This window comes from Enterobacter cloacae complex sp. P17RS (assembly GCF_014895885.1).
Classification (GTDB): domain Bacteria; phylum Pseudomonadota; class Gammaproteobacteria; order Enterobacterales; family Enterobacteriaceae; genus Enterobacter; species Enterobacter bugandensis.
The window spans coordinates 55,676-168,630 of sequence record NZ_JADBQK010000007.1 but is presented as its reverse complement, the minus strand read 5'-3'; the positions used below and the strand labels follow the sequence as shown (position 1 = coordinate 168,630).

109 protein-coding genes and 2 pseudogenes (2 of these 111 running past the window's edge) are annotated in these 112,955 nt (G+C 56.5%); 70 read left to right on the top strand and 41 right to left on the bottom strand.

Annotated elements, in window-relative coordinates; all coding sequences use genetic code 11:
• Nucleotides 1–586 carry the 5' portion of a MipA/OmpV family protein gene (locus tag IM265_RS08405; RefSeq protein ID WP_048999441.1) on the bottom strand. Its footprint begins 251 nt before the window's first position, so only the first 586 of its 837 coding nucleotides appear in the window; it begins with the start codon at nucleotides 584–586; its stop codon lies beyond the left edge, outside the window.
• Between the two features lie 203 nt (nucleotides 587–789).
• Between IM265_RS08405 and IM265_RS08400 the strand changes: the two genes are divergently transcribed.
• From IM265_RS08400 to IM265_RS08390, 3 genes are all read left to right on the top strand, one after another.
• The gene (locus IM265_RS08400; protein ID WP_028012995.1) at nucleotides 790–1,467 is read left to right on the top strand and encodes a response regulator; all 678 of its coding nucleotides are present in this window, start codon (nucleotides 790–792) and stop codon (nucleotides 1,465–1,467) included.
• Complete coding sequence (locus IM265_RS08395; protein WP_182034607.1) at nucleotides 1,467–2,855, top strand: HAMP domain-containing sensor histidine kinase; 1,389 nt, start codon at nucleotides 1,467–1,469, stop codon at nucleotides 2,853–2,855. The genes IM265_RS08400 and IM265_RS08395 overlap by 1 nt, the downstream gene beginning before the upstream one ends.
• 137 nt (nucleotides 2,856–2,992) lie before the next feature.
• Entirely contained in the window at nucleotides 2,993–3,472 is a 480-nt protein-coding gene (locus IM265_RS08390) for an Rrf2 family transcriptional regulator (protein WP_182034605.1), read from the top strand.
• Between the two features lie 58 nt (nucleotides 3,473–3,530).
• On the opposite strand, the gene oqxB is transcribed toward IM265_RS08390, so the two are convergent.
• Nucleotides 3,531–6,683 (bottom strand): multidrug efflux RND transporter permease subunit OqxB, encoded by a 3,153-nt coding sequence (oqxB, locus tag IM265_RS08385; protein ID WP_045261448.1) that lies wholly within the window; start codon nucleotides 6,681–6,683, stop codon nucleotides 3,531–3,533.
• A 24-nt stretch (nucleotides 6,684–6,707) separates the two neighbouring features.
• Entirely contained in the window at nucleotides 6,708–7,883 is a 1,176-nt protein-coding gene (locus IM265_RS08380) for an efflux RND transporter periplasmic adaptor subunit (protein WP_059356987.1), read from the bottom strand.
• Nucleotides 7,884–8,216: 333 nt separating this feature from the next.
• Here IM265_RS08380 and IM265_RS08375 point away from each other — a divergent pair, with 333 nt between their 5' ends.
• The gene (locus IM265_RS08375) at nucleotides 8,217–8,570 is read left to right on the top strand and encodes a helix-turn-helix domain-containing protein (RefSeq protein ID WP_028012990.1); all 354 of its coding nucleotides are present in this window, start codon (nucleotides 8,217–8,219) and stop codon (nucleotides 8,568–8,570) included.
• A 69-nt stretch (nucleotides 8,571–8,639) separates the two neighbouring features.
• A complete protein-coding gene (locus IM265_RS08370; protein ID WP_193031288.1) occupies nucleotides 8,640–8,930 on the top strand; it encodes a YebG family protein in 291 nt (96 codons plus the stop codon).
• 63 nt (nucleotides 8,931–8,993) lie between these two features.
• On the opposite strand, the gene catA is transcribed toward IM265_RS08370, so the two are convergent.
• Entirely contained in the window at nucleotides 8,994–9,659 is a 666-nt protein-coding gene (gene catA, locus IM265_RS08365; protein ID WP_028012988.1) for a type A chloramphenicol O-acetyltransferase, read from the bottom strand.
• 250 nt (nucleotides 9,660–9,909) lie between these two features.
• Here catA and IM265_RS08360 point away from each other — a divergent pair, with 250 nt between their 5' ends.
• The 7 genes from IM265_RS08360 (at nucleotide 9,910) to clcB (ending at nucleotide 16,548) form a co-directional block, all read left to right on the top strand.
• Complete coding sequence (locus IM265_RS08360; RefSeq protein ID WP_028012987.1) at nucleotides 9,910–10,533, top strand: glutathione S-transferase family protein; 624 nt, start codon at nucleotides 9,910–9,912, stop codon at nucleotides 10,531–10,533.
• Between the two features lie 155 nt (nucleotides 10,534–10,688).
• Nucleotides 10,689–11,426 carry a YoaK family protein gene (locus tag IM265_RS08355; RefSeq protein WP_193031286.1) on the top strand — a complete coding sequence of 246 codons (738 nt, stop codon included), beginning with the start codon at nucleotides 10,689–10,691 and terminating at the stop codon, nucleotides 11,424–11,426.
• Between the two features lie 276 nt (nucleotides 11,427–11,702).
• Nucleotides 11,703–12,413, top strand: a complete 711-nt coding sequence (osmY, locus tag IM265_RS08350) for an osmoprotectant ABC transporter permease OsmY (protein ID WP_193031284.1) — start codon at nucleotides 11,703–11,705, stop codon at nucleotides 12,411–12,413.
• 18 nt (nucleotides 12,414–12,431) lie between these two features.
• Nucleotides 12,432–13,331, top strand: a complete 900-nt coding sequence (gene osmX / locus IM265_RS08345) for an osmoprotectant ABC transporter substrate-binding protein OsmX (RefSeq protein ID WP_041910236.1) — start codon at nucleotides 12,432–12,434, stop codon at nucleotides 13,329–13,331.
• Nucleotides 13,332–13,339: 8 nt separating this feature from the next.
• Nucleotides 13,340–13,987 (top strand): osmoprotectant ABC transporter permease OsmW, encoded by a 648-nt coding sequence (gene osmW / locus IM265_RS08340; RefSeq protein WP_028012983.1) that lies wholly within the window; start codon nucleotides 13,340–13,342, stop codon nucleotides 13,985–13,987.
• Nucleotides 13,987–15,135, top strand: a complete 1,149-nt coding sequence (gene osmV / locus IM265_RS08335; RefSeq protein WP_193031283.1) for an osmoprotectant ABC transporter ATP-binding protein OsmV — start codon at nucleotides 13,987–13,989, stop codon at nucleotides 15,133–15,135. The genes osmW and osmV overlap by 1 nt, the downstream gene beginning before the upstream one ends.
• A 102-nt stretch (nucleotides 15,136–15,237) precedes the next feature.
• Complete coding sequence (clcB, locus tag IM265_RS08330) at nucleotides 15,238–16,548, top strand: voltage-gated ClC-type chloride channel ClcB (protein WP_193031281.1); 1,311 nt, start codon at nucleotides 15,238–15,240, stop codon at nucleotides 16,546–16,548.
• Here the strand turns inward: clcB and bioD are convergent.
• The 3 genes from bioD to IM265_RS08315 form a co-directional block, all read right to left on the bottom strand.
• Entirely contained in the window at nucleotides 16,483–17,178 is a 696-nt protein-coding gene (bioD, locus tag IM265_RS08325) for a dethiobiotin synthase (protein ID WP_028012980.1), read from the bottom strand. The genes clcB and bioD overlap by 66 nt on opposite strands.
• 130 nt (nucleotides 17,179–17,308) lie before the next feature.
• The gene (gene mlc / locus IM265_RS08320) at nucleotides 17,309–18,529 is read right to left on the bottom strand and encodes a sugar metabolism global transcriptional regulator Mlc (protein WP_193031279.1); all 1,221 of its coding nucleotides are present in this window, start codon (nucleotides 18,527–18,529) and stop codon (nucleotides 17,309–17,311) included.
• A 129-nt stretch (nucleotides 18,530–18,658) separates the two neighbouring features.
• The gene (locus IM265_RS08315; protein WP_193031277.1) at nucleotides 18,659–19,555 is read right to left on the bottom strand and encodes a LysR family transcriptional regulator; all 897 of its coding nucleotides are present in this window, start codon (nucleotides 19,553–19,555) and stop codon (nucleotides 18,659–18,661) included.
• 121 nt (nucleotides 19,556–19,676) lie between these two features.
• Between IM265_RS08315 and IM265_RS08310 the strand changes: the two genes are divergently transcribed.
• Complete coding sequence (locus IM265_RS08310) at nucleotides 19,677–20,930, top strand: MFS transporter (protein ID WP_045261454.1); 1,254 nt, start codon at nucleotides 19,677–19,679, stop codon at nucleotides 20,928–20,930.
• 63 nt (nucleotides 20,931–20,993) lie between these two features.
• On the opposite strand, the gene IM265_RS08305 is transcribed toward IM265_RS08310, so the two are convergent.
• Together IM265_RS08305 and IM265_RS08300 are read right to left on the bottom strand one after the other, a co-directional pair.
• Nucleotides 20,994–22,385 carry an APC family permease gene (locus IM265_RS08305; RefSeq protein WP_063153918.1) on the bottom strand — a complete coding sequence of 464 codons (1,392 nt, stop codon included), beginning with the start codon at nucleotides 22,383–22,385 and terminating at the stop codon, nucleotides 20,994–20,996.
• A 356-nt stretch (nucleotides 22,386–22,741) separates the two neighbouring features.
• A complete protein-coding gene (locus IM265_RS08300; RefSeq protein ID WP_049138851.1) occupies nucleotides 22,742–24,160 on the bottom strand; it encodes a glutamine synthetase family protein in 1,419 nt (472 codons plus the stop codon).
• 214 nt (nucleotides 24,161–24,374) lie between these two features.
• Here IM265_RS08300 and puuD point away from each other — a divergent pair, with 214 nt between their 5' ends.
• From puuD to IM265_RS08260, 9 genes are all read left to right on the top strand, one after another.
• Nucleotides 24,375–25,139 (top strand): gamma-glutamyl-gamma-aminobutyrate hydrolase, encoded by a 765-nt coding sequence (puuD, locus tag IM265_RS08295; protein ID WP_028012974.1) that lies wholly within the window; start codon nucleotides 24,375–24,377, stop codon nucleotides 25,137–25,139.
• A gap of 25 nt (nucleotides 25,140–25,164) precedes the next feature.
• Nucleotides 25,165–25,722 carry an HTH-type transcriptional regulator PuuR gene (puuR, locus tag IM265_RS08290; RefSeq protein WP_013096835.1) on the top strand — a complete coding sequence of 186 codons (558 nt, stop codon included), beginning with the start codon at nucleotides 25,165–25,167 and terminating at the stop codon, nucleotides 25,720–25,722.
• A gap of 157 nt (nucleotides 25,723–25,879) precedes the next feature.
• A complete protein-coding gene (gene puuC / locus IM265_RS08285) occupies nucleotides 25,880–27,373 on the top strand; it encodes an aldehyde dehydrogenase PuuC (protein ID WP_193031275.1) in 1,494 nt (497 codons plus the stop codon).
• On the top strand, nucleotides 27,370–28,650 hold the full coding sequence (locus tag IM265_RS08280) for an FAD-binding oxidoreductase (RefSeq protein WP_193031273.1): 1,281 nt from the start codon (nucleotides 27,370–27,372) through the stop codon (nucleotides 28,648–28,650). Before puuC ends, IM265_RS08280 begins: the two co-directional genes overlap by 4 nt.
• A 25-nt stretch (nucleotides 28,651–28,675) precedes the next feature.
• Entirely contained in the window at nucleotides 28,676–29,947 is a 1,272-nt protein-coding gene (gene puuE / locus IM265_RS08275; RefSeq protein ID WP_063438447.1) for a 4-aminobutyrate transaminase, read from the top strand.
• 150 nt (nucleotides 29,948–30,097) lie between these two features.
• A complete protein-coding gene (locus IM265_RS08270; RefSeq protein ID WP_047368446.1) occupies nucleotides 30,098–31,585 on the top strand; it encodes a carboxypeptidase M32 in 1,488 nt (495 codons plus the stop codon).
• Nucleotides 31,586–31,733: 148 nt separating this feature from the next.
• Nucleotides 31,734–32,108 carry an acid resistance repetitive basic protein Asr gene (gene asr / locus IM265_RS08265; RefSeq protein WP_032642591.1) on the top strand — a complete coding sequence of 125 codons (375 nt, stop codon included), beginning with the start codon at nucleotides 31,734–31,736 and terminating at the stop codon, nucleotides 32,106–32,108.
• A 93-nt stretch (nucleotides 32,109–32,201) separates the two neighbouring features.
• Nucleotides 32,202–32,285, top strand: coding sequence for a hypothetical protein (locus tag IM265_RS22190; protein WP_023617729.1), 84 nt, complete (start codon nucleotides 32,202–32,204; stop codon nucleotides 32,283–32,285).
• A gap of 102 nt (nucleotides 32,286–32,387) precedes the next feature.
• Nucleotides 32,388–33,209: a serine protease gene (locus tag IM265_RS08260; RefSeq protein ID WP_028012967.1), complete on the top strand. Its 822-nt coding sequence runs from the start codon at nucleotides 32,388–32,390 to the stop codon at nucleotides 33,207–33,209.
• Nucleotides 33,210–33,247: 38 nt separating this feature from the next.
• Here the strand turns inward: IM265_RS08260 and mdtI are convergent, their stop codons facing one another.
• Nucleotides 33,248–33,577: a multidrug/spermidine efflux SMR transporter subunit MdtI gene (mdtI, locus tag IM265_RS08255; protein ID WP_028012966.1), complete on the bottom strand. Its 330-nt coding sequence runs from the start codon at nucleotides 33,575–33,577 to the stop codon at nucleotides 33,248–33,250.
• Nucleotides 33,564–33,926: a multidrug/spermidine efflux SMR transporter subunit MdtJ gene (mdtJ, locus tag IM265_RS08250; RefSeq protein ID WP_028012965.1), complete on the bottom strand. Its 363-nt coding sequence runs from the start codon at nucleotides 33,924–33,926 to the stop codon at nucleotides 33,564–33,566. Before mdtJ ends, mdtI begins: the two co-directional genes overlap by 14 nt.
• 422 nt (nucleotides 33,927–34,348) lie before the next feature.
• Here mdtJ and IM265_RS08245 point away from each other — a divergent pair, with 422 nt between their 5' ends.
• Nucleotides 34,349–35,383: an AI-2E family transporter gene (locus IM265_RS08245; RefSeq protein WP_041910260.1), complete on the top strand. Its 1,035-nt coding sequence runs from the start codon at nucleotides 34,349–34,351 to the stop codon at nucleotides 35,381–35,383.
• A gap of 3 nt (nucleotides 35,384–35,386) precedes the next feature.
• On the opposite strand, the gene IM265_RS08240 is transcribed toward IM265_RS08245, so the two are convergent.
• Complete coding sequence (locus IM265_RS08240; protein WP_193031271.1) at nucleotides 35,387–36,334, bottom strand: zinc-dependent alcohol dehydrogenase family protein; 948 nt, start codon at nucleotides 36,332–36,334, stop codon at nucleotides 35,387–35,389.
• 28 nt (nucleotides 36,335–36,362) lie between these two features.
• On the bottom strand, nucleotides 36,363–37,388 hold the full coding sequence (locus tag IM265_RS08235; RefSeq protein WP_048956325.1) for an LLM class flavin-dependent oxidoreductase: 1,026 nt from the start codon (nucleotides 37,386–37,388) through the stop codon (nucleotides 36,363–36,365).
• 177 nt (nucleotides 37,389–37,565) lie between these two features.
• Between IM265_RS08235 and yajD the strand changes: the two genes are divergently transcribed.
• Nucleotides 37,566–37,913, top strand: a complete 348-nt coding sequence (gene yajD / locus IM265_RS08230; RefSeq protein WP_003857471.1) for an HNH nuclease YajD — start codon at nucleotides 37,566–37,568, stop codon at nucleotides 37,911–37,913.
• A gap of 28 nt (nucleotides 37,914–37,941) precedes the next feature.
• Here the strand turns inward: yajD and IM265_RS08225 are convergent, their stop codons facing one another.
• Nucleotides 37,942–38,727, bottom strand: coding sequence for a MipA/OmpV family protein (locus IM265_RS08225; protein ID WP_193031269.1), 786 nt, complete (start codon nucleotides 38,725–38,727; stop codon nucleotides 37,942–37,944).
• 124 nt (nucleotides 38,728–38,851) lie between these two features.
• Here IM265_RS08225 and IM265_RS08220 point away from each other — a divergent pair, with 124 nt between their 5' ends.
• The 4 genes from IM265_RS08220 (at nucleotide 38,852) to IM265_RS08205 (ending at nucleotide 45,041) form a co-directional block, all read left to right on the top strand.
• The gene (locus IM265_RS08220) at nucleotides 38,852–39,547 is read left to right on the top strand and encodes a response regulator (RefSeq protein ID WP_028012960.1); all 696 of its coding nucleotides are present in this window, start codon (nucleotides 38,852–38,854) and stop codon (nucleotides 39,545–39,547) included.
• The gene (locus IM265_RS08215) at nucleotides 39,544–40,740 is read left to right on the top strand and encodes a cell wall metabolism sensor histidine kinase WalK (protein WP_063153910.1); all 1,197 of its coding nucleotides are present in this window, start codon (nucleotides 39,544–39,546) and stop codon (nucleotides 40,738–40,740) included. Before IM265_RS08220 ends, IM265_RS08215 begins: the two co-directional genes overlap by 4 nt.
• A 78-nt stretch (nucleotides 40,741–40,818) precedes the next feature.
• Nucleotides 40,819–41,967, top strand: a complete 1,149-nt coding sequence (locus IM265_RS08210) for an efflux RND transporter periplasmic adaptor subunit (protein ID WP_193031267.1) — start codon at nucleotides 40,819–40,821, stop codon at nucleotides 41,965–41,967.
• Complete coding sequence (locus tag IM265_RS08205) at nucleotides 41,964–45,041, top strand: efflux RND transporter permease subunit (RefSeq protein WP_193031265.1); 3,078 nt, start codon at nucleotides 41,964–41,966, stop codon at nucleotides 45,039–45,041. Before IM265_RS08210 ends, IM265_RS08205 begins: the two co-directional genes overlap by 4 nt.
• A gap of 190 nt (nucleotides 45,042–45,231) precedes the next feature.
• On the opposite strand, the gene IM265_RS08200 is transcribed toward IM265_RS08205, so the two are convergent.
• Nucleotides 45,232–46,116 (bottom strand): LysR family transcriptional regulator, encoded by an 885-nt coding sequence (locus IM265_RS08200; RefSeq protein WP_045261464.1) that lies wholly within the window; start codon nucleotides 46,114–46,116, stop codon nucleotides 45,232–45,234.
• Between the two features lie 136 nt (nucleotides 46,117–46,252).
• Between IM265_RS08200 and IM265_RS08195 the strand changes: the two genes are divergently transcribed.
• Nucleotides 46,253–47,233, top strand: a complete 981-nt coding sequence (locus tag IM265_RS08195) for a nitronate monooxygenase family protein (RefSeq protein WP_126345668.1) — start codon at nucleotides 46,253–46,255, stop codon at nucleotides 47,231–47,233.
• An 83-nt stretch (nucleotides 47,234–47,316) separates the two neighbouring features.
• Here IM265_RS08195 and umuC read toward each other — a convergent pair whose 3' ends face one another.
• Entirely contained in the window at nucleotides 47,317–48,579 is a 1,263-nt protein-coding gene (umuC, locus tag IM265_RS08190; protein ID WP_045630206.1) for a translesion error-prone DNA polymerase V subunit UmuC, read from the bottom strand.
• Entirely contained in the window at nucleotides 48,563–48,997 is a 435-nt protein-coding gene (gene umuD, locus IM265_RS08185) for a translesion error-prone DNA polymerase V autoproteolytic subunit (RefSeq protein ID WP_028012955.1), read from the bottom strand. Before umuD ends, umuC begins: the two co-directional genes overlap by 17 nt.
• Nucleotides 48,998–49,306: 309 nt before the next feature.
• Between umuD and IM265_RS08180 the strand changes: the two genes are divergently transcribed.
• Complete coding sequence (locus tag IM265_RS08180) at nucleotides 49,307–49,507, top strand: hypothetical protein (protein WP_028012954.1); 201 nt, start codon at nucleotides 49,307–49,309, stop codon at nucleotides 49,505–49,507.
• A gap of 46 nt (nucleotides 49,508–49,553) precedes the next feature.
• Here the strand turns inward: IM265_RS08180 and IM265_RS08175 are convergent, their stop codons facing one another.
• Nucleotides 49,554–50,420 (bottom strand): aldo/keto reductase family oxidoreductase, encoded by an 867-nt coding sequence (locus IM265_RS08175; protein WP_193031263.1) that lies wholly within the window; start codon nucleotides 50,418–50,420, stop codon nucleotides 49,554–49,556.
• Between the two features lie 143 nt (nucleotides 50,421–50,563).
• On the opposite strand from IM265_RS08175, the gene IM265_RS08170 reads away from it, so the two are divergent.
• Nucleotides 50,564–52,225, top strand: a complete 1,662-nt coding sequence (locus tag IM265_RS08170; protein WP_063153904.1) for a methyl-accepting chemotaxis protein — start codon at nucleotides 50,564–50,566, stop codon at nucleotides 52,223–52,225.
• 27 nt (nucleotides 52,226–52,252) lie between these two features.
• Here the strand turns inward: IM265_RS08170 and smrA are convergent, their stop codons facing one another.
• Together smrA and IM265_RS08160 are read right to left on the bottom strand one after the other, a co-directional pair.
• Nucleotides 52,253–52,816, bottom strand: coding sequence for a DNA endonuclease SmrA (gene smrA, locus IM265_RS08165; protein ID WP_045630204.1), 564 nt, complete (start codon nucleotides 52,814–52,816; stop codon nucleotides 52,253–52,255).
• Between the two features lie 355 nt (nucleotides 52,817–53,171).
• Nucleotides 53,172–54,083 carry a LysR family transcriptional regulator gene (locus IM265_RS08160; RefSeq protein WP_045261470.1) on the bottom strand — a complete coding sequence of 304 codons (912 nt, stop codon included), beginning with the start codon at nucleotides 54,081–54,083 and terminating at the stop codon, nucleotides 53,172–53,174.
• Between the two features lie 175 nt (nucleotides 54,084–54,258).
• Here IM265_RS08160 and IM265_RS08155 point away from each other — a divergent pair, with 175 nt between their 5' ends.
• The 7 genes from IM265_RS08155 to uspE all read left to right on the top strand — a co-directional run bounded on the left by IM265_RS08155 (nucleotide 54,259) and on the right by uspE (nucleotide 61,433).
• Entirely contained in the window at nucleotides 54,259–55,569 is a 1,311-nt protein-coding gene (locus IM265_RS08155; protein WP_193031261.1) for a M20 family metallo-hydrolase, read from the top strand.
• On the top strand, nucleotides 55,569–57,014 hold the full coding sequence (locus IM265_RS08150; protein ID WP_045261472.1) for a M20 family metallopeptidase: 1,446 nt from the start codon (nucleotides 55,569–55,571) through the stop codon (nucleotides 57,012–57,014). The genes IM265_RS08155 and IM265_RS08150 overlap by 1 nt, the downstream gene beginning before the upstream one ends.
• Before the next feature lie 41 nt (nucleotides 57,015–57,055).
• Nucleotides 57,056–58,582 carry a p-aminobenzoyl-glutamate transporter gene (abgT, locus tag IM265_RS08145; protein ID WP_048999464.1) on the top strand — a complete coding sequence of 509 codons (1,527 nt, stop codon included), beginning with the start codon at nucleotides 57,056–57,058 and terminating at the stop codon, nucleotides 58,580–58,582.
• A gap of 10 nt (nucleotides 58,583–58,592) precedes the next feature.
• Nucleotides 58,593–59,108 carry a methylated-DNA--[protein]-cysteine S-methyltransferase gene (ogt, locus tag IM265_RS08140; protein ID WP_028012946.1) on the top strand — a complete coding sequence of 172 codons (516 nt, stop codon included), beginning with the start codon at nucleotides 58,593–58,595 and terminating at the stop codon, nucleotides 59,106–59,108.
• Nucleotides 59,109–59,291: 183 nt separating this feature from the next.
• Nucleotides 59,292–60,044, top strand: coding sequence for a fumarate/nitrate reduction transcriptional regulator Fnr (gene fnr, locus IM265_RS08135; RefSeq protein WP_006174991.1), 753 nt, complete (start codon nucleotides 59,292–59,294; stop codon nucleotides 60,042–60,044).
• A 176-nt stretch (nucleotides 60,045–60,220) separates the two neighbouring features.
• Nucleotides 60,221–60,373 carry a hypothetical protein gene (locus IM265_RS08130; RefSeq protein WP_223824746.1) on the top strand — a complete coding sequence of 51 codons (153 nt, stop codon included), beginning with the start codon at nucleotides 60,221–60,223 and terminating at the stop codon, nucleotides 60,371–60,373.
• A gap of 109 nt (nucleotides 60,374–60,482) precedes the next feature.
• A complete protein-coding gene (gene uspE / locus IM265_RS08125; protein ID WP_028012944.1) occupies nucleotides 60,483–61,433 on the top strand; it encodes a universal stress protein UspE in 951 nt (316 codons plus the stop codon).
• Nucleotides 61,434–61,473: 40 nt separating this feature from the next.
• On the opposite strand, the gene IM265_RS08120 is transcribed toward uspE, so the two are convergent.
• The 3 genes from IM265_RS08120 to pntA all read right to left on the bottom strand — a co-directional run bounded on the left by IM265_RS08120 (nucleotide 61,474) and on the right by pntA (nucleotide 65,618).
• Nucleotides 61,474–62,583: a mechanosensitive ion channel family protein gene (locus IM265_RS08120; protein WP_045261475.1), complete on the bottom strand. Its 1,110-nt coding sequence runs from the start codon at nucleotides 62,581–62,583 to the stop codon at nucleotides 61,474–61,476.
• 106 nt (nucleotides 62,584–62,689) lie between these two features.
• Nucleotides 62,690–64,078, bottom strand: coding sequence for a Re/Si-specific NAD(P)(+) transhydrogenase subunit beta (gene pntB / locus IM265_RS08115; protein ID WP_045261476.1), 1,389 nt, complete (start codon nucleotides 64,076–64,078; stop codon nucleotides 62,690–62,692).
• A gap of 10 nt (nucleotides 64,079–64,088) precedes the next feature.
• Nucleotides 64,089–65,618, bottom strand: coding sequence for a Re/Si-specific NAD(P)(+) transhydrogenase subunit alpha (gene pntA, locus IM265_RS08110; RefSeq protein WP_100170392.1), 1,530 nt, complete (start codon nucleotides 65,616–65,618; stop codon nucleotides 64,089–64,091).
• A gap of 535 nt (nucleotides 65,619–66,153) precedes the next feature.
• Here pntA and ydgH point away from each other — a divergent pair.
• The 3 genes from ydgH (at nucleotide 66,154) to folM (ending at nucleotide 69,428) form a co-directional block, all read left to right on the top strand.
• Nucleotides 66,154–67,098 (top strand): DUF1471 family protein YdgH, encoded by a 945-nt coding sequence (ydgH, locus tag IM265_RS08105; protein ID WP_028012941.1) that lies wholly within the window; start codon nucleotides 66,154–66,156, stop codon nucleotides 67,096–67,098.
• A gap of 185 nt (nucleotides 67,099–67,283) precedes the next feature.
• A complete protein-coding gene (locus tag IM265_RS08100) occupies nucleotides 67,284–68,666 on the top strand; it encodes an amino acid permease (protein ID WP_028012940.1) in 1,383 nt (460 codons plus the stop codon).
• Nucleotides 68,667–68,705: 39 nt separating this feature from the next.
• A complete protein-coding gene (gene folM / locus IM265_RS08095; protein WP_041910292.1) occupies nucleotides 68,706–69,428 on the top strand; it encodes a dihydromonapterin reductase in 723 nt (240 codons plus the stop codon).
• Here the strand turns inward: folM and IM265_RS08090 are convergent.
• On the bottom strand, nucleotides 69,425–69,760 hold the full coding sequence (locus IM265_RS08090) for a GlpM family protein (RefSeq protein WP_014883596.1): 336 nt from the start codon (nucleotides 69,758–69,760) through the stop codon (nucleotides 69,425–69,427). The two genes, folM and IM265_RS08090, sit on opposite strands and share 4 nt — an antisense overlap.
• 128 nt (nucleotides 69,761–69,888) lie before the next feature.
• On the opposite strand from IM265_RS08090, the gene rstA reads away from it, so the two are divergent.
• Both rstA and IM265_RS08080 read left to right on the top strand, forming a co-directional pair.
• Nucleotides 69,889–70,605: a two-component system response regulator RstA gene (rstA, locus tag IM265_RS08085; RefSeq protein WP_193031259.1), complete on the top strand. Its 717-nt coding sequence runs from the start codon at nucleotides 69,889–69,891 to the stop codon at nucleotides 70,603–70,605.
• A gap of 244 nt (nucleotides 70,606–70,849) precedes the next feature.
• Complete coding sequence (locus IM265_RS08080) at nucleotides 70,850–71,110, top strand: hypothetical protein (protein WP_182035643.1); 261 nt, start codon at nucleotides 70,850–70,852, stop codon at nucleotides 71,108–71,110.
• A gap of 175 nt (nucleotides 71,111–71,285) precedes the next feature.
• On the opposite strand, the pseudogene IM265_RS08075 reads toward IM265_RS08080, so the two are convergent.
• A pseudogene (locus IM265_RS08075) lies at nucleotides 71,286–71,431 on the bottom strand (AraC family transcriptional regulator); the annotation flags it as partial.
• A gap of 326 nt (nucleotides 71,432–71,757) precedes the next feature.
• Here IM265_RS08075 and IM265_RS08070 point away from each other — a divergent pair.
• Complete coding sequence (locus IM265_RS08070) at nucleotides 71,758–72,144, top strand: hypothetical protein (protein ID WP_045261479.1); 387 nt, start codon at nucleotides 71,758–71,760, stop codon at nucleotides 72,142–72,144.
• 42 nt (nucleotides 72,145–72,186) lie between these two features.
• Here IM265_RS08070 and IM265_RS08065 read toward each other — a convergent pair.
• Nucleotides 72,187–72,363, bottom strand: a pseudogene (locus tag IM265_RS08065) (KilA-N domain-containing protein); the annotation flags it as partial.
• On the opposite strand from IM265_RS08065, the gene IM265_RS08060 reads away from it, so the two are divergent.
• The 3 genes from IM265_RS08060 (at nucleotide 72,357) to tus (ending at nucleotide 74,978) form a co-directional block, all read left to right on the top strand.
• The gene (locus IM265_RS08060; RefSeq protein WP_088205348.1) at nucleotides 72,357–72,647 is read left to right on the top strand and encodes a tyrosine-type recombinase/integrase; all 291 of its coding nucleotides are present in this window, start codon (nucleotides 72,357–72,359) and stop codon (nucleotides 72,645–72,647) included. The pseudogene IM265_RS08065 and the gene IM265_RS08060 sit on opposite strands and share 7 nt — an antisense overlap.
• Nucleotides 72,648–72,676: 29 nt before the next feature.
• Entirely contained in the window at nucleotides 72,677–73,975 is a 1,299-nt protein-coding gene (gene rstB, locus IM265_RS08055) for a two-component system sensor histidine kinase RstB (protein WP_028012933.1), read from the top strand.
• A 73-nt stretch (nucleotides 73,976–74,048) separates the two neighbouring features.
• A complete protein-coding gene (tus, locus tag IM265_RS08050) occupies nucleotides 74,049–74,978 on the top strand; it encodes a DNA replication terminus site-binding protein (protein WP_041910300.1) in 930 nt (309 codons plus the stop codon).
• On the opposite strand, the gene fumC is transcribed toward tus, so the two are convergent.
• Nucleotides 74,979–76,373: a class II fumarate hydratase gene (fumC, locus tag IM265_RS08045; protein WP_182080255.1), complete on the bottom strand. Its 1,395-nt coding sequence runs from the start codon at nucleotides 76,371–76,373 to the stop codon at nucleotides 74,979–74,981.
• Nucleotides 76,374–76,510: 137 nt separating this feature from the next.
• The gene (gene fumA / locus IM265_RS08040; protein ID WP_028012930.1) at nucleotides 76,511–78,157 is read right to left on the bottom strand and encodes a class I fumarate hydratase FumA; all 1,647 of its coding nucleotides are present in this window, start codon (nucleotides 78,155–78,157) and stop codon (nucleotides 76,511–76,513) included.
• 199 nt (nucleotides 78,158–78,356) lie between these two features.
• Here fumA and manA point away from each other — a divergent pair, with 199 nt between their 5' ends.
• Together manA and IM265_RS08030 are read left to right on the top strand one after the other, a co-directional pair.
• On the top strand, nucleotides 78,357–79,532 hold the full coding sequence (gene manA, locus IM265_RS08035) for a mannose-6-phosphate isomerase (protein ID WP_028012929.1): 1,176 nt from the start codon (nucleotides 78,357–78,359) through the stop codon (nucleotides 79,530–79,532).
• A gap of 99 nt (nucleotides 79,533–79,631) precedes the next feature.
• Nucleotides 79,632–81,164 (top strand): YdgA family protein, encoded by a 1,533-nt coding sequence (locus tag IM265_RS08030; RefSeq protein ID WP_193031257.1) that lies wholly within the window; start codon nucleotides 79,632–79,634, stop codon nucleotides 81,162–81,164.
• A gap of 38 nt (nucleotides 81,165–81,202) precedes the next feature.
• On the opposite strand, the gene IM265_RS08025 is transcribed toward IM265_RS08030, so the two are convergent.
• Together IM265_RS08025 and IM265_RS08020 are read right to left on the bottom strand one after the other, a co-directional pair.
• On the bottom strand, nucleotides 81,203–82,057 hold the full coding sequence (locus IM265_RS08025) for an alpha/beta fold hydrolase (RefSeq protein WP_193031255.1): 855 nt from the start codon (nucleotides 82,055–82,057) through the stop codon (nucleotides 81,203–81,205).
• A 15-nt stretch (nucleotides 82,058–82,072) separates the two neighbouring features.
• On the bottom strand, nucleotides 82,073–83,053 hold the full coding sequence (locus IM265_RS08020) for an MBL fold metallo-hydrolase (protein WP_049138872.1): 981 nt from the start codon (nucleotides 83,051–83,053) through the stop codon (nucleotides 82,073–82,075).
• A 107-nt stretch (nucleotides 83,054–83,160) separates the two neighbouring features.
• On the opposite strand from IM265_RS08020, the gene IM265_RS08015 reads away from it, so the two are divergent.
• A complete protein-coding gene (locus tag IM265_RS08015; RefSeq protein WP_193031253.1) occupies nucleotides 83,161–84,057 on the top strand; it encodes a LysR family transcriptional regulator in 897 nt (298 codons plus the stop codon).
• A gap of 1 nt (nucleotide 84,058) precedes the next feature.
• Here the strand turns inward: IM265_RS08015 and IM265_RS08010 are convergent, their stop codons facing one another.
• The gene (locus IM265_RS08010) at nucleotides 84,059–85,087 is read right to left on the bottom strand and encodes a Mal regulon transcriptional regulator MalI (protein ID WP_028012924.1); all 1,029 of its coding nucleotides are present in this window, start codon (nucleotides 85,085–85,087) and stop codon (nucleotides 84,059–84,061) included.
• A gap of 177 nt (nucleotides 85,088–85,264) precedes the next feature.
• Here IM265_RS08010 and malX point away from each other — a divergent pair, with 177 nt between their 5' ends.
• The 3 genes from malX to add all read left to right on the top strand — a co-directional run bounded on the left by malX (nucleotide 85,265) and on the right by add (nucleotide 89,176).
• Complete coding sequence (gene malX / locus IM265_RS08005; protein WP_193031251.1) at nucleotides 85,265–86,857, top strand: maltose/glucose-specific PTS transporter subunit IIBC; 1,593 nt, start codon at nucleotides 85,265–85,267, stop codon at nucleotides 86,855–86,857.
• A 48-nt stretch (nucleotides 86,858–86,905) separates the two neighbouring features.
• Complete coding sequence (locus tag IM265_RS08000; protein ID WP_150143601.1) at nucleotides 86,906–88,078, top strand: MalY/PatB family protein; 1,173 nt, start codon at nucleotides 86,906–86,908, stop codon at nucleotides 88,076–88,078.
• Between the two features lie 96 nt (nucleotides 88,079–88,174).
• Nucleotides 88,175–89,176 carry an adenosine deaminase gene (gene add / locus IM265_RS07995; protein WP_047368418.1) on the top strand — a complete coding sequence of 334 codons (1,002 nt, stop codon included), beginning with the start codon at nucleotides 88,175–88,177 and terminating at the stop codon, nucleotides 89,174–89,176.
• Nucleotides 89,177–89,231: 55 nt separating this feature from the next.
• Here add and IM265_RS07990 read toward each other — a convergent pair whose 3' ends face one another.
• Nucleotides 89,232–90,272 (bottom strand): oxidoreductase, encoded by a 1,041-nt coding sequence (locus IM265_RS07990; RefSeq protein WP_193031249.1) that lies wholly within the window; start codon nucleotides 90,270–90,272, stop codon nucleotides 89,232–89,234.
• Between the two features lie 241 nt (nucleotides 90,273–90,513).
• Between IM265_RS07990 and blr the strand changes: the two genes are divergently transcribed.
• The 12 genes from blr (at nucleotide 90,514) to gstA (ending at nucleotide 100,681) form a co-directional block, all read left to right on the top strand.
• Nucleotides 90,514–90,639 carry a division septum protein Blr gene (blr, locus tag IM265_RS07985; RefSeq protein WP_168733269.1) on the top strand — a complete coding sequence of 42 codons (126 nt, stop codon included), beginning with the start codon at nucleotides 90,514–90,516 and terminating at the stop codon, nucleotides 90,637–90,639.
• 233 nt (nucleotides 90,640–90,872) lie between these two features.
• A complete protein-coding gene (ydgT, locus tag IM265_RS07980; RefSeq protein WP_013096896.1) occupies nucleotides 90,873–91,088 on the top strand; it encodes a transcription modulator YdgT in 216 nt (71 codons plus the stop codon).
• A gap of 86 nt (nucleotides 91,089–91,174) precedes the next feature.
• Nucleotides 91,175–91,615: a DUF2569 domain-containing protein gene (locus IM265_RS07975; protein WP_025758365.1), complete on the top strand. Its 441-nt coding sequence runs from the start codon at nucleotides 91,175–91,177 to the stop codon at nucleotides 91,613–91,615.
• A gap of 76 nt (nucleotides 91,616–91,691) precedes the next feature.
• A complete protein-coding gene (gene rsxA / locus IM265_RS07970; RefSeq protein ID WP_028012919.1) occupies nucleotides 91,692–92,273 on the top strand; it encodes an electron transport complex subunit RsxA in 582 nt (193 codons plus the stop codon).
• The gene (gene rsxB / locus IM265_RS07965; RefSeq protein ID WP_028012918.1) at nucleotides 92,273–92,851 is read left to right on the top strand and encodes an electron transport complex subunit RsxB; all 579 of its coding nucleotides are present in this window, start codon (nucleotides 92,273–92,275) and stop codon (nucleotides 92,849–92,851) included. The genes rsxA and rsxB overlap by 1 nt, the downstream gene beginning before the upstream one ends.
• Nucleotides 92,844–94,865 carry an electron transport complex subunit RsxC gene (gene rsxC / locus IM265_RS07960; protein ID WP_047368415.1) on the top strand — a complete coding sequence of 674 codons (2,022 nt, stop codon included), beginning with the start codon at nucleotides 92,844–92,846 and terminating at the stop codon, nucleotides 94,863–94,865. Before rsxB ends, rsxC begins: the two co-directional genes overlap by 8 nt.
• A complete protein-coding gene (gene rsxD, locus IM265_RS07955) occupies nucleotides 94,866–95,918 on the top strand; it encodes an electron transport complex subunit RsxD (protein ID WP_193031247.1) in 1,053 nt (350 codons plus the stop codon). It begins immediately after the preceding gene.
• Between the two features lie 10 nt (nucleotides 95,919–95,928).
• Entirely contained in the window at nucleotides 95,929–96,549 is a 621-nt protein-coding gene (rsxG, locus tag IM265_RS07950; RefSeq protein WP_062935583.1) for an electron transport complex subunit RsxG, read from the top strand.
• Between the two features lie 2 nt (nucleotides 96,550–96,551).
• A complete protein-coding gene (locus tag IM265_RS07945) occupies nucleotides 96,552–97,238 on the top strand; it encodes an electron transport complex subunit E (protein WP_023617347.1) in 687 nt (228 codons plus the stop codon).
• Nucleotides 97,235–97,870, top strand: coding sequence for an endonuclease III (gene nth, locus IM265_RS07940; RefSeq protein WP_193031245.1), 636 nt, complete (start codon nucleotides 97,235–97,237; stop codon nucleotides 97,868–97,870). The genes IM265_RS07945 and nth overlap by 4 nt, the downstream gene beginning before the upstream one ends.
• Before the next feature lie 591 nt (nucleotides 97,871–98,461).
• A complete protein-coding gene (gene dtpA, locus IM265_RS07935; RefSeq protein ID WP_028012913.1) occupies nucleotides 98,462–99,970 on the top strand; it encodes a dipeptide/tripeptide permease DtpA in 1,509 nt (502 codons plus the stop codon).
• A 105-nt stretch (nucleotides 99,971–100,075) separates the two neighbouring features.
• Nucleotides 100,076–100,681, top strand: coding sequence for a glutathione transferase GstA (gstA, locus tag IM265_RS07930; RefSeq protein WP_028012912.1), 606 nt, complete (start codon nucleotides 100,076–100,078; stop codon nucleotides 100,679–100,681).
• Nucleotides 100,682–100,741: 60 nt separating this feature from the next.
• On the opposite strand, the gene pdxY is transcribed toward gstA, so the two are convergent.
• The 5 genes from pdxY to anmK all read right to left on the bottom strand — a co-directional run bounded on the left by pdxY (nucleotide 100,742) and on the right by anmK (nucleotide 105,324).
• Nucleotides 100,742–101,602, bottom strand: a complete 861-nt coding sequence (gene pdxY / locus IM265_RS07925; protein ID WP_193031243.1) for a pyridoxal kinase PdxY — start codon at nucleotides 101,600–101,602, stop codon at nucleotides 100,742–100,744.
• A gap of 66 nt (nucleotides 101,603–101,668) precedes the next feature.
• Nucleotides 101,669–102,943 (bottom strand): tyrosine--tRNA ligase, encoded by a 1,275-nt coding sequence (gene tyrS / locus IM265_RS07920; RefSeq protein ID WP_028012910.1) that lies wholly within the window; start codon nucleotides 102,941–102,943, stop codon nucleotides 101,669–101,671.
• A 125-nt stretch (nucleotides 102,944–103,068) separates the two neighbouring features.
• Nucleotides 103,069–103,725, bottom strand: coding sequence for a pyridoxamine 5'-phosphate oxidase (gene pdxH, locus IM265_RS07915; RefSeq protein WP_028012909.1), 657 nt, complete (start codon nucleotides 103,723–103,725; stop codon nucleotides 103,069–103,071).
• A gap of 57 nt (nucleotides 103,726–103,782) precedes the next feature.
• Nucleotides 103,783–104,106: a C-type lysozyme inhibitor gene (mliC, locus tag IM265_RS07910; protein WP_028012908.1), complete on the bottom strand. Its 324-nt coding sequence runs from the start codon at nucleotides 104,104–104,106 to the stop codon at nucleotides 103,783–103,785.
• Between the two features lie 93 nt (nucleotides 104,107–104,199).
• Nucleotides 104,200–105,324 (bottom strand): anhydro-N-acetylmuramic acid kinase, encoded by a 1,125-nt coding sequence (gene anmK / locus IM265_RS07905; protein WP_028012907.1) that lies wholly within the window; start codon nucleotides 105,322–105,324, stop codon nucleotides 104,200–104,202.
• A gap of 255 nt (nucleotides 105,325–105,579) precedes the next feature.
• On the opposite strand from anmK, the gene slyB reads away from it, so the two are divergent.
• Nucleotides 105,580–106,047 (top strand): outer membrane lipoprotein SlyB, encoded by a 468-nt coding sequence (slyB, locus tag IM265_RS07900; protein ID WP_028012906.1) that lies wholly within the window; start codon nucleotides 105,580–105,582, stop codon nucleotides 106,045–106,047.
• A gap of 196 nt (nucleotides 106,048–106,243) precedes the next feature.
• Entirely contained in the window at nucleotides 106,244–107,605 is a 1,362-nt protein-coding gene (locus IM265_RS07895) for a GGDEF domain-containing protein (RefSeq protein WP_047368413.1), read from the top strand.
• A gap of 37 nt (nucleotides 107,606–107,642) precedes the next feature.
• Here the strand turns inward: IM265_RS07895 and slyA are convergent, their stop codons facing one another.
• Entirely contained in the window at nucleotides 107,643–108,083 is a 441-nt protein-coding gene (gene slyA / locus IM265_RS07890; protein WP_028012904.1) for a transcriptional regulator SlyA, read from the bottom strand.
• Nucleotides 108,084–108,269: 186 nt separating this feature from the next.
• Between slyA and IM265_RS07885 the strand changes: the two genes are divergently transcribed.
• From IM265_RS07885 to IM265_RS07875, 3 genes are read left to right on the top strand one after another with little or no spacing between them, the layout of a single operon-like run.
• A complete protein-coding gene (locus tag IM265_RS07885) occupies nucleotides 108,270–108,506 on the top strand; it encodes a DUF1656 domain-containing protein (protein WP_028012903.1) in 237 nt (78 codons plus the stop codon).
• 2 nt (nucleotides 108,507–108,508) lie between these two features.
• Complete coding sequence (locus tag IM265_RS07880) at nucleotides 108,509–109,369, top strand: HlyD family secretion protein (protein WP_193031241.1); 861 nt, start codon at nucleotides 108,509–108,511, stop codon at nucleotides 109,367–109,369.
• The gene (locus IM265_RS07875; RefSeq protein WP_041910337.1) at nucleotides 109,369–111,402 is read left to right on the top strand and encodes an FUSC family protein; all 2,034 of its coding nucleotides are present in this window, start codon (nucleotides 109,369–109,371) and stop codon (nucleotides 111,400–111,402) included. The genes IM265_RS07880 and IM265_RS07875 overlap by 1 nt, the downstream gene beginning before the upstream one ends.
• Here IM265_RS07875 and sodC read toward each other — a convergent pair.
• From sodC to IM265_RS07860, 3 genes are all read right to left on the bottom strand, one after another.
• Nucleotides 111,381–111,899, bottom strand: a complete 519-nt coding sequence (gene sodC / locus IM265_RS07870) for a superoxide dismutase [Cu-Zn] SodC (RefSeq protein WP_028012900.1) — start codon at nucleotides 111,897–111,899, stop codon at nucleotides 111,381–111,383. The two genes, IM265_RS07875 and sodC, sit on opposite strands and share 22 nt — an antisense overlap.
• A gap of 80 nt (nucleotides 111,900–111,979) precedes the next feature.
• Complete coding sequence (locus IM265_RS07865) at nucleotides 111,980–112,876, bottom strand: aldo/keto reductase family oxidoreductase (protein WP_028012899.1); 897 nt, start codon at nucleotides 112,874–112,876, stop codon at nucleotides 111,980–111,982.
• A 48-nt stretch (nucleotides 112,877–112,924) separates the two neighbouring features.
• A protein-coding gene (locus IM265_RS07860; protein WP_028012898.1) for a DUF1289 domain-containing protein crosses the window boundary here: on the bottom strand, nucleotides 112,925–112,955 show its end. The gene runs 209 nt beyond the window's last position; the window shows 31 of its 240 coding nt (coding positions 210–240); its start codon lies beyond the right edge, outside the window; the stop codon is at nucleotides 112,925–112,927.

Sequence of the window (112,955 nt, the reverse complement as noted above, 5' to 3'; positions counted from 1 at the left end):
CGGAACCCCAGCTGCCCGTCAGCCCCAGCGTCACCGCATTTTTCGACGATGTGTAGAGCGGGCTGGAAATGCCGAAATGCACCGCTTCACCGTTGTCTCTCTCAGAAACCGGGATCTCAGCCTGCAGCTGCAGATTGAGCCAGTCGGTCACCTTATACCCCAGACCCGGCACCACGATAGCGGAACCTTTGATATCGCCCATCCCCCGCAGGTAGTCGCTGCCGGAGCTGATCGAATCACTGCTCACGTCTTTATCTTTACGGCCTGTTCGGTAGCTCACTGCGGCGTTGTAATCCAGGTTGCCAATGTTGTTTCCGTAACCGATACCCCGCGTAGTGCTGATAAAGAAACCATTTGCCATGGAATAATCTACTACCTGAGCTGCCGAGACCCGGCTTTTATCCGAACCCGAGTAGCGTGGCGCGACGTCCACGCCTCCCCCCAGGGTTAAGACATTGCCCTGTTTCTGCTCTGCCGCCAGTACCGGGGTTGCCAGTAACGCCAGAATAACGCCCGGCACGATGTTTTTCAGTCTGCGGCTCGGAAGTAAATAAGGGAAAGTATGACGCAGTTCGATGTTACTCATTGAAGAAGTCCTTTGGATTCAAATGATTGCAATGCCAGCGGTTTACACGCCAGAGCACTCATTCTGAATACTCACCCTGAGGTTCTTATGAGCCGAAAATGAAGAAAGGCTGAAGCGCGTGCGGGCGCTGTCAACCGAACGGATTTCCTGCTACCGTTTTTTTCTTAAGTTGTTCTTCATTCACTGTTGATACAGTTACCAATGTGAAAATCTTACTAATCGAAGACGACCTGGATCTCGGCAATGGCGTACGTATCGCCCTTTCAGATCAAGGATTTGATGTCATATGGGTTCGCCGTAAAGAGGATGCGCTGCATCAGCTTGAGGTCGGCGTGCCGGAACTTATTCTGCTCGACCTGGGGCTGCCCGACGGCGACGGCATGAGCCTGATGACGCGTTTGCGCCAGCAGCTTAAGGGGATCCCCGTCATTATCCTGACGGCGCGAGGCACCCTGCAGGATCGCCTGTGCGGGCTGGATGCTGGCGCAGACGACTATCTTGTCAAACCCTTCGTTCTCGCCGAACTGCTGGCGCGAGTCAGAGCCCTTGCGCGACGCAGCTACGGTTTTGAAAATGAAGCGATAGAAATCAGGAGCTTATCGCTTCATATCCCGACGCGTCGCGTAACGGTGAACGCGCGTCACGTTGAGTTGACGGCCAGTGAATATGCGCTGCTTGAAACGTTGATGCTGCGCGCTGACCGGGTGATCACGCGGCGGTTCCTGGAAGAGAGGATATTTGGCGCGAAGGAAAATCTCAGCAATGCGCTCGACGTGCATATGGGGAATTTGCGGCGAAAAATTGGTGACGGCTATGTACGAACGGTGCGGGGCGTCGGGTATGTCATTGATACCGTCGCTATCCAGAAGGTGACAGATTAATGCGAAATGTCTGGCACCAACTGAGGCGCCCAACGCTGGTACGGCGAATTATCATCGCCCAGATGCTGCTGCTTACCCTGCTGTGGTGTCTTTTTTTAACCTTTATTTTATTGGAAGACCTGCGTAGCCCTCCGATACTCACGGGAAGTAAGACTTACGAAACCATTTTTACTCTGGTTGATCTCAGTGACGAGCGCCCGCAGGATCGTAATGATGTTCTGGAAGCATTCAGCAAAGCGTTGCGGGAAGGCTATGGCGGCGGTGAAGATCCGGAGCTTTCGATTAACCTGATCGTTCGCAAAAACAACGAGGTTATTTTCTCTTCTGATGGTGCACCTACGGGGGTAAAAAACACCAGACTGGGCGAATTGCAGCGCGTTCAGAGTGAAGGCCACGCCTGGACGAGCCGCACGCTTAAATCCCCCCACTCCGACGTGGAGGTTACCCTTTTCACCCCTGCCGGAAGCTGGAACTTCTTTATCTACCTGAACTCGCGGGGCTACTACATTATGCCGTTGCTGGTGTGCATTCCTTTTCTTCTGTTTCCTGCGTGGCTGTCAATCCGCATTGCGATGCGCCCCTGGAGCAAGGTGGTTAATGAGATCTCATTACGTTCGCCTGACGATCTCTCCCCTTTAAAGGCTGTTCCCGGGCATAAGGAACTCCGCCAGATGGTGGACGCGATCAATGACTTTCTTGCCAGAGTGCGGGAAAGCGCGGAACGCGAACGGGTTTTCATTGCGGACGCCGCGCACGAGCTGCGTACGCCGCTGGCCGCGATGCGCATCAACGTGGAGGCGCTGCAGTCCTGGGTGAGCAGCGAGAGCCAGCGGCAGCTGCTTGCAGGGATTGTGCGCAGCAATAGCCGGGCGGCCCGTCTCGTCAACCAGCTGCTGCTGATGATGCACAGTGAAGCGCGCATTGACACCGCGATGGAGCCCGTGCCGCTAACCTCGCTCATACAAGAGCGGATGGCTGCGCTGGAGCCGCTAGCGTCCGGGCGCAAGATTGAGCTGGAATTCTTCGCTGAGGATGAGATTTGGATCGCTGGCGTCAGGGAGCGTCTGATGTCGCTTATAGACAATCTCATTGAAAACGCCGTGAAGTACAGTCCTGAGGGCGGGCGGATTCAGGTGGAGGTATGCTCAGCAGATACATCAGCCCAGCTACGCGTCTCCGATCGGGGGCCGGGTATCCCGGTTGAATTGCGCGAGCGCGTATTCGACCGGTTTTTCCGCGACCCCAATCAGCTGCAAAGCGGGAGCGGACTGGGGCTTGCCATTGTCAAAGCCGTTGCACAGCAGCACGGCAGCAGCGTAAACCTGAGTACTTCCGCAGAAGGTGGCCTGCTGGTGACGGTTGACTTCCCGAACCGCACGTATAGCTAAACCGGAACAGGGTGTTTGATCGCAAATGCCGCAGATTGCTTCAAAAAAATTACTGTATTTGTTATATTGTTGTTTATTGCTTATTCACCTCTGCGGTGCCAAAAAGAACAAGATTCACCGCAACCCAGGAAAGAGAAATGTTAGATTACCGCTTCCCGACAGCTTTGCAGATGGTTCTCAGCGTAGCGATGGCGGAGCAACTAGGTGAACGTTCGACGAGTGCGATTCTGGCCTACGGCCTGGAAGCCAACCCGAGCTTTATCCGCAAATTGATGGTTCCACTCACGCGTGACGGCATTATCGTCTCAACGCTTGGCCGCAACGGCTCAATTCATCTTGGACGTCCGCCGGAAGAGATTACCCTGCGCGATATCTACCTTTCAGTCACCGAAGATAAAAAACTCTGGGCGTCGCGCCCGGACGTGCCGGCCCGCTGCGTGGTCAGCGCGAACGCCTGCTGGTACTTCAAATCTATTTCCGAAGAAGCAGAGCAGGCCTCGCTCGCGGTATTAGCGCGCCACACCGTGGCAAGCGCGCTGGACGAGTTTAAAAAAGCCGATACCAGCGGGTGCGATCCTTTACCTGAACTGATTGCCCAGTACAAAAAAGCCCAGTAATTTACGCAAAAAAAACCGCCCTCATAGTGAGTGCGGTTTTTTGTTATCTGCGATATCCCTACGCAGGCAGAACCTCTCTTTCCTCTTTGCCGCGCGTCACGAACTTACGCAGCGTCACGTAAAAGACCGGCGTCAGGAACAGACCAAACAGCGTCACGCCCAGCATCCCGGAGAAGACCGTAATCCCGGTGACGCCGCGTACTTCTGCGCCCGCGCCGTGGCCGAGGATCAGCGGAATGGTCCCGGCGATAAAGGCGATGGAGGTCATCACAATCGGACGTAAACGCAGGCGGCACGCTTCCAGCGCTGCTTCCATGATGCCTTTCCCCTGAATTTCCAGCTCGCGGGCAAACTCCACGATAAGAATCGCGTTTTTACAGGCCAGCCCCATCAACACCACCAGCCCCACCTGCACGAAGACGTTGTTATCGCCCCCGGTCAGCCAGACGCCAAACAGCGCGGAAAGCATGGTCATCGGAACGATAAGGATCACCGCCAGCGGCAGCGTCCAGCTTTCATACAGCGCCGCCAGCACCAGGAACGCCAGCAGTACCGCGACCGGGAAGACGATCAGCGCCGTATTGCCCTGCGTGGCCTGCTGGAAGCTCAGATCCGTCCATTCAATGTTCATTCCGTTTGGCAGGATCTGCTTAGACATCGCGTCCAGCTGCGTCATCGCCTGCGCGGACGAGAGTACGCGCGGGTCGGCATCGCCAATCAGATCCGCCGCCGGGTAGCCATTGTAGCGGATCACCGGATCCGGTCCGTAGGTGGTCGTGATTTTCACCATACTACCAATTGGCACCATTTCGCCCTGGCTATTCCGGGTGCGTAAATTCGCAATATCTTCCACGCTGTCGCGGAACTGCCCGTCTGCCTGCGCCATCACGCGCCAGGTGCGCCCGAACTGGTTGAAGTCGTTCACGTACGACGAGCCCAGATAGGTTTGCAGCGTACCGAACAGATCGGTCAGCGACACGCCCTGCGCTTTCGCCTTATCGCGGTCAACCTGCACGTCCAGCTGCGGAACGTTAGCCTGATAGGTTGAGATCGGGAAGTGCATTCCCGGCGTCTGCATAATCGCACCGGACATGGTGTTCACCGCGTTTTGCAGCGCGCCATAGCCCAGACCCGCGCGATCCTGAATATACAGCGAGTAGCCAGACCCCTGACCCAGCCCCAGAATCGGCGGCGGCAGAATGGAGAAACCAAAGCCCTGCTGGATTTGCGCGATTTTCGCGTTGATCTCTGCGTTAATTTCCGCCGCAGAGTGCTTGCGCTGGTCAAACGGCTTCAGGCCAAAAAACACCGTCCCGGTATTCGGCGTGTTGGTAAACTGCAGCGCGTTCAGCCCCGGGAAAGCCACCGCGTAGTCTACGCCTTCGGTATTCATGCCGATTTCGCTCATTTTGCGGATCACCGCGTCGGTGCGCGCCAGCGACGAGCCTTCCGGCATCTTCACGCCGCCAATCAGGTAGAGCTTATCCTGTGTCGGAATAAACCCGCCGGGTACCGCTTTAAACATGACGCCCGCGGCACACAGCAGCAGCAGATACACCACAAACACCGCGCCGCGTCGGCCAAGCGTTTTGCCCACCAGCCCCTGATAGCCGTTAGAGCTACGATGGAAAAAGCGGTTAAACGGACGGAAAATCCAGCCGAACAGGCGATCGATAAGCCGGGTCGGGAAGTCTTTCGGCGCGCCGTGCGGTTTTAACAGCAGCGCGGCCAGCGCCGGAGAGAGCGTCAGCGAGTTGATGGCGGAGATCACCGTGGAAATCGCTATCGTCACCGCAAACTGCTTGTAGAACTGACCGGTTACGCCTGAGAGGAACGCCATCGGCACGAACACCGCGCACAGCACCAGCGCAATCGCGATAATGGGCCCGGAGACTTCACGCATCGCCTGATGCGCCGCCGCAAGCGGCGCAAGCCCCTCTTCAATGTTTCGCTCGACGTTTTCCACCACCACGATGGCATCGTCCACCACGATACCAATCGCCAGCACCAGCCCGAATAAACTCAGGGTGTTAAGCGAAAAGCCCAGCAGATAGAGAATGCTGAACGTCCCCACCACCGACACCGGCACCGCGATCAGCGGAATGATCGACGCGCGCCAGGTTTGCAGGAACAGGATCACCACCAGTACAACCAGCACCACCGCTTCCAGCAGGGTTTGCACCACCGCACGGATGGAGTCGCGCACGAAAACCGTCGGATCGTAAGGTGCCGCCCACTTCATATCTTCCGGGAAACGGGTAGACAGCTCGTCCATTTTGGCGCGCACCGCGTTAGACAAATCGATGGCGTTCGCCCCCGGTGACTGGAAGATACCAATCCCGACCGCGTCTTTATTGTTAAGCTGAGAACGCAGCGCATAGCTGCCGGAACCCATTTCAATACGCGCCACGTCGCGCAGGCGGACGACCGAACCGTCCTCCGACGTTTTCAGGACAATGTTGCCAAACTCTTCTTCGGTATGCAGACGACCCTGGGCGTTAATGGAGATCAGGAAATCGCTCTCTTTCGGCAGCGGCTCGGCGCCAAGCTGCCCGGCGGAGACCTGCACGTTCTGCTCCTGCATTGCCGTGACCACGTCCGAGGCGGTCAGCCCGCGGGCCGCGACCTTGTTCGGATCCAGCCAGATGCGCATCGCGTATTCACCGGAGCCGAAAATCTGAATCTGGCCGACGCCGGGCAGACGCGCCAGCTCGTCCTTCACCTTCAGCGTGGCGTAGTTGCGCATATACAGTGAATCATACTTGCCGTTGGGGGAGAACAGATGCACCACCAGCGTCAGCGTTGGCGACTGCTTCTGCGTCGTGATGCCCAGGCGCCGCACGTCTTCCGGCAGACGCGCCTCGGCCTGTGCTACGCGGTTTTGCACCTGCACCTGCGCCTGATCCGGATCGGTACCCGGACGGAACGTGACGGTAGTAACCAGCACGCCGTCCGAGCCGGCAACGGATTTCATGTACATCATGTTCTCGACGCCGTTGATCGCCTCTTCCAGCGGCGTCGCCACGGTCTCGGCAATCACTTTCGGGTTGGCGCCCGGATACTCCGCGCGCACCTGTACGCTTGGCGGTACGACGTCAGGATATTCACTCACCGGCAGAAGCGGGATGGCGATTAATCCTGTGATAAAAATCAGAATCGACAGTACGGCAGCGAAAATCGGCCTGTCGATGAAAAAGCGGGAAAAGTCCATGGGAAGGATTCTCAGGTCAAGTGATCAGTTGAGGGCGTTGCTGGTGGTCATGGCGACGGTTTTCGCGTTCACCGGCATACCCGGCATGAACACTTTCTGTAGACCGTCAACGATGACCTTATCGCCAGGTTTCAGCCCCTGCTGCACGATGCGTAAACCGTCGGCCAGACGCCCCGGCGTAATATCGCGACGCTGCGCTTTACCCTCTTTATCCACGATATAGACATACTTGCGATCCTGGTCAGTCAGTACCGCTTTGTCGTCAATAAGCATGGCCTGGAATTCCGCGCTGCCCGGCAGGCGCACGCGGGCAAAGAGTCCCGGCGTGAACTGACGCTGCGCGTTATCCAGCAGCGCGCGCATGCGGATCGTACCGGTACTCGGCGTGAGCTGATTATCAAGGAAATCTACTTTACCCTGATGGGGGTAGCCCTCCTCGCCGGCAAGGCCGATCTCAACCGGTAGCGCCGTATGGTGGCTGGACGCCCCCTGCCCGTTGCGGGCGAGATTTTGATAGTGAAGATAGGTTGACTCATCCACGTCAAAGTAGACGTAAACCGTCTTCTGCGAGACCAGGGTGGTGAGCACGCTGGCGCTGTCGCCCGCGGAGACCAGATTGCCGCTGGTGATTAACGCCCGGCTGGCGCGACCATCAATAGGAGCCGTCACTTTGGTGAAGTCGAGATTGAGCTGCGCGGCGTCTACCGCAGCCTGGGCTGCGCGAATATCGGCCTGTGCCTGAATGGCGGCCGAACGGCGCTGCTCCCACTCTTCACGGGATACCAGGTTGGTATTGATGAGTTTATCGGTACGGTTAGCCTCGCTTCGCGCCAGGCTGGCCTGCGTTTTGGCTCTCTCCAGCGTCGCCTGCGCCTGCTCCAGCGCGGCGCGATAGGTTCGGTCATCAATCGTGAACAGCACCTCACCCTTTTTCACCTCCTGGCCGTCGGTGAAATTCACTTTGTCGATGTAGCCAGAGACACGGGGACGAAGCTGCACGCTTTCCACGGCTTCAATCCGGCCGTTAAAGCTATCCCACTGGCTAATGGATTTCACAACCACGTCTGCAGCATTAACGGCGGGCGCGGGCGGCGCGGCATTTTGCGCGACGCTGTCATCACATCCGACGAGCAGCACGGAGAGCATCATCGCTCCCAGCGCATTCAGATGATAGTTTCCCCAGGTTTTTTGCAGGCTCATTATTTTTATTCCGGTAATTGTAGCCGCCGGGCAAGACGCAGCGGGAGGTGCCGCGCCACTTCCTTTGTCCGGGCTGGCTTAAGGCCATTTGTGTCGTTCATCGCCACAAAACTGTAACAGTTTCGAATACACTATCGCGGCGATTGTAGGAATGCGCCTAACTAAGTGCAAGAATAATTGTTGCACTTTATGTGCTATTTGAGGCGGCGATAAAAGGCCCGTTTCGGGCAAGGATTTAAATGCAACAATAATACTTGCAATTATCGTGAAACCAGGCCACCTTAAAATGCAACAGACAAAGATACCTTTCTATCGCTGCGTGGGGGAAACCTGATGAACACTGGCGCATTTATGCATGATTTACTCGACTGGATTGACAACAACCTCGACAGTCGCCTGGACATTGAGACCGTCTCCAGGCGCTCTGGCTACTCGAAATGGCACCTCCAGCGCCTGTTTAAAGAGCACACGGGCTATCCCCTCGCCGGCTATATTCGCGCGCAAAAGCTGCAAAAATCGGTTGAGCGCTTAGCCCACAGCGATGAGCCCATCCTGAACGTGGCAATCGCGCTCGGGTTTGACTCTCAGCAGTCGTTCAACCGCAGCTTTAAGCGCCAATTCGGTCAGGCACCTGGCGCATGGCGACGCAGTATCGGCGGCCGTGAAACGCAGCCGATGCACCAGTAGCTCACTTTTTACTGCAACATCATCCCGAAGCTGCTATACTGTATATAAATACAGTATGAGAGGTGCGTGATGGCTGTTGAAATAAAATATGTTGTCGTTAGAAAAGGTGAAGAGAAAATGACATTTGCCAGTAAGAAAGAGGCTGACGCTCACGACAAGCTGCTCGATATGGCAGACGCGTTCACCGACTGGCTGTTGCAAAGCGGAATGCAGATGGATGAAACGCAGGCTGAAAATCTTGGTCTGTATCTCGCCGAGCAGAAAGAGACCGTGCAGCATATTCTGCGCACCAGCAAGCTCCCTGCTCTCGATGCCCCTGCGTCTGACAGTAAAAAAATCAGAGCGGTAAAAGCTGCCTGATTGCCACATCGTCACCGAACCTGACGCCGCAAGCAGCATGCTGCTTGCGGCTTTTTATTAACGTCACGCGCCGGATTGCGGCAAGGCATCAATCATCTCTTGTAATTCATTGTACAATCTTGCCACATGGAAACCATCGCACACGGAATGATGAACCTGAACGGCAAGGGGCAATAATACTTTGCCATCTTGTTCATAGTATTTTCCAAGCGTAAACATAGGGGCAAAAAAGTTCTTCATGTGCGCAACGTTGACGTTAAAGCTGGTAAAACTCACCCAGGGAATACCCGATATGAAAAAAATATTTTCCCGGGATTCTTCTTTAGGCCAATAAGAAAAATTATTACCGTAGCGCGCAATGTCTTCAGTATAGGTGTTCTGGAAGTGCTGAATATTGCCATCGTAATGGCTCCATAATGATGAAAAGGTCTCTGTTTCATTATGGAAAATGGTATAGTTTGGATGAATTTCGTTCCATATAATAAGCTCATTGTCTTTCATAGCCATACGGAACTCAGGATGACTGTTGACGATTTTCGAAATGAGAAAAATAATAGTCGGGTAAAATTTCCAGCCGACCGCTTTGATATGTTTTAACAGCGCAGTAATATCGATTAAAACCGTCTGGTTAAACGTCGACTGAGCGAACCCCTGAAAAATCTCAAAATGTTCCTTCCTTGCCCAACGAGATAAGTCAACGGACGTATATTCAGGGGTTATTTTTTCCATTTCTAAGCCTTTAATGAGCAAGCATATCTCTGATGTTAGCCTAAATTTTTTCCATGCATTAAGCAAGCAGGCGCCTCTGGAGAAAACGGCGCGGAATAACCGCCATTACGCCCCTGAAGACGTAACGTTTCCGCTTAAAACGCGCTGACCTGCCCGTACAGCGCACTCCTCACTCAATATTATCCCTCCCTCTTCGCGCAAAGGGTGTATTGTTTTTAAATGATTAATCCCCCTGAAGAGAAACGGTGTCATGATTAACATCCTCGGTAAAACCACCTCCATCAACGTTCGTAAAGTGCTCTGGACCTGTGAAGAAGCGGGCATCCCTTACCTGCAGGAAGACTACGGCAGCGGTTTTGCCTCAACAGAAACGGATGACTTCCGCGCGCTGAACCCCAACGCCATGGTGCCGGTGCTGATGGATGACGATTTCGTGCTGTGGGAGTCCAACGCCATCTGCCGCTATCTGGTGCGCAAGGCCGGACGTCACGATCTGCTGCCTGCAGAGCCGCAGGCCTGCGCCAACGTTGAGCGCTGGATGGACTGGCAGGCAACTGAATTCAATAACGCCTGGCGCTATGTCTTCCCGGCGCTGGGACGGAAAAACCCGGACTTTAACGACCCTGCGCGCATTGCGGCGGGAATAAAAGAGTGGAACCACTGCATCACCATTCTGGAAAACCAGCTGCAGCGCACCGGGGCCTTTGCGGCGGGCGAGACGTTTACCCTTGCGGACGTGGTGCTTGGGCTGTCAGTGAATCGCTGGAAGATGACGCCGTTTGACAAGCCCGACGTGCCGGCGATTGAGGCCTGGTATGAGCGCCTCAACCAGCGCCCGGCGTTTTTGCGTCACGGCAATAATGGCATGATATAAATTATTTACGCCCACACCTTGAGCAAGGATATTTTATTTAATTACTAAACCCTGATTGGCGTCAGAGGGAATAATAATTAAGCCATATCCTGGACAGCCCGTTGCACCGCTTTGCTAGCCTGACTATTCAGGCAAAGCTCAACCCGGAGGTATTCTTGCTGATTAGACTCAAGAAAGAACGAACGCATAAGGAGGATCGTCGGCTTGCCCTCTGGCTGGCGACCTCGGCAGGTTTGCTTAACGCCATCGCCCTTGGGGCATTTGGCTTTTTCCCCTCTCACATGACCGGCAATACCTCACAATTATCCAGCGAAGTCTCCTCCACCGATCTGAGCGATATGATTTTCTTTGGCTCGATTATTCTCTCTTTTGTCACCGGCGCCATCCTTGCTCGTCTTATTGTACTCTGGGGCATTATCCACAATATCAGGCTGGTTTTTTGCCAAATCCTTTTCGTCGAGGGGGTACTATTGACCGGCATCTCTCTCTACGAGATGTATTTCCACGCCCTCACGAGCAACCGCGAGATTATTATTTTTCTGTGCGGCCTGATGGGCATTCATAATTCAACCTCCACGCAGCTCTCCGGAGGGCGGGTGAGATCGACGCACATTACCGGCACGCTAACGGATGCAGGCATATCACTGGCCTCCGTGCTGGTGGCGATGCTTCGCAGGGATTTCTCGAAGGATACCGCGGCACAAAAAAGTCAGCTGAAAACTCACTTAACCACTATTTTCTCGTTTATGAGCGGAGGGATTGCTGGGCTGCTGTTGTTCAGATGGATTGGGTTTAACGCCATGCTGGCGCTTGGGCTGCTGCTCGCGATTGTTGCCATTTTTTCTATCATTAGCATCTCGGTTCGCGTTCGCCGGGTTCGTGCCTCTATCTAAATAACGAACGACTCTCGGCGTAAGGGCGCCCTTTAATATGTGACACTGTCACTATTGAAAATTCTCTTTAGGACTATTCTGCCCGGCACGCAACCAGCCCTTACGCCATAAGGCTTTAATTAAGGTTGTCACTAATTTCATAGGGTTACTGATTCCCCCCTTCGCTGGAACCCTTCCCAAACGCTTGCTATAGGTCAATTACCCCTGCCGAAACATGGCATAACAACAGGCAACCGGTGGTTGCTATAACGCATGCGCACAGGGAGACACACCGCAATGCACCCATTACTCAAACGCTCGCTGCTGTTTGTCGGCGCCATTCTCGTGGTCCTCGCCCTCCTCGTTTGGGGAATCGGGCTTGAGACAATCAAGGCGCGCCAGGTTGACCTGGTCTACCTCGGGCAACAGCACATGATTCTGGTTTTCTCGTCGATGTTTTTTGCCCTGCTGGTGGGCATTCCGGCCGGTATTCTGATGAGCCGTCCGGCCGCGCGGGGCGTCGCCGAATACGTGATGCAAATCTTTAATGTCGGCAACACCCTGCCGCCGCTGGCCGTGCTGGCGCTGGCGATGGTGGTGATTGGTATCGGCGATACGCCCGCCATCATCGCCCTGTTCCTCGCCTCGCTGCTGCCGATTGTGCGCAATACCTACGCCGGGCTGTGCTCGGTCCCGTCGTCGCTGCTGGAAGCGGCAAACGGGATTGGGATGACCAAATGGCAGCGCCTGTGCCAGGTTGAGCTGCCCAACGCCTGGCCGGTTATGCTCTCGGGGATCCGCATCGCCACCGCCATTAACGTCGGTACCGCGCCGCTGGCGTTTCTGATTGGCGCCAGCAGCTACGGCGAGCTGATTTTCCCGGGCATTTACCTGAACGATTTCCCAACCCTGATCCTCGGCGCGGCGGCCACCGCCCTGTTCGCCCTGATCCTCGACACCCTGCTGGCGGCGCTGGGTCGCGTGATGAGTCCCCATCTCGCTCGATAACAATAACAAGGAGCTTTTATGAGACTGATATCCAGCCTGGCGGCGCTGTGTGCCGCGGCGCTGTTCACCGGCCAGGCGATGGCGGCCCCGCTGATTCTGGCGACCAAGAGCTTTACCGAGCAGCACATTCTCTCGGCGATGACCGTACAGTACCTGCAAAAGAAAGGTTTCCAGGTTCAGCCAAAAACCAATATCGCCACGGTGATCTCCCGCAACGCGATGATCAACAAGCAGATTGATATGACCTGGGAGTACACCGGCACGTCGCTGATCATCTTCAACCACATCAACAAGCGCATGTCACCGCAGGAGTCCTGGGAGACGGTGAAGCGCCTGGATGCGAAGCACGGTCTGGTGTGGCTCAAACCCGCCGATATGAACAACACCTATGCCTTCGCCATGCAGCGCAAGCGCGCCGAGGCGGAGCATATCAACACCATGTCGGAGATGGTGGCGAAAATTGAACAGGTTCGCAAAACCAACCCGGACAAAAACTGGCTGCTGGGCTTAGACCTTGAATTTGCCGGGCGCAGCGACGGCATGAAGCCTCTGCAGGAGGCCTATAAGATGGATCTGGACCGTCCGCAAATCCGCCAGATGGACCCGGGTCTGGTCTATAACGCCGTGCGCGACGGCTTCGTCGACGCCGGGCTGGTTTACACCACCGACGGGCGCGTGAAGGGCTTTGATCTCAAAGTGCTGGAAGATGATAAAGGCTTCTTCCCGAGCTACGCGGTCACCCCGGTGGTGCGCAAGGACACCCTGGAGGCCAATCCCGGTCTGGAAGAGGCGCTCAATACCCTCTCGGCCCAGCTCAACAACGACGTTATCACCGAGCTGAACAAGAAAGTGGATATTGACCATCAGTCACCGCAGCAGGTCGCCCGCGATTTCCTGCGTAGCAAGCAGCTGCTGTAGGAGGCGCTATGGATACCGTTCACTACATTCTGGACAACTGGGACTATCTGTTAACCCTCACGCTGCAGCATCTGTGGCTGGTGGCGCTGGCCGTGGGCTTAGCGATTATCATCGGCGTCCCGCTGGGCATTCTGATTGTGCGCCACAAGTGGCTGGCGACGCCGGTGCTGGGGATTGCCACCATCGTGTTGACCATCCCGTCCATTGCCCTGTTTGGCCTGATGATCCCGCTGTTTTCGCTGATCGGTCAGGGGATTGGCGCCCTGCCCGCAATCACGGCGGTGTTTCTCTACTCGCTGCTGCCGATCGTGCGTAACACCCACACGGCGCTCGACAGCCTGCCGCCGGGCCTGCGCGAAGCCGGACGCGGCATCGGCATGACGTTCTGGCAGCGTCTGCGCTGGGTGGAAATTCCGATGGCGCTGCCGGTGATTTTCGGCGGGATCCGCACCGCCGTGGTGATGAACATCGGCGTGATGGCGATTGCCGCCGTGATTGGCGCGGGCGGACTTGGCCTGCTGCTGCTTAACGGCATCGGCGGAAGCGATATTCGTATGTTGATTGCGGGCGCGCTGATGATCTGTCTTTTAGCGATTGTGCTCGACTGGCTGCTGCACCGTCTGCAGGTGGTTCTGACTCCAAAGGGGATTCGATAATGATAAAACTGGAAAACCTCACCAAACAATTTTCACAGAAGCACGGCCAGACCTTTAAGGCCGTCGATAACGTCAATCTGAACGTGCCCGAAGGGGAAATGTGCGTCCTGCTCGGCCCGTCCGGCTGCGGAAAGACCACCACCCTGAAGATGATTAACCGACTTATCACCCCAAGCAGCGGAAACATCCTGATTAACGGCGAGGACACCAGCGGGATGGACACCGTCACCCTGCGCCGCAACATCGGCTACGTGATCCAGCAGATTGGCCTGTTCCCGAACATGACCATTGAAGAGAACATCACCGTCGTGCCGCGCATGCTGGGCTGGGATAAAGCGCGCTGCAAAGCCCGCGCCGAAGAGCTGATGGATATGGTGGCAATGGATCCGCACAAGTTCCTCCACCGTTATCCGCGCGAGATGTCCGGCGGCCAGCAGCAGCGTATTGGCGTTATTCGCGCCCTGGCGGCGGATCCTCCGGTACTGCTGATGGATGAACCCTTCGGTGCGGTGGACCCGATCAACCGTGAGGTGATCCAGAACCAGTTCCTGGAGATGCAGCGCAAGCTGAAAAAAACCGTCATGCTGGTGAGCCACGATATCGACGAAGCCCTTAAGCTCGGGGACCGCATCGCGGTCTTCCGTCAGGGGAAAATCGTCCAGTGCGCCAGCCCGGACGAGCTGCTGGCGAAACCGGCGAACGAATTTGTCGGCTCGTTTGTCGGTCAGGACCGCACGCTGAAGCGCCTGCTGCTGGTCTCCGCCGGCGACGTCACCGATCAGCAGCCGACCATTACGGTACGGGGTTCGACTCCGCTCCCGGAAGCCTTTGCAACCATGGATGATAACGATATTCGCGCGATTACCGTGGTTGACGAGCACGGCAAGCCGCTGGGCTTTGTGAAGCGTCGCGAAGCGCGTAACGCCAGCGGGACCTGCGCCGACATCCTGCATCCGTTCCGCATGACCGGCAAAGCCGAAGACAACCTGCGCGTGGTGCTGTCACGCCTGTATGAGAGCAACACCAGCTGGATGCCGATCGTGGATGAGGACGGGCGCTACAACGGCGAGATTTCGCAGGATTATATTGCCGAGTATCTGAGTTCAGGGCGTACGCGCCGGGCGCTGAATATTCATAGCGACAGTTAATTTTTCCAGCCGGGCATCGCCCGGCTTTTTCGCACGCATACCTTTTGCTAACCCCACGATTTCCCGCCACAATATTGTATCGTCCCCGTTTACTCGCGACCCATGCAACGTCTTCATTCGTACCCCGACATCCGCGCAATGTTTCGCCGACTCCTGATTGCCACCGTCACCGGCGTGCTGGCCGCGCTGGCCGTTGCGGTGTTCCGCCACAGCATGTACCTGCTGGAGTGGCTGCTTCTGAGCAACGACAGCGGCAGCCTGGTGAATGCCGCCGCGTCGCTCTCCCCCTGGAGGCGCGCGCTGACGCCCGCGCTGGGGGGGCTGGCTGCCGGGCTGTTGCTCTGGGGATGGCAGCGCCTGACCGCCCAGCGGCCTCATGCCCCTACCGATTATATGGAAGCGCTGGAGACCGGCGACGGTCAGTTTGATTACGGCGCCAGCCTGGTGAAGTCCCTTGCCTCACTGCTGGTCGTGGCCAGCGGAAGCGCCATCGGGCGCGAAGGGGCGATGATCCTGCTTGCCGCCCTCGCCGCCTCCTTTTTTGCCAGGCGCTTTACGCCCAAATCGGAATGGAAGCTTTGGATCGCCTGTGGCGCCGCCGCCGGGATGGCCAGCGCCTACCATGCTCCGTTAGCGGGAAGCCTGTTTATTGCAGAGATTCTGTTTGGCACGCTGATGCTGGCCTCGCTCGGCCCCGTGGTGATTGCGGCGGTGGTGGCGCTTCTTACGACGCAACTCCTGGCACCGGGTGCCGGTACGCTCTACGAGGTCCATCTGAGCGGCATTCTCACCGCGGCAGATTATGCCCTGCTGGTCGCGATGGGGCTGCTGGCAGGTCTCTGCGGACCGCTGCTGATGTGGCTAATGGCGTTCAGCCACGGGCTTTTCCTGCGTCTCAGGCTTTCGCCGCCGTGGCAGCTGGCGCTCGGCGGCTTGATTGTCGGGCTGCTTTCTCTTTTGACGCCGAAGGTTTGGGGGAACGGCTACAGCGTGGTTCAGGCTTTTCTGCTCGCCCCGCCGCTGCTGTCGGTGATTGCCGGCGTGTTCATCTGTAAATTGCTGGCGGTGCTGGCAAGCAGCGGTTCGGGTGCGCCGGGCGGGGTATTTACGCCTACGCTGTTTGTCGGTATGGCTACGGGGATGCTGTTCGCGCAGCTTTTCGCGCTGTGGCTGCCGGGTTCTGAGACGGCCATGTTGCTGGGGCTGGCCGGGATGGCAACGCTGCTCGCTGCGACCACGCATGCACCCATTATGTCGGCGCTGATGGTCTGTGAAATGACCGGGCAGTATTTTTTACTGCCCGGTTTACTGGTCGCCTGCGTGATAGCGTCCGTACTGTCGCGGACGTTACGCCACGACTCGATCTACGGTCAACACGCCACCGAGGGCAGAGAGATCGATGTACTGCGCTAGCTCGCGCTGCTCGGCGCGAGGCAGATAAGGCAGCTCGCCCACCAGCGGGCCAGGCAGTTTGGTGCTCAGTACGTCGATGATCTCCGCGTAGTGCGCGAGGCCTGGATTAATACGGTTTGCCACCCAGCCAGCCAGCGGCAGGCCGTCATTGGCAATCGCCTGCGCCGTCAGCAACGCGTGGTTGATACACCCTTCCTGGATCCCCACTACCATCACTACCGGCAGCTGCTCCTGCACGACCCATTCAGACAGCGGGCGCAGGTCATTCATCAGGCTGCGCCAGCCGCCCGTTCCTTCGACGACTACGTGATCGACCTGCTCACTCAGGTTCGCCAGCCCGTCGGATAACAGGGAATAATTGATCGGGCCGCTGTGCGCCACGCTGCTTTCATCTTCGCTTAACGCAATAGGATTGACCGCGTGATAAGGCAGTTCCAGCGACGAGACGCTTTGCAGCACCAGGGCGTCTTTATTTCGCAATCCCTCTGGCGTCTCTTTACTCCCTTTTGCGACCGGTTTGTACCCAGCGACGCGTTTACCGCTTGCTGTCAGAGCCTGCAGCAATGCGCGGGATACAACGGTCTTGCCGACAGAGGTATCTGTACCAGTAACAAAGAAACGCTTAAGCATGACTCACTCCACCTCTTGGGTATGCTTCGAAAATATCAACCAGGTAAATAATTCAGTGGAGGAAGTCTACGGGATGCGTGCGCTACCCGGCTTGAGATAGCGCAATTTTTCTTACATCTGCGGAAAAGAGTTAACCCTGTAACAGGCGGATAAGCAGCGAGCCGTTGTACATGGCATCTTTGACCAGCGCCGCGCCGGCCATCGTGCCCTGGTTGGAAAATTGGGTACTTTCTACCGCAATATTTCTGCTGTAGGCGGGAAGCGACTGCTGCTGAATACAGGCCGTAATCGCCGGGAAGAGGATCTCCGCCGCCTGGCTGAGCGGTGAGCCGATCAGGATTTTTTGCGGATTGAAGAGGTTCACCATAATCGCCAGAATGCGGCCTACGTTATTACCCACCCCGGTAATAATGTCCTTCGCCAGCAGATCCCCCTCACGCGCGGCGGCGCAGAGGGAATCCACCGTTAAGGGTTGGCCGTGAAGCGAGGAGCTCATGGACTGACTGAGCCTCACCTGCGCCAGTTCGAGCACGCTTTCCACGCTGGCGATCGTCTCCAGACAGCCGTGGTTCCCGCAGTAGCAGCGTTTACCGTACGGGTCGACCTGGGTATGACCAATTTCCACCAGGCTGCTGCTCCCGGCGTGGAGAAGCCGTCCGTCGGTGATCACCCCCGCCCCGACGTTGTGGTCGATGACCACCTGAATGACATCCCGCGCACCGCGCGACGCGCCAAACAGCGCTTCCGCCATCGTCCAGGCGCTGATGTCGTGCTGAATATAGACCGGGACGCCGGTATGGTTTTCCAGCACTTCGCCCAGCGGCATCTCTTTAACATCGTCGTAAAACGGCATGCGGTGAACAATACCATTTTCGGTATCAATAATGCCGGGCATGGTGATGGCAATCGCCGTTAAGCGTTCAAGCCGCTGCTGATGGCGAATAAAGAAGCGATCGATATGGGAGACAATCGCATCGAGAAGCGGTTCCTCGGCGTTGAGCGGCAGCTCAAGTCGGTCTTCCACCACCAGCTTGCTGCTGAGATCGCGCAGCGCAAGGAAGATCTCTCCGCGGCTGATGCGCAGCGAGAGGTAGTGCCAGGCTTCCGTCTCGACCACCAGGCCGACCGCCGGACGACCACGGCTGCCCGGCTCCTGAATTTCCGTCTCCTGGACCAGGTGCGCTTCCAGCATTTCGCGGACAATTTTGGTGATACTGGCAGGTGCCAGCTGTGCCAGGCGCGACAGATCGATACGCGAAACCGGACCAAGCTGATCAATCAGGCGATACACCGCGCCAGCGTTGGTCTGCTTAATCTGATCAATATGCCCTGGCTGACTATCAGCAACCACCTCGTACTCCCTTATTTTCGAGCTTCGAAATAAACTGTTGGCTATGGTGAAGCACTTCCATGGGTGTCGTCAAATATTTACTTAGCCTTGTGATTTACCGCACATTTTTACCCGTTTTCCAGGGAAATATCAGACCGCGGAAGCCTGGATTAACCGCTGTTTGAAGCGCTGGGCAGCATGACTCTGTTCGCGATGTTTTGACCACACTAGCCACATCTCTGAAACGGCATCCTCTTCGGCGATAGCAACCCAGCGCATCTCGCGCAGCTGTACCCGCTTAAAGGAGGCCGGGAGTATCGACACGCCCAGCCCGGCGGCGACCAGGCCGATAATGGTCATCGCCTCTCCCACTTCCTGGGTAATGACCGGCGCCAGATCGTAGCGGCGCATCAGCCCAAGGATATCGTCATACAGGCCCGTCCCGACCTGCGGGTCAAAAAAGACAAACGGCTCTTTTGCCAGCTCCGCCAGCGAAACCGCCGGACGCGACGCCAGCGGGTGATCGTTCGGGATCATGGCCATCAGCGGTTCGCGCAGGATAACCTCCCACGCCAGCGTGTCCGGCAGCTGGGTATTACGCATCAGCGCCAGATCGAGCGCACCTTCGTTCAGCGGCGCAATCTGCTCGCGGGTATTAATTTCGCGCGTCTGAATATGCACGTCCGGAAAATGACGGCGGAAGGACGAAAGCGTCTGCGAGACGGCGCTGATAAACGGCGCGGACGAGGTAAACCCGATCCGCAGCTCCCCGGCTTCCCCAAGATAGAGCCGTTCCGCCCGGGCAGCGGCGTCGTCGACCATGCTCAGAATTTGTCGGCTGTCGATCAGAAACTGCTTACCCGCTGCCGTCAGGCTCACGCTGCGGTTGGTGCGGGCCAGAAGACGCGCCCCGACCTGCTGTTCGAGGATTTGAATCTGCTGGCTTAAAGGCGGCTGAGAAATGTTCAGCCGTGCCGCCGCGCGGCCAAAATGCAGTTCCTCAGCGACGGCGACAAAATAGCGAAGATGACGCAGCTCGATATTCATATTTTTAAAGTATCATTTGAGATTATTAATATATTAGACAGAATATTTACATTTTCCTACCCTGTACGTGTGGTCATACCCGTCACCAGAAATCACGGGGATGTTTAAGCAAGGAAACTGTGTGAGTCGTACATCTACCATTGATATCGAGCCGGCCAGAGATATTAATGATTTGCCTGTAGCATCGCAGCCGGTTCAGTTCATCAAACGTGGTACCCCCCAGTTTATGCGCGTCACGCTGGCGCTCTTTTCCGCCGGTCTGGCAACGTTTGCCCTGCTCTACTGCGTTCAGCCGATCCTGCCCGTTCTCTCCCACGAGTTTGGCGTATCTCCTGCCAGCAGCAGCGTTTCGCTTTCCATTTCAACCGGGATGCTGGCAATTGGCCTGCTTTTTACCGGCCCGCTCTCCGACGCCGTTGGCCGTAAACAGGTGATGGTAACCGCCCTGATGCTGGCCTCGGTCTGTACGTTACTCTCGACCATGATGACCAGCTGGCACGGCATTTTGATGATGCGCGCGCTGATCGGGCTATCGCTCAGCGGCGTGGCGGCAGTCGGGATGACCTATCTCAGCGAGGAGATCCATCCGAGCTTCGTCGCCTTTTCGATGGGGCTGTACATCAGCGGGAACTCGATTGGCGGCATGAGCGGGCGTCTGCTGAGCGGGGTATTCACGGACTTCTTTAGCTGGCGTATTGCGCTGGCGGTGATCGGGTGTTTTGCGCTGGCATCGGCCCTGATGTTCTGGAAAATCCTGCCGGAATCGCGTCATTTTCGCCCGACGTCTCTGCGTCCGAAAACGCTGTTTATCAACTTCCGTCTGCACTGGCGTGACAAAGGTTTACCGCGACTGTTTCTGATGGGATTCCTGCTGATGGGTTCCTTCGTGACGCTGTTTAACTATATTGGCTACCGGCTGATGCTCTCGCCGTGGCATCTGAATCAGGCCGTTGTGGGTTTGCTTTCCGTGGCCTATCTCACCGGTACGTGGAGTTCGCCGAAAGCCGGGGCGATGACGGCACGCTTTGGCCGCGGGCCGGTGATGCTGGTGTTTACCGCGGTGATGCTGCTCGGCCTGCTGCTGACGCTCTTCTCTTCCCTGTGGCTTATCTTTGCCGGGATGCTGCTCTTCTCCGCAGGGTTCTTCGCCGCTCACTCCGTCGCCAGCAGCTGGATTGGCCCGCGCGCGCGTCGCGCCAAAGGCCAGGCATCGTCGCTGTATCTGTTTAGCTATTATCTGGGCTCAAGCATTGCCGGGACGCTGGGCGGCGTGTTCTGGCATCACTACGGCTGGAACGGCGTGGGCGGGTTTATCGCGCTGATGCTCTGTGCCGCACTGCTGGTGGGCGCAAGCCTTCATAAACGCCTGCGATAATCATCCTGCGGGCTGATGCCCGATCCAGATAAACGGCACCAGCTTACTGGTGCCGTTTTTCGTTCAGGAATCCCAGGCCTGTTCTATCTTACCGGCTTCAAACTGCGGAGGCGGTTTTCGGAAGCGGCGCGTGAGCCAGGTCAGGTAAAGGACACCCAGTGCCGCCCAGATGAGGCCAAGCGTCAGGGACGTAGCTTCGAGGTTGATCCACAGCACGCCGACCGTTGCGGCACCAATGAGTGGCAGCAGGAAATAGTGGAGCCGATCTTTCCACGTTTTGTTCAGCCCCTTACGCCGCCAGAAATGGTTGTACACCGAGAGATTAACAAACGTAAACGCCACCAGCGCGCCAAAGTTGATCAGCGCCGTCGCGGTCACCAGATCAAAGTACAGGGCCGACAGCGCCACTATCCCTACCATAATCACGTTCAGGGCCGGAGTGCGCCACTTCGGATGCACGTAGCCAAACACCCGCTCAGGAAAGACGTTGTCACGCCCCATCACGTACAATAAGCGTGAGACGCTGGCGTGCGAGGCCAGGCCTGAAGCGAGCGTATTCACAAACGTGGTGCACAGAAACACCGACTGGAAGAGCTTGCCGCCCACGTACAGCGCAATTTCCGGCAGCGCGGCGTCCGGGTTCTTGAAGCGCGCGATCGTCGGGAAAAAGAGCTGCATGAAAAACGAGGCAACAATAAATATCAGCCCGCCATACAGTGCGGTCAGGAAAATCGCTTTGGGGATCACCCGCGCCGCGTTTGGCGTCTCCTCCGAGAGCGTGGTGACCGCGTCAAAGCCGAGGAAAGAGAAGCAGACGATAGTCGCGCCGGTAATGATAGGAAGCAGGTGCGCGTTCTCGCTGATAAACGGCTGGAGCGACCAGACGGTGCCAACCCCCTCCCCCTTGTGCAGTCCATGCACTACGAGTATGACAAAGACCACCATGATGGCGACCTGCACCAGCACAAACAGAGTGTTAAAGTTGGCGACCAGGTTAACGCTTTTCAGGTTCGCCAGCGTCAGGATCGTCACAAACCCCACCACCCAGACCCAGGGCGGGACTTCAGGGAACAATGCGGAAAGGTAGATCTTCGCCAGCAGCACGTTGATCATCGGCAGGAAGAGATAGTCCAGCAGGGATGACCAGCCGACCATAAACCCCAGGTGGGGGCCGATCGATTTCTGCGTGTAGGTATACGCGGAGCCCGCTTCCGGGAACTGTCGTACCAGTTTGCCGTAGCTGATGGCGGTAAACATGACGCCCGCCAGCGCCAGCAGATACGAGGCGGGCACGTGGCCATTGCTGATACCGGACACAATGCCGAAGGTATCAAACACGGTCATGGGAGTGAGGTAAGCCAGCCCCATCATGACCACCTGCCAGAGCTTGAGGGAACTGCGCAGCCGGGTTCTTCCGGCCATGCGCGGCGAGTCAAGAGAAGTGTTAGTCGCCATAAACCGTCCCCCCCATGCTTACCGTGGTTTGCAATCGCGTTGACCGTAACGCAAACCTGCTTAGCAAAGGGGGAAGTTGTAAAGAACATACGCGATCGTACCAGCGCAGCGTCTCTCGCTCGCACTCACAGCAGGCGCCTGACTGGCCCCCTTCGCCCTGCGGATAGTTGAACATCTGCATCATTTCCTACCTCGTCACACAGTGTCGTTAAGAAAGTCCCTGTGCCGCCTGCGCTCCATAACGCGACTCCCGGGAGATAGCTGGCGTGCCAGCGAACGTTTCGGCCAGGCTCCGCGCAGGCCGTTTGGTGATACGTATGCGATGAAACAAAGCGGCCCCTTACCGGGGCACGTCATCAGGCGTTTTTCAGCATCCACTCAATTTCTGTTTCGGTAATCAGGCGTTCAAACTGCAGTAATTCATCATTTTTGCAGGCGTGATAGACGTGGCAGAAACGTTCGCCCAGCCGCTCGCGAAGATGATCGTTTTGCATAAATTCCCACAGCGCATCGCTCTGACGAATCGGGAACGGCAGTCCGTCCTGCTCCAGACCATTGCCTTCCACTTCTTCCTGCAGGGGTAAATCGTTATCCAGCCCGTGCAGAATGCCGGCAAAAATCGCCGCCATCACCAGATACGGGTTCGCGTCTGCTCCCGCCACCCGGTACTCGACCCGATGGTTATGGCGATCGCCGCAGGGGATACGCAGGGCAACGGTGCGATTATTGTGTCCCCATGACGCCTGCGTCGGTACGTACATTCCCGGCTGGAAGCGGCGGTAGGAGTTGACGTTCGGCGCCAGCAGCGCCATGGACGCGGGCATCAGATCGATCATCCCGGCCAGCGCGCGTTTCAGCAGCGCGGAATCCTCGCCGTTGGCGTCTGCGAGCACGTTTTCGCCTCGGTTGTTTTGCACGCTGATGTGGATATGCATCCCGCTGCCCGCATGCTCTTCATACGGCTTTGCCATAAACGTGGCGTGCATCTTATGTTTTTCCGCCATCTGCCTGACGAGACGTTTCAGTGCCAGCGCATCATCGCAGGCGTCGAGCACGTTTTCCGTATGGTGCAGGTTAATTTCAAACTGGCCCGGGGAGGCCTCAGCCACGGCCCCGTCGGCGGGGATCAGTTGCAGCTGCGCCAGTTCGTCAATGTCGTTCAGCACGTCAGCAAAGTGGTTCAGGTTATCAACCGAGTAGACCTGACTCTGCGTGTTGCGTACGTCGGTGCCCGGCGCGCAGGGTGGCTGCAGATAGCCGTCGGCATCGCGCTTACGGTCAAGTAAATAGAACTCCAGCTCTACCGCTACCACGGGGAACAGACCGCGCTGGCGCAACTGCTGCCAGAGTCGGTTGAGTACGTTCCGCGGCTCAACGTCAAAGGGAGCGCCATCTTCATCGACCATGGTGAGCTGCACCTGACCAATGTATTCCGGGTCGGCGGCGGACGGCGTCAGGGTACCCGGTACCGGCACGCAGATACAGTCCGGCTCGCCGAGCTCCTGCCCCAGGCCCGCCTCTTCCACGACGTTACCCAAAATGTCCATGGCGAAAACCGATGCCGGGAAATAGCAGCCTTTTTCAAGCTTGCTCAGTCCGGCAACCGGGATGCGCTTGCCGCGAAAACAGCCGTTCAGGTCGGTCAGGAGGACATCAATAAACTGGGTGTCAGGATACTTTTCTAAATAGCGCTTCACTTCCTGCGTAAAGGCGCTGCCCCGCCTCTCATCCGTGTGCTGCACAAAGTTCTCAACTTCTACGATATTGGTTTCCATGATTTACCACCGTTTTTGGGATTTGCGTTCGCTGCTCTGGACTGTCAAATATAATGTCCACCCTATCGAATCTGTATGCAAACAAATTGTTTGTCAAATGTTAAATTAAGTTTGCAAAAGGCAGATCCCGTTGCTAGATTGAGAAAATATTGAACGAAAAGGCCGTTTCACAGGCGAGAATGGCCTAAATTTAGTCCACTTTGTGAGGGCGATCATGGAAAATATAATGAACAAGCCAGTTATTGGCGTAGTGATGTGCAGAAACAGGCTTAAGGGTCATGAGACCCAGACCCTGCAAGAAAAGTACCTGAATGCCATTATTAACGCGGGGGGCTTACCGATTGCCTTACCCCATGCGCTGGCAGAGCCAGAGCTACTTACCGCTCTGCTGCCAACCCTGGACGGGATTTACCTGCCGGGCAGCCCAAGTAACGTGCAGCCGCACCTTTATGGTGAAAACGGCGATGAGCCTGACGCCGATCCCGGGCGAGATCTTCTGAGTATGGCGCTGATTGCCGCCGCGCTCGAAAGGCGCATCCCCATTTTCGCCATCTGCCGGGGGCTGCAGGAGCTGGTTGTTGCGACGGGAGGGACGTTGTATCGCCGCCTGTTTGAGCAGAACGACCTGCTTGAACACCGGGAAGATCCTGAACTGCCGGTTGAGCTACAATACGCCCCTTCTCATGAGGTTCAGGTTCAGGAGGGAGGACTGCTGTCTCAATTAATACCAGGCTGTAACACATTTTGGGTAAACTCGTTACACGGGCAAGGTGCACGAACGTTAGGACCACGGCTTCGCGTGGAGGCCCGTTCGACGGACGGGCTGGTGGAAGCGGTCAGCGTTCATGACCACCCTTTTGCCCTCGGCGTGCAATGGCACCCCGAATGGAACAGCAGCGAGTACGCCCTCTCACGTATGTTGTTTGATGGTTTTATCACCGCCTGTCAAAGCCACATTGCCGAGAAGCAACGGCTTTGACCACTACCGTAAAGGAAATGCAACTATGAGCGATGACGGACTGGCGCCAGGGAAACGTCTGTCTGAGATCCGCCAGCAATTGGGTCTCTCGCAGCGGCGTGCCGCCGAACTGTCTGGGTTAACACACAGTGCCATCAGCACCATTGAGCAGGACAAAGTGAGTCCTGCCATCAGTACGCTGCAAAAGCTGCTGAAAGTCTATGGGCTGTCGCTCTCGGAATTCTTTTCGGAACCGGAAAAACCTGATGAACCGCAGGTGGTTATTAATCAGGAAGACCTTATCGAAATAGGCAGTCAGGGGGTTTCGATGAAGCTGGTTCATAACGGAAATCCGAACCGTACGCTGGCGATGATTTTTGAAACTTACCAGCCTGGAACCACGACCGGAGAGAGGATCAAACATCAGGGTGAGGAGATCGGTACGATACTGGAAGGTGAAATAGTGCTGACCATTAATGGCCAGCCTTATCACCTGGTTGCAGGGCAGAGCTATGCCATCAATACCGGCATACCGCACAGCTTCAGCAATACCTCGGCAGGCATCTGCCGCATTATCAGTGCCCACACCCCCACCACGTTCTAATTACCACTCAGTCCCGGCGTAAGCGCGCTTACGCCGGGACAAATAAAAACGATCAATGTCGGCATTCAACGGGTTAATTCCCGGGATGCCCCACGGCTTCGTATTGCCTGAAACGGCCATGCCTTTATTTATCTGATTGCGAAAGAAAGGAGTGAATATGCATTTTCAGCACCTGACTTACTGGCAGGATAAAGCAAAAAACAGCGCCATTGAGACCCGGTTATTTATTAACGGTGCCTATTGTGACGCCGCCGATAATGCCACGTTTGAAACCGTCAATCCCGCTACCCAACAGACGCTGGCGAACGTGGCCCGGGGCAAGCAGGCGGACGTGGACCGCGCGGTTCAGGCCGCACGTGAGGTATTTGAGCGCGGCGACTGGTCACAGGCGTCTCCGGCGCAGCGCAAGGCCGTGCTGAATAAGCTCGCCGATTTAATGGAGCGCCACGGCGAAGAGCTGGCCTTACTGGAAACGCTGGACACCGGTAAACCCATCCGCCACAGCCTGCGCGACGATATTCCCGGCGCGGCTCGCGCCATTCGCTGGTACGCCGAAGCGGCGGATAAAGTCTACGGCGAAGTGGCGCCTACGGGTCCGGGCGAGCTGGCGATGATCGTGCGCGAGCCGATCGGGGTTGTTGCGGCCATCGTCCCCTGGAACTTCCCGCTGCTGCTGGCCTGCTGGAAGCTGGGCCCGGCACTGATCGCGGGCAATAGCGTGGTATTAAAACCGTCGGAGAAATCACCGCTCACCGCCCTGCGCCTGGCCGGGCTGGCGAAAGAGGCGGGCCTGCCGGACGGCGTGCTGAATGTGATAAGCGGTTACGGCCACGAAGCGGGCCAGGCGCTGGCACTGCATCCGGAGGTCGAAGTGCTGACGTTTACCGGCTCTACCCGTACCGGCAAGCAGCTGTTGAAGGACGCGGGAGAAAGCAACATGAAGCGCGTCTGGCTGGAGGCAGGCGGCAAGAGCGCCAACATTATCTTTGCCGACTGTCCGGACATGGACAAGGCCGTGAGCGCGACCGCCGCCGGGATTTTTTACAACCAGGGGCAAGTCTGTATCGCCGGTACCCGCCTGCTGCTCGAAGACAGCATCGCCGATGATTTTCTGGCAAGGCTGAAAGCGCAGGCCCGTCACTGGCAGCCTGGCGATCCGCTCGACCCGGACAGCACGATGGGCATGCTCATCGACGCTGCGCACGCCGATACCGTCCACACGTTTATTCGCGAGGGAACCCGGAAAGGTACGCTGCTGCTGGACGGGCGGGAACAATCATGGCCTTCCGCAGTCGGTCCCACCATTTTTGTCGACATCGACCCTGCCTCCCCGCTGTGCCGGGAAGAGATTTTCGGGCCGGTGCTGGTCGTCACCCGTTTTAAAACCGAAGAGGAAGCCTTAACGCTGGCCAACGACAGTGAATACGGGCTTGGCGCGGCGGTATGGACCCGCGATCTCTCTCGCGCGCACCGCATGAGCCGCCGCCTGAAAGCCGGCTCGGTCTTCGTCAATAACTATAACGACGGTGATATGACCGTCCCCTTTGGCGGCTATAAGCAGAGCGGCAACGGTCGCGATAAGTCCCTGCACGCGCTGGAAAAATTTACCGAACTGAAAACCATCTGGATTGCCCTGGAGCCTCAATCATGACCGAACATACCACCAGCTACTACGCGGCCAGCGCGAATGCTTATGAACCTTTCCCGACGCTTAACGAGTCGATCAGCTGTGACGTGTGTGTGGTGGGCGGCGGCTATACCGGCCTCTCCTCCGCGCTGCATCTTTCTGAAATGGGCTACGACGTAGTGCTCCTTGAAGGTGCGCGCATCGGCTTCGGCGCCAGCGGACGCAACGGCGGCCAGCTGGTTAACTCCTACAGCCGTGATATCGACGTGATCGAGAAAAACTACGGGCCCGATGCAGCCAAAGTGCTCGGGAGCATGATGTTTGAAGGCGGGGAAATTATTCGGGAGCGTATCCAGCGCTATCAGATCCAGTGCGACTATCGTCCCGGCGGGCTGTTTGTGGCGCTAAATCATAAGCAACTGGAGACGCTGGAGGAGCAAAAGTCCAACTGGGAACGCTACGGCAACACGCAGCTGGAGTTGCTGGACGCCAGCGCCATCCGCCGGGAAGTCGACAGCGACCGCTATACCGGTGCGCTGCTGGACCGCAGCGGGGGGCACATTCATCCGCTGAACCTGGCGATCGGCGAAGCGGACGCCATTCGCCTGAACGGTGGGCGTGTATATGAACAGTCTCCGGTGACCGCCATTCAGCACACCAGCCCGGCAGTAGTAAGCACGCAGCATGGCCAGGTCACGGCCCGCTACGTGATCGTCGCCGGGAATGCCTATCTGGGCGATAAGATAGAACCGGAGCTGGCAAAACGCAGCATGCCCTGCGGCACTCAAGTGGTGACCACCGCCCCGCTGCCGGAGGAGGTCGCCCGCACGCTGATCCCCAATAACTACTGCGTGGAAGATTGCAATTATCTGCTGGATTACTACCGTCTCACCGCCGACAACCGCCTGCTGTACGGCGGTGGCGTCGTCTATGGCGCGCGCGATCCGGACGATGTCGAACGCCTGGTGATGCCAAAGCTGCTGAAAACCTTCCCTCAGCTGGCAGGCGTCAAAATCGACTACCGCTGGACGGGCAACTTCCTGCTGACCCTGTCCCGTATGCCGCAGTTTGGTCGTCTGGATAAAAACATCTATTACATGCAGGGCTACAGCGGCCACGGCGTGACCTGCACCCATCTGGCCGGGCGGCTGATCTCGGAACTGTTGCGCGGTGACGCTGAGCGCTTTGATGCGTTTGCCAACCTCCCGCACTACCCCTTCCCGGGCGGCCGCAGCCTGCGGATTCCATTCACGGCGATGGGCGCGGCGTACTACAGCCTGCGCGATCGTCTTGGCGTATGATCGTTTCGACAAAAGGGTATCTGACATGAGTAACCAGGAATTTCATCAGCGCAGACTTTCTGCCACCCCGCGCGGCGTAGGCGTAATGTGTAATTTCTTTGCCCGCTCGGCGGAGAATGCCACCCTCACCGACGTGGAAGGCAACGACTATATTGATTTCGCCGCCGGGATCGCGGTGCTGAATACCGGCCATCGTCATCCTGAACTTGTAGCCGCAGTAGAAAAACAGCTTCACCAGTTCACCCACACGGCCTACCAGATTGTGCCGTATGAAAGCTATGTTTCATTAGCCGAGAAACTTAACGAGCTGGCCCCGGTCCAGAGCCCGGCCAAAACGGCGTTCTTCACCACGGGCGCGGAAGCGGTGGAAAATGCCATTAAAATCGCCCGGGCCCACACCGGCAGACCGGGCGTGATTGCCTTCGGCGGAGGCTTTCACGGCCGAACCTATATGACCATGGCGTTGACCGGCAAGGTTGCGCCTTACAAGCTGGGATTTGGCCCCTTCCCGGGGTCGGTTTATCACGTGCCGTATCCCTCCGAGCTGCACGGCATCACGACGCAGGATGCCATCACGGCGATAGAACGCCTGTTCAAAGCGGATATTGAGGCGAAACAGGTGGCAGCGATCATTTTTGAACCCATTCAGGGTGAAGGCGGATTCAACGTCGCCCCGCCAGAGCTGGTGGCCGCCATTCGCCGAATCTGTGATGAGCACGGGATCGTGATGATTGCCGACGAAGTGCAGAGCGGCTTCGCCCGTACGGGTAAACTGTTTGCCATGGAACACTACGTGGACAAGCCCGACCTGATGACGATGGCGAAAAGCCTGGCAGGCGGAATGCCGCTGTCTGGCGTGGTGGGTCGCGCCGAAATCATGGACGCGCCGGCGCCCGGCGGTCTGGGGGGGACCTATGCAGGCAACCCGCTTGCGGTGGCCGCCGCGCACGCGGTGCTGAAGATTATCGACAACGAGTCACTGTGCGCCCGCGCCTGCCATCTGGGGGATCGACTGAAAGCCACGCTGGAGGAGATTCAGGTCACCTTCCCTGCGCTCGTGGCGATAAGGGGGAGAGGATCGATGATTGCGGCGGAGTTTTTTGATCCTGAGAGCCGTGAGCCTTCGGCCGCCATCGCGCAGGCGATACAGCAAAAGGCACTCGCCCAGGGCCTGCTGTTATTGATCTGCGGCCAGTACGGCAACGTGATCCGCTTCCTTTATCCGCTGACCATTCCGGATGCCCAGTTCAACCAGGCGCTGGCTATCCTGCAACAGGTCATGCGTGATAAGTCCTGAGTGCCCACCGAAAACCGTCACCCGGAATGCCGGGGACGGTTTCAACGGAGGAGATCGGCACAGATTTCCTCCGTGTGGGAAATGTTGGGGAATTTGGTCTGTTTCATTGTATGCTCCCTGAAACACATCCCCGGCATGAGGAAATAAGAATTGCAAAAAACATCAGCCTATCAGTCACTTGTGAAAACCTTCCAGCGCCTCTCACGCTTCTCGCACCTCTCCTCCATCGCCAGCTGGGACATGTTCACCATGATGCCGCCAGGCGGCAGCGCCGCGCGCGGTGAAGCGCTGGCAGAGATGAGCGTCCTGCAGCACCAGATCCTGACCGATAAAAAAGTCGGCGACCTGTTAGTGGCCGCAGCAGGGGAAGATCTGAATGACGTCGAACAGGCCAACCTGCGGGAAATGACGCGACAGTATCAGCAGGCTACCCTGCTGCCGGAATCGCTGGTGGAAGCCAAATCTCTCGCGGGCAGCAGGTGCGAGCACGCCTGGCGTACGCAGCGTCCCGCCAACGACTGGCAGGGCTTTTCCGCCAACCTGAAAGAAGTGGTGAAACTCAGCCGTGAAGAAGCCCGCCTGCGCGCAGAAGCCAAAGGCTGTACGCCGTACGACGCGCTGCTGGATATTTTTGAACCGGACATGACCAGCGCGCGCCTGGACGTGCTGTTTGGTGATATGAAAACCTGGCTGCCGGACCTGCTGGCAAGCGCGGTGGAGAAACAGGCTCAGCGGTCGTTCGTTCCGCCGCAGGGCCCCTTCCCGACGGCAACCCAGCGCGAACTGGGTCTGGAAGCCATGAAGATGCTCGGCTTCGATTTTAACGGCGGTCGCCTCGACGTAAGTGCGCACCCGTTCTGCGGCGGCGTACCGGAAGATGTGCGCATCACCACGCGCTATGATGAGGACGAGCTGCTCAGCGCGCTGTTTGGCGTGATCCACGAAACCGGACACGCGCGCTACGAACAAAACCTGCCGCGCGCGTGGGCAGGACAGCCTATTGCCCTGGCCCGCTCAACCGCGATCCACGAATCCCAGAGCCTGTTCTTTGAGATGCAGCTGGGACGCAGCGAAGCCTTCCTCAAGCACCTCCTCCCAGCCGTTCACGCCCGCTTTGGCAGTCAGGCGGCGTTTAGCGAAGAGAACTTTATCGCCTGGAACCAGCGCGTGAAGCCAGGCTATATCCGCGTCGATGCCGACGAAGTGAGCTACCCGGCACACGTGGTGCTGCGCTATGAGATTGAGCGCGCCCTGATCAACGGCGAGATCGAGGTGGACGATATCCCCGCCCTGTGGGATGAGAAAATGCAGGCCTGGCTCGGATTATCCACCAAAGATAACTACCGCAACGGCTGCATGCAGGATATCCACTGGACCGACGGCGGGTTTGGTTACTTCCCGTCGTACACGCTGGGCGCGATGTATGCCGCGCAGCTGTTCCATGCGGCCAAAACGGCGCTTCCGGGACTGCAGGCCTCCATCGCTGAGGGCGATTTTTCCGCCCTCTTTGAGTGGCTGCGTCAGAACATCTGGCAGCACGGTAGCCGCTTTAGCACGTCGCAGTTAATCACCCAGGCGACGGGTGAAGATCTGAATATCCGCTACTTCCGCGAACACCTGACCTCACGCTACCTGTAATGATAAGGCCGGGGTTCTTCCCCGGCCTTGTACATATGGTTACACGCCGATACCAATCACTCACGGAAACCCCGAATTTACAGGGATATAGTTATTTCAACGGCCCCGCAGTGGGGTTAAATGAAAAACCAAATTCGAGGGTATGAACATGAAAAAAGTATTAGCTCTGGTTGTTGCCGCTGCTATGGGTCTGTCTTCTGCTGCGTTTGCTGCTGAAACCACTGCTGCACCAGCTGCTGCGGCGCCTGCTGCAACGACCACCGCGGCGCCAGCAAAAACCGTACATCACAAGAAACACCACAAAGCCGCTAAACCGGCTGCAGAGCAAAAAGCGCAGGCAGCTAAAAAGCACCACAAAAAAGCCGCTAAACCAGCCGTAGAGCAGAAAGCTCAGGCTGCGAAAAAGCACCACAAGAAAGCCGCTAAACCAGCCGTAGAGCAGAAAGCCCAGGCTGCGAAAAAGCATCACAAAAAAGCAGTAAAACACGAAGCTGCTAAACCAGCTGCACAGCCAGCTGCGTAAGCGTACAAGCTTAACCGTGCCCTGCGGGGCACGTTGGTAAACCGGCGCTGAACCGGAAAAGGTTCTGCGCCGTTTTTTTTATCCGGAGGGCGTATGCTGCGACGCTATCGGTTTGAGCTGATTCTTATCCTGCTTATTTTATGCGCGCTCATCGCCAGCCGCTTTTATCTTTCCTGACTGTAGCACGCTGATTTTACTCCCACTTTAGCGCCGTCCCGTCTATAGTATTTTCATAGGGTTCACTTTTAATAATCATAATTACCCCCACCAGAGTGTGATATGCGTAAATCTGTTGTGTTGTTGCTGGGAACGTTTGGCCTTTTTTCTGGATTTTCACAGGCGGATGATGGCGGTGATAACGCCATTAGCGCGAAAGAGCTAAAGACGCTTTTTTTCGGTCATGACGATCGTACTCGCGTCACCGATCCTACCCAGGCTCCCTGGGATGCTATAGGCCAACTGGAAACCGCCAGCGGCAACCTGTGTACCGCGACGTTAATCACCCCGCAATTAGCGCTGACGGCGGGCCACTGCCTGTTGACGCCACCCAACGGTAAGCCAGACAAAGCGGTTGTCTTACGATTTGTGTCGCAAAAAGGGATCTGGCGCTATGAAATCCACGGCATTGAAGGCCGGGTTGATGCTTCTCTTGGGAAGCGTCTTAAACCGGATGGCGACGGCTGGATTGTGCCGCCCGCGGCAGCCTCGTGGGATTTTGGCCTGATTATTTTGCGCTACCCGCCTTCGGGCATTACGCCGTTGCCGTTATTTGACGGCGATAAAGCGGCGCTCACCGCCGCGCTGAAAGCCGCCGACCGCAAGGTAACGCAGTCAGGCTACCCGGTCGATCATCTGGATGCGCTTTACACCCACACGGACTGTATCGTGACGGGCTGGGCGCAGACCAGCGTGCTTTCCCATCAGTGCGATACGTTGCCGGGCGACAGCGGTTCACCGCTGATGCTGAAAACCGATAACGGCTGGCAGTTGATTGGGGTTCAAAGCTCCGCCCCGGCGGCGAAAGACCGCTGGCGAGCCGATAACCGGGCCTTATCCGTCACCGGTTTTCGCGATAAGCTGGAAGCGCTGGCTAAAGAGTAAGCCAGCGCGGCCGTCTGTGGATCAGGGTTACCGATTGATCAGGCGAGTTTTATCATGATCATGCCCGCCAGCAGCAAGATCAGCCCTATCCAGCCTTTATTATTTAAACGCTGCCCGAAAAGCACCCACCCTGCGGCCAGGGTGGCGGCGATACCAAAACCGCCCCACAGCGCATAGGCCACGGACAGATCGATACCTTTGACCGCCTGTGACAGGGCGCTGAACGCCCCCAGCACTGCGGCAATCGACATCAGGCCATAAACCTTACGGCGAAAACCGTCAGAGAATTTCAGCAGAACGTTCGCCAGAATTTCCAGCACGATGGCGAAGCCCAGCCAGGCCGCATGAACCCATTCAAACTGTTGCATGGTTCTGCTCCTTCTGCTGTTTTGTCGGTTTACGGGTACCTGATTTAATCAGCACGATACCCGCGACCAGCGTCGTTAACCCGGCGACCTTCATTGTTGTTAATGTTTCGTCGAATATCAGAACGCTGAACAGCGTAATCAATAAAATACCGATCCCTTCCCACAGCGCATAGGCCACACCCAGCGCAATTTTCTTCACCGCAAATGAGAGGAAAATATAGGAAAGGGATATCATCACCAGCATTAAAATAAAACCGGTATTGCCCTCGCTGACGCTTGCCCATTTCATTGACAGCGTGCCGGTAATTTCAGCGAGGATAGCCAGGGCTAATAAGATCCAGTAAAACATGTTTTTCTCCTGCTTGAGAATATAATCCATCGTGGCCCGCTGCATGCAGCAAACCAAAAAAATATGAAATTAAATAAGACAGCTAAGCGCGTAGCGCCAGCTCAGGCAGAAGAGGTGACTATAGTGCGGTGCGCCAGTGTTGCTCACCAGCAATCAGGCAGAAGGAGGTAGAAAATAGAGCAGCGTTGTTTGAAGAATAGGTCCTGAACAAATTGTCCATAAAATTACAATTATCCGCGTTGTTGCTTCTCGTCTTTGCGGATGAAAATTGTCCTCGGTAGTTGAACACGCCAAATTTGTACCATAACTGAAGATTTTACTCAAAGTCTTTTCAATTCTTTACCCATCCCGTTTGATTTTGGTTAGTTTATTGCAGGACGTTTACCCTCTATTATAAATAAAAAGCATTTTTTGGAGTCACCATGGCTAAACCCATTATTACCCTCAACGGGTTAAAAATTGTCATCATGCTGGGCATGCTGGTGATCATACTCACGGGCGTTCGTTTTGCCGCCGACATCATTGTGCCCTTTATTCTGGCCCTGTTTGTTGCGGTGATCCTTAACCCACTGGTCCGGCGCATGACGCGGCTGCGCATCCCGCGCGTGCTGGCAATTACCCTGCTAATTAGCGTCATTATTTTCGCCATGGTGTTACTGGTTGCGTATCTGGGTACCTCGTTGAACGAACTGGCGCGAACGCTGCCGAAATACCGTTCCTCGCTGGCGATACCGCTGCTGCAGCTTGAGCCCTGGCTTCAGCGCGCGGGAATAGAAGTCTCGGTTGAGGAGCTTCTTAAATATATCGACCCTAATGCGGCCATGACCATCGTCACAGGCCTGCTGACGCAGCTTTCCAATGCCATGACCTCCATTTTCCTGCTGTTTTTAACGGTGGTGTTCATGCTGCTGGAGGTGCCACAGCTGCCCGCAAAGTTACAGCAAATCATGGTTCGTCCGGTTGAAGGAATGGGAGCTATTCAGCGCGCGCTGGACAGCGTTTCACGCTATCTGGTACTGAAAACCGTCATCAGCCTGGTCACCGGGGTGGTGGTCTGGGGAATGCTGGTGGCGCTGGACGTCCGCTTTGCGTTCGTCTGGGGGTTACTGGCATTTGCGCTCAACTACATTCCTAACATCGGCTCCGTGCTGGCGGCAATCCCCCCTATTCTTCAGGTGCTGGTGTTCAGCGGATTTTATGATGCGCTGATTCTGCTGGCCGGCTATCTGGCGATTAACCTGGTATTCGGGAATATTCTTGAACCACGAATGATGGGGCGTGGGCTGGGGCTTTCGACGCTGGTCGTCTTTTTGTCCCTGATTTTCTGGGGCTGGCTGCTCGGTCCCGTAGGCATGCTGCTCTCCGTTCCGCTGACCATCATCGTGAAGATTGGTCTGGAACAGACGGCGGGCGGGCAAAGCATCGCCGTGCTGCTGAGCGATATGAGCCATCAATAGCCGTCATTCCGCCATCGACATGAGGGGCTTGCTTGCCCTTCCTCCTTCACGGTAAGCCCTGAGCGCCCTCTGCCAGTCCGTCAGAGGGTACACCGTTCCGGGGCTGTATTCACTGGCGCGCATCCGGGGCCAGATTTGATCGAACTCCGCGCGCCACGCCTCTGCGCTGAGCCCATCCAGATAGTTACGAATATGGAACCACGCCACGCGCGGCAGGGGCCGCTGCTGGCGGAAGGTCTGCCCGGAGAGCAGCCCGTAGCAGACAAATATGCCCTGCTCCGGCAGCACGCTCAGGATCGCTTCCGCCAGCGCCCCGCCGGTTGCATCGTAAACGACGTCGGCACGCGCGGCAACGGAGAGAATCCGCTGCATGTCATGCTGTGCGACAGGAACGATCCCCATCGCCGCCAGCCGTTCAGCGTGAACGGGCGAACGATGAATACCGTACACCGCCTCTGCCCCCGCCAGACGCGCCCACTGCCCGAGCAGAATGGCGCAATCCGAACCGGCGGCCGTGAGCAGCACCCGCTTTCCCCGCGGTGGATAGTGGCTCAACATCATCTGCGCCGCCAGCGGGTTGATATAGGCCCGCGCGGCCAGGCGTGAATCGACATCATCCGGCACGGGTATCGCATACTCTGCCGGGCAATCCGCATAGCGCTGCCAGGTGCCCTGCCCGCGCAGCGGCAGAACGCGTTTACCCAGCAGATGCGCAAAAGACGCGGGCGCCTGAATGACAACGCCGACGCCTTCATACCCCGCGACGGCGGGCAGCGGGGTTCTGTGGCGGTAAGCGCCGGTAATGGGAATGAGATCGGACGCGTTCACCGGCGCATACAGCATTTGCACGCGGAGGTATCCCGGCGCAAGCGCGCCCGGCGGCGCGGTTTCAGGTTGCAGAACAGATTCTGGCTCGCCAAAACGGCGATACCAGAGGGCCAGATTTTCCATTACGATCTCACGGCTGACGGCGGAATACTTAATCGCGCCAGCCCATTGCCGGTGCGACATGTTTGAGAATGGACTCAATCACGTGCGCATTGTAATCCACACCGAGCTGGTTCGGTACGGTCAGTAATAACGTATCAGCCTCGGCAATCGCCTCGTCCTTCTTCAGCTGTTCGATCAGCCTGTCAGGCTCCGCGGCATAGCTGCGCCCGAAGATCGCGCGCGTTTTTTCATCAAGATACCCCACGCTATCGCTGTCGTTGCGGCTGGCGCCGAAGTACATCCGGTCGCGGTCGTCCATCAGGGCAAAAATACTGCGGCTGACCGAGACGCGCGGCTCGCGCGCATGCCCTGCCTCTTTCCAGGCCTGACGATAGGCGCGGATCTGTTTTGCCTGCTGAATATGGAACGGCTCACCGGTTTCATCGTCTTTCAGGGTTGAGCTTTGCAGGTTCATTCCGAGCTTAGCGGCCCATACCGCCGTCGCATTTGAACCGGCGCCCCACCAGATACGCTCCCGCAGCCCTTCAGAATACGGTTCCAGGCGCAGCAGCCCAGGCGGATTGGGGAACATCGGCTGTGGATTCGGCTTTGCAAACCCTTCGCCGCGCAGCACCTCAAGCAGCACCTCGGTATGACGGCGCGCCATGTCCGCTTCGTTTTCCCCTTCCTGCGGGACATAGCCGAAATGACGCCAGCCATCAATGACCTGCTCCGGAGAGCCGCGGCTGATGCCAAGCTGCAAACGGCCGCCGGAGATCAGATCTGCCGCGCCCGCATCCTCGGCCATATACATCGGGTTTTCATAGCGCATATCAATCACGCCCGTACCGATTTCAATGGTTTTCGTTTTCGCGCCTATTGCCGCCAGCAGAGGGAACGGCGAGCTAAGCTGACGGGCGAAGTGGTGCACGCGGAAATAGGCGCCGTCCGCCCCCAGCTCTTCAGCGGCCACGGCCAGGTCGATGGACTGCAGCAGCGTGTCTGCCGCCGAGCGCGTGCCGGACTGCGGAGAAGGCGTCCAGTGACCAAACGATAAAAACCCGATCTTTTTCATAACCCTGTGTCCTGATAATGCGTTGCGTTCTGTCCACTTTACGCATTACCCGGTAAGAATAAATGCCGTTTATTTAACGGAAAGCATCAAATAAATTGACGGAATAACGGGGTTCGTCATTCCGCTCCATAATGGATATAATATCCCCCACTTTTTTCATGGCAGGTAAAACCGGCAATGGCTCTGATCCCTAAAAACTACGCGCGACTGGAAAGCGGCTATCGCGAGAAAGCATTAAAAATCTATCCCTGGGTCTGCGGACGCTGCTCGCGGGAGTTCGTCTATTCCAACCTGCGTGAATTGACGGTTCACCATATCGATCATGACCATACTAACAACCCGGAAGATGGCAGCAACTGGGAGCTGTTGTGCCTGTTTTGTCACGATCACGAGCATTCGAAATACACCGAAGCGGATCAGTACGGCACCACCGTAGTCGCCGGTGAAGACGCGCAAAAAGACGTGGGTGTCGCCACGTTTAACCCGTTTGCCGATTTAAAAGCGATGATGGATAAGAAGAAATAATCTTCTCGTCCGCTCGTGCTCCGCGATTTTAAAATGTCCAGGTGATAGCGGCGGTTGCAGCCCCCTCATTGCGCCGCATCACTATTGGGCTTTCATTCGCATGGTCGCCAAGCCAGGTATAGTCCGCGCTCAGGACCGTTCCCCAGTGAGCATCGAACTGATGGCTCCAGGTCAGGCTGGTGTCGACGCCATAAAATCCCCCCGGCGCTGAATAGCGGCGATAGCCGGTGCGGCGGCTCTGCTGCTCGCTGACCCCATACCAGGTATTCAGATAACGGCTGTCGCCAAACATAGCCGCAGACTGAAGGGCGATCGTGTCCTCGCTGTTTTGCAGGGGAATCAACGTAACGGACGCCTGATAACTTACGCCCTGACTGTCCGTTAACGGTAGCGTCGCCTTACCCTCAACGCTTAGCCAGGACGCAGCCTGCCAGCCGACGGCCAGGCCGGTATTCAGGGTGGCATCAATGTCCCCCATCCCCTTCAGATTGTTTGCGCCCTCACGCCAGCCAGAATTTTTCTCTGCCCTCCCGAGGTCGTAACCCAGCGTATGTTCCAGGTACCAACCGCTGTCGTTTTGCAGGTCATATCCCACTCCTTTTTGTGCATCAATAAAGAAAGCACCCTTGCGCCCCTGCAGCACAGGAACCACCTGCCACACCTGCTTGTCTGAGCCTGAATAACGGGGGGCATAGTGACCGCCCAGCCCGACGGTTAAAGAGCCGGAAGCGGCGTCATCATCCGCCTGCACACCTGAGGCAACGGCCATCAGAAGCGGAACGGTCATATACAGGCCTTTTTTTATCGCTATCATACTGTTCTCCACGCAGACGCTGGCGTCTGCTGATTCAGGGTCTGCCACACAATGTTGGCGCAGTATGGTTTGGCTAAATCAATGAATCGTCGGGATAGTGTTAAGAAACGGTCAAGGTGAACGGATGTTGTCCAGAAGAGTGCTGATTATTGAAGATGACGCCGATGCGGCTGGCGTGCTTGAAGCTTATTTACGTCGTGAAAATTACGATGTCACCATTACCGGAGACGGTCTTTCCGGGCTGGATATGGCGCAGCGGTGGAAACCCGACCTCATCCTGCTGGACGTGATGCTGCCCGGGCTTAACGGCACCGAAGTGCTGGCCGGACTGCGTCGTAAAAGCGATGTACCGGTGATCATGGTCACCGCCATGGGCGACACCCCCGATCGCATTGGTGCCCTGCGGTACGGTGCCGATGATTATGTTGTGAAACCCTATCATCCGGGAGAAGTCGTGGCTCGCGTACAGGCGGTGCTGCGACGCAGCAGTAAAAAAGAGACAGACGACGAGATCCTTCGCTGGCAAACGCTGGAGGTGGATGTGGCCGCCATTGTGGCGAGCGTGGATAACGGCGGCGACGCGCCCGTGATGCTCGATCTTACGCCAACGGAATTCTCGCTTCTGGCAACGCTGCTGCGTTCTCCCGCACGCCCCTTTTCCCGTCAGTACCTGCTGGAACACTGTCTGCCGGAAAGCGAGGCGCTGGAGCGCGTGGTGGACACCCATATTTATAACCTGCGTAAAAAACTCGAAGCGGCGGGTATTTCCGGCGTGTTGATTAACGTTCGCGGCGTGGGATACAGGTTCAGACAACCATGATAAAAAACCGGCACTCCTCTCTCTGGCGCTGGATTTGCGCGCGTATCCTGGCACTGGCCATCGGCAGCGTGATCGTCATTGCCACCTGCATGTGGCTACGTTATGCGGTACAGAACTACTGGATAATGGGCAGAATGCCAGCGGCGGTCCGGCAGGAATTTCTGACGCTCAGCCAGAACCCACAGGCCGATCCGGCCCGCTTCCACAGCATTGTGGATACCTGGTGGGGGCTGAGTTATTCCACGCCATCCATCGCCTCTGCGGACTGGGTTACGGTGGCCCTGCTGGTGCTGGTGATGATCCCGTTTATTGTGGTAATGGGGTTAAAACACGCCCGACCGCTGGCGCTGCAGTTCAGCCGTCTTCGCGATGCCGCCAAAGATGTCGCCGACGGGCAGTTTGGCCGTCAGGCTGAACTGGTCAAGGATGCGCCAGCGGAAATGGTCAGCTTTGCAAACGACTTTAACTCCATGACGGGGCAACTCGCCCGCTATGAAAAAGAGCTCCGCGCCTCGCACGTCGCGATGGCGCACGAGCTGCGTTCGCCCCTGACGGCCGCCATTGGTCGTCTGCAGGGCATGTTGGACGGTGTGTTTGATGCCAGCCCGATGCAGCTGGAAATGGTGATGAAACAGCTTCAGCATCTTAATCGCCTGACCGATGAGCTTCACCTTCTCTCGTTAGCGGACGCGGGAAATCTGGTGCTGGAAGAGCAGGCCTTTTCTCTGGATGAGCTTATTCAGGAGCGGGCGGCCTGGATCATGCCGCAGGCGGAAGCGCATCATTTTACGATTACGCTGCGTAACCCGCGTACGTGCCCGTTCAGAGGCGATGCGTTCCGCATGGGGCAGGTATTTACTATCCTTATGGAAAATGCACTACGCTACGGGCGCGAAGGCGGCCATCTTGAGGTGGCGCTGCACTACGCCAGCGGACATTACGCCATTGAATTTCACGATGACGGACCGGGCGTATCCCCCCAGTTCTTACCGGACATGTTTAAGCGCTTTAGCCGTGAGGAGCAGTCCCGCGCGCGGCATTCCGGCGGCAGCGGCCTCGGTTTGTCTATCGCCCGGGCGATTTGTCAGGCACATAGGGGCACGATCGAGGCCTCATTACCGGAAACGGGCGGCCTTGCTGTGCGTATTTTGTTACCCTGGCAGCCGTCCGGTAATAAAAATATCCACTCTTGATAAACCCTTGACAGAACATCGAATCTTTCTCGACGTAGCGCACATTTAATAACGCCCTCATCTTTATGGAGCGGCGTTATGTCAGACGAATTTGTTCTCTCCCTCCGCCACTGCCTGCACCATCTGTACGGCGTGGCGCGCACTCTTTCCTGGGTAAATTTTCTCCCTCTGGTCCTGCTCGCGCTGGTGATTTTTCCGCTCACCGGCTGCGGTGACAAACAGGAAAATAAGCCTGCCCCAGTGCGTAAGGTGCGCTACGTCGTCGTACGTACAGCCCAAACCCTCCCCGCGCTGGAAAGGACCGGTGAGATCCATGCCCGCGATGAAACGACTCTGAGCTTTCAAACCGGGGGGCGAATACTGACGCGCAGCGTTGATATTGGCGATCGGGTTAATGCCGGACAGCTGCTGGCCACACTTGAAAATACCACCGGACAAAATCAGCTCGACAGCGCAACGGCCGACTATGAAGGGGCCACAGCCTCAGCGCAGGTTGCCGCGCTTAACGTCAGCCGAATGCAAAAGCTCATGCCGACGGGCGCAATAGCCCGCACGCAACTCGACAGCGCCCGCGCGGACTGGCTTGTCGCCCGCGCGCGATTAAAAAGCAGCGAGGCCGCGTGGCGTAACGCCCGCGAAAGCCTTGGCTGGACGCGCCTTATCGCTCCACAAACCGGCACGATCACCGAGGTGAGCGCCTCTGCGGGCCAGGTTGTCAGCGCGGGACAGACGGTGCTTACGCTGGCAACCGGCGAAGCCCGCGACGTAGCGTTTGATATCGCCACGCCCGATGCGATACCGCCGCTGGATAAGGCGGAATTGCGGGTTTCCCTGCTCAGCGACCCATCGGTACAGGCATCTGCCGTGCTGCGGGATATCACCCCGCAGGCCGATCCTCAGACCCGCACCTGGCGCGTCAGAGCCACCCTGATAAACCCGCCAGCGGCGATAGCGCTGGGTGCCAGCGTCACCGTCACCCTGCCCTCGACTGGCCCGCGAGGTTACGTCATTCCCGCATCGGCGCTGAGCCGAACTGGAGATAGACCGGCGGTGTTCGTGATTAACCCGCATTCGCAGGCGCAGCTGCGCGCGGTGGTGCCTGCCTGCTATACGGCCTCCTCGGTGATTATCGCCTCCGGCCTTGAGCCAGGCGACCGGGTGATTACGGCTGGCGTGAGCAAACTCCGTTCCGGAGAGCCGGTGGTACCCGGGGAGGTTCAGCCATGAACACGAAACCGGAAGCGAAATTTAACCTGTCCGCATGGGCGCTTAACCATCAGCAGATGGTCAGTTTCTTCATGCTGCTGATCGTGGCGATGGGCGTGTTCTGCTATGAAAAACTGCCGCGTAATGAAGATCCGGTTTTTACCATTAAAACGGCGGTCGTCTCCGCGCAGTGGCCGGGCGCGTCCGTAACGGACACCACCCGTCTGCTGACCGATACGCTTGAAAAAAAGCTGCAGGAAACGCCCTGGCTTGATTATCTCGAAAGTGAAACCCGTGCCGGGAGCACGGTTATCCATTTGAATCTCCGTGACAATACCCCACCGCAAAAGGTGCAGGACATCTGGTATCAGATCCGCAAAAAAATGCAGGACATCGCGCCGTCTTTACCGGAAGGCGTTCAGGGCCCGGCCGTGAACGACGAATTTGACGATACGTTCGGCACGATTTACGGCTTTATTCCCGACGGCTATACCTTACGGGAAGTGCGGGATCGCGTTGAGACAATACGTCGTGAGCTCGCCTCCTTGCCAGATATCGGCAAAACCACCCTGCTGGGCGAACAGCAGGATCAGATGGTTCTCGCCTTTTCTCCGGCCCGTCTGGCGGGTATGGGACTGGATATTCAGGCGGTCGCCGATGCGCTGCGGGCGCAAAACGCGGTTGTCCCAGCTGGCGTTATGCGTACCGGGCAGGAGAACATCGCGATCAAGGTCAGCGGGGCGCTCACGTCCGAAGAGAGTTTACGCGCCGTCACGCTGCACATTAACAATCGCTATATTCCGCTGACCGATATCGCCACTGTCACCCGGGAAGCCGCCGAGCCACCGGCCCCCGCGTACCGGGTAAACGGCAAACCGGCCATCGGGCTGGCGGTGTCAATGGCGCCAACGGGCAACATGCTGCGTTTTGGCGCCGCGCTGAACGCCAGAATGACAGTCCTCAGCGCCGGGCTGCCGCACGGTATTGAGATGGTGAAAGTTGCCGATCAGTCGGCGGTGGTCAGTGACGCGGTAAATGGTTTTGTCCGGGTGCTTATTGAAGCTGTTGTTATCGTGCTGGCGGTTTCATTTGTCTCGCTGGGTTTGCGGGCGGGGCTGGTGGTGGCTGCGGCCATTCCGCTGGTGCTCGCCATGACGTTTGCCGGCATGATGCTCGCCGGCATCGGGCTTCAGCGTATCTCGCTTGGGGCGCTGATCATTGCGCTGGGTCTGCTGGTGGATGACGCCATGATCGCCGTCGAAACGATGGTCTCCCGACTGGAAGTCGGGGATTCCCGTCGGCATGCGGCCACCCATGCATTCAAAACGACGGCCTTCCCGATGCTCACCGGAACCCTGGTGATGATTGCCGGGTTTATTCCCGTTGGTTTTGCGGCCTCCAGCGCCGGTGAATATTGTTTTTCCCTGTTTGCGGTAGTGCTGATTGCCCTGCTCTGCTCCTGGGTTGTCGCGATCCTGTTTTCGCCGCTGACGGGCACGTGGCTGCTGCCGGAGAAGGTCAGACATCGCGCGGCAGGCCCTGGAAGGATCGCGCGCGGGTACAGGCGGCTTTTAGGGCTGGCGCTACGTCACCGGCTCGCCACCGTGCTGATTGCGCTTTCCGCGCTGGGGCTGTCCGTGTACGGCACGACGTTTATGCAGGGTGAGTTCTTCCCCGCGTCGGACCGGCCTGAACTGCTGGTCAGCCTGACGCTTCCGGCCAACGCGTCGCAGCCCGAAACGTTAAGAGAGGTGGAAAAGCTGGAACACGCGCTGGCCGGCAACAGCAATATAGAGCGCTACTCGACGTACGTCGGGTCAGGAGCCATCCGTTTTTACCTGCCGATGGACGTGCTGCTGGAAAATGAAAACATCGCCCAGATTGTGGTGGTGGCGAAGGATCTTCAGACGCGGGATCGTCTGCATGAGCAGTTGAACAGGCTGCTGGCGGCGCAGTTTAGCGACATCATCACGCGCGTGTCGCCCCTGGAGCTTGGGCCGCCCGTCGGCTGGCCAATCAAATACCGGGTGAGCGGGCCTGATTATCTGCAGGTCCGGGCGCTTGCGAACCGTCTGGCCGACGCGATTGGCCAATCGCCGCTGTCGCGCGAGGTTAACCAGACGGCCGGAGAGCCGGAGAGGATCATTACTCTGAAGGTGAATCAGACGGCGGCCAGGGCGGCAGGAATATCGTCAGAAGCTCTCGCCCGCACCTTGAATACCCTCTGGTCCGGCAGCGTTGTCACCTCGGTCAGGGATAACGATCGCCTTGTCGACGTGGTGCTGCGGGCCACGGACAATGAACGTCACAGCACCGCCACCCTCTCCTCGCTGACCGTTCAGGGGAATGACGGTAAAAAAATTCCGCTCAGCGCCGTCGCGACGCTGGTCTGGAGCGTGGACGATCCGGTCATCTGGCGTCGACAGCGGTTGCCTTTTATTACGGTGCAAACTGACCTCGCGCCGGGGCTGAGGGCCGAAGCGGTATCGGCGGCGCTGCGTCCGGCGATCGACACGCTGCGCGCGGAGCTGCCTGCCGGTTACAGCATAGAAGAAGGCGGCGCGGTTGCCGAATCAGATAAGGGGAACAGCTCCGTTTTTAGCGTTCTTCCGGTGACGCTTGTCATCATGTTGATGCTGCTGATGCTTCAGTTGCGCCGATATTCCCGGATGCTGCTGGCGCTTCTGATGGCCCCGTTTGGTTTACCGGGGATCGTGCTGGCTATGCTGCCCGGCGGCACGCCGATGGGATTTGTCGCGCTGCTGGGCGTCATCGCCCTGGCGGGGATGATCGTGCGTAACGCGGTGATACTGATTAGCGAGGTAGACAGTAATCTTGCTCAGGGGATGGCAAACGATGCCGCGATTGTGGCGGCCGCGGAGCATCGGGCCAGACCCATCTGTCTGACCGCCTGCGCCGCCATTCTGGGCATGATCCCGATCTCTCATCAGGTATTCTGGGGGCCAATGGCCTATGCGATTATCGGCGGGCTGCTGGTCGCGACGCTGGTAACGCTGACCGTATTACCCGCGTCGTTTAGCCTGCTGTTACAGTGGGGGGACTCAGCGCAAAGCCGCAGAAGAAAGGTGAGCTGAGGCTCAATCGTTCCCCGGCAGATTACACAGCCGTCAGCGCAAAACGGTTCCTCAGGATCCGGGGGATCTCATCCTCCGTCAGCTGCTGCGGCTAAACTGCGCAAACGAACCCAAGCCTCGCCTGCTGAATGCCATGAAACAGATTGGCGCGCGGTGTCATGAACTGGCGGGCTCCTCTCCGGTGGCGGTTTTACACTAAACTTTCCAGCCACTCGGTAAAGGCCCGCACCTTGCGGGAGAGATGGCGGTGTGGATAGAGAAGCGACAATTTACGATCCGGGGAGCGATGCTCCGGTAACACTTCAACCAGTTGGCCGCGGTCAATATAGGGCTGCAGAAAAAGATTCATCCCCTGTATTAACCCTAACCCGGCCAGGCCCGCCGCAATGTAGGCTTCGGAGTTATCCACGACCAGCTTGCCGGGCAGCGTTATTTCCGCAATGCCTTCTGGCGTAGTAAACGTCCAGGGTTGAATTTTTCTGCTGTTGTTATTGATCCAGTTGATGGCCTGATGTTTGTATAAATCATCCAGCGTTTCTGGCGTACCGTGTTTTGCCAGCCAGGCCGGGCTGGCACAGGTCGTGATTTTAATGTTCCCGATTTTGCGCGCGACATAGTCACCATCGTCCAGCTCCCCCACTCGCAGCACGCAGTCCAGGCCATCGCGCAGCATATCCCGACGGCGGTCAGAGCTGCTCAGTATGATGTCGATCTCAGGATGCTGCCGATAAAAATCCGGCAGGTTGGGTATGACCCTCAGCGCCGCAAAAGCGATGGGCATATCCACCCGCAACTGACCGTGTATTGCCCGGCCAGTGCCAAACGACTCCAGTAAATCGTCCGCCTGCGCCAGCAGGGGTTTACTTCGGCGATAAAACGCCTCGCCGTCCGGCGTCAGGCTAATCCGCCGCGTTGTTCTCTGCAGCAAACGCGTGCCGCTGTGCTGCTCCAGATGCTGTAACGCTTTGGTGACCGCCGGACGGTGGATCTGCAGATTTTCCGCCGCCTGGGTCAGACTGCCCGACTCGACAATTTCAATGAAAACTCTAATTGATTCAAAGAGATTTAGTTGCATTGGTTGTCTCTTTTGCCGTCACAGGAATGTCAGGATTGTTACTTATTTTATAACAGTGATGAATCTTTTTGGCTATTTTTCCTAACAATCTTCCGCCCTACACTCTCCTCCATTCAAACGTGAGGAATGTTCTGCTATGAAAAATAACCGTATCTGTCAGATCCTGGGGATCGAAAAGCCTGTTATTCAGGGACCGTTATCCTGGCTTACTGATGCCCGTTTAGTGGCCGCGGTCAGCAATGCAGGAGGACTCGGCGTGCTCGGCCCCAACGCAGGGTTAACCGCCGATACCGCGGTCTCCACGCCGGAAGAAACCGCCGAAAAAATGCGGGAAGAAATTCGCAAAACCAAACGGCTGACCGAAAACCCCTTCGGCGTGAACCTGATCCCCACCGCCGTTAATGACGTCTGGACCGGGCCAATTCTTAAGGTGATAAAAGAGGAAGGCGTCAGGGCCGTGGTGTATACGGGCTATGGTGAAGGCAGCATTATTCCTGCGCTGTTCAATGAGTTAAAAGAGGCGGGTATCGCCATTATCTACCGCGACATCAATCCCACGCCGGAGAACACCCTTCTGGCTGAAGAAATGGGGGCAGACATTATCGTCGCCACCGGTTTTGACGAGGGCGGGACGCTACCCGCAACGGCGCTGGGTACCTTTTCCATCGTGCCGCTGATTGCCGATGCCGTGAAGCATGTTCCGGTGATGGCGGCGGGCGGTATTACCGATCGCCGCACCGCCAGAGCGGCGCATGCGTTAGGTGCGGAAGGCGTGTTTGCCGGTTCGGTCTTTATCAGTACCGTAGAAAGCCGCGTGCCACAGGAGGTCAAAGAGAAAATTGTTGCCGCCAACGGCCTGGACCTGCTGCTTTTCCGCACCGTCCCTCACTACTATCGTTCTCTCCCCGGCAAGCTGGCGGAAAAACTGGCGGCGATGGATAAAGCTGGCGCAAGCAATGAAGCGCTGGGCAAGGCGATGGGAGGATTGCGGGGCCTGCGCCTGGGCATGCTGGAAGATAACACCGATGAAGGTTATATCTCGCTCGGCACGGGGATAGGAAGTATCCGCAGCGTGAGAAGCGTGGCTGAGGTTGTCGATACATTAACGGTTGAGTAAGCCCTTAACCCTGATGCTATGGACGCTGCACAGGAGCGGCGTCCGTAAACCGTCTTCGGCTCTTTGTCACACATAGCCGCTTTTCATCTCGCTACCGGCAAATCCGCGTACCGCGTCGTATAGGCCGGTGACAGCATCTCCCGCTTCATCGCCCAGGCTTTCTCAATCCCCTGCCCGGCAAACCATATTTTCCCTTTGCCGGAATGATTTAAGCTGTCGATGGTTTCCATCAGCGCGGCGCTGTTGGCGCTCGGGCGGTTATCGTCAAACAAATTCAGCTGGGCAACGCCGCTGCTGAAAAAGTCTGCCAGCATCACCCCCGCTTTCATATAGCGATATCCGTCAAGCCAGATACGCCCCAGCGCCTCCGTGGCGGCACGGATGATATCGCGCGAATCATTGGTGGGCGTCATCAGGGTGACGGAAGCCTGGTTGCCGTAATAAATTTCGTTGTCCGCGTGTGGGCTGGTGCGCACAAACACGCTGATAAAGCGGCAATACTGATGCTCGCCACGCAGTTTTTCCGCAGCACGTTCTGCATAGGCGCAAATGGCCTGATGCATCTCCTCGTACTGCGTAATACGGTGTCCAAACGAACGACTACAGATAATTTGCTGCTTCGTAGGAGTAAACTCTTCCAGATCGAGGCAGGGCTCACCTCGAAGCTCGCGCGCCGTGCGCTCCATTACCACGTTAAAATGTTTGCGGATGACCCAGGATGACGCTTCCGCCAGCTCCAGCGCCGTGGTTATCCCCATCGCGTTAAGCTTTTTCGTGATGCGTCGTCCTACGCCCCACACCTCCTCCACCGGAACCTTTGCCAGCAGCTTACGCTGCCGTCCACGATCCGAGAGATCGACCACGCCACCGGTGGCTGACCACCGCTTCGCCGCATAGTTGGCCAGCTTCGCCAGCGTTTTAGTCGGCGCAATCCCGACGCCCACGCTTAAGCCTGTGTTTTTAAAGACCTGCGTACGCATCTGATGACCGAATGCTTCCAGCGAGATGCAGTTGCTGACACCCGAAACGTTCACAAATGCTTCATCGATGGAGTAGATCTCAATGGCCGGCGCGAGATCGGTCAGCGTCTGCATCACCCGGCTGCTGAGATCGGCATACAGCGCATAGTTGGAGCTAAAGACGTAAACCCGCGACGGATACCCCTTCTCTTTGAATTTAAAATAGGGCTCCCCCATTTTTATGCCGAACTGCTTTGCCTCCCGCGACAGCGAAATAATACAGCCGTCGTTATTGGACACCACCACGATGGGCTTACCCACCAGATCGGGGCGAAACACCCTCTCGCAGGAGGCATAGAAGCTATTCACATCAACCAGCGCGAACATGTTTATGCGTTTTGAGCGTATGAGTGACGACACCGAAGATTTGCAGCTCCTCTTCGGACTGAAAGGCGATCGGCTGATAGCGGGCATTACGCGGCAGCAGCCGCAGAACCGGGCGGGTCTGTAGCTCTTTCACCGTAAATTCGCCGCCGACCGACGCCACAACAATGTCCCCGTGCTCGGCATTTAACGAGCGGTCTACCACCAGCAGATCGCCGTCGCTAATCCCTGCGCCGATCATGGAGTCCCCGCTCACTTTGATAAAGTAGGTCGCACTGGGGTGCCTGACCGCCAGCCGGTTAAGATCGAGACGATCCTCCACATAATCCTGCGCAGGGCTTGGAAAGCCACAGGCAACACGCTCAAGATATAAAGGTAATTCAATAAGTTGCTTTGGATGATAAGAAAAGAGAGTGTCCATAAATGCCTTTCCCGCCAGATACTGTATATAAACACAGTATTACGGATTACGGCACAGGATCAAGGTCATTTCCGACAAAGACCGCAAACGCGTTGAAGTTTGAGCGGATTTAATTTAGCAACCTCTCCTGCTGGCGATCGCAGATGGGCCAACCAAAAGTCATAAAAAAGTCACTAACCAACACTTTAAAATCACTTCATGTGAAAAAAGATCATTAAATCACTATAGAAACACTATCAATTGACTTACACATAAGAATAACGCATATTTTAGGGCACGAATTATCAAGACTTTTGGAGGACGTTTTCTATGCCAGCCCGTGACTATCCCGACAAGCGAGTTGCCCGCGGTTTAGCAAAGGAGGCCGATCTCAGGATGTTGAGCGCCCGCATTGAGCCTGACCTGATGGAATACATCAGAATCACCGCCTTTGAGACGCGAAAAAGCAAGCAGGAAATTGTGGCAGAAGCGTTAGCGCTTCACAGACAGAAAAGTCAATGTGGAGTCTGAGCAGGCAAAGCCTGGAAGTGTCCTTCCGGCTTTGCCCATGCTGTGATTAACCCATCAGCGCATTCAGTTTTTCAAGTGCTTCAGGCGGCAATTGCACCTCTCCCGCCGCGAGGTTTTGCCGCAGATGCGCCACGGATGACGTGCCGGGGATCAGCAGGATGTTCGGCGACCGTTGCAGCAGCCATGCCAGCGCAACCTGCATCGCCGTTGCGCCCAGGGAATCCGCGACGGCCTGCAGGCCGGTGGACTGCAATGGCGTGAAGCCTCCCAACGGGAAGAACGGCACATACGCAATCCCCTGCTGCGCCAGTAAATCCACCAGCGCATCGTCGCCGCGGTTCACAATGTTGTACATGTTCTGCACGCAGACGACCTGCACCATCTTCCGCGCTTCCACCACCTGCGTGGCCGTGACGTTGCTCAGGCCAATGTGGCGTACCAGCCCCTGCTGCTGTAATTCTGCGAGGGTGGAAAGCGGTTCAGCAATCGATCCTTCTGCCGGGCCGTGTGCGCTAAACATGATCCGCAGGTCCACCACGTCCAGCACATCCAGCTTCAGGTTGCGCAGGTTGTCATGCACCGCCTGGGTCAGCTCCTGCGCGGAAAAGGCCGGCAGCCAGGCCCCTTTGTCATCGCGACGGGCACCGATCTTGGTGACGAGGGTGAGATCGTCCCGGTAAGGATGAAGCGCCTCGCGGATCAGCTGGTTCGTCACATGTGGGCCGTAAAAATCGCTGGTATCGATATGATTCACACCCGCCGCCACGGCTTCGCGCAGCACGTCCAGCGCGGCCTGTTTATCCTTCGGCGGGCCAAATACGCCCGGCCCGGCAAGCTGCATTGCCCCGTAGCCCAGTCGTTTAACCGTTCGCGTTCCGAGCGCGTACGTCCCGCTTTTATCAATGCTGCTCATGTTAACCTTCCTCATAAAATGATCCGGATTTACAACAGGTTCCTGACCGAAGCCCTAAGTTAAGCGTGAGTTAAATTAAAGTTTAAATTCTATACGACGATAGTATGGGTGTACCTCTGCATCTTTTCTAACGGACGACCGCTATGCTGAAAAATCTGCACGTGATTACCGGAATTATCTTTGCCCTCACCATATTCTGTCTGCTGCAAGTTGTCACGGGAGGGTTGTTCTACTCTGCCGTCAGCAACGATCGCCATAACTTCCAGAACTCCGGCGTGCTGAATGCCCAGCAGGAAAGCCTGAGCGACAGCGTGAACACGCTGGTGAAAACGCGCGTTACCGTCACCCGCGTGGCAATCCGCTACCTGAAGAACCAGCGCGACCCGGCATCCCTTGCCGCGATCAACAAACTGCTCGGCACCGCAGGCGACTCGCTGGCTAAAGCTGAAGCCTATAACAAAGAATGGCAGAAAATGCCGCAGGTTAACGGCCAGAATGCGGCGTTAACCGACGAGATGCAGAAGTCATGGAATCAGATGCACGAGGTGATGCGTTTGTCGATTGAGTATCTGCGTGCCGACAACTACCAGGCCTATGGCGATCTGGACGCTCAGCAGGCCCAGGACGACATGGAAGCGGTCTATAACCGCTGGCGCGCCGAGAACAACACGCTGCTGAAGGCGGCAACCGAAGAGAACCAAAGCAGCTTCACGCAGATGCAGTGGACGCTGGCAGCCATTTTCCTGGCCGTTATCGCCGTGCTGGTGGTGATCTGGCAGGGTTTACAGCACCTGCTGTTAAAACCGCTCAACGCCATCATGAACCATATTCGCGCCATTGCGGGAGGCGATCTGACGCAGGATATCACCCTCTCTGGTCGCAATGAGATGGGCCAACTGGCGGCTGGCCTGCACGAGATGCAGCAGTCGCTGGTGACGACCGTCAGCGCCGTACGCGGCAGCACCGACTCCATCTACACCGGCGCGGGTGAAATTGCCGCAGGGAGCAACGATCTCTCCGCCCGCACCGAAGAGCAGGCCTCCTCGCTCGAAGAGACTGCCGCCAGCATGGAAGAGCTGACCGCAACGGTTAAACAGAACTCCGATAACGCCCGTCAGGCGACACTGCTGGCGAAGAATGCCTCTGAAACAGCGGCTCGCGGCGGCCACGTCGTGGATAACGTGGTGCGCACCATGAACGAAATTGCCGACAGTTCGCAGCAAATCGCTCATATTACCGGCGTGATTGACAGCATTGCGTTCCAGACCAACATTCTGGCGCTTAACGCCGCGGTGGAAGCCGCGCGCGCAGGCGAGCAAGGCCGCGGGTTTGCGGTTGTCGCCGGTGAAGTTCGTACGCTGGCCAGCCGCAGCGCGCAGGCGGCCAAAGAGATCAAAGGGCTTATTGAGAACTCCGTCAGCCGGGTGAACACCGGTTCTGAGCAGGTCAGCGAAGCGGGCGCGACCATGAAGGAGATTGTCGCCGCCGTCACCCGCGTCACCGATATCATGGGCGAGATTTCGTCCGCATCGGATGAACAGAGCCGCGGAATTGAGCAGGTGAGCCTGGCCGTGTCGCAGATGGACAGCGTAACGCAGCAAAACGCCGCGCTGGTGCAGCAGTCCGCCACGGCGGCAGCGGCGCTGGAAGATCAGTCCGAACAGCTGCGTCAGGCCGTGGCCGCGTTTCGTCTGAACGGTAAAGCAAACGCCACCGCCCCGCGCCCGGCCAACGTTAAAACGCCGCAGTTGCTGCGTCCGGCAACGGCTAACGCCACCTCCGACAGTAACTGGGAAACCTTCTAAGCCTCAGGCGGGCGAAGATATCGCCCGCTAACGGCTGCGCTTGGCGTGCCGTTCCCAGTTCTCCTGCTTCGCGTCGTCGGATTTTCGCAGGGAAACATAGCAAGCCCCGCTGCCGCCGTGATGCGGCAGCGCCACGCAGAACGCCTGCACTTCCTCGAACTCGGTTAACCAGCGTGCCAGATAGCTACGCACCACATTAGGATGCGAATTTTGCTCGCGCCCTTTCCCGTGGATGATGATGAGGTTACGTAATCCGTCACGACTGGCCTGGCGAATAAAGGAATACAGCATCTGGCGGCAGCGTTCAGCGGGCTGACGCAACAGATTTAAGCTGGCCTGTCGGGAGTATTTACCCGAACGCAGCTTATCAATAACGCCCTGCTGGACGCCTTCGCGCTGGAACGCCAGCGGCTCGTCAAGCGGCAATAGCTCAAGGAAACCCAGGGTCAGAAAGTTGTCGAGCTGTTCGGTATCGATGTCCTGGCGAGCCCGGGTATTACGGCTTTGCTGCCAGTGGATATCGGTGCAGCGTTTCAGGGGCTGGACATCCTCCATGGCGTCAAGAAAAAGGGATTTGTCGTCAGGGTTCATGGAAATCCTCCGGCTACATCTGGGCTTGTACTATACCTGTGCCAGACAGGTGTCTCAATAACCCTTAGAAGATGAGGCACGAGATAAATATTAACCCGATGAATATATATAGTCATTATAAAATGCACTTAAACCTGACTTAACTAAAACCCCAGCAAGAGTAAAATAGGTGATTTGCGTTAAATTTTTCTAAAATCAGTCATTCACCTTCCTTTCATTTTTCGGGAAAGGTGTTATAACTAAATTTACCTGCCTCATGGATATAATACCCAGGACTTGCGAAAGGACGCACTGCTGTGTGTACTATAGGGTCTGTCTGATGTCGGGCAGACTCTGTTTTTTTATTATGCGACACTCACCCTGAAATTATTTTTCTCGCTTCCCTTCTGAATTGCGTAATTAATGATTCGGCAAGCGGAGTTTGACGAGAATCCCGGCGCTGAATTAAATAATATGCGGCTTTTGGAAGCGACTCGGCAACCGGCAGAATGACCAGACGGTGCGCCAGCAGCGGATCACAGCCTAACTCCTGCGGAAGGATACTTAAAAAATCACTTTGCGCAACAAGGCTAATGCAGGAAGAAAAGGTTTCGCACACTACGCCAATCCGCGGTATTTGCGAGCGGTGGCTAAATAGATCTTCTAATTGCTTATAATAACTTCCCCGCGGCGTTGGCATTGTCCAGTTATAATGCAGCAGATCGTTAATGGATGTTGCCCCTGTCGCCGGATGCCCTTCCCGGCAAAATACCGCAAATGGTTTTTCGAAGAGTTTTTCAAACGTAAACTCATGGTCGTAAGGCCCCTGATAATAGGTGTTGATGGTGAAGTCAAGTTCGCCCTGGCGTAATTCATTGATCATCGACACCAGCTGCCCTTCCATAATTCGCACTTTAACCTGCGGGTGCTGGGCGTGAAAACGGGTGATGACGGCGGGCATCAGGCTGCGTGACACGCTGGCCCCCATCCCGATATTGATCTGCCCGGCCAGATCCCCCTGCCGCTGGCGAATGTCATCCTGCGCCGCACGCAGCTCTTCCAGAATCAGCCTGGCGCGCTGGTAAAACCCTTCCCCGCACTCGGTCAGCGCAACGCCTTTACTCCGGCGAACAAAAAGCTGCGCCGCCATGCCCTCCTCCAGCTCTTTGATGGATTTGGTCAGCGCCGGCTGCGAGAGATTCAGCGTCCGGCTGGCACCGCGAATGCTGCCCTGACGCGCCACTTCAACAAACGCCCGGATTTGATGAAATTTAATCTGAAATGACATAGCCCAACCGATAACCATTGTTTATCAGAGTAAAGAAACTGTCATCTACTTTAATGGAAAGGGATGTGCGAGGGTAATTCCTGAACGGTTAAAACTGTGAAAAAACGGTTAGTGATAAGTAAAAACTATCACAGCGTGAAGCAGTTCACATTTTTTAATGATGACAGGAACAGATATGGACACACTGGCGCAGTACATCCAGACATTAGCCCCCCAGCTGATCGCATGGCGTCGCGATTTTCACCATTTTGCGGAATCCGGCTGGGTAGAGTTCCGTACCGCCGCAAAGGTTGCGGAAATCCTTGACTCCCTGGGCTACGAACTGACGATGGGTCGCGACGTGATCGATGCCGAAAGCCGTATGGGGCTGCCCGATGACGCTACCCTTTCGCGAGAGTTTGCCCGTGCGCGGTCACAGGGCGCGCCTGAGAAATGGCTGGCACCGTTTGAAGGCGGATTTACCGGCATTGTGGCGACCCTGAATACCGGACGACCGGGCCCGACGCTGGCGTTTCGCGTCGACATGGATGCCCTTGATTTAAGCGAAGCGCTCGACGACAGCCATCGCCCGTTCCGCGACGGTTTTGCCTCCTGCAACGCGGGAATGATGCACGCCTGCGCGCACGACGGCCACACTACCATTGGCCTGGGGCTGGCAAAGGTGCTTAAGCAGAACGAAGCGCAGCTCAACGGTACCGTCAAGCTGATTTTCCAGCCTGCCGAAGAAGGCACCCGCGGCGCGCGCGCCATGGTCGCCGCCGGGGCGCTGGACGGCGTGGACTATTTTACCGCCATCCATATTGGTACCGGCGTCCCCGCCGGAACGGCGATCTGCGGCAGCGATAACTTTATGGCAACCACCAAGTTCGACGTGAACTTTACCGGCGTTGCCGCACACGCGGGCGGCAAACCGGAGGATGGACGTAACGCCCTGCTTGCCGCCGCGCAGGCCGCCCTCGCCCTGCACTGCATCGCCCCGCACAGCGAAGGCGCTTCCCGCGTCAACGTCGGCGTGATGCAGGCGGGTAGCGGCCGCAACGTGGTGCCCGCAAATGCACTGATTAAGGTTGAAACCCGCGGCGAAAGCGAAGCAATAAACCAGTATGTCTTTGAACGCGCGAAGGCTGTCATTACCGGCGCGGCCGCGCTCTATGGCGTGAGCGCGGAGATGCGCCTGATGGGGGCCGCCACCTCCAGCGCACCGACGCCGGCCTGGGTTGATTACCTGCGTGAACAGGCGAGCCAGGTATCGGGAATTGTGCACGCAATCGATAAAGTGAAAGCGCCAGCAGGCTCTGAAGACGCCACGCTGATGATGGCCCGCGTGCAGCAGAACGGCGGCATGGCATCGTATATGGTGTTCGGCACGGATTTGAGCGCCGGACATCACAACGAAAAATTCGACTTCGATGAGCAGGTCATGGCTGTCGCCATTGAAACGCTGGCGCGAACTGCGCTCAATTTCCCGTGGACGCGAGGTGTGTAATGCAGGAGAACTACGCTTTTATTGCCGATGCCATCGACACGCGATGTCAGACGCTAACCGATATTGCCGACGCAATTTGGGATCATCCCGAAACCCGCTTTGAAGAGTTCTGGTCCTCCAGACGGCTCGCTGACGAGCTGGAAGCCGAGGGCTTTACGCTGACCCGCGAGGCAGGCGGTATCCCCAACGCGTTTATCGCCAGCTTCGGCAGCGGAAAACCGGTTATCGCTCTGCTGGGCGAGTACGACGCGCTGGCCGGGCTAAGCCAGCAGGCGCACTGCGCGACGGCGCAATCCGCCACGCCGGGGGCGAACGGCCACGGCTGCGGGCATAACCTGCTGGGTACCGCGGCGCTTGCGGGCGCGGTGGCGGTAAAAAGCTGGCTGGAGCAGCACGGCGGCAGCGGAACGGTGCGTTTTTACGGCTGTCCCGGTGAGGAAGGCGGCTCCGGGAAAACCTTTATGGTACGTGAAGGTCTGTTTGATGACGTTGATGCCGCCGTCACCTGGCACCCAGAGGCCTTTGCCGGGATGTTTAACGTCAGCACGCTGGCCAACATTCAGGCGGCCTGGCGTTTTCACGGCGTGGCGGCGCATGCGGCCAACTCGCCCCATTTAGGGCGCAGCGCGCTGGACGCCGTGACGCTGATGACTACCGGCACCAACTTCCTTAACGAGCACATCATAGAGAAAGCGCGCGTCCATTACGCCATCACCGACACCGGCGGGATTTCGCCCAACGTGGTGCAGGCGCAGGCTGAAGTGCTGTACCTGATCCGCGCCCCGGAGATGGCCGACGCGCAGCAGATCTACCAACGCATCGAAAAAATTGCCCAGGGCGCGGCAATGATGACCGAAACCACCGTGGAATGCCGCTTTGATAAGGCCTGCTCCAGCTACCTGCCGAACCGCACGCTTGAGGCTGCGATGTACCGCGCTTTGCAGCACTACGGCACGCCGGAGTGGACCGATGAAGAGCGCGACTTTGCCCGCGAAATCCGCGCCACGCTGACGCCCAACGATCTGCAGAACAGCCTGAAAAACATTGCCGCCACGGGGGGAGAAGCAGGCAAAGCCTTTGCCCGCCGCCATCAGGAGACGCTGCTGGTGGATGAAGTCGCGCCCTATGCCATCACCGATAACGTGCTGGCGGGTTCAACAGACGTGGGTGACGTCAGCTGGAAAATGCCGGTCGCCCAGTGCTTCAGCCCCTGCTTTACCGTTGGCACGCCGCTGCACACCTGGCAACTGGTGGCGCAAGGACGAACCTCCATCGCCCATAAAGGTATGCTGCTGGCCGGGAAAGTGATGGGCGCAACCGCACTCAATCTGCTGCAGGATGCAGACCTGCTGAAAACATGCCGTGAAGAGTTCGAACAACAAATAGAAGAAAAACCATACGCGTGTCCGATCCCACCGGGCGTGACACCGTCACCTTTAAAATAAAAAAACACAACACAACAACACAACACTCCCGAGGAACGCCCATGAGTATGTCATCCATACCTTCGCATTCCCCATCCGGTAAGCTCTATGGCTGGGTTGAAAGGATCGGCAATAAAGTGCCGCACCCTTTCCTGCTGTTTATCTATCTGATTGTGATTTTGATGGTTGCCACCGCCGTGCTCTCGGCCTTTGACGTCAGCGTGCGCAGCCCGGCAGACGGCAGCCTGGTGGCGGTGAAAAACCTGCTCAGCATTGACGGGCTGCACTGGTTTTTACCGAACGTGATCAAAAACTTCAGCGGTTTCGCTCCGCTGGGGGCCATTCTGGCGCTGGTGCTGGGCGCCGGGCTGGCTGAACGCGTGGGCTTGTTACCCGCACTGATGGTAAAAATGGCGTCCCACGTCAGCGCGCGCTACGCCAGCTACATGGTGCTGTTTATCGCCTTCTTCAGCCACATTTCATCCGATGCCGCGCTGGTGATTATGCCGCCGATGGGGGCGCTGATCTTCCTCGCCGTCGGGCGCCATCCCGTGGCGGGTCTGCTGTCGGCCATTGCGGGCGTGGGCTGCGGCTTTACCGCCAACCTGCTGATCGTCACCACCGACGTGCTGCTCTCGGGCATCAGCACGGAGGCAGCGAAAACCATTGATGCGGCCATGCACGTCAGCGTGATCGACAACTGGTACTTTATGGCCAGCTCGGTGATTGTCCTGACGATTGTCGGCGGGCTGATTACCGATAAGATCGTCGAACCGCGTCTGGGCAAATGGGAAGGCCGTAGCGATGAAAAGCTGGAGACGCTAAGCAAAGAGCAGCGCTTTGGCCTGCGCGTGGCCGGGCTGGTCTCGCTGGCGTTTATCGCGCTGGTGGCGCTGATGGTGGTGCCGGAAAACGGCATACTGCGCGATCCGGTTAAGCATACCGTCCTGCCGTCGCCGTTTATTCAGGGCATCGTGCCGCTGATTATTCTCTTCTTCTTTGTCGTTTCGCTCGCCTACGGTATCGCTACCGGCAAAATCCGCCGTCAGGGCGATCTGCCGCAGCTGATGATCGAGCCGATGAAAGAGATGGCGGGCTTTATCGTGATGGTATTCCCGCTGGCGCAGTTCGTGGCGATGTTTAACTGGAGCAACATGGGCAAGTTTATGGCCGTGGGCCTGACCGACGCGCTGGAGGCTGCCGGGTTAAGCGGCGTACCGGCGTTTGTCGGGCTGGCGCTGCTGTCATCCCTGCTGTGCATGTTTATTGCCAGCGGCTCCGCCATCTGGTCAATTCTGGCGCCGATCTTCGTGCCGATGTTTATGATGCTCGGGTTCCACCCGGCGTTTGCCCAGATCCTGTTCCGCATCGCAGACTCCTCGGTGATCCCGCTGGCGCCCGTCTCACCTTTCGTTCCGCTGTTTTTAGGTTTCCTGCAGCGCTATAAGCCCGAGGCCAGACTGGGTACCTACTATTCGCTGGTTTTACCCTACCCGCTTATCTTTTTAGGGGTATGGCTGGTGATGCTGGTGGCATGGTATCTTGTCGGCCTGCCGATTGGGCCGGGGATATACCCGAGGCTAAATTAAGGGATTGAAAATGCTGAGATTACTCGAAGATAAAATTGCGACGCCGCTCGGGCCGCTGTGGGTGATCGCGGACGAGCAGTTCTGCCTGCGCGCCGTTGAGTGGGAAGAGCACAGCGACCGCATGGAGGAACTGCTTGATATTCATTACCGCGCACAAGGTTATGAACGCATCAGCGCCACCAACCCGGGCGGGCTGAGCGACAAGCTGGCGGCGTATTTTGAAGGCGATCTCAGCATCATTGACACTCTGCCAACCGCCACGGCAGGTACCCCTTTTCAGCGCGAAGTGTGGCAGGCGCTGCGGTCGATTCCGTGCGGGCAGGTCATGCATTACGGCCAGCTCGCGGAGCAGCTAGGCCGCGCAGGCGCCGCACGCGCGGTGGGTGCCGCCAATGGCTCTAATCCGGTCAGCATTGTGGTGCCCTGCCATCGGGTCATTGGCCGTAACGGCACCATGACCGGCTATGCCGGCGGCGTGCAGCGCAAGGAGTGGTTACTGCGTCACGAAGGGTATCTCTTGCTGTAGATCCCAGGCTTTTTGTGCTTAATTTTCTACCGGTTAGGCTAAAAATCCATAATCAAGCTGTGGAATTTCAAGAAGATGGCAACACGTTGCCGTCTCTTGTCCTTATTGAGGGTTTGTCAGGCTTACGTACTTACCAAAAAGATGTTAAAATTGACCAATATCAATTAAGGCTTGAGCAAACCTATGATCCCGGAAAAGCGAATTATACGACGCATTCAGTCTGGCGGTTGTGCTATCCATTGCCAGGATTGCAGCATCAGCCAGCTCTGTATCCCGTTTACCCTGAATGAGCATGAACTCGATCAGCTTGATAATATCATCGAGCGCAAAAAGCCGATTCAGAAAGGGCAGACGCTGTTTAAAGCGGGAGACGAACTGAAATCGCTCTATGCTATCCGCTCTGGCACCATCAAGAGCTACACCATCACCGAACAGGGTGACGAGCAGATCACCGGCTTCCACCTGGCAGGCGATCTGGTGGGCTTTGATGCCATCGGCACTGGTCACCACCCGAGCTTTGCTCAGGCACTCGAAACCTCAATGGTTTGCGAAATTCCGTTTGAAACCCTGGACGATCTGTCCGGTAAGATGCCTAACCTGCGTCAGCAGATGATGCGTCTGATGAGCGGTGAGATCAAAGGCGATCAGGACATGATTCTGCTGCTTTCCAAAAAGAACGCAGAAGAGCGCCTGGCCGCGTTTATCTACAACCTCTCCCGCCGCTTCGCCGAGCGCGGTTTCTCGCCGCGTGAGTTCCGTCTGACCATGACCCGTGGCGATATCGGTAACTACCTGGGCCTGACCGTTGAGACCATCAGCCGTCTGCTGGGTCGTTTCCAGAAGAGCGGAATGCTGGCCGTTAAGGGTAAATACATCACTATCGAAAACGGCGAAGCGCTGGCCGTTCTTGCCGGACACGCCCGCAACGTGGCGTAACTCTCCGCCTTTTGATAACCAGACTGATAAATACACGTGATTTATTGGTCTGGTATCATCGCTTCCGCTTTAAGACATTTTCACCGTAGCACGTCCCCACACAGCGCCTGAAAGGTTGTCGTTGAGGTTATGAATTGAGAGAAAGTTTGTTTTTCGTTTCAGTCGTGATCGCCTCAGTGACCTTTATATTCATCTGGATCATGCTTGTCGGTCCGATGAAGGGGGAGGAAAAAACCTACGTTCAGGATTCCACGACCTTTGCGATAGCGGTGATGGTGCTGCTGTTCATTGCGTTTATCGCGGTGACATCCACCGTGCTTTTCCTCTGATAAATTTTCATGAATTATTGATCTGGCAAAAGCTCCCCTCTGTTTCATTCAGGATATATAGGTTACTCTTTTAATTACAGACTGTGGTGACAGTAGTAAGGAGACCTGTATGGCCAAGTATCAAAACATGCTGGTAGCTATCGATCCGAATCAGGACGATCAGCCGGCATTACGACGTGCTGTGTATTTACATCAACGGATTGGTGGCAAAATCAAAGCGTTTTTGCCGATCTATGACTTCTCGTATGAGATGACCACCCTTCTGTCGCCTGACGAGCGCACCGCTATGCGTCAGGGCGTCATCAGCCAGCGTACCGCGTGGATCCGTGAACAGGCGAAGTATTACCTGGAAGCGGGCGTGCCTATTGATATTAAAGTGGTCTGGCATAACCGACCTTTTGAGGCCATTATCCAGGAAGTGGTTGCCGGTGGGCACGACCTGCTGCTGAAGATGGCGCACCAGCACGACAAGCTGGAGTCCGTAATCTTCACTCCGACCGACTGGCATTTGTTGCGTAAATGCCCTTGCCCGGTCTGGATGGTGAAAGACCAGCCGTGGCCTGAAGGCGGGAAAGCCGTTGTGGCGGTGAATCTCGCGAGCGAAGAGGATTATCACAATTCGCTCAACGAGAAGCTGGTGAAGGAGACCATCCAGCTTGCCGATCAGGTTAACCATACCGAAGTGCATCTGGTGGGCGCCTATCCGGTTACCCCGATCAACATCGCCATTGAGCTGCCGGAATTTGACCCTAGCGTCTATAACGACGCGATCCGCGGTCAGCACCTGCTGGCGATGAAAGCGCTGCGCCAGAAGTTCAGCATTGACGAGAACATGACGCACGTGGAAAAAGGGCTGCCTGAAGAGGTGATTCCGGATTTAGCCGAACATCTGCAGGCCGGGATTGTGGTGCTGGGCACCATTGGCCGGACCGGTATCTCTGCTGCCTTCCTCGGCAATACCGCCGAACAGGTGATCGACCATCTGCGCTGCGACCTGCTGGTCATCAAGCCGGATGAGTATCAGACGCCGATTGAGCTGGACGACCCGGAAGACGATTAACGTAAACATCAAAGCCCGCCGCTCCGGCGGGCTTTTCTCATCAGCTCTCCATTACCGGCTTCGGCTGTTCACCTGACTCATCCTGCATCCACGGCGCGTGCAATACCATGCTGGGCAGCGCCAGCTTAATCTCCTGGGCGTTCAGCCCTTCAAGAATACGGATATTGATCTCCTGCTGGATGTCCATGTATTTATTGTAATCCGCGGTATTAACGATATGGACGACTTCAAACGTCAGGCGGTCGCGGTCGAATCCCAGAAAATGGGCACGATCGAATTTTGTCTCGCCGACATCGGTAATGATCTGCCTGACCATATCCCCCACGTAGCGCAACTTATCGGGCGGCGTGTCGCTGGCAACGCCAAAGGTAAAGACGATGCGACGCGTCTGCATGCGTTTGTAGTTGTGAAGCGTCTGCTGAAGCAAAATGGCGTTACCGCAGACGATCTGCTCCCCGCTCAGGCTGCGGATACGGGTCGTTTTCAGGCCAATGTGCTCTACCGTCCCCGCCACGTCGTTGAATACCACAAAATCGCCAATTTCAAACGGCTTATCAAAGCCGATAGAGAGCGAGGCAAACACGTCGCTGAGGATCGTTTGTACGGCGAGGGCGATGGCAATACCCCCTACCCCAAGGCTGGCAACCAGAGCAGTGATGTTGACGCCCGCGTTAGCAAGGATAGACAGCAGCATCACTGACCAGACGATGGCACGGAGAATAAGCCCCGTGATCACCAGCGTGACCGGGTTTTTATGGCTTCCGGGCGCCAGCATGACATGACGAAGCCACGACACCACCCCCTGATCCATCCACAGCGCCACCTGGATGGCGAAAACCAGGAACCAGGCGTGGCTCACGGTGCCAAAGAGATGATCCGGCAAGTCAACGAAACGCAGGCTGAAGAGCAGCGCCACCACAAACAGCAGGAAGCGGCTGGTGCGGTTAAGCATATCGGTCAGGATAAAACGCATCCGGTTGGTGGTCGGGTGCTTGTCGCCCCAGGTGGTAATGCCTTTCTTAACGAACGCGATCAGGCGCGTTAGCAGCCAGTACACCAGCAGCGTCACAAAGACAACCGTGGCGGCGCCTATCCAGAATGTCGGCGTCATCATCAGCGCGATGATGTCGAAGCGGGACAGAAATTGCATTACACCTCCTCGTATTACACAAAGGGTAAAGTATAGACAGAGGAGAAACGCTGGCCGCAGAAATAGGAAAACCGCCCCGAAGGGCGGTTTGTCAGGAGAAAGCGAATTACAGCGCTTTCAGAATCGCATCCACGCTGGCTTTGGCGTCGCCAAACAGCATATGGGTATTCTCTTTGAAGAACAGCGGGTTCTGCACGCCAGCATAGCCGGTGTTCATCGAGCGTTTGAAGACAATGACGTTCTGCGCCTTCCACACTTCCAGAACCGGCATCCCGGCGATTGGGCTACGCGGATCGTCCTGTGCCGCCGGGTTAACGGTGTCGTTAGCACCAATAACCAGCACGGTGTCGGTGTCGGCGAAATCATCATTAATCTCGTCCATCTCCAGCACGATGTCGTATGGCACCTTCGCTTCCGCCAGCAGTACGTTCATGTGGCCCGGCAGACGTCCGGCCACCGGGTGAATACCAAAGCGAACTTTGATACCGCGCGCGCGCAGCTTCTCGGTGATTTCCGCCACCGGATACTGCGCCTGCGCCACCGCCATACCGTAGCCTGGGGTGATGATCACAGAATGCGAGTTTTTCAGCATTTCCGCGGTGTCTTCCGCGCTGATCTCACGGTGTTCACCCACTTCTTCGTCAGTGCCGGTAGAAGAACCGTCAGAACCGAAGCCACCGGCGATAACGCTGATGAACGAACGGTTCATCGCCTTACACATGATGTAAGACAGGATGGCACCGGAAGAACCGACCAGCGCACCGGTGACGATCAGCAGGTCGTTGCTCAGCATAAAGCCCGCAGCCGCCGCTGCCCAACCGGAGTAGGAGTTCAGCATCGAGACAACCACCGGCATATCCGCACCGCCGATGGACGCCACCAGATGCCAGCCAAACGCCAGCGCGATGATGGTCATCACCAGCAACGCCAGTACCTGCAGGCCCACGCTTTCGGTACGCACGAAGACCACCAGGAGCACAAACGACACCACCAGCGCCGCCAGGTTCAGCTTGTGACGGTTAGGCAGCATCAGCGGTTTAGAAGAGATCTTACCGCGCAGCTTGCCGAACGCTACGATAGAACCGGTGAAGGTTACTGCACCGATGAAGATACCGAGGAACACTTCGGTCAGATGAATGTTGACCAGAATCGGCTCCATGCCCGGTTCGTGATACAGGTAGCTGTTGAAGCCCACCAGCACCGCTGCCAGGCCCACGAAGCTGTGCAGAATCGCCACCAGCTCCGGCATCTCGGTCATTTCAACGCGCTTCGCCAGGCGAATACCAATCGCGCCGCCGATGATCATCGCCACCAGGATCCACGCCACGTTGCCGGTATCCGGCCCGAAGATGGTGGCAATCAGCGCAATCGCCATCCCGGCGATACCAAAGTTATTTCCCTGCTGAGACGTTTCGTGTTTGGAAAGCCCCGCTAGACTGAAAATAAACAGGATTGCAGCAACAATGTATGCGGCTGTCACTAATCCTCCAGACATATGCTACCCCTTAGCCTTTACGAAACATTTTCAGCATGCGCTGAGTCACGGTGAAACCACCGAAAATATTGATACTGGCGATCAGCACCGCGATAAAGCTCAGGAAGCTGATCCAGCCGCCGTGTCCAATCTGCAGCAACGCCCCTACCACGATGATCCCGGAGATAGCGTTGGTCACCGACATCAGCGGCGTATGCAGCGCATGGGAGACGTTCCACACCACGTAGTAACCCACAACGCACGAGAGTGCGAAGACGGTAAAGTGGCCGAGGAACTCTTTCGGCGCGACGTCAGCCAGCCAGCCGAACAGAATAATGACCAGCGCCATGATGGCGTATTTGCGCCACGGAGAAGCCGGTTTTGCCGGTTCTTTTGGCTCGGGTGCCGCTTTCGGCGCTGCCTGGGGCTGGGCTGAAACCTGAATAGGCGGCGCAGGCCAGGTAATTTCACCTTCGCGAACGACGGTGACGCCGCGCACCACCACATCGTCAAAATCGACGGTGATGTTGCCGTCTTTCTCTTTGCAGAGCAGCTTCAGCAGGTTAACGAGGTTCGTGCCGTACAGCTGAGACGACTGGGTTGGCAGGCGGCCAGGCAGGTCAGTATAGCCGATCACCTTCACGCCGTTAGCGGTCGTGGTCACCTGATTGGCAACGGTATACTCGCAGTTACCGCCGTTTTGCGCCGCCAGGTCGACAATCACGCTGCCCGGCTTCATGGAGTCGACCATCTCGCGGGTGATCAGCTTCGGCGCCGGTTTACCCGGAATAAGCGCGGTGGTAACAATAATGTCGACGTCTTTCGCCTGCGCGGCAAAAAGTTCCATTTCGGCTTTGATAAAGGCTTCGGACATCACCTTCGCGTAACCATCACCGCTGCCCGCTTCTTCCTTAAAGTCCAGCTCAAGGAATTCGGCCCCCATGCTCTGGACCTGTTCCTTCACTTCGGGACGGGTGTCGAACGCGCGCACGATAGCGCCCAGGCTGTTTGCCGCACCGATTGCGGCAAGACCCGCCACGCCCGCGCCAATTACCATCACTTTCGCCGGTGGGACTTTCCCCGCCGCGGTGATCTGGCCGGTAAAGAAGCGTCCAAATTCGTGAGCGGCTTCAACAATGGCGCGGTAGCCGGCAATGTTTGCCATGGAGCTCAGCGCATCCAGCGACTGCGCGCGCGAAATACGCGGCACGGAGTCCATCGCCATCACGGTCACGCCACGGGCCGCCAGCTTCTCCATCAGTTCAGGATTTTGTGCAGGCCAGACGAAGCTCACCAGCGTGGTGCCTGGATTCAGCAGCGCAATCTCACTCTCTTCCGGCGCGTTGACCTTCAGAATCACGGGCGACTGCCAGACTTCAGCACCGTCCACCACTTCCGCGCCAGCCTGAGTAAAGGCTTCGTCATCGAAACTCGCCAGCTTGCCTGCGCCGCTTTCAACCGCGACGGTAAAACCCAGTTTAAGCAGTTGCTCCACCGTTTTCGGTGTTGCCGCTACGCGGGTTTCATTGGCTAACCGTTCTTTTGGTACCCCAATACGCATAGTTTTCCCTTCCATCGGTTTTTGATGATGGTTTGTCGATAAATGCCCGCGGTTTGTATCAATTTTCGCCAGCATGATAGCGACGAGAAATGAGTAACCCCGCAAAATAAAACAGTAACAAACTGTCTATAACCTACTGAAAATAGCGCTTGTGATCTACCGCCAGAAAACACTATTTCTTACTTTATCTGTGAAAAATAAGCGATCGGCGTCACTGACAGTGATATTTACCTTAAATTCATCGCCAGAACCGATAAATCGCGCAAGCGAAGCGGTAAAAACATGATATAGCGCCATAAGAGAACAAGTTATTAACATTAAATTAACTTGTAAAAGTCATATGCTTTATCAGTTTTGCTTGTCAAACGCCTGTTTTTTCAACATATCACTAAATGTTATCGAATTCGGTAATTGAGTGAGCACAGGCAGTGAAAAATGGCGCAGACAGCGACGGGTTTTAAATGCCATAATCGGGGCCGTCTCAAATAAACAACAATACCAGTACATGGTTTGCGCAAGGCGAAGGATTATTTTTATGAAGCTTAAGAACACACTCCTGGCGTCCGCACTTCTCTGTGCGACCGCCCTGTCTGCGAATGCCGCAACAGAGTTAACGCCAGAGCAAGCGGCAGCGTTAAAACCTTTTGACCATACGGTCATTGTGGGTCGTTATAATTCTATTGGCGATGCCGTCGCCGCCGCATCAAAAGCCGCGGATAAAAACGGGGCGGCCTCGTTTTACGTAGTTGACCAGTCCGATTACGGCAACAGCGGTAACCAGCGCGTGACCATTGCGCTGTATAAAGATAATGCACCAAAGGCTGACGCGCCGAAAAACCGCGTGATCAACGGTATCGTTGAGCTGCCGAAAGACCAGGCCATTGAGCTGGAACCTTACGACACCGTTACCGTTCAGGGCTTCTATCGCAGCCAGCCAGAAGTGAACGATGCCATCACCAAAGCCGCGAAAGAGAAAGGTGCCTACTCTTTCTATATCGTGCGTCAGGTAGATGCTAACCAGGGCGGCAACCAGCGCATTACCGCATTCATCTACAAAGAAGATGCGAAAAAACGCGTTCTGCAGAGCCCGGATGCCATCCCTGCGGATTCTGAAGCGGGTCGCGCGGCGATAGCCAAAGGCGGCGAAGAAGCGAAGAAAGTTGAAATTCCGGGCGTCGCGACCTCTGCGGCGCCAAGCGCTGAAGTGGGCCGTTTCTTTGAAACGCAGTCCACGAAAGGTGGCCGTTACTCCGTGACGCTGCCGGACGGCACCAAAATTGAAGAGCTGAACAAAGCCACTGCCGCGCAGATGGTGCCGTTCGACAGCATCAAGTTTACCGGCAACTACGGCAATATGACGGAAGTCTCTTATCAGGTCGCGAAGCGTGCGGCGAAGAAAGGGGCGAAGTATTACCACATCACACGCCAGTGGCAGGAACGTGGTAACAACGTGACCATCAGCGCCGATCTGTACAAGTAACAAAACCGTTGACGAAAGGCGGCGCAAGGCCGCCTTTTTTTGTTACTTTTTTTGAAAATCTGCCACACATCATTGCATGCTTTCGTTACACTCCGTAAAATCCCGCGCCTTAGTGTGATCCACCATTTTTATGCGCCTTAGCGAAATAATTATTCTGGATTGGGACTTTTCATAACAGGAAGCCAATGGAAAAGAAACTTGGCCTGAGTGCTTTAACTGCACTTGTATTGAGCTCAATGCTGGGCGCGGGCGTATTCAGTTTACCGCAGAACATGGCGGCCGTCGCAAGCCCTGCCGCCCTGCTCATTGGCTGGGGCATTACCGGTGTCGGGATATTGCTGCTGGCGTTTGCCATGCTGTTGCTGACGCGCATTCGCCCGGATCTGGACGGCGGCATTTTCACCTATGCACGTGAAGGTTTCGGCGAGCTGATCGGCTTCTGTTCCGCCTGGGGCTACTGGCTGTGCGCGGTCATCGCCAACGTCTCTTATCTGGTGATTGTCTTCTCGGCGCTCAGTTTCTTTACCGATACCCCTGAGCTGCGCCTGTTTGGCGACGGTAATACCTGGCAGTCTATCGTCGGCGCCTCGGTGCTGCTGTGGATTGTTCACTGGCTGATTTTGCGCGGTGTCCAGACCGCCGCCAGCATCAACCTGGTGGCGACGCTGGCGAAGCTGGTGCCGCTTGGCCTGTTTATCGTGCTGGCCTTCATTGCGTTCCGTCTCGACGTGTTTTCGCTTGATTTCAGCGGCATTGCGCTGGGCGTTCCGGTCTGGGAGCAGGTGAAAAACACGATGCTGATTACCCTGTGGGTATTTATCGGCGTTGAGGGTGCCGTCGTGGTTTCTGCCCGCGCGCGCAATAAGCGCGATGTGGGCCGCGCCACGCTGCTGGCCGTCCTGGCGGCGCTGGGCGTGTATCTGCTGGTGACCCTGCTTTCGCTGGGCGTGGTGGCGCGTCCTGAACTGGCCGAAATGCGTAACCCGTCCATGGCAGGCCTGATGGTGAAAATGCTCGGCCCGTGGGGCGACGTGGTGATTGCCGCAGGGCTGATCGTCTCCGTCTGCGGCGCTTATTTGAGCTGGACCATCATGGCGGCTGAAGTGCCGTTCCTGGCCGCGACGCACAAGGCGTTTCCACGCCTGTTTGCTCGTCAAAACCAAAATAATGCGCCATCAGCCTCACTCTGGCTGACCAACATCAGCGTTCAGGTCTGTCTGGTGCTGATCTGGCTCACAGGTTCAGACTATAACACCCTGCTGACCATCGCCTCGGAGATGATTCTGGTACCCTATTTCTTAGTGGGTGCGTATTTGTTAAAAATCGCCACGCGTCCGGCGCACTATGTTGTGGGCGTAGGGGCCTGTATTTACGGCCTGTGGTTGTTGTATGCTTCCGGGCCGATGCATCTGCTGCTGTCGGTTGTGCTGTATGCGCCGGGTCTGCTGGTGTTTATCTATGCTCGTCGCACGCATCAGCTGGAGAACGCGCTGAAACGCCGTGAAATGGCCTTAATCGGGCTGTTACTGGTTGCTGCCGTACCGGCAACCTGGATGTTAATGGGATAGCACTGTCTTTCCCATTGTTGAACTGTAAAGGAGAATACGATGGGAAATGCACCGCTTCGCCCAATACTGATCACCGGTGGAGGCCGCCGTATCGGCCTCGCCCTCGCCCATCACTTTCTCAACCTTCGGCATCCGGTTATTGTCAGCTACCGTACGGAATACCCGTCGATTGAGGGGCTGCGCAAAGCCGGAGCGATCTGCATTCAGGCTGATTTTTCCACCGACGAAGGCATTCTGGCCTTTGCCGAACAGGTTAAATCCACCGCGACGGGGTTGCGTGCCGTGATCCATAACGCCAGCGCATGGTGTGCCGAGAAGCCCGGCACGTCCCTCAGCGATACGCTCTCCGCCATGCTGCAGATCCACGTTAACGCTCCTTATCTGCTTAACCACGCGCTGCAGGATCTGCTGCGCGGCCACGGGCATGCGGCGGGCGACATTATTCACTTTACCGATTATGTGGTGGAGCGCGGCAGCGACAAGCATATCGCCTACGCGGCCAGCAAAGCCGCGCTGGATAACATGACCCGCTCCTTTGCCCGCAAGCTCGCGCCTGAGGTGAAGGTGAACGCCATCGCCCCGGCGATGATTTTGTTTAACGAACACGATGATGCGGAGTATCGCCAGCAGGCGCTGAATAAGTCGCTCATGAAAATAGCGCCCGGCGAGAAAGAGGTGATCGACCTTGTAGATTATCTGCTCACCAGCTGCTACGTCACCGGCAGAACCTTTGCCGTGGACGGCGGCCGCCCGCTGCGCTAGTGAAAGCGGCTCCAGAAGAAGATTAACACCCAGGCGCTGAGCCCCCAGCAGACCACTGCCCCGCCCAGCGCCAGGGGGAGCCGCAGAAAACCGGTGAAATACCACAGGGAAAGCAGGTAGAGAAAGTACGGTATGATTGACCACATGCCAAACACGATGGTCGTGCGTAGCGCTTCCGTACCCCGCTCAGAGGCCACAATATAGTGGGCAATCAGCGCAAAGGTCGGGAACAGCGGGATAAGCCCGGCAATATAGTAGTTTTTGGTTTTTGCCAGAATGCCAATCAGTAACACCACCAGCGCCCCCAGCGCGGCTTTGATCACCAGCCCCATATTTTTTCCTATAACAATCAAATAACAAGAAACGTCAGAATAACGGAAGCGGCGTTAATTTTGAAAGATTAATGGAAGGTTAAGGTTCCGCGGTGTATTTTGGCTTTTTTCACGAAAACAGACGCTGTATGAATAAGATTGTATATGTTGAAGACGAACCCGAAGTCGGGCAATTGATCGCCGCCTATCTGGGTAAACATGATATGGACGTCATTGTCGAGCCTCGCGGCGATCGTGCCGAAGAGGTGGTCGTCCGTGAAAACCCGGATTTAGTGCTGCTGGACATCATGCTGCCAGGCAAAGACGGCATGACGCTCTGCCGGGACCTGCGCGCCCGCTGGGAGGGCCCTATCGTTCTGCTCACCTCACTGGACAGCGATATGAACCATATTCTGTCGCTGGAGATGGGCGCCAATGATTACATTCTGAAAACCACACCGCCTGCCGTCCTGCTGGCCCGCCTGCGCCTGCATTTGCGCCAGCACGCCAGCATCGAACGCGAAGCGCCCGCGCCGTCCCTGACGCCGCACAAAGCGTTGCGCTTCGGTACGCTGTCTATTGACCCGGTTAACCGCCAGGTCCTGCTTTCCGGCGAGCTTATCGCCCTTTCTACCGCAGACTTTGACCTGTTGTGGGAGCTGGCCACGCATGCCGGGCAAATCATGGACCGCGACGCGCTGCTGAAAAACCTCCGTGGCGTGAGCTATGACGGTATGGATCGCAGCGTTGACGTGGCGATTTCGCGATTACGCAAAAAACTGCAGGATAACGCCACCGAGCCCTACCGCATTAAAACCGTGCGTAACAAGGGTTATCTGTTTGCCCCACACGCCTGGGAAACCTGATCGTCGGATAGGATAATCTGCGCGAATTGAAGGCATTGCGCGAAAACGCCCTCCTTTCGCGCATTTATTTTTACGTTTGCGCAACATTTAACTTGCTAAGCACGCAAACTATTCCATAATTAGCTTCTCGACTCTCCTTTCTTCAGCTCATCCCGCACTTGCGATCGTTTTACTCATTTTCGCCGTGAAGCTTTCACGACATCGCTCCCAAAAATCTTGAAATGAGGATTTAAGCCCATGAATTATGTATAGCTACGGTCAGGTAGAAGCGATAAAAACCAATCTTGAGTGGATTGTTAATCAGGTAACCCTTAACCACACCTCCCCCTCACGCACCGATCAAAAAGCGCTCTTTGACCTGCTGGAACTCATCCAGTCTTACGAAATACTGCTGGATCTCATCAGCGAATACGGGGCGGATGTGATTGATACGCACATTGCGGAAGGACTGGCCGTAACGGAAAAATTCATCGCCAAGGTAAAAAACAGCGCGAAAGCCATATAACACGCTCGACAGACGTGAAAAACCCGAAGGGTTTTCATGTATATTCTGCACATAGCGTTTTTTCGGTGAGATCCAATGAAAAAGCTGTTTGTGCAGTTTAGTGTGCAGAAAACCTGCAATTTACTGGAAAGGCTATAGCTTCTCTCCCGTTCGCAAAGCTATTCACGGCTCGTTACAACGCATCTGCCTCTACGATTATTTGGGGATGCCTGGCGGAAGGGTTTTCGCACATGCCCAATGCGTGGTCACTCTTTTTCCATTTAGCTTTCCGGTGAGCGCCAGGAGTAATGCCCCCGTACAAACTGAACCAAACCGCTTGCTGCATAAGTTTGTAAAAAATTCAATACCTTCAGAAACAAACGCTCGCATCAGATTGATCATTTCAAAATTACCAGCAGCTAAATCGATTTCCTTGCAGGTTTAATGCATCTGTCGATGTAAGTCATGAACGTCTATTTATCCACTCAAGGGAATAGCAGGTGATTTATCCGCTGTAGGGATATCCCTTTTAAATCCACTTAAAAATGCGCTCGTGTTGGAAGAATTTCATATATGGTATTCTTTAGTTGTTTATATTTAGTACATTGCCCACAGTAGTTACATCCTATGCTCAATTACATTGTCATTAATTAGTTAGCGAGATAAGAATGAAATCAAATGTAAAGTATACTTTTCATCACTTCGGCATCCCGTTACAGGATGGCGTTTTTGAAGGTGCATACAGCGAAAAAGCCGGGATGTATACAGTTGATAACCCAGGTCAGTTTCGTGTGCAGTGGCATAGATTTAAAGATAGTTCTCCACTCCACAATCTGATAAAAACTGTGCCTCACGTCGCCTTCAAAGTGGACAACCTGCTAAGAGCTATCGAAGATGAAGAAGTCATTCTTGGTCCCTATGAGCCCATTGACGGTTTCTTTGTTGCCATGATTAATGACAATGGCGCACCGATTGAACTCATAGAAACTACACTCTCAGATGATGAAATCTGGGGAAGAGCAAGGTCCGGTCAAGGCGACCTTTACAGGAAGTAATTTTATCTGGGAGCCGTTGTGAAAGTGGCTCTCTGTGAATACTTATTTGAAGCCTGGCAAATAAATCTGAACTTCGCTCATCATCCACTCACGAGCCACATGAAGAAATTGTTTCCTACCACCAGCTTCCCACCGGCCCATTTTGCTGGCGCAATGACTAACCTCTTTCGTTTCGGTATTAATAATATGATCAAGCTTGTTCAGCCGAGAAATTGCTTCAAAACTCAAAGAGAAGACAGGCCTACCGAACGATAAAACGATCGGGCATTCGCCGCAGACGCCCCTATCAGCTGCGTCATACATACGCGTGCTGGATGTTGTCGGCAGGTGCTAATCCTGCTTTTATAGCGAATCAGATGGGTGATGAGAATGCAGAGATGGTCTTCCATGTATACTCTGCGAGGATAAATGTTCTCGATAGCGATCATGTACCATTTTTGAATCAGCGCTTTGGCGGATATGCAAATGCCCCTATAGTGCCCCTGAAGGTAAAAACAAAGTAGTTAATTACTTGATGTCCCGGTGATATTTAATGAAAAAGCTGTTTGTGCAGTTTTATCTTTTACTGTTTGTCTGCTTCCTGGTGATGACCATGCTGGTCGGCCTGGTTTATAAATTCACCGCCGAACGTGCGGGCCGGCAGTCGCTGGACGATCTGATGAAAAGCTCGCTGTATCTGATGCGCAGCGAGCTGAGAGAGATCCCGCCACACGACTGGGCGAAAACCCTGAAAGAGCTGGATCTCAATCTGTCATTCGATTTACGCATTGAGCCGTTAAAAGATTTCGATCTGGACCCGCCCGCCATGCAGCGTCTGCGCGACGGGGACATCGTCGCGCTGGATGAGAAATACACCTTTATCCAGCGCATTCCGCGCAGCCATTACGTGCTGGCCGTCGGGCCGGTGCCCTATCTCTATTATCTGCACCAGATGCGCCTGCTGGACATGGCGCTGATGGCCTTTATCGCCATTTCGCTCGCATTTCCGGTCTTTATCTGGATGCGGCCCCACTGGCAGGACATGCTGAAGCTGGAATCCGCCGCGCAGCGTTTTGGTGAGGGGCATTTTACCGAACGCATTCACTTCGACAGCGGTTCCAGCTTTGAGCGTCTGGGCGTGGCCTTTAACCAGATGGCCGATAACATCAACGCCCTGATCGCCAGTAAGAAGCAGCTGATCGACGGAATTGCGCACGAGCTGCGCACGCCGCTGGTTCGCCTGCGCTACCGTCTGGAGATGAGCGAGAATCTGACCGAGGCAGAGAATCAGGCGCTTAACCGCGACATTGGCCAGCTTGAAGCGCTGATTGAGGAGCTGCTGACCTACGCGCGTCTCGACCGCCCGCAAAACGAGCTGAACCTCACCACGCCGGATCTGCCCGCCTGGCTGCAAACCCACATTGATGACGTTCAGAGCGTAAACCCGCAGCGCACGCTGTTGACGCGCGTCACGCCGGGTGACTACGGCGCGCTCGATATGCGCCTGATGGAGCGCGTGCTGGACAACCTGATGAACAACGCCATGCGCTACAGCGAAAGTACGCTCCAGATTGGCCTGGATTTGCAGGGCAACCGGGCCAGCCTGACGGTGGAGGACGACGGACCGGGAATTGCCCCGGAAGCGCGAGAGACCGTGTTTGAACCGTTTGTCCGCCTCGATCCCAGCCGCGATCGCGCCACCGGCGGATGCGGCCTGGGGTTGGCGATTGTCTACTCTATCGCGCAGGCGATGGGCGGCACGGTGCATTGCGAGGAGAGCGAGCTCGGCGGCGCGCGCTTCTGCTTTAGCTGGCCGGTGTACCATAACATCGCCCTTCCCGTCCCTGCCTGACCTCAAACGCACGCTGGCCTGACCCGGCGTGCTGTGCTATATGATAAGTATGTTGTAACTAATGAGAGTGTTTATGGCGAACTACGATCTCATCGAACGGCTTAACGGCACGTTTCGGGAAATAGAACACGAACTCCTGACCCTGACCGAGCGTTTGCAGGCCTGTCGCCTGCTGGCCGCGCGCGTCTTTACCCTGCCGGAAGTGGCTAAGGGAGCCGAGCACGATCCGCTGGACACCATCGAGGTCGAACAGCACATCGGCAGCGCGGCCCTTGAGCTGGCGCTAAAACACTATCGTCGCCTGTTTATCCAGCAGCAGTCAGAAAACCGCAGCAGCAAGGCCGCCGTGCGCCTGCCGGGGGTCATCTGCCTGCAAACCGATGCGACATCGCGCGAAGCGCTGGAAAGCCAGATTGCGCATATCAACACCCTGAAAGCGGCCTTTGAAAAGATCATCACCGAAGAGTCCGGCCTCGCGCCTGCCGCGCGGTTTGAGTGGGTGCACCGCCAGCTTCCGGGGCTGATTACCCTGAATGCCTATCGAACGCTGACGGTACTGCGTCACCCCGCTACGCTGCGCTTCGGCTGGGCGAATAAGCACATCATTAAAAACTTCACCCGGGATGAGATTCTGGCCCAGCTGGAAAAAAGCCTGAAGACGCCGCGCACCGTCGCGCCGTGGTCGCGGGAGCAGTGGATTGAGCGCCTGGAGCAGGAGTACCACAGCATCGCCTCGCTGCCGGTGGATGCGCGCCTGAAGATAAAGCGCCCGGTGAAGGTGCAGCCTATCGCTCGCGTCTGGTATTCCGGTCAGCAAAAGCAGGTGCAATATGCCTGCCCGACGCCGCTGATTGCGCTTTACGATGCCGATCAGGGCGCGGTGGTACCCGATATCGGGGAACTGCTGAATTACGATGCTGACAATGTTCAGCACCGTTACAGACCTCAGGCGCAGCCGCTACAGCTGATTATTCCTCGGCTGCACCTGTACGTGGCGGGATGATTATTTCACGCTACCGACCATCGCTTCCGGGCGAACCCAGGCGTCAAACTCCGCCTCCGTGAGATAGCCCAGCGCCAGGGCGGAGGCTTTCAGCGTCAGCCCCTCTTTATGCGCTTTTTTGGCGATCTCGGCGGCCTTGTCGTAGCCAATATGGGTATTGAGCGCGGTGACCAGCATCAGAGATTCATTGAGCAGCTGGCTGATGCGTTCGCGATTGGGCTCAATCCCCACCGCGCAATGCTCGTTAAAGCTCTCCATCCCGTCCGCCAGCAGACGAACAGATTGCAGCACGTTGTGGATCACCATCGGGCGATAGACGTTCAGCTCGAAGTTGCCGGACGCACCGCCCATGTTGACGGCCACGTCGTTGCCCATCACTTGGCAGCAAAGCATGGTCATGGCTTCGCACTGGGTCGGGTTCACTTTACCCGGCATGATGGAGCTGCCCGGCTCGTTTTCCGGGATGCTGATTTCACCGATGCCGCAGCGCGGGCCCGAGGCCAGCCAGCGCACATCGTTAGCAATTTTCATCAGCGAGGCCGCCAGCCCCTTCAGCGCGCCGTGGGTGTGGACCAGCGCATCGCAGGTCGCCAGCGCTTCGAACTTATTGGGCGCCGTGACGAACGGCTGTCCGGTGATGGCAGCAAGCTCCTCCGCCACGCGCACCGCGTATTCTGGATGGGTGTTTAACCCGGTACCGACCGCCGTCCCACCGAGCGCCAGCTCCGCCAGGTGCGGCAGGCTGTTCTCGATATGCTTCAGGTTGTGTTCCAGCATCGCCACCCAGCCGGAAATCTCCTGGCCGAGCGTCAAAGGCGTGGCGTCCTGAAGGTGCGTACGGCCAATCTTGACGATGTCGCGGAAGGCCTGCGCTTTCTCGTTAAGCGTGGATTTGAGCACGTTGAGCTGCGGGATAAGCTGCTCGCGAATGGCGATTACCGCCGCCACGTGCATCGCCGTCGGGAAAACGTCGTTAGAGCTCTGGCTTTTGTTGACGTCATCGTTCGGGTGGACCTTACGTTCCATGCCGCGCACGCCGCCCAGCAGCTCGCTCGCCCGGTTCGCCAGCACTTCGTTCATGTTCATGTTGCTCTGGGTACCGGAACCGGTCTGCCAGATAGCGAGGGGAAATTCGTCAGGATGCTTGCCCGCCAGCACTTCGTCTGCGGCGTTGATAATGGCGGTGGCTTTATCGGCGTCCAGCAGGCCCAAATCCTGGTTCACTTTCGCGGCGGCGCGTTTGGTCAGCGCCAGCGCCTGAATCAGCGAGACGGGCATTTTTTCGGTCGAAATACGGAAGTGTTCCAGCGAACGCTGGGTTTGCGCGCCCCATAGCTTGTCGGCCGGGACGTCGATGGCGCCCATCGAGTCTTTCTCATGGCGTACCGTGGTCATTACTTTCTCCTTGATAACAAAAGAGGGATTGCTCACATGCTTAAGGGATAAGTATTGATGACTTCTGAGAAACGGTATGGCGCTTTGTGCGCTCTTTTTGATGTCGGGTGGCGGCGGCGCCACCCGTTTTTTTCAATTTACTTCACGCACGCCGAACACTGGGACGACTGGATCTGCTTGAAGAAGTCGTTGCCTTTGTCATCCACCAGGATAAACGCCGGGAAGTCTTCCACTTCGATTTTCCAGATCGCTTCCATACCCAGCTCCGGGTATTCCACGCACTCCAGGCTCTTGATGCTGCCCTGCGCCAGTACCGCCGCCGGGCCGCCAATGCTGCCAAGGTAGAAGCCGCCGTGCTTGTGGCACGCGTCCGTCACCTGCTGGCTGCGGTTGCCTTTAGCGAGCATGATCATGCTACCGCCGTTGGCCTGCAGCTGATCGACGTACGAGTCCATACGCCCTGCCGTGGTTGGGCCTAACGAGCCGGAGGCATAGCCTTCAGGCGTTTTCGCCGGGCCCGCGTAGTAGATCGGGTGATCTTTAATGTACTGCGGCAGCCCTTCGCCGTTGTCCAGACGCTCCTTCAGCTTCGCGTGCGCAATGTCGCGGCCCACGATGATCGTGCCGTTCAGGGAGAGACGGGTCGAGACCGGATACTGAGAAAGCTGCGCCAGAATCTCTTTCATCGGACGGTTCAGGTCAACGCGAACCGCTTCACCCTCACCCGCTTTACGCAGCGCTTCCGGGATGTATTTGCCCGGGTTATTTTCCAGCTTTTCGATCCACACGCCTTCGCGGTTGATCTTGGCCTTGATGTTGCGATCCGCAGAGCAGGAAACGCCCATCCCGACCGGACAGGAGGCACCGTGGCGCGGAAGACGGATCACGCGCACGTCGTGGGCGAAGTATTTGCCGCCAAACTGCGCCCCGAGGCCCAGGTTACGCGCTTCTTCCAGCAGCTCCTGTTCAAGCTGCACGTCGCGGAACGCCTGACCGTGTTCGTTACCTTCAGTAGGCAGGCCGTCGTAGTATTTGGTTGAGGCCAGCTTGACGGTTTTCAGCGTGCTTTCAGCTGAGGTTCCGCCAATCACGAAGGCGATATGGTACGGCGGGCACGCCGCGGTGCCGAGGGTACGCATCTTCTCAACCAGGTAATTTTTCAGCTTGCCCGGAGTGAGCAGCGCTTTGGTTTCCTGGTAGAGATAGGTTTTGTTGGCTGAACCGCCGCCTTTGGCGATACAGAGGAATTTGTACTCGTCACCGTCGACGCTGTAGAGGTCAATCTGTGCAGGCAGGTTAGTGCCGGTATTGACCTCTTTGTACATATCCAGCGCCGCGTTTTGCGAGTAGCGCAGGTTGTCTTCGGTGTAGGTGTTGTAGACGCCGTGAGCCAGCGCCGCTTCGTCACCGCCGCCGGTCCAGACGCGCTGGCCTTTTTTACCGACGATGATCGCCGTGCCGGTATCCTGGCACGTTGGCAGAATGCCTTTCGCCGCGATATCGGAGTTACGCAGGAACTGCAGGGCAACGTACTTGTCGTTTTCGCTGGCTTCCGGGTCGCTCAGAATATCGGCAACCTGCTGCTGATGCGCGGGGCGGAGCATAAAGGAGGCATCGTGGAAAGCGTGCTGCGCCAGCAGCGTCAGCGCCTGCGGATCCACCTTGAGGATCTCTTGTCCTTCAAACTCAGAGACGGAGACGTGATCGCGGGTTAACAGGTAATACTCGGTCTGATCCTTACTGAGGGGGAAAGGATCCTGATAATGGAAGGGTTTATTCGACATTGTTCTCTCACTTACTGCTTCGGTCTGTTTATTCAGGGCAGATGTTCCGCTGCCCGGCTTAAAAGCGAGTCAGCTTATCCTACACAATTTTTTAACAAAAACTGAGACTAGTACGACTTTTTACATCCACAGGTTACTTCCACGTAGTTTATTGCTTTAATACCCGGAGTTAATTCCACATTTGAATCAGGGCTTGATAATGCAAAAACTCATTAACTCAGTGCAAAACTACGCCTGGGGAAGTAAAACTGCGTTAACGGATCTCTACGGTATCGCGAACCCGAACAACCTGCCGATGGCGGAACTATGGATGGGGGCGCACCCGAAGAGCAGCTCAAAAATTGAAGACGCCAGCGGCCAGGTACGCAGCCTGCGTGACGTGATTGATGCCGATAAAGCCGCACTGCTGGGCGACAAGGTGGCTCAGCGCTTTGGCGAACTGCCGTTCCTGTTTAAGGTGCTGTGCGCCGACCAGCCGCTCTCCATCCAGGTTCACCCGAACAAGAAAGCGTCTGAAATCGGCTTTGCCAAAGAGAACGCGGCGGGCATCCCGCTGGACGCCGCCGAGCGTAACTACAAAGATCCAAACCACAAGCCGGAGCTGGTGTTCGCGCTGACGCCGTTCCTGGCGATGAACGCCTTCCGCGAGTTTTCAGAGATTATCTCCCTGCTGCAGCCGGTCGCGGGTGCCAACAAGGCTATTGCCCACTTCCTCGAAAACCCAAACGCGGACGCGCTCAGCCAGCTGTTTGCCAGCCTGCTGAATATGCAGGGTGAAGAGAAATCTCACGCTCTGGCGGTGCTGAAAGCGGCCCTGAACAGCCAGCAAGGGGAACCGTGGGAGACCATCCGCCTGATTTCCGAGTTTTACCCTGACGACAGCGGCCTGTTCTCCCCTCTGCTGCTGAACGTGGTGAAGCTGAACCCGGGCGAAGCGATGTTCCTGTTCGCGGAAACCCCGCACGCCTACCTGCAGGGCGTAGCGCTGGAGGTGATGGCCAACTCTGACAACGTGTTGCGCGCGGGCCTGACGCCGAAATATATCGACATCCCTGAGCTGGTTGCCAACGTGAAGTTTGTGGCGAAGCCTGCTGCGGAGCTGCTGACTCAGCCGGTGAAAAACGGTGCAGAGCTGGACTTCCCGATTCCGGTTGAGGATTTTGCGTTCTCCCTGCATGACCTCAATCAGACGGAAACGACAATCGCACAGGAAAGCGCGGCGATCCTGTTCTGCGTCGAGGGCGAAGCAACGCTGCGCAAAGGCGAGCAGCGTCTGGTTCTCCAGCCTGGCGAGTCAGCATTCGTTGCAGCCAATGAGTCCCCGGTCAGCGTGAGCGGCACCGGTCGCCTGGCGCGCGTTTTTAATAAGCTTTAAGCACTTACTGAATTTTTTAACAACTCTTGCTAAGCTAGTTGAAGGCTTAATATCTCCGGGCGGTTTTTACCGCCTGGTTTCATTTTAGGGATAGTCGCAATGAAAAAATCGGTCGTAGCGGTTGGAGTGATTGTAGCGTTAGGCGTGGTCTGGACGGGTGCCTCCTGGTTTACCGGGAAACAGCTGGAAGGCCGTCTGGCTGAGATGGTGGCGCAGGCTAACGGAGAAATTAAGCGCAGCGCGCCGGAGGCGGGTCTGGAGCTGAGCTACCAGAACTATCAGCGCGGCGTGTTCACCAGCCGCATGCAGCTGGTGGTGAAGCCGGTGGCCGGTGCGGCAAACGGCTGGCTGAAGCCGGGACAGAGCGTGGTGCTGGATGAAGTGGTAAGCCACGGTCCGCTGCCGCTGGCGCAGCTAAAGTCGTTTAACCTGATCCCGTCCATGGCGTCCGTTCATACCGTACTGGTGAATAACGACGTCACTAAACCGCTGTTTGACCTGGCGAAGAATGAATCACCTTTCGACATTAACACCCGTATTAGCTACTCCGGTGATACCAGCTCTGATATCGCGCTGAAACCGCTGAACTACGAGAAAGAGAACGAAAAAGTCGCCTTCAGCGGCGGCCATTTCAAACTTGATGCGGATCGGGACGGCAACGTCTTCTCCATGACGGGTGAAGCGGAAAGCGGCCTGGTCAACGCCGTGAACGAATATAACCAAAAAGTTCAGCTCACCTTCAACAACCTGAAAGCCGACGGCAACAGCCGTATGACCGACTTTAAAGAGCGTATCGGCGATCAGAAGCTCTCCGTGGATAAGATTGCTATCGCAATTGAAGGAAAAGACATGGCCGTGCTGGAAGGCATGGACGTTAACGGTCAATCCGACGTATCCAAAGACGGTAAAAGCATCAATACCCAGCTGGATTACACGCTGAAGAGCCTGAAAGTGCAGAATCAGGATTTGGGCACCGGCAAGCTGTCGCTGAAGATCGGCAATATCGACGGCCAGGCATGGCACGAATTTAGCCAGAAATACAGCAAAGAGAGCCAGGCGCTGCTGACCGACGCCGCGCTGCAGCAGAACCCGGAAGTGTACCAGCAGCAGGCGATGGCGGTGCTGTTCAATAACCTGCCAATCCTGCTGAAAGGCCAGCCGGTGGTCACCGTTGCGCCGCTGAGCTGGAAAAACAGCAAAGGCGAAACCAGCTTTAACCTGTCGCTGTTCCTGAAAGATCCTGCAGCCGCCACGGGTGAACCGCAGACGCTGGCTCAGGAAGTGGATCGCAGCGTGAAGTCGCTCGACAGCAAGCTGACCATCCCGATGGATATGGCGACCGAGTTTATGACCCAGATTGCGAAGCTGGAAGGCTACGGCGATGAAGATGCCGGCAAGCTGGCGAACCAGCAGGTGAAAGGTCTGGCGGCGATGGGTCAGATGTTCCGCATCACCAAAGTGGAAGACAACACCATTTCCACCAGCCTGCAATATGCCAACGGCCAGGTAACGCTGAACGGCGACAAAATGCCGCTGGAAGAGTTTGTTGGCATGTTTGGTATGCCGACGCTGGGAATGCCGGAACCGGCTGAACCCGCAGCGCCAGCCGTACCGGCGGCACCGCAGCAGTAAACGTCAAAACCCCTCGCAAGAGGGGTTTTTTATTGCCCTTATCCTTTCCATCCCTCCAGGAAATCCAGCAGCAAGGCGTTAACTTTCTCAGGCTGTTCCTCCTGAGGAAGATGGCCGCACTCTTCGATACCCTGCGCCCGCAGGTTATCCGCCATTTCAGCCCAGACGCTTTGCATATCGAAGAGCTTGCCGACCGCGTGAAAATCATTGCCCCACAGCGACATTACCGGACAGGCGATTTTCACGTCAGCGTCGGCAAGATCCTGCGCCACGTCTTCCGCGTTGGCGCGATAGTCAGCCATCGCGCCTCGCACGGCTCCGGGCGCCTGATACGCGCGAACATAGGTGTCAAACGCCTCGCCGCTGATGGTTGACGGATCGTAGGTCCAGTCCGAGAAAAAGTGGCGCAGCCAGATATTTTCACGTCCTGCAATCAGCGCTTCCGGCAGATCGGGCACAAGATGGAACAGGAAGAACCAGTATGCGCGGGCGATGGACGCATTCAAATCGCGCGCCACGATACGCGTTGGCACGTTATCCATGACCACCAGACGATCCACCAGCTCAGGGTAATCTTTTGCGAACCGCGTCGCGACGCGCGCCCCGCGATCGTGCCCCACCAGCACCACCTTCTGTAACCCCAGCGCACGCATTAGCTCCCGGATATCCCGGGCCATGTTCCGTTTATCATAGCCAGAAGCCGGTTTATCCGTTTCGCCATATCCTCGCAAATCCGGCGCGATGACGCGGTAGTGCCGGGACAATACAGGTATCTGGTAGCGCCAGGCATAGTTTGTTTCAGGAAAACCGTGCAGAAGAATAACCGGCGCGCCTTCACCCTCTTCAACCACAAACTGGCGAATGCCGTTTGCCGTTACGGTGTAACTTTTCATATTCATAACCTTACTTTATTTCAGCAGAGGCACGTTGGCCGCACGTTGATAAGGACCGTAATTTACAGGGTTCCAGCTATAGCCCTGCTGCCAGGCGGTGATATGCCCAATACCGGGGAAAGGCAGATGCGCAGCGGCCATCCACTCGCCGTCTTTCGCCAGGGCGTTAAATTCCTGCGCCCGGGACGAGATGGCTTTTTTCGAATCGACATCAAAGCGAATAGACACTTCAGGATGCGGGAACTGGACGGCTGGCGCATGAATCAGATCCCCAATGAAGTTAATAGCCGTCCCCTGCGACGCAAAGCGATAAACGGTACTGCCGGGCGTATGGCCAACGGCATAGGCCGTCTGGACTTCCGGGATCGGCGAAGCTGGCGGAACGAAGGTTTTAAGATGTCCGGAGGCTTTATACTCAGACAGTGCTTTTCGGGCGATAGCGAAATACTCTTTCGCATTAGCCGGCGCGCTCGCTTCTTTTGCAGGATCAAGCCAGTAGTCGGCCTCCCCCTGCGGTACATAGACGGTGGCATTGGGGAACAACGCTTTACCGTTCGCATCGCTCAGGCCACACACGTGGTCAAGATGCAGGTGAGTCAGGAAAATGGTATCAACCTGCTCGGGACGATAGCCTGATGCTTTCATATTGTTAACCAATTGGCCGGCCGTTTCCGGCACGCAGTGCCCCGCTCCGCTGTCAATCATGACCAGATGTTTACCGGTATTAACCAGGAAAGCGTTAAAAGCGGTCGGCATGCGTTCGGCATCGATTTTATGCTGAGCCAGCAGTTTACGAACCTTGTCCTCTGAAAGACCGTGGAGTAATGACGGCGAAAGGTCGTTATAGCCGTCGAACAGCGCCGTGACCTCATATTCCCCTACCGCCAGACGATAATAGCCAGGGACCTGCTGCTTCACCTGTGCAGGTGCGTCAGCCCAGGCGGCACTTACCAGCAACAGGCTGCTGAATGCCAGAACCGTTTTCAACTTTTTCATCTTCACTCCAGATTGATATTTTTCAGGTTGTGAAGAGACTATGGCAGCGTAACGATAAATACTGTAGATATGTACTTTGATAAGTCAGAATAACGAAAATCGATATAATGAAACTGGAAGACGTTGAAGTGTTTGTCGAAGCGATTAAGGCGGGTAGCCTGGCGGGCGCCGCGCGTCGGCTCTCAATGAGCGCCATGGCGGCGTCACGCTCTCTTAACAATCTTGAGGCTGAGCTGGGGGTCAGGCTGGTGCATCGCACCACGCGATCCCTTTCACCCACCAGCGATGGTGACGTTTTTTTGCCGCATGCGCAGGCGTTGCTGGAAGATAAAAATAACGCGCTGGCCGATCTGTTTCCTGATGGTACGCACCTGTCCGGACGCCTTCGCATTACCGCCTCAGCGGCGTTTGGACGCAAGATCGTTGCACCGATGTTGCCGCTGTTTATGCAGCAACATCCTGCCCTGCAGGTCGACCTGCTGGCAACCGATGAGCAAATTGATATTGTCGGGAAAGGCATAGACGTGGCGTTACGCATTGCACCGCTGCGCGATAACCGGTTAGTCGCACACCGCATCTGTGATAACCCCCGCGAGCTTTGCGCCAGCGCGGAGTATCTCGCCGCGTACGGTTCACCGAAATTGCTTAACGATCTGGCTGGACATAGCTGCCTGACCACCTCAGATACGACACACTGGTCATTTGAAAAGGGTGAACAGCGCTACAAACAAAAGGTGTCAGGCCGATTCTCGGCTAACTCTATTGAGGCGATTTTCGAGGCCTGCCTGGGGGGACTCGGCATCGCAAATTTATCTCGCTGGTACGTAGAGCCTGCCATTGCTGAGGGGAAAATCGTGCGGATCGTCCTGGAAGATGCTCAGCCGGAATCGCTGGCCATTTGGGCGGTTTACCCGACCTCCCGGCTGATCCCGGCAAAAGTACGAAAATTTGTAGAAGCCCTGGAGACACATCTGACGCTCAACCCGCTTACGCAGCAGAGCTGAATTATTTCACCGTCACCAGCCGCGCCGCCACAATCTGGTGCCCGGACTGGACATCCGTGTTGTCGATGCGCTGCATAATTCTGTCTGCCAGCGTGTAGCCCATCTCCCGCGCAGGGGTGGTAGCCCAGACTATCGGCAGGTCATCCAGCGCGTTTTCACCAACGTCGGCGAACGCCCCTAACGCCACCTGATGGCCGAAGAAGGTTTCCACCCCGCCCTCGCCGCTCTGACGCCCGGCGCGGATCAGGCCAAACCAGGCACCCATGGCAATCACATCGTTGTAGCAAATCACGGCGCTGATCGTCGGATTGCTTCGCAGCAGCGCGCCTATCGCTTCCGCCGCTTTCTTCTGGCTGGATTCACACTCCACGACCCATTCGCTGTGGAACGGCAGGCCGTATTTAATCAGCGTCGCGCAGTAGCCGCCGACCCGCTCGGCGCGCGTCAGGGAGGAGCTTTTCCCTCCCAGCCAGGCAATGCGCTGATGCCCACGGCGAATGAGATGTTCGGTCAACATTTGCGCGGCCTGCATGTTATCCGGGCGCAGCGTATCGGCCTCGTCCAGATAGCTGGCGCGCGAGGCGAATACCAGCGGCACGCCTTTTTCGGCGGCGCGCTCGCACAGTTCGCTACCCACGCCCGACGCCCCGGCGACGATCACTCCGTCAACCCCCTGGGTCAGCAGCATATCGAGACGGGAGAGAAGCTGCCCGGCCTCGCGCCCGCCGTGCAACAGAAAGACCATCCGCCCCTGCGCTTCCAGCGCTTCGGTTAACCCGGCGGTCAGCTCCGCATAGAAAGGTGACGTCAGGTCGCGGACAATCAGGCCAATCACCCCGCTTTGCCCGCCGCGCAGCGCCGACGCCTGACGGTTACGCACAAAGCCCAGCTGTTCAACCGCCTCGTTCACCCTCTGGCCGGTTGCGGGCGAGATGCGCCCTTTACCACTGAGCACGAGAGAAACGGTGCTGACGGAAACCCCCGCCGCCAGCGCGACATCGTTGATGGTGACTTTTTTCGCTACAGCCATGTGTCAGCGTGACTCCCTGAAATGAGATCGGTAAAACGTTTTATCAATACGTTATCTTTATACTACCAGTCAAAGCCTGAGAATGTGATTTAGCGCGCACTAAACTTTGATAAAACGTTTTATCTTCTCGCAGCATTGAAGCAGGCAAACTGATTTTAACAATAAAGGAGTCGTTTTATGACGGCGAAAACAGCACAAAAAATATCGCTGTGGGAGTTTTTCCAGCAACTGGGTAAAACCTTTATGCTGCCCGTGGCGCTCCTCTCGTTCTGCGGGATCATGCTCGGGATCGGCAGTTCGCTGAGCAGTAAAGACGTCATCACGCTGATCCCGTTCCTCGGTACTCCCGTGCTGCAGGCGATCTTTATCTGGATGAGTAAGGTCGGCTCCTTCGCGTTTAGCTTCCTGCCCGTGATGTTCTGCATCGCCATCCCGCTGGGCCTGGCCCGCGAGAATAAAGGCGTCGCGGCCTTTGCCGGGTTTGTGGGTTACGCCGTGATAAACCTGGCGGTTAACTTCTGGCTGACCGCGAAAGGCATTCTGCCGACGACCGATGCTGCCGTGCTGAAGGCCAACAACATTCAGAGCGTGATTGGTATTCAGTCTATTGATACCGGGATCCTCGGAGCGGTGATCGCCGGGGTCATTATCTGGATGCTGCACGAGCGCTTCCACAATATCCGCCTGCCGGATGCCCTGGCCTTCTTCGGCGGTACCCGCTTCGTGCCGATTGTCACCCTGGTGGTCATGGGTCTGTTCGGCCTGATCATTCCGCTGATCTGGCCGGTCTTTGCGATGGGCATCAACGGCATTGGCCGCATCATCAACGGCGCGGGAGATTTTGGTCCGATGATCTTCGGCACCGGCGAGCGTCTGCTGCTGCCGTTCGGCCTGCAGCATATCCTGGTGGCCCTGATTCGCTTCACCGAAGCGGGCGGTACCATGGAGGTGTGCGGTCACGACGTGAGCGGTGCGCTGACCATCTTCCAGGCGCAGCTGAGCTGTCCGACTACCCACGGCTTCTCTGAAAGCGCCACCCGCTTCCTGTCTCAGGGTAAAATGCCGGCCTTCCTCGGCGGCCTGCCGGGTGCCGCGCTGGCGATGTACCACTGCGCGCGCCCGGAAAACCGACATAAAATTAAAGGGCTGCTGATCTCCGGCGTGATTGCCTGCGTCGTGGGCGGTACCACCGAGCCTATCGAATTCCTGTTCCTGTTTGTTGCGCCGGTGCTTTATCTCATCCACGCGCTGCTGACCGGCCTGGGCTTTACCGTGATGGCGGTGCTGGGCGTCACCATCGGCAACACCGACGGCAACGTGATTGACTTCGTGGTGTTCGGGATCCTGCACGGCCTGTCAACCAAGTGGTATCTGGTGCCGGTCGTGGCGGCTATCTGGTTCGCGGTGTACTACGGTATCTTCCGCTTCGCCATCACCCGCTTTAACCTGAAAACGCCGGGCCGCGATACCGATACCGCCACCAGCGTTGAGCAGGCGGTGGCCGGTACCGTGGGCAAATCCGGGTATAATACCCCTGCCATTCTGGCTGCGCTGGGCGGTGCGGATAACATTACCTCGCTGGATAACTGCATCACCCGCCTGCGTCTGTCGGTGGCGGATATGTCAAAAGTAGATACCAACGCCCTGAAAGCCAACCGGGCCATCGGCGTGGTACAGTTAAATCAGCACAATTTGCAGGTGGTTATCGGCCCGCAGGTTCAGTCGGTGAAAGATGAGCTGGCAACCCTGATGCGAACAGTAGAAGCCTGATGCCTCAACCCCCTCTCATGAGGGGGTTTTACTTTAAGGATTAACATCATGTTTGATTTTTCTACCGTCGTGGATCGTCACGGCACCTGGTGTACGCAGTGGGACTACGTCGCCGACCGCTTTGGCGCGGCGGATTTGCTGCCCTTCACCATCTCGGATATGGACTTCGCCACCGCCCCCTGCATTACCGACGCGCTGCATCAGCGCATCAACCACGGCGTGCTGGGCTACAGCCGCTGGAAAAACGACGAGTTTCTTGCCGCTGTTGAGCACTGGTTTCGGCAGCGCTTTAACAGCCGCATTGATAAAGAAACCATCGTTTATGGCCCTTCCGTCATCTACATGGTGTCAGAGCTGATCCGCCTCTGGTCAAAGCCCGGTGACGGCGTGGTGGTTCACACCCCGGCGTACGATGCGTTTTACAACGCCATTGGAGGCAATGCGCGTCAGGTAGTGGCCGTTGAGATGGAAAAGCAGGCGGCTGGCTGGCAGGGCAATATGGCGGCGCTTGAAGCGGCCCTGGCGAAACCGGAAAACAAAATTCTGCTGCTGTGCAGCCCGCAGAACCCGACCGGCAAGGTCTGGACGCGGGATGAATTGACGCAGATGGCGGAACTCTGTGAGCGCTATGACGTGGCGGTTATCAGCGATGAAATTCATATGGACATGGTCTGGGGGGCGCATCGCCACACCCCGTGGAATGCGGTAGCGCGCGGCAAATGGGCGCTTCTCACCTCCGGCTCGAAAAGCTTTAATATTCCGGCACTAACAGGCGCATACGGCCTGATCGGCGATGAAGAGAGCCGTAACGGCTATCTCAGCGCGCTAAAAGGACGGGATGGGCTCTCTTCCCCTTCCGTGCTGGCGCTGACGGCCCATATCGCCGCCTATCAGCAGGGAGAGCCGTGGCTTGATGCCTTGCGTCGTTATCTGGAAGAGAATCTGTTGTATATCGCACAGGAATTAAACAGTGCTTTTCCGAAACTGAACTGGCAGCCGCCGGAAGCAACCTATCTGGCCTGGATTGACCTGCGCCCGCTGAACATTGACGACAGGGCACTGCAAAAAGTGCTGATCGCGCAGCAAAAAGTCGCCATCATGCCGGGATACACGTACGGAAACGAGGGTAACGGCTTCGTGCGCCTTAACGCCGGCTGCCCACGCAGCAAGCTGGAACAAGGGGTTCAGCGCCTCATCGCCGGGATCAACACGCTCCTGTAATTTGTTTGCGCAACGGAATATTCCCTTGCGCAAATAGCTTTTTACCCCGTTTTGTTTTTATAATATGGCGCACTTTAACCCGAAAAGAGTGCGACCATGATTGATACACGCCTGCCCTTAACTGATATTCATCGTCACCTTGACGGTAACATTCGTGCCCAAACCATCCTCGATCTTGGCCGCCAGTTCAACTTAACGCTTCCCGCTCAGACGCTTGAGTCGTTGATCCCACACGTACAGGTTACCTCCAATGAACCAGACCTGGTCAGCTTCCTGAGCAAACTCGACTGGGGCGTGAAGATGCTGGCCTCGCTGGATGCCTGCCGCCGCGTGGCGTTTGAAAACATTGAAGACGCCGCCCGCAACGGCCTGCACTACGTCGAGCTGCGCTTCTCGCCGGGCTATATGGCGATGACCCACAACCTGCCCGTTGCAGGCGTGGTGGAAGCCGTCATTGAAGGCGTCCGCGAAGGGTGTAAAACGTTCGACGTTCAGGCCCGCCTGATCGGCATCATGAGCCGTACGTTCGGCGAAGCCGCCTGCCTGCAGGAGCTGGAAGCGCTGCTGGCGCACCGCGATGCCATCACCGCCGTCGACCTCGCCGGCGACGAACTGGGCTTCCCCGGCAGCCTGTTCCTCTCCCACTTCAACCGCGCGCGCGATGCCGGCTGGCACATTACCGTCCATGCGGGTGAAGCAGCGGGCCCGGAAAGCATCTGGCAGGCCATCCGCGAGCTGGGCGCCGAGCGTATCGGCCACGGCGTGAAGGCGGTAGAAGACCGCGCCCTGATGGATTTCCTGGCGGAGCAGCGCATCGGCATTGAGTCGTGCCTGACGTCCAACATTCAGACCAGCACCGTGGCAACGCTGGCGCAGCACCCGCTGAAAACGTTCCTTGAGCACGGCGTGCTGGCCTCGCTGAACACGGACGACCCGGCGGTTCAGGGCGTGGATATCATCCACGAGTACAACATCGCCGCACCGCAGGCGGGCCTGAGCCGCGAGCAGATCCGCCAGGCGCAGATCAACGGGCTGGAGATCGCCTTCCTTACGCCTGCAGAGAAGCAGGCGCTGCGGGATAAGGTGGCAACCGCGTAAACCCTTTTGCCGGGTGGCTTCTACGCCTTACCCGGCATACAAAAGCATTTAAAACTTATGCCAGACAGAGCGTGGCGCGATGTTTGGCAGATTCAATCCCCAGCTCAATCAGCTCCATAATCTGTATCGCCTGGCTGGCCGGAACCGGGTTCTCCCCCGTTCCGTTCAGCGCATCGCGGATGGCAGCATAATAAGCCGGATAGTTACCCGGGATCGTTAACAGGGTTTCCTCAACCAACTCCGCACCTTCCGTCCGTGTCACGACGCCGTCGCGCATATCATAGCCCCAGTCTTCCTGCGGCAGACGTTCACCGTTTTTGAGGCGATCTTCCTGCGGATCGAGGCCAAACTTCACGTAGCTCCCGCGCGTGCCGTGGATGATATAGCGGGCAGATTCCGCGGCCGCGACCATCGTGCCGTGCAGCACAATCCGCCGCTGCGGGTAACTCAACACCGCGTGGAAGTAATCGGTGGTCTGCGCCCCGGGCCTGAGCTGGGCCAGATCGACCGTCATGCTCACCGGCAGCCCAAACAGATTCACGGCCTGGTCCAGCAGATGCGGGGCTAAATCGTACCAGATGCCGCTGCCCGGACCGGCCTGCTCGCGCCAGCGGTTTCTCACCTGCGGACGGAAGCGGTCAAAGTGTGATTCAAAAAAAACGATCTCTCCTAACGTGCCTTCCCCGAGAAGCGTTTTAACCGTCAGGAAGTCGCTGTCCCAGCGGCGGTTATGGAAAACGGACAGCACTCTGCCCAGGCTTTTTGCCAGCACCTCCAGCTCACGCGCCTGTGACAACGTCACGGTAAAGGGTTTGTCAACAACGACGTGCTTCCCGGCTTCCAGCGCGGCTTTCGCCAGCGGGAAATGCGTGTCGTTCGGGGTGGGAATAACAATTAAATCGATATTCGGATCGTTGAAAAGGTGTTTAGGCTCGGAGACAACCGGCACTGCGGGCCAGTCAGCGTGGACTTTGGCGGCGTCGCTGCTGGATACCGCCGCCAGCGCCATTCCCGGCGTTCCGGCTATCAGAGGCGCATGAAACGTTTTGCTCGCGTACCCGTAGCCTATAAGCCCGACGCGGATGTTATCACTCATCGTGTTGTCCTCTTTTTGCGTTTCTTATTTCATACTGGCCTTTCTGGCATTGCCCTCATTAATAATGAGCCATGGCGCTTAAAATAGCAGGCTGTACCGGCTATTTTTGTTACATAGTATTAACCTTCTGATTTTGTTTAAGGGAATCGTTCCCAAAGCGCTTGCCGTCAGAGAAACAGCGCTGTAACATTTGCGACCTGTATTTATGGATAAATTACAACAGTGAATCATGGCATCAATTATTAATCGAATCATTGAATTAGCGGGATGGATTGTTCTTGGGGTTTCGGTCATTTTGCTCGGCGTAGCCAGCCATATTGATAACTACCAGCCGCCGGAGCCTGCTGCCGTCACCCATCCTAAGTAACCGGTTGCTGCTTTAAAGAGTGACATAATGTGTCAGTTTCGTATTGCCAGCCCTGGTGAACGCGGTTAACCTTCTCTTCCAGGCATCACCTTCGGTGCCTGAATTTCAGCAAAGAAAACTCCTAATTTCGTCGCGTTATCTGAGTGGGCTGTTTACGTCTGTATTAATCCGTTTATTATTCGACCGAATTACCTTAACTGGTATTACTCACTTTTATATGGAAAATTATTAATATGACAGTTCAGGACTATTTATTAAAATTTCGCAAGATCAATTCGCTTGAGAGCCTGGAAAAACTGTTTGACCATCTGAACTACACCCTGTCGGATAATCAGGACATCATCAATATGTATCGCGCCGCTGACCATCGCCGTGCGGAGCTGGTCTCCGGCGGACGCTTGTTCAACGTCGGCGAGGTGCCGAAGTCCGTATGGCGTTACGTTTTATAAGAAAGTAGCCATCCGCGCGAAATGTTATATACTCTCCGCCCTGCAAACTGGCTGTACAACATTTCGCGCAGATAATGGGAGAGTTCATGACCGCAACGCCTGGAGAACGCATCGGAGGCTGGTTAATCGCCCCACTGGCATGGCTGCTGGTTGCCTTATTAAGCGCATCGCTTGCGCTGCTGCTTTATACCACCGCATTGATTACCCCTCACGCTATTCAGACCCTGATGTCGCAAAGCGTGCTGAATATAGCGATGTGGTTTGTGTCGTTCGTTTTCGCGATTGGGATGTGGTACTACACCCTGTGGCTGACTATCGCCTTCTTTAAGCGCCGCAAGAGTGTGCCTAAGCACTACATTATCTGGCTGCTGGTCTCGGTCCTGCTGGCGGTTAAAGCGTTTGCTTTCTCGCCCGTGTCTGACGCGCTTGCTGTCCGCCAGCTGCTTTTCCCGTTACTGGCTGCGGCGCTACTGGTGCCCTATTTCAAACGTTCAACGCGTGTGAAAAACACCTTCGTGAACCCGTAATAACCTTACAGATAACCTGTTGTCGCCTGCCCCGGTTTGTCCGATAATAGGCGGCTTTTTTATTTCAGGCTAAATAATGACCGATTACTTACTGCTCTTTGTCGGCACCGTGCTGGTTAACAACTTCGTTCTGGTGAAGTTCCTTGGCCTGTGCCCGTTTATGGGCGTGTCCAAAAAGCTGGAAACGGCGATGGGCATGGGGCTGGCGACGACCTTCGTCATGACGCTGGCGTCTATCTGTGCGTGGTTGATTGACACCTGGATCCTCATTCCGCTGGGGTTAATCTATCTCCGCACGCTGGCGTTTATTCTGGTCATTGCGGTTGTAGTGCAATTTACCGAAATGGTGGTGCGCAAAACCAGCCCGGCGCTCTATCGCCTGCTGGGTATCTTCCTGCCGCTGATCACCACCAACTGCGCGGTGCTTGGCGTGGCGCTGCTGAACATCAACCTTGGCCATAACTTCATGCAGTCGGCGCTGTACGGCTTCTCCGCCGCTGTCGGTTTCTCATTTGTTATGGTGCTGTTCGCGTCGATTCGCGAACGTCTGGCAGCAGCGGATATCCCTGCGCCATTTCGCGGTAATGCCATTGCGCTGGTGACCGCGGGTTTAATGTCTCTGGCCTTTATGGGCTTTAGTGGTCTGGTGAAGTTGTAATGAATGCTATCTGGATTGCCATCGCCTCTATCAGCGTCCTGGGGTTGGTGTTTGGCCTTATCCTGGGCTACGCCTCCCGCCGTTTCGCGGTAGAGGACGATCCTGTTGTTGAAAAAATTGATGAGCTTTTGCCGCAAAGTCAGTGTGGACAGTGCGGCTACCCAGGCTGCCGCCCTTACGCTGAAGCGGTAGGCATTCAGGGTGAAAAAATTAACCGCTGTGCGCCCGGCGGCGAAGCGGTGATGCTGAAAATTGCCGCCCTGCTTAACGTCGATCCGCAGCCCGTTGATGGCGATGCGGAAGTCCAGGAGCCGGTCCGTGCCCTCGCGGTGATCGACGAAGCAAACTGCATCGGCTGCACCAAATGTATTCAGGCCTGTCCGGTCGACGCCATTGTTGGCGCAACGCGCGCCATGCACACCGTTGTGGCGGATCTCTGCACCGGCTGTAACCTCTGCGTGGCCCCCTGCCCGACGCAATGTATAGAGCTGCGCCCGGTTGAAACGACTACCGAAAGCTGGAAGTGGGATCTTCAAACCATTCCGGTTCGAAATATTCCTGTGGAACAACATGCTTAAGTTATTTTCTGCTTTCAGAAAAGAGAAGATCTGGGACTTTGACGGCGGTATCCATCCGCCAGAGATGAAAACCCAGTCCAACGGCACGCCGCTGCGTCAAATTCCGCTGGCGACGCGTTACGTCATGCCGCTCAAGCAGCATATTGGCGCTGAGGGCGAGCTGTGCGTGAAAGAAGGCGATACGGTGCTGCGCGGTCAGCCGCTGACCTTCGGACGCGGACGTATGCTGCCGGTACACGCCCCTACTTCCGGGAAAGTGGTGGCGATTGCCCCTCATACGGTAGCGCATCCGTCCGCGCTGTCGGAACTGAGCGTGATTATTGAAGCCGACGGTGAAGATCGCTGGATTGACCGTGACGGCTGGAGCGACTACCGCAGCCAGAGCCGCGAAGCGCTCATCGAGCGTATTCATCAGTTCGGCGTCGCGGGGCTTGGCGGCGCGGGCTTCCCGACCGGCGTCAAGCTGCGCGGCGGTGGCGATAAGATTCAGACGCTGATTATCAACGCCGCCGAGTGCGAGCCATACATCACCGCCGACGATCGTCTGATGCAGGACTGCGCCGCCCAGGTGGTGGAAGGCATCCGCATCCTCGCGCATATTCTGCAGCCGCGGGAAGTACTGATCGGTATCGAAGACAATAAACCGCAGGCCATCTCAATGCTGCGCGCCGTGCTGGCCGGTAGCCATGATATCGCCCTGCGCGTCATTCCGACCAAGTACCCCTCTGGCGGCGCAAAGCAGTTGACGCAAATCCTCACCGGCAAGCAGGTCCCGCACGGCGGACGCTCGTCGGATATCGGCGTGCTGATGCAAAACGTCGGCACCGCTTACGCCGTCAAGCGTGCGGTGATTGACGGCGAGCCGTTGACCGAGCGCGTGGTAACACTGACCGGAGAGTCTGTCTCTCGTCCGGGTAACGTGTGGGCGCGCCTCGGCACGCCGGTGCGCCATCTGCTGGAACAGGCTGAATTTTGCCCGGCCAGCGACCAGATGGTGATCATGGGCGGTCCGCTGATGGGCTTTACCCTGCCGTGGCTCGACGTTCCGGTAGTGAAAATCACCAACTGCCTGCTCGCCCCTTCCCCAACCGAAATGGGGGAAGAGCAGGAAGAGAAAGGCTGCATCCGCTGCAGCGCCTGTGCCGATGCCTGCCCGGCGGATCTCCTCCCACAGCAGCTGTACTGGTACAGCAAAGGCCAACTGCACGATAAAGCCAAAGCCCATAACCTGGCCGACTGCATCGAATGCGGCGCCTGCGCCTGGGTCTGCCCAAGCAACATTCCGCTGGTGCAGTACTTCCGCCAGGAGAAGGCCGAGATTTATGCCATCTCCATGGAAGAAAAACGCGCCGCAGAAGCCAAGGCACGTTTCGAAGCGCGTCAGGCGCGTCTCGAACGTGAGAAGATGGCTCGTCAGGAGCGACATAAGCAGGCCGCCGTTCAGCCTGCCGGGAAAGATCAGGATGCAATCAACGCCGCACTGGCGCGCGTTCGCGAGAAAAAAGCCAGTGCCGCCCAGACGCTGGTGATCCAGGCCGGTGAAAAACCGGATAACAGCGAAGCGATTGCCGCCCGCGAAGCGCGTAAAGCTGCGGCCCGCGCCCGTCAGGCGGAAAAAGCGCAAGCGGCGCAGCCGGAAGCTGAAATCGATCCACGCAAAGCCGCCGTTGAGGCGGCGATTGCCCGTGCCAAAGCGCGCAAGGCCGGGGAGCAGCCAGTGGTGGTTGAACAGGAACCGGTCGATCCGCGTAAAGCTGCCGTTGAAGCGGCGATTGCCCGCGCCAAAGCGCGCAAAGCAGCGCAGCAGGCGCCAGCCGCAGAACCTGAAGCACCGGTCGACCCACGCAAAGCCGCCGTTGAAGCGGCGATAGCCCGCGCCAAAGCGCGCAAAGCAGCACAGCAGGAAGAGCAGCCGCAGGCCGCCAACGATGACCCGCGCAAGGCCGCCGTCGCCGCCGCCATTGCGCGCGTTCAGGCAAAGAAAGCCGCACAGCAAGCCGTAAACGAGGATTAAATGGTTTTCAGAATCGCAAGTTCCCCTTACACCCACAATCAGCGCCAGACCTCGCGCATCATGATGCTGGTCTGCCTGGCCGCGCTGCCGGGCATTGCCGTTCAGTGCTGGTTTTTCGGCTGGGGAACTCTGTTCCAGATAGCTCTTGGATGCGCCAGCGCCGTCGCGGCGGAAGCCCTCGTGCTGAAGCTGCGCAAGATGGCGGTTTCCCGCATCCTGGCCGACAACTCCGCTCTGCTGACCGGCCTGCTGCTGGCCATCAGCATTCCCCCGCTTGCCCCGTGGTGGATGGTGGTGCTCGGCACCGTGTTTGCCGTGATTATTGCCAAACAGCTCTATGGCGGCCTCGGTCATAACCCGTTTAACCCGGCGATGATTGGCTACGTGGTGCTGCTGATCTCCTTCCCGGTGCAGATGACCAGCTGGCTGCCACCGCACGAGATTGCAGCCACGGTTCCCGGCTTTATGGATGCTCTGCAGGTGATCTTTACCGGCCATACGTCGCTGGGTGCTGATATGAACGCGCTGCGTATGGGCGTGGACGGTATCAGCCAGGCGACGCCGCTCGATACGTTTAAAACGTCCCTGCACGCCGGGCACAGCGTTGAGCAAATCATGAAGTCCGCCATCTACAGCGGCGTGCTGGCGGGAGCCGGCTGGCAGTGGGTCAACCTGGCGTATCTGCTGGGCGGCCTGTTCCTGTTGCAGCAGAAGGCCATCCGCTGGCATATTCCGGTCAGCTTCCTGGTAACGCTGGCAGTCTGCGCCACGCTGGGCTGGGTATTCTCTCCTGAATCGCTGGCCAGCCCGCAGATGCACCTGCTCTCCGGCGCGACCATGCTGGGTGCCTTCTTTATCCTGACGGATCCGGTGACGGCCTCAACGACTAACCGCGGACGCCTAATCTTCGGCGCGCTGGCTGGCCTGCTGGTCTGGCTCATCCGCAGCTTCGGCGGCTACCCGGACGGCGTGGCCTTTGCCGTCCTGCTCGCCAACATTACCGTTCCGCTCATCGACTATTACACGCGTCCACGCGTGTACGGCCATCGCTAAGGGTTTCGCCATGTTAAAAACGATGCAAAAACACGGCGTCACGCTGGCTGTCTTCGCCGCGGTCCTGACGGGGCTGACGGCACTGGTTAATGCGCTGACCAAAACGACCATCGAAGAACAGGCCTCGAAGCAGCAAAAGGCGCTGTTCGATCAGGTGATCCCGTCCGATTTCTACGATAATGACCTGCAAAAAAGCTGCTTTGTGGTAGACGCGCCGCAGCTTGGGAAAGGCCCGCACCGCCTCTTTATCGCCCGCAAAGGGGATAAACCGGTAGGTGCGGTAATGGAAGCGACCGCGCCTGACGGCTATTCCGGCGCCATTCAGCTGCTCGTGGGCAGCGATTTTTCCGGCACCGTGCTGGGCACCCGCGTGACGGAGCATCATGAAACGCCGGGCCTGGGCGATAAAATCGAAACGCGTTTAAGCGACTGGATTTTGCACTTTGCCGGTAAAGTGATCCATGGTGAAGATGACACCGCGTTTGCGGTGAAGAAAGACGGCGGCGAATTCGACCAGTTCACGGGCGCAACCATCACCCCACGTGCGGTGGTAAACGCCGTAAAACGAGCCGGGCTATACGCTGAAACGCTGCCCGCGCAGATCAACAATCTTCCGGCCTGTGAGGAGTAATCATGAGCCAGGTTAAAGAGGTTATTGTCCAGGGATTGTGGAAGAACAACTCCGCGCTGGTACAGCTTCTGGGTATGTGCCCCCTGCTGGCGGTGACATCCACCGCCACCAACGCGCTCGGTCTGGGTCTGGCAACCACGCTGGTATTGACCCTGACCAACCTCTCCATCTCTGCCCTGCGACGCTGGACGCCGTCGGAAATTCGTATTCCGATTTACGTCATGATCATTGCGTCGGTGGTCAGTATTGTCCAGATGCTGATTAACGCCTACGCGTTTGGTCTGTACCAGTCGCTCGGGATTTTCATTCCTCTTATCGTCACCAACTGTATTGTGGTCGGGCGTGCGGAAGCGTTCGCGGTGAAAAACAGCCCGGCCATGTCTGCGCTGGATGGTTTTTCCATTGGCATGGGCGCCACGTGCGCCATGTTCGTGCTGGGCTCGCTGCGTGAAATCCTCGGCAACGGTACGCTGTTCGACGGCGCAGATGCGCTGCTGGGCGGCTGGGCTAAAGCGCTGCGCGTTGAGGTGTTTCACACCGATACGCCGTTCCTGCTGGCGATGCTGCCGCCCGGCGCATTTATTGGCCTCGGCATGATGCTGGCGATAAAATACCTGATTGATGAGAAACGTAAGCGCCGCGCGGCTGAGCGCAGCGTTCTGGAAGGGACACCCGAGAAGGCCTCATGAATAAAGAAAAGCGCATTGCGATCCTGACCCGTCTGCGGGACGAGAACCCGCACCCGACGACGGAGCTGAATTTTACCTCCCCGTTTGAGCTGCTGATCGCGGTGTTGCTCTCTGCGCAGGCGACCGACGTGAGCGTCAATAAAGCCACTGCCCTGCTCTATCCGGTCGCCAATACGCCGAAGGCCATGCTGGAGCTGGGCGTCGAAGGCGTGAAGTCCTATATCAAAACAATCGGCCTGTTTAACAGCAAAGCCGAGAACGTAATTAAGACCTGTCGGATCCTGCTGGAACAGCACGGAGGCGAAGTGCCGGAAGATCGCGCCGCGCTGGAAGCCTTGCCGGGCGTGGGGCGTAAAACCGCGAACGTTGTGCTCAATACCGCGTTTGGCTGGCCGACCATCGCCGTTGATACGCATATATTCCGCGTCTCAAACCGGACCAACTTCGCCCCAGGGAAAAATGTCGAGCAGGTAGAAGAGAAGCTGTTAAAAGTGGTTCCTGCCGAATTCAAGGTTGACTGCCACCACTGGCTGATTTTGCACGGTCGTTATACCTGCATAGCCCGAAAGCCGCGCTGCGGCTCCTGCGTTATTGAAGATCTCTGCGAATATAAAGAAAAAGTCTATTCCTGACCGTCATAATCCCTTGCCAAAAGAAGGGCTACCGTTCGTTCTTCTTTTGGCCGTTATTTGTCCGCTCTTACTTTCTTCTGACTTGTCACTTGTTCGGCTCTATAACGCTCAAACAGGTTAATACTTTTTTCATAGCCAAAAATTTCTATACATCTGTGATCGCGATCACTCTGATAACGTCATGTTGATTTTTTGTAGTCAAAGTCATCGCAAACCCTTTGCCGGGCAAGATTTAAATGCGTTTACCCGGAAGATAAGACCAGCTATTTTTCAGAATATGGGCTATATCACTACAACAAGCGGCAAATAGCAGAACATATCGCCAAAACCCCATCGCACTGGGTGTATACCAGTCGAAAAAACTACCTTTAGTTATCGTATAAAATTTAACGCTAAATAACATTTGTAGAAACCGACAATTATACCGCCCAAGATATATGTAACAGATTATTACAAACGTATTGCCAGACGGGGCAGGATAGTGAACATTACCCGCCGTTTCTCCTCCCAATATAACTATAAGGCGGATGGGCTACGGCCATCACGCGATGAACACCCCCGTTAATATGGGATGTAAAAAAAGAGGTATATGTGTCGACTGCAAACAATAAACCAACAGATGAAAGCGTGAGTCTGAACGCTTTTAAACAACCGAAAGCGTTTTATCTCATCTTCTCTATCGAGTTATGGGAGCGTTTTGGTTACTACGGCCTGCAAGGGATCATGGCGGTTTACCTGGTTAAACAACTGGGTATGTCCGAAGCCGATTCCATCACGCTGTTCTCCTCCTTTAGTGCCCTCGTTTACGGTCTGGTTGCTATCGGCGGCTGGCTGGGTGATAAAGTTCTCGGTACTAAGCGCGTCATTATGCTGGGTGCCATTGTTCTGGCTATTGGCTATGGTCTGGTTGCATGGTCAGGACATGATGCGGCTGTGGTCTACATGGGCATGGCAACCATCGCCGTGGGTAACGGCCTGTTCAAAGCGAACCCGTCTTCCCTGCTCTCAACCTGCTACAGCAAAGATGACCCACGTCTGGACGGTGCATTTACCATGTACTACATGTCCATCAACATCGGTTCCTTCTTTTCCATGCTGGCAACCCCATGGCTGGCCGCGAAATTCGGCTGGAGCGTGGCGTTTGCGCTGAGCTTCGTGGGTATGCTGATCACCGTGGTAAACTTCCTGTTCTGCCGCAACTGGGTGAAAGACTACGGTTCAAAACCTGACTTCGAGCCTGTCCACATGGGCAAGCTGCTGGCTACCATCGTGGGCGTTGTCGTCCTGGCGGCGATCGCCACCTGGCTGCTGCACAACCAGGGTATCGCTCGTGCCGTTCTGGGCGTAGTTGCGCTGGGCATCGTGGTCATCTTCGCGAAAGAAGCGTTCGCTATGAAGGGTGCAGCCCGTCGTAAGATGATTGTGGCGTTCATTCTGATGCTGGAAGCGATTATCTTCTTCGTGCTGTACAGCCAGATGCCAACCTCTCTGAACTTCTTCGCTATTCGTAACGTTGAGCACTCTATCCTGGGTATCGCATTCGAACCCGAGCAGTTCCAGGCGCTGAACCCCTTCTGGATCATGATCGGTTCCCCGATTCTGGCCGCAATCTATAACAAGATGGGCGATCGTCTGCCAATGCCGCACAAGTTCGCGGTGGGTATGGTGCTCTGTTCTGGTGCGTTCCTGGTGCTGCCGCTGGGGACTAAGTTTGCGTCCGACGCCGGTATCGTGTCCGTTAACTGGCTGATCCTGAGCTACGCGCTGCAGTCTATCGGCGAACTGATGATCTCCGGTCTGGGTCTGGCGATGGTTGCACAGCTGGTTCCACAGCGTCTGATGGGCTTCATTATGGGTAGCTGGTTCCTGACCACTGCCGGTGCGGCGATCATCGCCGGTAAGATCGCGAACCTGATGGCTGTGCCAGAAAACGTGACCGATCCGCTGCTCTCCCTGAACGTCTACGGTACCGTGTTCATGCAGATTGGTATCGCTACGGCGGTTATCGCGGCGCTGATGCTGCTGACCGCGCCGAAACTGAATCGAATGACTCAGGACGACGACAAGACGGCGGAAGCGAACAAAACCGCTACCGCGTGATATTTGAGAGAAACGACAGAACAGAAGCCGCTAAGAGATTAGCGGCTTTTTTTTTGTCCCTTCGCGCACTAACATAGCTGAAACCTCAGCAAAAAGGAGTTACCGATGAAACTGTTCTACAAACCGGGCGCGTGCTCTCTTGCTTCCCATATCACCCTGCGCGAGAGCGGCAAAGATTTCACGCTGGATGGCGTTGATCTGATGAAAAAGCGCCTGGAAAACGGGGATGACTTTTTTGCGATTAACCCAAAAGGGCAGGTTCCGGCCCTGCTGCTGGATGACGGAACTCTGCTGACCGAAGGCGTGGCGATTATGCAATTCCTGGCGGACAACGTACCGGATCGCCAGCTCCTTGCCCCTACCGGCAGCGTCGCACGTTATAAAACGCTGGAGTGGTTGAACTATATCGCCACCGAGCTGCACAAAGGTTTTACCCCCCTCTTCCGCCCGGATACGCCGGAAGAGTACAAGCCGACCGTGCGAGCTCTGCTGGAGAAAAAGCTGCAGTATGTTAACGAATCGCTGAAAGACGATCAGTGGATTTGTGGTTCACGCTTCACCATTGCCGACGCGTACCTGTTTACCGTACTGCGCTGGGCGCGTGCGGTTAAGCTGAACCTGGAAGGGTTGGACCATATCGCATCGTATATGGCGCGCGTGGCGGAGCGTCCAGCGGTGGCCGCTGCGCTAAAAGCGGAAGGGTTGAATTAAGCGAGCCGTCTGTGTTGCCGGGTGGCGCTGACGCTCACCCGGCCTACGAACTCTGGACAATTATAGCCGTGTGGCGCTGAAATAGTGCTCCGGCTTCGCGATACGATCCTGTGCCTCGACCACCTGCAGTTCATATTCCTGCATCTGTTTCGTCGCAATCATGATTTCGTACACCGCTGCCGTCACGTGCTCCAGCGCGTCTCTCACCGTTGCACCCTGCAACAGTTTCACCAGCAGCAGTCCGCTGGTCACATCACCCACGCCCACCGGCTGACGCGTGCCGAAATCCACCAGCGGACGGCTGATATGCCATGCGTCATCTTTCGTCACCAGCAGCATCTCAAAACGCTCCTGGGTCAGCCCTGCGCGGGCGAGATGTTTTACCAGCACAATCTCCGGCCCCTGGGCTATCAGCTCGCGAGACGCGCGTACAGCCTCTTCTACGCTGTTAACCGGATGCTCGCAGAGGATCTCCAGTTCAATCAGGTTGGGCGCAATGATATCGCTGGCGGGTAGCGCATGGCGAACGTGAAATTCCGCTACGCCAGGCGCCACAATGCAGCCTTTCTCCGGGTGTCCCATGACGGGGTCGCAGAAATATTTTGCCGCCGGGTTTGCCGCTTTCACCTGACGCACGATGCCGAGGATGTGTTCCCCCTGCTCCGCTGAGCCGAGGTAGCCGCTCAGAACGGCGTCGCAGCGCTTGAGCTGGTCGATATCCGCAATACCCTGCACAACCTCTGTGAGGTGCGAAGGCGGCATCACGCAGCCGGTCCATTTGCCGTATTGCGTGTGGTTAGAGAACTGCACGGTATTGAGAGGCCAGACGTTGGCACCGAGGCGGCGCATCGGGAATTCCGCTGCGCTATTGCCAGCATGTCCAAACACAACGTGGGACTGAATGGCGAGGATGTTCTTCATCTTTTTCTTACCAAACCCTGAACAAACAAAAAGGGCGTGGTTTCCCACGCCCCTCGAGACTTTTACTTACTTCCAGCAGACCAGACAGTAGTTTTTCTTACCGCGGCGCAGCAGCGTGTAGCGGCCATACAGACGGTCGCCGTCAACGAAGGTGTATTCCGGATCAGCCTGCTTTTCACCGTTGATGGTGATAGCGTTGGAGGCGATGGTTTTACGCGCCTGACCACGGGAAGGCTGGAGCTCAGAGTCCACCAGCGCCTGCATCAGGTCAGCTCCTTTTTCCATCTCGACCATCGGCACGCCGTCCTGCGCCAGCTGTTCGAAGTCCGCTTCGCTCAGATCGCTCAGCGTACCGTTGAACAGGCTTGCGGTGATGCGTTTTGCCGCGGCCAGGCCCTCTTCACCATGAACCAGTTTGGTCACCTCGTCCGCCAGCACGTACTGGGCACGCGGCGCTTTACCGCTGTTCTTATCTTCCTCTTCCAGCGCATTGATCTCAGCAATGTCCATGAAGGTGAAGAACTTCAGGAAGCGGTAAACATCGGCATCCGCCGTGTTGATCCAGAACTGATAGAATTTGTACGGGCTGGTTTTCTTCGGATCGAGCCACACCGCGCCGCCTTCGGTTTTACCGAATTTGGTACCGTCTGCTTTGGTGATCAGTGGAACGGTCAGGCCAAAGACCTGGTTCTGATGCAGACGACGGGTCAGGTCGATACCGGAGGTGATGTTCCCCCACTGGTCAGAGCCGCCGATCTGCAGAGAGACGCCGTGCAGCTTGTTCAGGCAGGCAAAGTCATAGCCCTGCAGCAGGTTGTAGGAGAACTCGGTAAAGGAGATACCCTGATCGTCACGGTTCAGACGCTGCTTGACCGCTTCTTTGTTAATCATCTGGTTAACAGAGAAGTGCTTGCCGATGTCACGCAGGAAGGTCAGCACGTTCATGCCGCCAAACCAGTCGTAGTTGTTAGCAGCAATGGCAGAGTTATCACCACAGTTGAAGTCGAGGAACGGTGCAACCTGTTTGCGGATCTTATCCACCCACTCCTGCACGGTATCTTCGGTGTTCAGCTTACGCTCCGCGGCTTTAAAGCTCGGGTCACCAATCAGACCGGTCGCGCCGCCCACCAGGGCAACAGGCTTATGACCCGCCATCTGGAAGCGTTTCAGGCATAACAATGGAACAAGATGCCCCAAATGCAAGCTGTCAGCGGTGGGATCGAAGCCGCAATAGAGCGCGATCGGGCCTTGCGCCAGTCGCTCTGCTAACGCTTCCTCGTCCGTCACCTGGGCCACGAGGCCCCGCTCTTGCAATTGTTTAATCAAGTTACTGCTTGCCATCAAATTCTCCATGTATAAACGACTGCACCTTTGCCGGTACACGACTTTTCGCCTGATGCGAAAGGACCATAGAATAAAGCGCAAGCGCGGTGTGCGCTAGCGCTTAAATCAACAAATTTCGGGGATTACGGGGCCAGTCTGTCGATTTTCCAGCCGCCATTCTCGCGCTGGTATAAAAAGCGGTCATGCAGGCGATGCTCACCGCCCTGCCAGAATTCCATCTGCTCAATCGGAATGCGGAAGCCGCCCCAGAAGCTCGGCAGCGGAATTTCCCCCTGCTGGAACTTCTGTTTCAGCTCCAGGAATTTACTTTCCAGCACGCCGCGGGCAGAGATCCGGCTGGACTGTTTTGATACCCAGGCGCCAATCTGGCTGTCGCGCGGGCGGCTGTGGAAATACTTCACCACCTCAAGGGTCGAGAGACGTTCCGCTTTACCGGTGACCATCACCTGACGTTCCAGCATGTGCCACGGGAACAGCAGGCTGATGCGCGGGTTGTTTTCTAAGTGGTGCGCCTTGCGGCTGCCCAGATTGGTATAGAACACCAGCCCTTTCTCGTCGTAATGCTTAAGCAAGACGATGCGCTGATACGGTTGACCGTTTTCATCTACCGTCGCGACGACCATGGCCGTTGGGTCGGCCAGCTTCGCGTCGCAGGCCTGTTTCAGCCAGCGCTCAAAAAGCACGAGGGGTTCAGCGGGAAGATCCTGGCGACGCAGGCCGCCTTTGGTGTATTCACGGCGCAGATGCGCAATTTGCTGCAGTTCGTCGTTATCTGACATGGCGTTAGCTGACCTTGAGATTGGGTGGCGCTATTGTGCGCCGCCCCTGTAAAAATCTCAACGCTTCGGATTTTCAAGCTGGCAGTTGTTCAGCACAATGCGGTCGCGTTTGTAGACCGTGGCGCTGTCGCCTTTCGACCAGAAGACATAGATGCCGTCCGAATAACGCGCCCCGGAGGCCGAGATACCCTGTTTAAGGGTTAGCAGCTTGTTATCGTAAACGAAGCTGGCTTCCTGACGCGGATTATTCAGCTTCACGGTCAGCGGTTTTTCATCGCAGCGATACTCCAGCGTATCGGTCTGCATGCGCTCAAGGAACTGGTTATAGACGCTGCATCCTGACAGCAATAAAGGCGCGGCAATAAGAAGAAGTTTTTTCATGGGCGTATTCCGAAGACTTTCCTGGTCCTGGAGGGCATGGCTGCCCCCCTGTTTTATTCCATTCTAACGACGAGGCGCCGCGCTGAATTTCAGTTAACTCTGATTATGACGAGGATTTGCAGGGAAAATCGCCCCGAGGACGCTGGCCTCACGCGCGCCGGTTACCGACGGCAAATTCCCTGGCAGCCCGGCGATGGTGCGCCAGGCAAGCCAGGCGAAAGCCAGCGCTTCCATATCATCCCCGCTGATGCCGGCCTCGTCCGTCGTGGTCACCTCAGTGCCCGGCAGCAGCCCGGCAAGACGCGCCATCACCAGCGGGTTTCGGCTTCCCCCGCCGCACACCAGCAGGCGTTCGCAGCCGCCGCTGAGCAGCACCTGCTCAGAGATCGACACGGCCGTTAATTCGGCAAGCGTCGCCTGGACATCCTGCGGGGCGAGTGCCGGGAACAGCGCAAGCTGGCGCTCGAGCCAGCCAAAGTTGAAGTATTCTCGTCCCGTGCTTTTCGGCGCCGGTAAGGCAAAATAAGGGTCGCTGAGCATGGACTGCAGCAGCGGGAGAACCACTTTACCCTCGCTCGCCCACTCGGCGTTTTTATCATACGGTTGACCGCACTGCCGCCAGATCCAGGCATCCATTAACATATTTCCCGGGCCGGTATCGTAGCCGCGAACGGGCTGCCCCGGAATAAGCATCGAGAGGTTAGCAATCCCGCCTATGTTGAGCACCATGCGGCGTTCTGTAGGGTGCGCCAGCAACGCCTGATGGAAGGCAGGCACCAGCGGCGCGCCCTGGCCGCCAAGCGCAATATCGCGGCGCCGAAAATCCCCGACGACCGTTACGCCCGTCTTCGCCACAATCTGGTTGTTATCGCCGATTTGCAACGTATGCGGCGCGTCGCCAGTCGGCTCATGCCAGACGGTTTGTCCGTGACACCCGATGGCGACCACATCCTGGGGACGAAGATGTTCTTTTTGCATTAACGCCTGCACCGCATCCGCAAACAGCGCCCCCAGCCGAACATCAAGTTGACCAAGCTGGGAGAGGGTTAACTGCTGCCCCTGACAGATGCTCAGAATGTCCTCTTTCAGCGAAAGGGGGATTGGCCAGGTCAGGCTCGCCTGCTGTGCCACCATATGTTCGTCAATGGCGGCCAGAACGACATCTACCCCATCCAGACTGGTGCCCGACATCACACCAATGTAGCGACCCGATTTCATGCGCTTTCCTTACGTTGCGTGGGCTAAGGATATCCACTCAACCATAAACAGCGCTCCTTTGCCATCCGACGATAATATTTTTTAACAATGTCTTGCCGGTATGGCGAGTGGCTCCTGTTTATGTCTCGTTAAGTCAAATTCAAGTACAATTTTCTTATTGTTAGTGCAAAGATATGAACTATGGCTCTTTATGCCATATAATTTAGCCATAACGGATGCCTCCAGATGGGCGTTTTTGGTGAACAGGAGATTCAAATGATTGTACGTGTACTGGGCGTTTCGCTGATTGGTTTAACCCTGGCTGGCTGTGTGAACGACAGCTCGCTGTCTGGCGACGTTTACAGCGCTTCTGAAGCAAAACAGGTTCAAAGCGTGACTTACGGTACCGTTGTTAACGCCCGTCCTGTACAAATTCAGGGTGGTGATGAAAACAACGTGATGGGCGCAATCGGCGGTGCTGTACTGGGTGGTTTCCTGGGTAATACCGTTGGCGGCGGCACGGGCCGTTCTCTGGCAACCGCAGCGGGCGCTGTAGCGGGTGGTGTCGCGGGTCAGGGCGTTCAGGGCGCGATGAACAAAACCCAGGGTGTAGAGCTGGAAATTCGTAAAGACGACGGCAGCACCATTATGGTTGTTCAGAAACAGGGCAACACCCGCTTCTCTGCGGGTCAACGCGTCGTGCTGGCGAGCAACGGCAGCCAGGTTACCGTTTCTCCGCGTTAATTAAAAATGGATGTGGTCATCAGGCCACATCCATTTACAATATATATCACTCTCACAAATATATTTACACAATACATTCATCCCACACATTATTAAACGCGCCATATATTGTTTCTGCGCAAAGTATTTAGCGTGCTAATTGATTAAACTCTTCGCAATCATCTCTTCATAATTATTTTAATTTGTATAACTTTATATGCTTGCGAATAGTCGTTCTGTAAAAGGTCGTTATATCTCGTTCTGTTTCGGTTGCTTTGTCGTCATCGGAATATTACAGGCTTTATTTTCAAAACTGGTTGACTGGGTTCCATCCTTTTCGCCTCTTTTGTTCCCCACACTCACCATTTTTTTACTCGTGTTTCACCTGTTTATTGCCTGTTTTATGGCAATGAAATACTGGTGTGATAAGCGGCGGCTCTATCTGATTGCCATCTCATTTGCCTTTGCCGGTTCGGCCTTGCTGATGGTCGGAACATTGACCAGCTTTCCGGCGTGGCTGGATCTCTATCAGTTCAACGTTGTGAACTACAACGATGCGATGATCTACTATATGTTCCGCCACCTCTTAATGGCGGTGCTGATGATCGTTTCGGCATTACTTTATCCCACGCGCAATCTGCCCCTTTCACGGCTGGCGCATATCATCATCGTTAGCGGTTCATTTCTTTTTACCGCATGTATGGTGATTCTGGCCTGGATGTATTCCAGCCATTCCCCGTTTTTATCCCTCGATCTGGTTGATAATGAAACGCGGCAGTTTATGGTTCTCTGGAGCCACAGCATTAATATTTCATTAATCGTTCTCTGGGTCGTGACACTAGCCACGCTGATGTTTATTACGCGCGTGCGTAATCTGTTCTGGGTAGGCGGTAATTTTCTGTGTGTCTGCTATGTCGTCACGCTCTCTATGCTGTTGGTAGGCGGACATGCAGAAGATATATCCTGGTATCGCGCCCGATTATTTGAAACCGTCGCGACGCTGATTATTATTTTTGTGCTGCTCTATGATGTCTTCAGGTTGTATCGTGACTCCCATTTGAAGTATCAGCAGTCGTATCAAAATTCGATTCGCGATCCACTCACGCGCCTCTATAACCGTAGCTATTTTTATGAATCGTTAAACCAGGCGCTGGGCATCGCCAAACCCAGCCGCCCGGTTTCGGTTATCGTCAGCGATCTCGATCGTTTCAAGCGTATCAACGACAACTACGGTCACCTGCAGGGAGATAAAGTCCTGCAGTTTGTCGCCAATCTGCTGATGGACTCCGTACGTCCGCAGGATATCGCAGCGCGAATCGGCGGCGAAGAGTTTGTCCTGATGCTGGCAAACACCTCCGCAGAAGACGCATATCAGGTGGCGGAGCGCATTCGGTTGAAGCTAAGCGGTTTTGATAAAATTAGCAGCGAGGGTCAGTTACCAGAGCCGATTACCATCAGCATGGGGGTGTTTACGGCAACCTCTTCGTCGGTAAGCGCAGAAGCGTGCGTGGAAAGTGCCGATAAGGCGATGTATGAAGCGAAAGAGACGGGCCGTAACCGCGTCGTTGTCTTTAAGTAAAAACAAGGCCTTGCAGATGCAAGGCCCTGTTGTCTGGTCAGTCGCGAGACTGTAGCTCGTGAATGTTTTGCTCAAGGCGCGCAATGAGGCTGATGAGCATTTCCAGCTCCGTCGGTGAAACGCCTGAAAGGATTTCACCGCGCGTTTTGGTGATCACCGCTTCCATTTCAGTGATGATAGGCGCCGCTTTCTCCGTCAGCTTAATGCGCTTGGCGCGACGATCGCTGGCGCAGGTTTGCCGGGAGATCAGTCCCTTCTCTTCCAGTTGGTCAAGCGTGCGCACCAGCGACGGTTGCTCAATGCCTATCGCTTTAGCCAGTTGAATTTGCGACTGGTCGGGCGGCAGCTGATGAATGTTGTGCAACGTGACCCAATGCGTCTGCGTCAGTTCCAGAGGTTTCAGGCGATGGTCAATCAGAGCACGCCAGACGCGTACCAACCTTGCCAGATCAGAACCTAATGGCGATTCCAATTTCATCTCCTTATAATTAGCTTGCTAAGTTATTATACTGATTTTAGAATAGTGTGCAGCATTTGTATTGGCAAAACAAATGCAATACTGCATTCATCGGACTCAAAAGTATGACTTACACTGAATTATGATGCTTCTTCATACTCAGACAAGCCAACGCGGCATTCTGTTCACTGCAAAGGATTTCTGCCTGTGATCTTTTTTCATCGCTCAGAAGGTTTACCCCTTCAGGACCTGATCTTCGGTGCGTCAGTCTACTTTCCTCCCCTGTTTAAAGCCGTGCTGGTGGGCTTTGTTCTCTGGCTCATCGCGCATCGCCTGCTTCGCGACTGGATGTACTCCGGCGAAATCTGGCACCCCATGCTGATGGATCTCTCCCTGTTTGCCCTCTCCGTATGCCTGGGCCTTGCTGTTCTGATCGTGTGGTGAATATGCCTCTGAAAACGCTGAAGTACTTTTCCACCCTGTTAGTTCTTGTCCTCGCCCTGGCTGCTGGATGGTGGTTGTGGAATTATTATATGCAGTCCCCCTGGACCCGTGATGGCAAAGTTCGCGCTGAGCAGGTCAGCATCACCCCCCAGGTCTCGGGAAGTATCACAACGCTGCTGGTTAAGGATAACCAGTACGTTAAAAAGGGAGAGGTGTTATTCCGCATCGACGACACCCCGTATCACATTGCAATTCTGAACGCCCAGGCGCAGCTGGCAAAAGCCCAGTCTGACCTTGCTAAGGCCAATAATGAGGCCAATCGCCGCCGTCACCTGTCGAAAAACTACATCTCCGCGGAAGATTTAGATACCGCCAATATCAACGTCAAGGCCATGCAGGCGAGCGTCAACGTGGCTGAGGCCACGCTGAAGCAGGCGCAGTGGGAGTTAACCCAAACCGAGGTCACCGCCCCCGTCGACGGATGGGTGACCAACCTCTCCGCCCGGGTGGGAAATTATGCCACCGCTGGTCAGCCGGTTTTTGCGCTCGTCGACAGCCACTCGTTCTACGTCGTGGGCTATTTCGAAGAGACCAAGCTTCGTCATATCCATGAAGGCGCACCCGCAGCCATAACGCTGTATAGTGGCCCGCAAAAGTTACAGGGTCACGTTTCCAGCATTGGCCGCGCCATTTACGATCAAAGCGTTGAAACGGATTCCGGGCTGGTGCCGGACATCAAGCCGAACGTACCGTGGGTGCGCCTGGCTCAACGCGTGCCTGTGCGCGTGGAGTTTGACCGTTTACCCGAGGACATCACGCTGGTTTCCGGCACCACCTGCACTGTCTCTATCGGAACCCGTTAATGAAGCTGCAGGCGCTCTCCTGGCAAAACACGCCGTGGATGAAAGCGACGCGCCCCCAGTGGCGCTACGCGCTGCGTAACGGCATTGCCATGTGCCTGGCGCTGACTGTTGCCTATTATCTGAACCTGGATGAACCCTACTGGGCGATGACCTCCGCGGCGGTGGTAAGCTTCCCCACCGTTGGCGGGGTGATCAGCAAAAGCCTTGGCCGTATCGCAGGTAGCCTGCTGGGCGCCACCGCGGCGTTAATTATCGCGGGCCACACGCTGAACGATCCATGGCTGTTCCTGCTGAGCATGGCGGCATGGCTGGGTTGCTGTACCTGGGCCTGCGCCCATTTCACCAATAACGTGGCCTATGCTTTCCAGCTGGCGGGCTATACCGCCGCCATTATCGCCTTCCCGGTCGTCAACGTGCTCGACACCACCGAGCTATGGGATATCGCACAGGCGCGCGTCTGCGAAGTCATTGTCGGGATCCTCTGCGGCGGATTTATGATGATGATCCTGCCCAGCACCTCTGACGGCACTGCGCTTATCACTGCGCTGAAAACCATGCATACCCGGCTGCTGGAACATGCGAGCCTGCTGTGGCAACCGGATACCAGCGATGACATCCGCCTCGCGCATGAAAAGGTTATCGGGCAGATCCTGACCATGAATCTGTTGCGAATTCAGGCGTTCTGGAGCCATTACCGTTTTCGCCGTCAAAACACGCTGCTTAACTATTTGCTGCACCAGCAGCTGCGCATGACCAGCGCTATCTCCAGCCTGCGCCGAATGCTGCTCAACTGGCCGACACCGCCAGAAAACACCCGCGCGGTAATCGAAACCCTGCTCGCGGCGCTCGCGCGACCGGATGCGGACATCTATACCGTCGCGAAGATCATCGCCCCGCTCGCCCCGGTGGATGAGTTTGATTATCGCCATCGCGCCTTCTGGCAGCGGCTGAATTACTTTTGTCGGCTATACCTGCGCAGCAGCCGCTGGATTAAGGCGGTAGAGAATGCTACCCCGGTCACGGAGTTCGCCGTTCCCGGCAGCCCGGCTCTCGCACGTCACACCGATTATCTGGAAGCGCTGTGGAGCGGTTTTCGCACCTTCAGCGCACTGATGCTGGTGGGGGCGTGGAGCATTACCACGCAGTGGGAGTCAGGTTCGGCGGCGTTAACGCTTGCCGCTATCAGCTGCGTGCTTTACTCCGTCGCGGCCTCGCCGTTTAACTCGCTTACGTTGCTGCTGCGAACGCTTGTTTTGCTATCACTGTTCAGTTTTGTGGTGAAGTTTGGCCTGATGGTGCAGATAAGCGATCTCTGGCAGTTTCTGCTATTCCTGTTTCCGCTGTTAACTACGATGCAGCTCCTTAAGCTGCAAATGCCGAAACTGGCGGGTCTGTGGGGACAGCTGATTGTCTTTATGGGCTCGTTTATCTCCGTGACGAATCCGCCGGTGTATGATTACGCCGCTTTTCTGAATGACAACCTGGCAAAGATTCTTGGTGTCGGGCTGGCGTGGCTGGCCTTCGCGGTGTTGCGTCCCGGCTCTGACGCACGCAAAAGCCGTCGACATATCCGTGAATTGCGCAGAGGGTTTGTCGACCAGCTCAGCCGCAAGCCGCATCTGCAAGAAAGCGAGTATGAATCGCTGGTTTATCACCACGTCAGCCAGTTAAATAACAGCCAGGACGCGCTGTCCCGACGCTGGCTGCTGCGCTGGGGGGTGGTGCTGTTGAACTGCTCGCACGTGGTCTGGCAGCTTCGCGCATGGGAAACGCGCTCCGATCCGCTGTCGCAGGTACGTGATGTGTGTATCTCTCTGCTACGCGATGTGATGAGCGAGCGCGGCGTTCAGCAGCGGCCTCTGGAGGCCACGCTGGCTGAACTGCAGCGGATCTGCGACACCCTTGCCCGGCATCATCTTCCCGCAGCCCGCGATTTGGCCTCGATAATCTGGCGCCTGCACTGCTCGCTGTCGCAGCTGGAACAGGCGCCTCCGCCAGGAACGATTGGGGATCAGATTACGCCGCAGGCATAGCGCGCCCCGCCGCCGCCAAGCGGTTTAGGCTGATCGGACATGTTATCGCCGCCCACATGGATCATCAGCGCTTTGCCTTTGACCTCATCCAGCTTTTTCAGCCGCGGGGCCACGACCGGATCCGTGGCTTTACCGTCATTGTTTACCACCAGCACCGGCAAGTCGCCCAGGTGTCCCATACCTTCAGGCCCTTCATGTTTGCCTGAATTCTGCGGGTCAAGGTGGCCCCCTGCTGCTTCCGCTGCCGACGGTTTACCCTCTTTCATGGCTGGCTGACAGCTCCCTTTGGCATGAACATGGAAGCCGTGTTCGCCCGGCGGGAGTGCTTTAAGATCGGGTGCGAATTCCAGCCCTTTATCGGTCTCGGTGATTTTCACCGTCCCGATGGACTGACCCACACCCTGTGAGGTGACGAGATTCATTTCTACTTCGTCGCTGGCTGCCTGCGCCCCTGCGCAAACAACCAGCGTGACCAATGCCAGAGTAAAACGCTTCATATGACCTCCGCTGGTTATTTTTTGCCCCTTAAGTGTATACCAGGGGCACAGATTTCACCGGAAAGTCACCTTCTTGCGGTTTAAGGCACGTCGTAACCCAGCGCGGCCTTGCGGATGCGGAACCACTGCTGGCGGGTCATCTGCAGCTCTTCGGCGGCCAGCGCGGAACGGACGCGTTCAATTTTCCCGGAGCCAATAATCGGCAGCGGTTTTGACGGCAGACGCAGGATCCAGGCGTAAACCACCTGCTCTATGCTCTGGGCGTTCAGCTCGCGGGCGATGGTTTCCAGCTCATTGCGCAGCGGCTGGAACGCATCATCATTAAACAGGCGTCCACCGCCGAGGCACGACCAGGCCATCGGGCGAATGCGCAGCTGCTGCAGCTGGTCGAGCGTACCATCCAGCAGCAGCGGCTGATGCACCGGGGAGATCTCAACCTGGTTAGTGGCGAGCGTAAACGGCAGACGAGACTGAAGCAGGGCAAACTGGGCCGGGGTAAAGTTGGAGACGCCGAAGTGACGCACCTTCCCGCTCTGATGCAGACTCAGGAAGGCTTCCGCCACCTCGTCGGCATCCATCAGCGGGTCCGGACGGTGAATCAGCAGCAGGTCGATACGATCGGTTGCCAGATTGACCAGCGACTGCTCGGCGCTCTTGATGATATGGGCGCTGTCGGTGATGTAGTGGCCGAGGGCATGCTCCGGTTTGGCCGTGGTGGCAATACCGCATTTGGTAACGATCTCCATTCGCTCCCGGAGTGCCGGAACCAGCTTGAGCGCCTCGCCAAAGGCGGCTTCACACTGATAGCCACCGTAAATATCCGCATGATCGACGGTTGTTACCCCTAAATCGATATGCTCTTCAATAAAGCTTGCCAGCTGGAGGGGGGACATATTCCAGTCCATCAGGCGCCAGTAGCCCATCACAAAACGGGAGAATTCTGGCCCCTGGGGGGCAAGGGTAATACGCTGAACCATAACATTTTCCTCAAGGACGTGATGTCATGAGTATACGCAATTACCGCATTAAAACAGTGAAGGTTGCTGGGGTTCTTCG

What these genes read in the sequence shown, in the direction of transcription:
- IM265_RS08395 (WP_182034607.1), top strand. Translation starts at nt 1,467, where the DNA reads ATGCGAAATGTCTGGCACCAACTGAGGCGCCCAACGCTGGTACGGCGA.
- IM265_RS08390 (WP_182034605.1), top strand. Translation starts at nt 2,993, where the DNA reads ATGTTAGATTACCGCTTCCCGACAGCTTTGCAGATGGTTCTCAGCGTA.
- oqxB (WP_045261448.1), bottom strand. Translation starts at nt 6,683, where the DNA reads ATGGACTTTTCCCGCTTTTTCATCGACAGGCCGATTTTCGCTGCCGTA.
- IM265_RS08380 (WP_059356987.1), bottom strand. Translation starts at nt 7,883, where the DNA reads ATGAGCCTGCAAAAAACCTGGGGAAACTATCATCTGAATGCGCTGGGA.
- IM265_RS08375 (WP_028012990.1), top strand. Translation starts at nt 8,217, where the DNA reads ATGAACACTGGCGCATTTATGCATGATTTACTCGACTGGATTGACAAC.
- IM265_RS08370 (WP_193031288.1), top strand. Translation starts at nt 8,640, where the DNA reads ATGGCTGTTGAAATAAAATATGTTGTCGTTAGAAAAGGTGAAGAGAAA.
- catA (WP_028012988.1), bottom strand. Translation starts at nt 9,659, where the DNA reads ATGGAAAAAATAACCCCTGAATATACGTCCGTTGACTTATCTCGTTGG.
- IM265_RS08360 (WP_028012987.1), top strand. Translation starts at nt 9,910, where the DNA reads ATGATTAACATCCTCGGTAAAACCACCTCCATCAACGTTCGTAAAGTG.
- osmY (WP_193031284.1), top strand. Translation starts at nt 11,703, where the DNA reads ATGCACCCATTACTCAAACGCTCGCTGCTGTTTGTCGGCGCCATTCTC.
- osmX (WP_041910236.1), top strand. Translation starts at nt 12,432, where the DNA reads ATGAGACTGATATCCAGCCTGGCGGCGCTGTGTGCCGCGGCGCTGTTC.
- osmW (WP_028012983.1), top strand. Translation starts at nt 13,340, where the DNA reads ATGGATACCGTTCACTACATTCTGGACAACTGGGACTATCTGTTAACC.
- osmV (WP_193031283.1), top strand. Translation starts at nt 13,987, where the DNA reads ATGATAAAACTGGAAAACCTCACCAAACAATTTTCACAGAAGCACGGC.
- clcB (WP_193031281.1), top strand. Translation starts at nt 15,238, where the DNA reads ATGCAACGTCTTCATTCGTACCCCGACATCCGCGCAATGTTTCGCCGA.
- bioD (WP_028012980.1), bottom strand. Translation starts at nt 17,178, where the DNA reads ATGCTTAAGCGTTTCTTTGTTACTGGTACAGATACCTCTGTCGGCAAG.
- IM265_RS08315 (WP_193031277.1), bottom strand. Translation starts at nt 19,555, where the DNA reads ATGAATATCGAGCTGCGTCATCTTCGCTATTTTGTCGCCGTCGCTGAG.
- IM265_RS08305 (WP_063153918.1), bottom strand. Translation starts at nt 22,385, where the DNA reads ATGGCGACTAACACTTCTCTTGACTCGCCGCGCATGGCCGGAAGAACC.
- IM265_RS08300 (WP_049138851.1), bottom strand. Translation starts at nt 24,160, where the DNA reads ATGGAAACCAATATCGTAGAAGTTGAGAACTTTGTGCAGCACACGGAT.
- puuD (WP_028012974.1), top strand. Translation starts at nt 24,375, where the DNA reads ATGGAAAATATAATGAACAAGCCAGTTATTGGCGTAGTGATGTGCAGA.
- puuR (WP_013096835.1), top strand. Translation starts at nt 25,165, where the DNA reads ATGAGCGATGACGGACTGGCGCCAGGGAAACGTCTGTCTGAGATCCGC.
- puuC (WP_193031275.1), top strand. Translation starts at nt 25,880, where the DNA reads ATGCATTTTCAGCACCTGACTTACTGGCAGGATAAAGCAAAAAACAGC.
- IM265_RS08280 (WP_193031273.1), top strand. Translation starts at nt 27,370, where the DNA reads ATGACCGAACATACCACCAGCTACTACGCGGCCAGCGCGAATGCTTAT.
- puuE (WP_063438447.1), top strand. Translation starts at nt 28,676, where the DNA reads ATGAGTAACCAGGAATTTCATCAGCGCAGACTTTCTGCCACCCCGCGC.
- asr (WP_032642591.1), top strand. Translation starts at nt 31,734, where the DNA reads ATGAAAAAAGTATTAGCTCTGGTTGTTGCCGCTGCTATGGGTCTGTCT.
- IM265_RS22190 (WP_023617729.1), top strand. Translation starts at nt 32,202, where the DNA reads ATGCTGCGACGCTATCGGTTTGAGCTGATTCTTATCCTGCTTATTTTA.
- IM265_RS08260 (WP_028012967.1), top strand. Translation starts at nt 32,388, where the DNA reads ATGCGTAAATCTGTTGTGTTGTTGCTGGGAACGTTTGGCCTTTTTTCT.
- mdtI (WP_028012966.1), bottom strand. Translation starts at nt 33,577, where the DNA reads ATGCAACAGTTTGAATGGGTTCATGCGGCCTGGCTGGGCTTCGCCATC.
- mdtJ (WP_028012965.1), bottom strand. Translation starts at nt 33,926, where the DNA reads ATGTTTTACTGGATCTTATTAGCCCTGGCTATCCTCGCTGAAATTACC.
- IM265_RS08245 (WP_041910260.1), top strand. Translation starts at nt 34,349, where the DNA reads ATGGCTAAACCCATTATTACCCTCAACGGGTTAAAAATTGTCATCATG.
- IM265_RS08240 (WP_193031271.1), bottom strand. Translation starts at nt 36,334, where the DNA reads ATGGAAAATCTGGCCCTCTGGTATCGCCGTTTTGGCGAGCCAGAATCT.
- IM265_RS08235 (WP_048956325.1), bottom strand. Translation starts at nt 37,388, where the DNA reads ATGAAAAAGATCGGGTTTTTATCGTTTGGTCACTGGACGCCTTCTCCG.
- yajD (WP_003857471.1), top strand. Translation starts at nt 37,566, where the DNA reads ATGGCTCTGATCCCTAAAAACTACGCGCGACTGGAAAGCGGCTATCGC.
- IM265_RS08225 (WP_193031269.1), bottom strand. Translation starts at nt 38,727, where the DNA reads ATGATAGCGATAAAAAAAGGCCTGTATATGACCGTTCCGCTTCTGATG.
- IM265_RS08220 (WP_028012960.1), top strand. Translation starts at nt 38,852, where the DNA reads ATGTTGTCCAGAAGAGTGCTGATTATTGAAGATGACGCCGATGCGGCT.
- IM265_RS08215 (WP_063153910.1), top strand. Translation starts at nt 39,544, where the DNA reads ATGATAAAAAACCGGCACTCCTCTCTCTGGCGCTGGATTTGCGCGCGT.
- IM265_RS08210 (WP_193031267.1), top strand. Translation starts at nt 40,819, where the DNA reads ATGTCAGACGAATTTGTTCTCTCCCTCCGCCACTGCCTGCACCATCTG.
- IM265_RS08205 (WP_193031265.1), top strand. Translation starts at nt 41,964, where the DNA reads ATGAACACGAAACCGGAAGCGAAATTTAACCTGTCCGCATGGGCGCTT.
- IM265_RS08200 (WP_045261464.1), bottom strand. Translation starts at nt 46,116, where the DNA reads ATGCAACTAAATCTCTTTGAATCAATTAGAGTTTTCATTGAAATTGTC.
- IM265_RS08195 (WP_126345668.1), top strand. Translation starts at nt 46,253, where the DNA reads ATGAAAAATAACCGTATCTGTCAGATCCTGGGGATCGAAAAGCCTGTT.
- umuC (WP_045630206.1), bottom strand. Translation starts at nt 48,579, where the DNA reads ATGTTCGCGCTGGTTGATGTGAATAGCTTCTATGCCTCCTGCGAGAGG.
- umuD (WP_028012955.1), bottom strand. Translation starts at nt 48,997, where the DNA reads ATGGACACTCTCTTTTCTTATCATCCAAAGCAACTTATTGAATTACCT.
- IM265_RS08180 (WP_028012954.1), top strand. Translation starts at nt 49,307, where the DNA reads ATGCCAGCCCGTGACTATCCCGACAAGCGAGTTGCCCGCGGTTTAGCA.
- IM265_RS08175 (WP_193031263.1), bottom strand. Translation starts at nt 50,420, where the DNA reads ATGAGCAGCATTGATAAAAGCGGGACGTACGCGCTCGGAACGCGAACG.
- IM265_RS08170 (WP_063153904.1), top strand. Translation starts at nt 50,564, where the DNA reads ATGCTGAAAAATCTGCACGTGATTACCGGAATTATCTTTGCCCTCACC.
- smrA (WP_045630204.1), bottom strand. Translation starts at nt 52,816, where the DNA reads ATGAACCCTGACGACAAATCCCTTTTTCTTGACGCCATGGAGGATGTC.
- IM265_RS08160 (WP_045261470.1), bottom strand. Translation starts at nt 54,083, where the DNA reads ATGTCATTTCAGATTAAATTTCATCAAATCCGGGCGTTTGTTGAAGTG.
- IM265_RS08155 (WP_193031261.1), top strand. Translation starts at nt 54,259, where the DNA reads ATGGACACACTGGCGCAGTACATCCAGACATTAGCCCCCCAGCTGATC.
- IM265_RS08150 (WP_045261472.1), top strand. Translation starts at nt 55,569, where the DNA reads ATGCAGGAGAACTACGCTTTTATTGCCGATGCCATCGACACGCGATGT.
- abgT (WP_048999464.1), top strand. Translation starts at nt 57,056, where the DNA reads ATGAGTATGTCATCCATACCTTCGCATTCCCCATCCGGTAAGCTCTAT.
- ogt (WP_028012946.1), top strand. Translation starts at nt 58,593, where the DNA reads ATGCTGAGATTACTCGAAGATAAAATTGCGACGCCGCTCGGGCCGCTG.
- fnr (WP_006174991.1), top strand. Translation starts at nt 59,292, where the DNA reads ATGATCCCGGAAAAGCGAATTATACGACGCATTCAGTCTGGCGGTTGT.
- uspE (WP_028012944.1), top strand. Translation starts at nt 60,483, where the DNA reads ATGGCCAAGTATCAAAACATGCTGGTAGCTATCGATCCGAATCAGGAC.
- IM265_RS08120 (WP_045261475.1), bottom strand. Translation starts at nt 62,583, where the DNA reads ATGCAATTTCTGTCCCGCTTCGACATCATCGCGCTGATGATGACGCCG.
- pntB (WP_045261476.1), bottom strand. Translation starts at nt 64,078, where the DNA reads ATGTCTGGAGGATTAGTGACAGCCGCATACATTGTTGCTGCAATCCTG.
- pntA (WP_100170392.1), bottom strand. Translation starts at nt 65,618, where the DNA reads ATGCGTATTGGGGTACCAAAAGAACGGTTAGCCAATGAAACCCGCGTA.
- ydgH (WP_028012941.1), top strand. Translation starts at nt 66,154, where the DNA reads ATGAAGCTTAAGAACACACTCCTGGCGTCCGCACTTCTCTGTGCGACC.
- IM265_RS08100 (WP_028012940.1), top strand. Translation starts at nt 67,284, where the DNA reads ATGGAAAAGAAACTTGGCCTGAGTGCTTTAACTGCACTTGTATTGAGC.
- folM (WP_041910292.1), top strand. Translation starts at nt 68,706, where the DNA reads ATGGGAAATGCACCGCTTCGCCCAATACTGATCACCGGTGGAGGCCGC.
- IM265_RS08090 (WP_014883596.1), bottom strand. Translation starts at nt 69,760, where the DNA reads ATGGGGCTGGTGATCAAAGCCGCGCTGGGGGCGCTGGTGGTGTTACTG.
- rstA (WP_193031259.1), top strand. Translation starts at nt 69,889, where the DNA reads ATGAATAAGATTGTATATGTTGAAGACGAACCCGAAGTCGGGCAATTG.
- IM265_RS08080 (WP_182035643.1), top strand. Translation starts at nt 70,850, where the DNA reads ATGTATAGCTACGGTCAGGTAGAAGCGATAAAAACCAATCTTGAGTGG.
- IM265_RS08070 (WP_045261479.1), top strand. Translation starts at nt 71,758, where the DNA reads ATGAAATCAAATGTAAAGTATACTTTTCATCACTTCGGCATCCCGTTA.
- rstB (WP_028012933.1), top strand. Translation starts at nt 72,677, where the DNA reads ATGAAAAAGCTGTTTGTGCAGTTTTATCTTTTACTGTTTGTCTGCTTC.
- tus (WP_041910300.1), top strand. Translation starts at nt 74,049, where the DNA reads ATGGCGAACTACGATCTCATCGAACGGCTTAACGGCACGTTTCGGGAA.
- fumC (WP_182080255.1), bottom strand. Translation starts at nt 76,373, where the DNA reads ATGACCACGGTACGCCATGAGAAAGACTCGATGGGCGCCATCGACGTC.
- fumA (WP_028012930.1), bottom strand. Translation starts at nt 78,157, where the DNA reads ATGTCGAATAAACCCTTCCATTATCAGGATCCTTTCCCCCTCAGTAAG.
- manA (WP_028012929.1), top strand. Translation starts at nt 78,357, where the DNA reads ATGCAAAAACTCATTAACTCAGTGCAAAACTACGCCTGGGGAAGTAAA.
- IM265_RS08030 (WP_193031257.1), top strand. Translation starts at nt 79,632, where the DNA reads ATGAAAAAATCGGTCGTAGCGGTTGGAGTGATTGTAGCGTTAGGCGTG.
- IM265_RS08025 (WP_193031255.1), bottom strand. Translation starts at nt 82,057, where the DNA reads ATGAAAAGTTACACCGTAACGGCAAACGGCATTCGCCAGTTTGTGGTT.
- IM265_RS08020 (WP_049138872.1), bottom strand. Translation starts at nt 83,053, where the DNA reads ATGAAAAAGTTGAAAACGGTTCTGGCATTCAGCAGCCTGTTGCTGGTA.
- IM265_RS08015 (WP_193031253.1), top strand. Translation starts at nt 83,161, where the DNA reads ATGAAACTGGAAGACGTTGAAGTGTTTGTCGAAGCGATTAAGGCGGGT.
- IM265_RS08010 (WP_028012924.1), bottom strand. Translation starts at nt 85,087, where the DNA reads ATGGCTGTAGCGAAAAAAGTCACCATCAACGATGTCGCGCTGGCGGCG.
- malX (WP_193031251.1), top strand. Translation starts at nt 85,265, where the DNA reads ATGACGGCGAAAACAGCACAAAAAATATCGCTGTGGGAGTTTTTCCAG.
- IM265_RS08000 (WP_150143601.1), top strand. Translation starts at nt 86,906, where the DNA reads ATGTTTGATTTTTCTACCGTCGTGGATCGTCACGGCACCTGGTGTACG.
- add (WP_047368418.1), top strand. Translation starts at nt 88,175, where the DNA reads ATGATTGATACACGCCTGCCCTTAACTGATATTCATCGTCACCTTGAC.
- IM265_RS07990 (WP_193031249.1), bottom strand. Translation starts at nt 90,272, where the DNA reads ATGAGTGATAACATCCGCGTCGGGCTTATAGGCTACGGGTACGCGAGC.
- ydgT (WP_013096896.1), top strand. Translation starts at nt 90,873, where the DNA reads ATGACAGTTCAGGACTATTTATTAAAATTTCGCAAGATCAATTCGCTT.
- IM265_RS07975 (WP_025758365.1), top strand. Translation starts at nt 91,175, where the DNA reads ATGACCGCAACGCCTGGAGAACGCATCGGAGGCTGGTTAATCGCCCCA.
- rsxA (WP_028012919.1), top strand. Translation starts at nt 91,692, where the DNA reads ATGACCGATTACTTACTGCTCTTTGTCGGCACCGTGCTGGTTAACAAC.
- rsxB (WP_028012918.1), top strand. Translation starts at nt 92,273, where the DNA reads ATGAATGCTATCTGGATTGCCATCGCCTCTATCAGCGTCCTGGGGTTG.
- rsxC (WP_047368415.1), top strand. Translation starts at nt 92,844, where the DNA reads ATGCTTAAGTTATTTTCTGCTTTCAGAAAAGAGAAGATCTGGGACTTT.
- rsxD (WP_193031247.1), top strand. Translation starts at nt 94,866, where the DNA reads ATGGTTTTCAGAATCGCAAGTTCCCCTTACACCCACAATCAGCGCCAG.
- rsxG (WP_062935583.1), top strand. Translation starts at nt 95,929, where the DNA reads ATGTTAAAAACGATGCAAAAACACGGCGTCACGCTGGCTGTCTTCGCC.
- IM265_RS07945 (WP_023617347.1), top strand. Translation starts at nt 96,552, where the DNA reads ATGAGCCAGGTTAAAGAGGTTATTGTCCAGGGATTGTGGAAGAACAAC.
- nth (WP_193031245.1), top strand. Translation starts at nt 97,235, where the DNA reads ATGAATAAAGAAAAGCGCATTGCGATCCTGACCCGTCTGCGGGACGAG.
- gstA (WP_028012912.1), top strand. Translation starts at nt 100,076, where the DNA reads ATGAAACTGTTCTACAAACCGGGCGCGTGCTCTCTTGCTTCCCATATC.
- pdxY (WP_193031243.1), bottom strand. Translation starts at nt 101,602, where the DNA reads ATGAAGAACATCCTCGCCATTCAGTCCCACGTTGTGTTTGGACATGCT.
- tyrS (WP_028012910.1), bottom strand. Translation starts at nt 102,943, where the DNA reads ATGGCAAGCAGTAACTTGATTAAACAATTGCAAGAGCGGGGCCTCGTG.
- pdxH (WP_028012909.1), bottom strand. Translation starts at nt 103,725, where the DNA reads ATGTCAGATAACGACGAACTGCAGCAAATTGCGCATCTGCGCCGTGAA.
- mliC (WP_028012908.1), bottom strand. Translation starts at nt 104,106, where the DNA reads ATGAAAAAACTTCTTCTTATTGCCGCGCCTTTATTGCTGTCAGGATGC.
- anmK (WP_028012907.1), bottom strand. Translation starts at nt 105,324, where the DNA reads ATGAAATCGGGTCGCTACATTGGTGTGATGTCGGGCACCAGTCTGGAT.
- slyB (WP_028012906.1), top strand. Translation starts at nt 105,580, where the DNA reads ATGATTGTACGTGTACTGGGCGTTTCGCTGATTGGTTTAACCCTGGCT.
- IM265_RS07895 (WP_047368413.1), top strand. Translation starts at nt 106,244, where the DNA reads ATGCTTGCGAATAGTCGTTCTGTAAAAGGTCGTTATATCTCGTTCTGT.
- slyA (WP_028012904.1), bottom strand. Translation starts at nt 108,083, where the DNA reads ATGAAATTGGAATCGCCATTAGGTTCTGATCTGGCAAGGTTGGTACGC.
- IM265_RS07880 (WP_193031241.1), top strand. Translation starts at nt 108,509, where the DNA reads ATGCCTCTGAAAACGCTGAAGTACTTTTCCACCCTGTTAGTTCTTGTC.
- IM265_RS07875 (WP_041910337.1), top strand. Translation starts at nt 109,369, where the DNA reads ATGAAGCTGCAGGCGCTCTCCTGGCAAAACACGCCGTGGATGAAAGCG.
- sodC (WP_028012900.1), bottom strand. Translation starts at nt 111,899, where the DNA reads ATGAAGCGTTTTACTCTGGCATTGGTCACGCTGGTTGTTTGCGCAGGG.
- IM265_RS07865 (WP_028012899.1), bottom strand. Translation starts at nt 112,876, where the DNA reads ATGGTTCAGCGTATTACCCTTGCCCCCCAGGGGCCAGAATTCTCCCGT.